The sequence below is a fragment of the Salinicola halophyticus genome, assembly GCF_003206695.1.
Taxonomy (GTDB): Bacteria; Pseudomonadota; Gammaproteobacteria; order Pseudomonadales; family Halomonadaceae; genus Salinicola; species Salinicola halophyticus.
This window is the reverse complement of record NZ_PZJN01000007.1, coordinates 57,672-171,074: the sequence shown is the minus strand read 5'-3', so window position 1 is coordinate 171,074 and position 113,403 is coordinate 57,672. Positions and strand designations below refer to the sequence as shown.

The 113,403-nt window shown below is 62.3% G+C and carries 105 protein-coding genes, 1 tRNA gene and 1 pseudogene (2 of these 107 running past the window's edge); 44 read left to right on the top strand and 63 right to left on the bottom strand.

The window, feature by feature from the left end; all coding sequences use genetic code 11:
- From phnE to phnD, 3 genes are all read right to left on the bottom strand, one after another.
- Window positions 1-370, bottom strand: the 5' portion of a protein-coding gene (gene phnE / locus DOM58_RS12075; RefSeq protein WP_075560583.1) for a phosphonate ABC transporter, permease protein PhnE. Its footprint begins 431 nt before the window's first position; the window shows 370 of its 801 coding nt (coding positions 1-370); the start codon lies at window positions 368-370; the stop codon falls past the left edge of the window.
- Window positions 367-1,158 (bottom strand): phosphonate ABC transporter ATP-binding protein, encoded by a 792-nt coding sequence (gene phnC / locus DOM58_RS12070; RefSeq protein WP_075560584.1) that lies wholly within the window; start codon window positions 1,156-1,158, stop codon window positions 367-369. Before phnC ends, phnE begins: the two co-directional genes overlap by 4 nt.
- Before the next feature lie 62 nt (window positions 1,159-1,220).
- Window positions 1,221-2,231: a phosphate/phosphite/phosphonate ABC transporter substrate-binding protein gene (phnD, locus tag DOM58_RS12065; protein WP_110693061.1), complete on the bottom strand. Its 1,011-nt coding sequence runs from the start codon at window positions 2,229-2,231 to the stop codon at window positions 1,221-1,223.
- Window positions 2,232-2,465: 234 nt separating this feature from the next.
- Here phnD and zigA point away from each other — a divergent pair, with 234 nt between their 5' ends.
- The 3 genes from zigA to DOM58_RS12050 all read left to right on the top strand — a co-directional run bounded on the left by zigA (window position 2,466) and on the right by DOM58_RS12050 (window position 6,688).
- Entirely contained in the window at window positions 2,466-3,668 is a 1,203-nt protein-coding gene (gene zigA, locus DOM58_RS12060) for a zinc metallochaperone GTPase ZigA (RefSeq protein ID WP_110693060.1), read from the top strand.
- A 471-nt stretch (window positions 3,669-4,139) separates the two neighbouring features.
- Window positions 4,140-5,456 (top strand): methyl-accepting chemotaxis protein, encoded by a 1,317-nt coding sequence (locus DOM58_RS17825; protein ID WP_110693059.1) that lies wholly within the window; start codon window positions 4,140-4,142, stop codon window positions 5,454-5,456.
- 131 nt (window positions 5,457-5,587) lie between these two features.
- Window positions 5,588-6,688: an NADH:flavin oxidoreductase/NADH oxidase gene (locus tag DOM58_RS12050; protein ID WP_110693058.1), complete on the top strand. Its 1,101-nt coding sequence runs from the start codon at window positions 5,588-5,590 to the stop codon at window positions 6,686-6,688.
- Between the two features lie 55 nt (window positions 6,689-6,743).
- Here DOM58_RS12050 and folE2 read toward each other — a convergent pair whose 3' ends face one another.
- Both folE2 and DOM58_RS12040 read right to left on the bottom strand, forming a co-directional pair.
- Entirely contained in the window at window positions 6,744-7,664 is a 921-nt protein-coding gene (gene folE2 / locus DOM58_RS12045) for a GTP cyclohydrolase FolE2 (protein WP_110693057.1), read from the bottom strand.
- Window positions 7,665-7,729: 65 nt separating this feature from the next.
- Entirely contained in the window at window positions 7,730-8,899 is a 1,170-nt protein-coding gene (locus DOM58_RS12040; RefSeq protein ID WP_110693056.1) for a mandelate racemase/muconate lactonizing enzyme family protein, read from the bottom strand.
- Window positions 8,900-9,029: 130 nt separating this feature from the next.
- On the opposite strand from DOM58_RS12040, the gene DOM58_RS12035 reads away from it, so the two are divergent.
- A complete protein-coding gene (locus tag DOM58_RS12035) occupies window positions 9,030-9,962 on the top strand; it encodes a LysR family transcriptional regulator (protein WP_110693055.1) in 933 nt (310 codons plus the stop codon).
- Between the two features lie 54 nt (window positions 9,963-10,016).
- Here DOM58_RS12035 and DOM58_RS12030 read toward each other — a convergent pair whose 3' ends face one another.
- Window positions 10,017-10,886, bottom strand: coding sequence for an aldo/keto reductase family oxidoreductase (locus DOM58_RS12030; RefSeq protein WP_110693054.1), 870 nt, complete (start codon window positions 10,884-10,886; stop codon window positions 10,017-10,019).
- 109 nt (window positions 10,887-10,995) lie between these two features.
- On the opposite strand from DOM58_RS12030, the gene DOM58_RS12025 reads away from it, so the two are divergent.
- From DOM58_RS12025 to DOM58_RS12010, 4 genes are all read left to right on the top strand, one after another.
- On the top strand, window positions 10,996-11,895 hold the full coding sequence (locus tag DOM58_RS12025) for a LysR family transcriptional regulator (RefSeq protein ID WP_110693053.1): 900 nt from the start codon (window positions 10,996-10,998) through the stop codon (window positions 11,893-11,895).
- A gap of 59 nt (window positions 11,896-11,954) precedes the next feature.
- The gene (locus DOM58_RS12020) at window positions 11,955-12,887 is read left to right on the top strand and encodes a LysR substrate-binding domain-containing protein (RefSeq protein ID WP_075560594.1); all 933 of its coding nucleotides are present in this window, start codon (window positions 11,955-11,957) and stop codon (window positions 12,885-12,887) included.
- A gap of 154 nt (window positions 12,888-13,041) precedes the next feature.
- Window positions 13,042-14,310 (top strand): metal-dependent hydrolase family protein, encoded by a 1,269-nt coding sequence (locus tag DOM58_RS12015; RefSeq protein ID WP_110693052.1) that lies wholly within the window; start codon window positions 13,042-13,044, stop codon window positions 14,308-14,310.
- 74 nt (window positions 14,311-14,384) lie between these two features.
- A complete protein-coding gene (locus tag DOM58_RS12010; RefSeq protein WP_110693051.1) occupies window positions 14,385-15,776 on the top strand; it encodes a sodium:solute symporter family protein in 1,392 nt (463 codons plus the stop codon).
- A gap of 48 nt (window positions 15,777-15,824) precedes the next feature.
- Here the strand turns inward: DOM58_RS12010 and DOM58_RS12005 are convergent, their stop codons facing one another.
- The 6 genes from DOM58_RS12005 to DOM58_RS11980 all read right to left on the bottom strand — a co-directional run bounded on the left by DOM58_RS12005 (window position 15,825) and on the right by DOM58_RS11980 (window position 21,431).
- Window positions 15,825-16,667 carry a metal ABC transporter permease gene (locus DOM58_RS12005; RefSeq protein ID WP_110693050.1) on the bottom strand — a complete coding sequence of 281 codons (843 nt, stop codon included), beginning with the start codon at window positions 16,665-16,667 and terminating at the stop codon, window positions 15,825-15,827.
- Window positions 16,664-17,587, bottom strand: coding sequence for a metal ABC transporter permease (locus tag DOM58_RS12000; protein WP_280951140.1), 924 nt, complete (start codon window positions 17,585-17,587; stop codon window positions 16,664-16,666). Before DOM58_RS12000 ends, DOM58_RS12005 begins: the two co-directional genes overlap by 4 nt.
- Window positions 17,587-18,537 carry a manganese/iron ABC transporter ATP-binding protein gene (locus DOM58_RS11995; protein ID WP_110693049.1) on the bottom strand — a complete coding sequence of 317 codons (951 nt, stop codon included), beginning with the start codon at window positions 18,535-18,537 and terminating at the stop codon, window positions 17,587-17,589. The genes DOM58_RS12000 and DOM58_RS11995 overlap by 1 nt, the downstream gene beginning before the upstream one ends.
- Window positions 18,534-19,475, bottom strand: coding sequence for a metal ABC transporter substrate-binding protein (locus DOM58_RS11990; protein WP_110693048.1), 942 nt, complete (start codon window positions 19,473-19,475; stop codon window positions 18,534-18,536). The genes DOM58_RS11995 and DOM58_RS11990 overlap by 4 nt, the downstream gene beginning before the upstream one ends.
- A 575-nt stretch (window positions 19,476-20,050) precedes the next feature.
- Entirely contained in the window at window positions 20,051-20,659 is a 609-nt protein-coding gene (locus tag DOM58_RS11985) for an HAD family hydrolase (protein WP_245392252.1), read from the bottom strand.
- Between the two features lie 88 nt (window positions 20,660-20,747).
- The gene (locus DOM58_RS11980; protein ID WP_110693047.1) at window positions 20,748-21,431 is read right to left on the bottom strand and encodes a GntR family transcriptional regulator; all 684 of its coding nucleotides are present in this window, start codon (window positions 21,429-21,431) and stop codon (window positions 20,748-20,750) included.
- A gap of 170 nt (window positions 21,432-21,601) precedes the next feature.
- Between DOM58_RS11980 and DOM58_RS11975 the strand changes: the two genes are divergently transcribed.
- The 3 genes from DOM58_RS11975 to DOM58_RS11965 are packed head-to-tail and all read left to right on the top strand — an operon-like array spanning window position 21,602 to window position 24,372.
- Window positions 21,602-22,369 (top strand): class II aldolase/adducin family protein, encoded by a 768-nt coding sequence (locus DOM58_RS11975; RefSeq protein WP_110693179.1) that lies wholly within the window; start codon window positions 21,602-21,604, stop codon window positions 22,367-22,369.
- Between the two features lie 2 nt (window positions 22,370-22,371).
- Window positions 22,372-23,316, top strand: coding sequence for a 2-hydroxyacid dehydrogenase (locus DOM58_RS11970; protein WP_110693046.1), 945 nt, complete (start codon window positions 22,372-22,374; stop codon window positions 23,314-23,316).
- Window positions 23,317-23,352: 36 nt separating this feature from the next.
- The gene (locus DOM58_RS11965) at window positions 23,353-24,372 is read left to right on the top strand and encodes a histone deacetylase family protein (RefSeq protein WP_110693045.1); all 1,020 of its coding nucleotides are present in this window, start codon (window positions 23,353-23,355) and stop codon (window positions 24,370-24,372) included.
- 25 nt (window positions 24,373-24,397) lie between these two features.
- Here DOM58_RS11965 and DOM58_RS11960 read toward each other — a convergent pair whose 3' ends face one another.
- Entirely contained in the window at window positions 24,398-24,952 is a 555-nt protein-coding gene (locus DOM58_RS11960) for a flavin reductase family protein (protein ID WP_110693044.1), read from the bottom strand.
- 230 nt (window positions 24,953-25,182) lie between these two features.
- On the opposite strand from DOM58_RS11960, the gene DOM58_RS11955 reads away from it, so the two are divergent.
- Entirely contained in the window at window positions 25,183-25,389 is a 207-nt protein-coding gene (locus tag DOM58_RS11955; RefSeq protein WP_075560604.1) for a hypothetical protein, read from the top strand.
- Window positions 25,390-25,561: 172 nt separating this feature from the next.
- Window positions 25,562-26,422, top strand: coding sequence for a glycine betaine ABC transporter substrate-binding protein (locus DOM58_RS11950; RefSeq protein WP_110693043.1), 861 nt, complete (start codon window positions 25,562-25,564; stop codon window positions 26,420-26,422).
- 170 nt (window positions 26,423-26,592) lie between these two features.
- Here DOM58_RS11950 and DOM58_RS11945 read toward each other — a convergent pair.
- Together DOM58_RS11945 and DOM58_RS11940 are read right to left on the bottom strand one after the other, a co-directional pair.
- A pseudogene (locus DOM58_RS11945) lies at window positions 26,593-27,231 on the bottom strand (peroxiredoxin); the annotation flags it as partial.
- 258 nt (window positions 27,232-27,489) lie between these two features.
- A complete protein-coding gene (locus DOM58_RS11940; protein ID WP_110693042.1) occupies window positions 27,490-28,023 on the bottom strand; it encodes a C40 family peptidase in 534 nt (177 codons plus the stop codon).
- Between the two features lie 243 nt (window positions 28,024-28,266).
- Between DOM58_RS11940 and gloA the strand changes: the two genes are divergently transcribed.
- The gene (gene gloA / locus DOM58_RS11935) at window positions 28,267-28,800 is read left to right on the top strand and encodes a lactoylglutathione lyase (RefSeq protein ID WP_110693041.1); all 534 of its coding nucleotides are present in this window, start codon (window positions 28,267-28,269) and stop codon (window positions 28,798-28,800) included.
- On the opposite strand, the gene DOM58_RS11930 is transcribed toward gloA, so the two are convergent.
- Window positions 28,797-30,053, bottom strand: a complete 1,257-nt coding sequence (locus DOM58_RS11930; protein ID WP_223162173.1) for an alpha-hydroxy acid oxidase — start codon at window positions 30,051-30,053, stop codon at window positions 28,797-28,799. The genes gloA and DOM58_RS11930 overlap by 4 nt on opposite strands.
- A 198-nt stretch (window positions 30,054-30,251) precedes the next feature.
- On the opposite strand from DOM58_RS11930, the gene DOM58_RS11925 reads away from it, so the two are divergent.
- Window positions 30,252-31,904: an OpgD/OpgG family glucan biosynthesis protein gene (locus DOM58_RS11925; protein WP_110693039.1), complete on the top strand. Its 1,653-nt coding sequence runs from the start codon at window positions 30,252-30,254 to the stop codon at window positions 31,902-31,904.
- A 195-nt stretch (window positions 31,905-32,099) separates the two neighbouring features.
- Window positions 32,100-33,485, top strand: a complete 1,386-nt coding sequence (locus DOM58_RS11920) for a Na+/H+ antiporter family protein (RefSeq protein WP_110693038.1) — start codon at window positions 32,100-32,102, stop codon at window positions 33,483-33,485.
- Window positions 33,486-33,521: 36 nt separating this feature from the next.
- On the opposite strand, the gene DOM58_RS11915 is transcribed toward DOM58_RS11920, so the two are convergent.
- A complete protein-coding gene (locus DOM58_RS11915; RefSeq protein WP_110693037.1) occupies window positions 33,522-34,427 on the bottom strand; it encodes a polysaccharide deacetylase family protein in 906 nt (301 codons plus the stop codon).
- A gap of 118 nt (window positions 34,428-34,545) precedes the next feature.
- Between DOM58_RS11915 and DOM58_RS11910 the strand changes: the two genes are divergently transcribed.
- On the top strand, window positions 34,546-35,691 hold the full coding sequence (locus DOM58_RS11910; RefSeq protein ID WP_223162172.1) for a M42 family metallopeptidase: 1,146 nt from the start codon (window positions 34,546-34,548) through the stop codon (window positions 35,689-35,691).
- Between the two features lie 157 nt (window positions 35,692-35,848).
- On the top strand, window positions 35,849-37,255 hold the full coding sequence (locus DOM58_RS11905) for a YfcC family protein (RefSeq protein ID WP_110693036.1): 1,407 nt from the start codon (window positions 35,849-35,851) through the stop codon (window positions 37,253-37,255).
- A 12-nt stretch (window positions 37,256-37,267) separates the two neighbouring features.
- Here the strand turns inward: DOM58_RS11905 and DOM58_RS11900 are convergent, their stop codons facing one another.
- The 8 genes from DOM58_RS11900 to DOM58_RS17590 form a co-directional block, all read right to left on the bottom strand.
- Window positions 37,268-38,212, bottom strand: coding sequence for an efflux RND transporter periplasmic adaptor subunit (locus DOM58_RS11900; RefSeq protein WP_110693035.1), 945 nt, complete (start codon window positions 38,210-38,212; stop codon window positions 37,268-37,270).
- A gap of 13 nt (window positions 38,213-38,225) precedes the next feature.
- Window positions 38,226-38,441, bottom strand: a complete 216-nt coding sequence (locus DOM58_RS11895; protein ID WP_075560615.1) for a DUF1656 domain-containing protein — start codon at window positions 38,439-38,441, stop codon at window positions 38,226-38,228.
- Window positions 38,431-40,605 carry an FUSC family protein gene (locus tag DOM58_RS11890; RefSeq protein ID WP_188113816.1) on the bottom strand — a complete coding sequence of 725 codons (2,175 nt, stop codon included), beginning with the start codon at window positions 40,603-40,605 and terminating at the stop codon, window positions 38,431-38,433. The genes DOM58_RS11895 and DOM58_RS11890 overlap by 11 nt, the downstream gene beginning before the upstream one ends.
- Before the next feature lie 285 nt (window positions 40,606-40,890).
- Window positions 40,891-42,153: a winged helix-turn-helix domain-containing protein gene (locus DOM58_RS11885; RefSeq protein WP_110693033.1), complete on the bottom strand. Its 1,263-nt coding sequence runs from the start codon at window positions 42,151-42,153 to the stop codon at window positions 40,891-40,893.
- Between the two features lie 121 nt (window positions 42,154-42,274).
- Entirely contained in the window at window positions 42,275-43,336 is a 1,062-nt protein-coding gene (locus tag DOM58_RS11880; protein ID WP_110693032.1) for a metal ABC transporter solute-binding protein, Zn/Mn family, read from the bottom strand.
- Between the two features lie 71 nt (window positions 43,337-43,407).
- Window positions 43,408-44,292 (bottom strand): metal ABC transporter permease, encoded by an 885-nt coding sequence (locus tag DOM58_RS11875; RefSeq protein ID WP_075560619.1) that lies wholly within the window; start codon window positions 44,290-44,292, stop codon window positions 43,408-43,410.
- A complete protein-coding gene (locus DOM58_RS11870; protein ID WP_110693031.1) occupies window positions 44,289-44,987 on the bottom strand; it encodes a metal ABC transporter ATP-binding protein in 699 nt (232 codons plus the stop codon). Before DOM58_RS11870 ends, DOM58_RS11875 begins: the two co-directional genes overlap by 4 nt.
- Window positions 44,988-45,010: 23 nt before the next feature.
- Window positions 45,011-45,157, bottom strand: coding sequence for a hypothetical protein (locus DOM58_RS17590; protein ID WP_188113815.1), 147 nt, complete (start codon window positions 45,155-45,157; stop codon window positions 45,011-45,013).
- Window positions 45,158-45,603: 446 nt separating this feature from the next.
- Between DOM58_RS17590 and DOM58_RS11865 the strand changes: the two genes are divergently transcribed.
- Together DOM58_RS11865 and DOM58_RS11855 are read left to right on the top strand one after the other, a co-directional pair.
- Window positions 45,604-46,005, top strand: a complete 402-nt coding sequence (locus DOM58_RS11865; RefSeq protein ID WP_110693030.1) for a hypothetical protein — start codon at window positions 45,604-45,606, stop codon at window positions 46,003-46,005.
- A 441-nt stretch (window positions 46,006-46,446) separates the two neighbouring features.
- Window positions 46,447-46,779 (top strand): hypothetical protein, encoded by a 333-nt coding sequence (locus DOM58_RS11855; protein WP_110693028.1) that lies wholly within the window; start codon window positions 46,447-46,449, stop codon window positions 46,777-46,779.
- Between the two features lie 244 nt (window positions 46,780-47,023).
- Here the strand turns inward: DOM58_RS11855 and DOM58_RS11850 are convergent, their stop codons facing one another.
- Entirely contained in the window at window positions 47,024-47,977 is a 954-nt protein-coding gene (locus DOM58_RS11850) for a TIR domain-containing protein (protein ID WP_110693027.1), read from the bottom strand.
- Window positions 47,978-48,131: 154 nt separating this feature from the next.
- On the opposite strand from DOM58_RS11850, the gene DOM58_RS11845 reads away from it, so the two are divergent.
- Entirely contained in the window at window positions 48,132-48,488 is a 357-nt protein-coding gene (locus DOM58_RS11845) for a hypothetical protein (protein ID WP_110693026.1), read from the top strand.
- 153 nt (window positions 48,489-48,641) lie between these two features.
- Here the strand turns inward: DOM58_RS11845 and DOM58_RS17585 are convergent, their stop codons facing one another.
- A complete protein-coding gene (locus DOM58_RS17585) occupies window positions 48,642-48,830 on the bottom strand; it encodes a hypothetical protein (RefSeq protein WP_188113814.1) in 189 nt (62 codons plus the stop codon).
- 223 nt (window positions 48,831-49,053) lie between these two features.
- On the opposite strand from DOM58_RS17585, the gene DOM58_RS11835 reads away from it, so the two are divergent.
- Window positions 49,054-49,341 carry a HigA family addiction module antitoxin gene (locus tag DOM58_RS11835; protein WP_110693025.1) on the top strand — a complete coding sequence of 96 codons (288 nt, stop codon included), beginning with the start codon at window positions 49,054-49,056 and terminating at the stop codon, window positions 49,339-49,341.
- A gap of 312 nt (window positions 49,342-49,653) precedes the next feature.
- Here DOM58_RS11835 and DOM58_RS11830 read toward each other — a convergent pair whose 3' ends face one another.
- Window positions 49,654-50,046 (bottom strand): winged helix-turn-helix transcriptional regulator, encoded by a 393-nt coding sequence (locus DOM58_RS11830; protein ID WP_110693024.1) that lies wholly within the window; start codon window positions 50,044-50,046, stop codon window positions 49,654-49,656.
- Between the two features lie 97 nt (window positions 50,047-50,143).
- Here DOM58_RS11830 and DOM58_RS11825 point away from each other — a divergent pair, with 97 nt between their 5' ends.
- Window positions 50,144-50,869 (top strand): SDR family NAD(P)-dependent oxidoreductase, encoded by a 726-nt coding sequence (locus DOM58_RS11825; RefSeq protein WP_110693023.1) that lies wholly within the window; start codon window positions 50,144-50,146, stop codon window positions 50,867-50,869.
- Between the two features lie 233 nt (window positions 50,870-51,102).
- On the opposite strand, the gene DOM58_RS11820 is transcribed toward DOM58_RS11825, so the two are convergent.
- From DOM58_RS11820 to DOM58_RS11810, 3 genes are all read right to left on the bottom strand, one after another.
- The gene (locus DOM58_RS11820) at window positions 51,103-51,510 is read right to left on the bottom strand and encodes a VOC family protein (protein ID WP_110693022.1); all 408 of its coding nucleotides are present in this window, start codon (window positions 51,508-51,510) and stop codon (window positions 51,103-51,105) included.
- A gap of 304 nt (window positions 51,511-51,814) precedes the next feature.
- Window positions 51,815-52,930 (bottom strand): NADH:flavin oxidoreductase, encoded by a 1,116-nt coding sequence (locus DOM58_RS11815; protein WP_110693021.1) that lies wholly within the window; start codon window positions 52,928-52,930, stop codon window positions 51,815-51,817.
- 963 nt (window positions 52,931-53,893) lie between these two features.
- Window positions 53,894-54,601 (bottom strand): SIMPL domain-containing protein, encoded by a 708-nt coding sequence (locus DOM58_RS11810; RefSeq protein ID WP_110693020.1) that lies wholly within the window; start codon window positions 54,599-54,601, stop codon window positions 53,894-53,896.
- A gap of 241 nt (window positions 54,602-54,842) precedes the next feature.
- Between DOM58_RS11810 and DOM58_RS11805 the strand changes: the two genes are divergently transcribed.
- Window positions 54,843-55,217 (top strand): hypothetical protein, encoded by a 375-nt coding sequence (locus DOM58_RS11805; RefSeq protein WP_110693019.1) that lies wholly within the window; start codon window positions 54,843-54,845, stop codon window positions 55,215-55,217.
- 436 nt (window positions 55,218-55,653) lie between these two features.
- Complete coding sequence (locus tag DOM58_RS11800; RefSeq protein WP_110693018.1) at window positions 55,654-56,028, top strand: hypothetical protein; 375 nt, start codon at window positions 55,654-55,656, stop codon at window positions 56,026-56,028.
- Window positions 56,029-56,285: 257 nt separating this feature from the next.
- On the opposite strand, the gene DOM58_RS11795 is transcribed toward DOM58_RS11800, so the two are convergent.
- From DOM58_RS11795 to DOM58_RS11785, 4 genes are all read right to left on the bottom strand, one after another.
- On the bottom strand, window positions 56,286-57,668 hold the full coding sequence (locus DOM58_RS11795) for an alpha,alpha-trehalose-phosphate synthase (UDP-forming) (protein ID WP_110693017.1): 1,383 nt from the start codon (window positions 57,666-57,668) through the stop codon (window positions 56,286-56,288).
- A 181-nt stretch (window positions 57,669-57,849) separates the two neighbouring features.
- Entirely contained in the window at window positions 57,850-58,620 is a 771-nt protein-coding gene (gene otsB, locus DOM58_RS11790; protein ID WP_075560628.1) for a trehalose-phosphatase, read from the bottom strand.
- 100 nt (window positions 58,621-58,720) lie between these two features.
- Window positions 58,721-58,897: a hypothetical protein gene (locus tag DOM58_RS17580; protein WP_168170618.1), complete on the bottom strand. Its 177-nt coding sequence runs from the start codon at window positions 58,895-58,897 to the stop codon at window positions 58,721-58,723.
- Window positions 58,898-59,075: 178 nt separating this feature from the next.
- Complete coding sequence (locus tag DOM58_RS11785; protein WP_075560629.1) at window positions 59,076-59,378, bottom strand: hypothetical protein; 303 nt, start codon at window positions 59,376-59,378, stop codon at window positions 59,076-59,078.
- A gap of 249 nt (window positions 59,379-59,627) precedes the next feature.
- On the opposite strand from DOM58_RS11785, the gene DOM58_RS11780 reads away from it, so the two are divergent.
- A complete protein-coding gene (locus tag DOM58_RS11780) occupies window positions 59,628-60,830 on the top strand; it encodes an ABC transporter substrate-binding protein (protein WP_110693016.1) in 1,203 nt (400 codons plus the stop codon).
- Between the two features lie 96 nt (window positions 60,831-60,926).
- On the opposite strand, the gene DOM58_RS11775 is transcribed toward DOM58_RS11780, so the two are convergent.
- From DOM58_RS11775 to typA, 5 genes are all read right to left on the bottom strand, one after another.
- On the bottom strand, window positions 60,927-62,237 hold the full coding sequence (locus tag DOM58_RS11775) for a branched-chain amino acid ABC transporter permease (RefSeq protein ID WP_075560631.1): 1,311 nt from the start codon (window positions 62,235-62,237) through the stop codon (window positions 60,927-60,929).
- Entirely contained in the window at window positions 62,237-63,235 is a 999-nt protein-coding gene (locus DOM58_RS11770) for a branched-chain amino acid ABC transporter permease (protein WP_075560632.1), read from the bottom strand. The genes DOM58_RS11775 and DOM58_RS11770 overlap by 1 nt, the downstream gene beginning before the upstream one ends.
- A 60-nt stretch (window positions 63,236-63,295) precedes the next feature.
- On the bottom strand, window positions 63,296-64,000 hold the full coding sequence (locus DOM58_RS11765; protein WP_075560633.1) for an ABC transporter ATP-binding protein: 705 nt from the start codon (window positions 63,998-64,000) through the stop codon (window positions 63,296-63,298).
- A gap of 87 nt (window positions 64,001-64,087) precedes the next feature.
- Window positions 64,088-64,858, bottom strand: coding sequence for an ABC transporter ATP-binding protein (locus DOM58_RS11760; protein ID WP_110693015.1), 771 nt, complete (start codon window positions 64,856-64,858; stop codon window positions 64,088-64,090).
- 213 nt (window positions 64,859-65,071) lie between these two features.
- Window positions 65,072-66,925 carry a translational GTPase TypA gene (gene typA / locus DOM58_RS11755; protein WP_075560635.1) on the bottom strand — a complete coding sequence of 618 codons (1,854 nt, stop codon included), beginning with the start codon at window positions 66,923-66,925 and terminating at the stop codon, window positions 65,072-65,074.
- A gap of 369 nt (window positions 66,926-67,294) precedes the next feature.
- Between typA and DOM58_RS11750 the strand changes: the two genes are divergently transcribed.
- Window positions 67,295-67,855: a nucleotidyltransferase family protein gene (locus DOM58_RS11750; protein WP_110693014.1), complete on the top strand. Its 561-nt coding sequence runs from the start codon at window positions 67,295-67,297 to the stop codon at window positions 67,853-67,855.
- Here the strand turns inward: DOM58_RS11750 and DOM58_RS11745 are convergent.
- Entirely contained in the window at window positions 67,852-68,841 is a 990-nt protein-coding gene (locus DOM58_RS11745) for a polysaccharide deacetylase family protein (RefSeq protein ID WP_110693013.1), read from the bottom strand. The genes DOM58_RS11750 and DOM58_RS11745 overlap by 4 nt on opposite strands.
- 446 nt (window positions 68,842-69,287) lie before the next feature.
- Between DOM58_RS11745 and glnA the strand changes: the two genes are divergently transcribed.
- The 5 genes from glnA (at window position 69,288) to DOM58_RS11720 (ending at window position 76,123) form a co-directional block, all read left to right on the top strand.
- On the top strand, window positions 69,288-70,694 hold the full coding sequence (gene glnA / locus DOM58_RS11740; RefSeq protein WP_110693012.1) for a glutamate--ammonia ligase: 1,407 nt from the start codon (window positions 69,288-69,290) through the stop codon (window positions 70,692-70,694).
- 143 nt (window positions 70,695-70,837) lie between these two features.
- Window positions 70,838-71,452, top strand: a complete 615-nt coding sequence (locus DOM58_RS11735; protein WP_245392251.1) for a DUF4124 domain-containing protein — start codon at window positions 70,838-70,840, stop codon at window positions 71,450-71,452.
- A 213-nt stretch (window positions 71,453-71,665) separates the two neighbouring features.
- Window positions 71,666-72,709, top strand: coding sequence for a nitrogen regulation protein NR(II) (gene glnL / locus DOM58_RS11730; protein ID WP_110693011.1), 1,044 nt, complete (start codon window positions 71,666-71,668; stop codon window positions 72,707-72,709).
- Between the two features lie 85 nt (window positions 72,710-72,794).
- Entirely contained in the window at window positions 72,795-74,204 is a 1,410-nt protein-coding gene (glnG, locus tag DOM58_RS11725) for a nitrogen regulation protein NR(I) (protein ID WP_075560640.1), read from the top strand.
- Between the two features lie 176 nt (window positions 74,205-74,380).
- Window positions 74,381-76,123, top strand: a complete 1,743-nt coding sequence (locus tag DOM58_RS11720; RefSeq protein ID WP_075560641.1) for an alpha-amylase family glycosyl hydrolase — start codon at window positions 74,381-74,383, stop codon at window positions 76,121-76,123.
- Window positions 76,124-76,279: 156 nt separating this feature from the next.
- Here the strand turns inward: DOM58_RS11720 and DOM58_RS11715 are convergent, their stop codons facing one another.
- Window positions 76,280-77,392 carry a cobalamin-independent methionine synthase II family protein gene (locus DOM58_RS11715; protein WP_110693010.1) on the bottom strand — a complete coding sequence of 371 codons (1,113 nt, stop codon included), beginning with the start codon at window positions 77,390-77,392 and terminating at the stop codon, window positions 76,280-76,282.
- Between the two features lie 309 nt (window positions 77,393-77,701).
- Here DOM58_RS11715 and DOM58_RS11710 point away from each other — a divergent pair, with 309 nt between their 5' ends.
- From DOM58_RS11710 to DOM58_RS11690, 5 genes are all read left to right on the top strand, one after another.
- The gene (locus DOM58_RS11710) at window positions 77,702-78,565 is read left to right on the top strand and encodes an isocitrate lyase/PEP mutase family protein (protein WP_075560643.1); all 864 of its coding nucleotides are present in this window, start codon (window positions 77,702-77,704) and stop codon (window positions 78,563-78,565) included.
- Window positions 78,566-78,639: 74 nt separating this feature from the next.
- Window positions 78,640-79,974 (top strand): deoxyguanosinetriphosphate triphosphohydrolase, encoded by a 1,335-nt coding sequence (locus tag DOM58_RS11705; RefSeq protein ID WP_110693009.1) that lies wholly within the window; start codon window positions 78,640-78,642, stop codon window positions 79,972-79,974.
- Window positions 79,975-80,624: 650 nt separating this feature from the next.
- A complete protein-coding gene (gene betT, locus DOM58_RS11700; protein ID WP_110693008.1) occupies window positions 80,625-82,688 on the top strand; it encodes a choline BCCT transporter BetT in 2,064 nt (687 codons plus the stop codon).
- 151 nt (window positions 82,689-82,839) lie between these two features.
- Complete coding sequence (locus DOM58_RS11695) at window positions 82,840-84,465, top strand: sodium:solute symporter family protein (RefSeq protein WP_075560647.1); 1,626 nt, start codon at window positions 82,840-82,842, stop codon at window positions 84,463-84,465.
- On the top strand, window positions 84,458-85,078 hold the full coding sequence (locus DOM58_RS11690; RefSeq protein WP_110693007.1) for a hypothetical protein: 621 nt from the start codon (window positions 84,458-84,460) through the stop codon (window positions 85,076-85,078). Before DOM58_RS11695 ends, DOM58_RS11690 begins: the two co-directional genes overlap by 8 nt.
- An 18-nt stretch (window positions 85,079-85,096) precedes the next feature.
- On the opposite strand, the gene DOM58_RS11685 is transcribed toward DOM58_RS11690, so the two are convergent.
- The 3 genes from DOM58_RS11685 to DOM58_RS11675 form a co-directional block, all read right to left on the bottom strand.
- Window positions 85,097-86,071: a sugar kinase gene (locus tag DOM58_RS11685; protein WP_110693006.1), complete on the bottom strand. Its 975-nt coding sequence runs from the start codon at window positions 86,069-86,071 to the stop codon at window positions 85,097-85,099.
- Window positions 86,072-86,169: 98 nt separating this feature from the next.
- Window positions 86,170-87,084, bottom strand: a complete 915-nt coding sequence (locus DOM58_RS11680) for a nuclease-related domain-containing protein (protein WP_110693005.1) — start codon at window positions 87,082-87,084, stop codon at window positions 86,170-86,172.
- Window positions 87,085-87,127: 43 nt separating this feature from the next.
- Window positions 87,128-88,213 carry a diguanylate cyclase gene (locus DOM58_RS11675; RefSeq protein ID WP_188113813.1) on the bottom strand — a complete coding sequence of 362 codons (1,086 nt, stop codon included), beginning with the start codon at window positions 88,211-88,213 and terminating at the stop codon, window positions 87,128-87,130.
- An 84-nt stretch (window positions 88,214-88,297) separates the two neighbouring features.
- Between DOM58_RS11675 and DOM58_RS11670 the strand changes: the two genes are divergently transcribed.
- Entirely contained in the window at window positions 88,298-89,215 is a 918-nt protein-coding gene (locus DOM58_RS11670; RefSeq protein WP_110693003.1) for an NAD-dependent protein deacetylase, read from the top strand.
- Between the two features lie 10 nt (window positions 89,216-89,225).
- Here the strand turns inward: DOM58_RS11670 and DOM58_RS11665 are convergent, their stop codons facing one another.
- The 9 genes from DOM58_RS11665 to DOM58_RS11625 all read right to left on the bottom strand — a co-directional run bounded on the left by DOM58_RS11665 (window position 89,226) and on the right by DOM58_RS11625 (window position 98,280).
- Entirely contained in the window at window positions 89,226-90,218 is a 993-nt protein-coding gene (locus tag DOM58_RS11665; RefSeq protein WP_110693002.1) for an aldo/keto reductase, read from the bottom strand.
- A gap of 128 nt (window positions 90,219-90,346) precedes the next feature.
- Window positions 90,347-90,766: a YbaY family lipoprotein gene (locus DOM58_RS11660; protein ID WP_110693001.1), complete on the bottom strand. Its 420-nt coding sequence runs from the start codon at window positions 90,764-90,766 to the stop codon at window positions 90,347-90,349.
- A 123-nt stretch (window positions 90,767-90,889) separates the two neighbouring features.
- On the bottom strand, window positions 90,890-91,264 hold the full coding sequence (locus DOM58_RS11655; protein WP_075560655.1) for a translation initiation factor Sui1: 375 nt from the start codon (window positions 91,262-91,264) through the stop codon (window positions 90,890-90,892).
- 178 nt (window positions 91,265-91,442) lie between these two features.
- Window positions 91,443-92,123 (bottom strand): HAD family hydrolase, encoded by a 681-nt coding sequence (locus DOM58_RS11650; protein WP_110693000.1) that lies wholly within the window; start codon window positions 92,121-92,123, stop codon window positions 91,443-91,445.
- 773 nt (window positions 92,124-92,896) lie between these two features.
- Entirely contained in the window at window positions 92,897-93,883 is a 987-nt protein-coding gene (locus DOM58_RS11645; protein ID WP_110692999.1) for a 2-hydroxyacid dehydrogenase, read from the bottom strand.
- Window positions 93,884-94,118: 235 nt separating this feature from the next.
- Window positions 94,119-94,757, bottom strand: a complete 639-nt coding sequence (gene msrQ / locus DOM58_RS11640; RefSeq protein WP_110692998.1) for a protein-methionine-sulfoxide reductase heme-binding subunit MsrQ — start codon at window positions 94,755-94,757, stop codon at window positions 94,119-94,121.
- The gene (gene msrP / locus DOM58_RS11635; protein WP_110692997.1) at window positions 94,757-95,788 is read right to left on the bottom strand and encodes a protein-methionine-sulfoxide reductase catalytic subunit MsrP; all 1,032 of its coding nucleotides are present in this window, start codon (window positions 95,786-95,788) and stop codon (window positions 94,757-94,759) included. The genes msrQ and msrP overlap by 1 nt, the downstream gene beginning before the upstream one ends.
- 167 nt (window positions 95,789-95,955) lie before the next feature.
- Entirely contained in the window at window positions 95,956-97,335 is a 1,380-nt protein-coding gene (locus DOM58_RS11630; RefSeq protein WP_110692996.1) for an SLC13 family permease, read from the bottom strand.
- 75 nt (window positions 97,336-97,410) lie between these two features.
- Window positions 97,411-98,280, bottom strand: coding sequence for a DMT family transporter (locus DOM58_RS11625; RefSeq protein WP_110692995.1), 870 nt, complete (start codon window positions 98,278-98,280; stop codon window positions 97,411-97,413).
- Window positions 98,281-98,482: 202 nt separating this feature from the next.
- Between DOM58_RS11625 and DOM58_RS11620 the strand changes: the two genes are divergently transcribed.
- The gene (locus DOM58_RS11620) at window positions 98,483-99,298 is read left to right on the top strand and encodes a sugar phosphate isomerase/epimerase family protein (RefSeq protein ID WP_157957533.1); all 816 of its coding nucleotides are present in this window, start codon (window positions 98,483-98,485) and stop codon (window positions 99,296-99,298) included.
- 39 nt (window positions 99,299-99,337) lie between these two features.
- On the opposite strand, the gene DOM58_RS11615 is transcribed toward DOM58_RS11620, so the two are convergent.
- From DOM58_RS11615 to DOM58_RS11585, 7 genes are all read right to left on the bottom strand, one after another.
- Window positions 99,338-100,279, bottom strand: a complete 942-nt coding sequence (locus tag DOM58_RS11615; protein WP_245392250.1) for an AEC family transporter — start codon at window positions 100,277-100,279, stop codon at window positions 99,338-99,340.
- Window positions 100,280-100,417: 138 nt separating this feature from the next.
- Window positions 100,418-101,917 (bottom strand): sodium:solute symporter family protein, encoded by a 1,500-nt coding sequence (locus tag DOM58_RS11610; protein ID WP_110692992.1) that lies wholly within the window; start codon window positions 101,915-101,917, stop codon window positions 100,418-100,420.
- Window positions 101,918-101,919: 2 nt separating this feature from the next.
- Window positions 101,920-102,156, bottom strand: a complete 237-nt coding sequence (locus DOM58_RS11605) for a hypothetical protein (protein ID WP_110692991.1) — start codon at window positions 102,154-102,156, stop codon at window positions 101,920-101,922.
- A 233-nt stretch (window positions 102,157-102,389) separates the two neighbouring features.
- On the bottom strand, window positions 102,390-103,691 hold the full coding sequence (gene shiA / locus DOM58_RS11600) for a shikimate transporter (protein WP_110692990.1): 1,302 nt from the start codon (window positions 103,689-103,691) through the stop codon (window positions 102,390-102,392).
- A 206-nt stretch (window positions 103,692-103,897) separates the two neighbouring features.
- Window positions 103,898-104,944 carry an ABC transporter substrate-binding protein gene (locus DOM58_RS11595; protein ID WP_110644037.1) on the bottom strand — a complete coding sequence of 349 codons (1,047 nt, stop codon included), beginning with the start codon at window positions 104,942-104,944 and terminating at the stop codon, window positions 103,898-103,900.
- The gene (locus DOM58_RS11590; RefSeq protein ID WP_110692989.1) at window positions 104,941-106,374 is read right to left on the bottom strand and encodes a sensor histidine kinase; all 1,434 of its coding nucleotides are present in this window, start codon (window positions 106,372-106,374) and stop codon (window positions 104,941-104,943) included. Before DOM58_RS11590 ends, DOM58_RS11595 begins: the two co-directional genes overlap by 4 nt.
- The gene (locus DOM58_RS11585) at window positions 106,371-107,063 is read right to left on the bottom strand and encodes a response regulator (protein WP_110692988.1); all 693 of its coding nucleotides are present in this window, start codon (window positions 107,061-107,063) and stop codon (window positions 106,371-106,373) included. The genes DOM58_RS11590 and DOM58_RS11585 overlap by 4 nt, the downstream gene beginning before the upstream one ends.
- Window positions 107,064-107,265: 202 nt before the next feature.
- On the opposite strand from DOM58_RS11585, the gene DOM58_RS11580 reads away from it, so the two are divergent.
- From DOM58_RS11580 to DOM58_RS11560, 5 genes are all read left to right on the top strand, one after another.
- Window positions 107,266-108,255 carry a Bug family tripartite tricarboxylate transporter substrate binding protein gene (locus tag DOM58_RS11580; protein ID WP_110692987.1) on the top strand — a complete coding sequence of 330 codons (990 nt, stop codon included), beginning with the start codon at window positions 107,266-107,268 and terminating at the stop codon, window positions 108,253-108,255.
- Window positions 108,252-108,710, top strand: a complete 459-nt coding sequence (locus DOM58_RS11575; protein ID WP_075560671.1) for a tripartite tricarboxylate transporter TctB family protein — start codon at window positions 108,252-108,254, stop codon at window positions 108,708-108,710. Before DOM58_RS11580 ends, DOM58_RS11575 begins: the two co-directional genes overlap by 4 nt.
- Window positions 108,711-110,219: a tripartite tricarboxylate transporter permease gene (locus DOM58_RS11570; RefSeq protein WP_110692986.1), complete on the top strand. Its 1,509-nt coding sequence runs from the start codon at window positions 108,711-108,713 to the stop codon at window positions 110,217-110,219.
- A 196-nt stretch (window positions 110,220-110,415) separates the two neighbouring features.
- Window positions 110,416-111,147 carry a transporter substrate-binding domain-containing protein gene (locus DOM58_RS11565; protein WP_110692985.1) on the top strand — a complete coding sequence of 244 codons (732 nt, stop codon included), beginning with the start codon at window positions 110,416-110,418 and terminating at the stop codon, window positions 111,145-111,147.
- 145 nt (window positions 111,148-111,292) lie between these two features.
- Window positions 111,293-111,382, top strand: a tRNA-Ser gene (locus DOM58_RS11560).
- A gap of 68 nt (window positions 111,383-111,450) precedes the next feature.
- Here the strand turns inward: DOM58_RS11560 and DOM58_RS11555 are convergent.
- Window positions 111,451-112,404: a DMT family transporter gene (locus DOM58_RS11555; protein ID WP_110692984.1), complete on the bottom strand. Its 954-nt coding sequence runs from the start codon at window positions 112,402-112,404 to the stop codon at window positions 111,451-111,453.
- A 13-nt stretch (window positions 112,405-112,417) separates the two neighbouring features.
- Window positions 112,418-113,403: the 3' portion of a phosphoglycerate kinase gene (locus DOM58_RS11550; RefSeq protein ID WP_110692983.1), read on the bottom strand. The gene runs 193 nt beyond the window's last position; the window shows 986 of its 1,179 coding nt (coding positions 194-1,179); its start codon lies off the right edge, out of view; the stop codon is at window positions 112,418-112,420.

Below are 113,403 nucleotides of genomic sequence, written 5' to 3'. Positions count from 1 at the left end.
AGCTGCGCGCGATGATAATGATCGCACGCCCCAGCAGGTAAATCGGCTTGGCGGCGATATTACGCGCTGCCATGAAGGCGATGGGAACGCTCAGTGCGAGTCCCAGCAGTGTCGCTAGAATCGCGATCTGCAGACTCTCGAGAAAACCGTCGATCAGCAGCTCGTAGCGATCGAAGTTGGGCGGGAAGGCGCCGGAGAAGATCCGCGCGGCGCGGGTCATGCCCTGGCTTATGCGATCGAGATCGAACGGCAGGATCGAGATCGCCCAGATCGCATAGACCACGACCCCGATGACCAGCCCCCAGCGCAACAGCGGGTTGGCGATGAACGGCGGCTTGCGCCAGGTGCGGCGTTCGCTCGTCGCGTTCATGACATGACCGCCTGTGCCTGGCCGGCATCGGCCTGCCGGCGATCTTCACCCGGCGTGCCGTTGTAGACGGCATCCATCGCCTCCTGATCGAGATCGGCCGGCTTGCCGTCGAAGATCAGCTTGCCGAACCGCATGCCGACAATGCGCTGGGTATATTCCCGCGCCTCGGCCACGTTATGGATGTTGATCAATACCGGCAGCGAGAGCTCCTGGGCGAGGGTCTGCAACAGTTCCATGATCTGACGGGAACTGACCGGGTCCAGTGACGCCGTGGGTTCGTCGGCGAGCAGGATCTCCGGCTGCTGCATCAATGCCCGTACCACGCCGACACGCTGACGTTCGCCGCCGGACAGCGCATCGGCGCGCTTGTTGGCGTAGTGGGCGATACCTACGCGCTCCATCAGGTGATAGGCACGCTCGATGTCCTCGGCCGGATACTTGCGCAGGGCAGCACGCCAGTAGGGGATGTAACCCAGGCGTCCGCACTGGACGTTCTCCATCACCGTCAGCCGGTCCACCAGATTGAAGCCCTGAAAGATCATGCCGATACGCCGGCGCGCCTTGCGTAGCTCTTCCCGCTTGAGATGGGTCAGTTCGAGACCGTTGAGCTCGATACTGCCTTCCGTGGGTTCCACCAGCCGATTGATGCAGCGCAGCAGCGTGCTCTTGCCCGCCCCCGAGGCGCCGATGATCGAAACGACCGATTCGCCGGCCACGTCGAGATCGAGCCCGCGCAGCACCGGCTCGCCATGGCCGTAACGCTTGACCAGATTCTGAATGCGCAGCATTGGGATTCCTCGTGGCTGACGGCGCCATCGTCCTTCATGAGAGAAAGCGCCGTCAGGCCGGGTTATTCGACGTTTTTCTGGGAGTAGACAACGCCGTTGGCATCCTGGATGTCACGAATGACTTCCCAATCCTTCTGGTAGGTGACCGGCACGAACTTGGTCACGCCGTCGAACTCTTCGCCCAACTCCGTCCCTTTCATGTCGAAGCTGAAGAACGCCTTCTTGATCTTGTCGATCAGCTCCGGCTTGAGGTTATTGGCGTAGGTATAGGAAGTGGTAGGGAAGCGCTTGGATTCGAAGATGATCTTGACCTCATCCGGGTCGTAGAGCCCGCGCTCGGCCATGCGATCGACCACCTCGGAGGCCACCGGTGCGGCGTCATAGTCACCCGCGACCACACCCAGCATCGATTGGTCATGAGAACCCGAATAGACCACTTCGTAATCCTCGTCCGGGGTGATGCCCTGCTTGGGGAACAGCGCGCGAGGCGCCAGGTTGCCGGAATTGGAAGTCGGCGAGGTGTGTGCCACACGCTTGCCCTTGAGATCGCTCAGCTCGTCGATACCGCTGTCCTTGCGGGTATAGACCTGCAGGGTGTAGCCGAACTCGCCGTCGTCGCTGCCCATGATCGCGAAGGGCACCGCGCCTGCCAGGTTGACCGCGAACGGGGTCGGCCCGGTGGAGAAACCGGCGACCTGAATGCGGCCGCTGCGCATCGCTTCGATCTCGGCGGCGTTGGACTGTACGGCGTAAAAGCGCACGTCCTTGCCGGTCACGTCGCGCAAGTGTTCGATGAACGGTTCCCAGATGTCGGCATAGATCGCCGGATCCTCGACCGGGGTGTAAGCGAAGACCAGCGGATCGGGATCGAGGTACTGGGACTCGTCGGTCGGCGCATCGGCGACCAGATCGCCATCGGCATCGCAGTACATCGGCGCCAGATCGCCGCGTTGCGGGCATTCATCGGCGGCCTGGGCCGCGAAGGCGAGACCGCAGCCGAGCGTCAGCGTGGCCAGTAAGGAGAGAAAAAGGCGTAGTGAGCGTGACTTGGATCGTTTGAGGCGTCGTAGCATGGCAGCGTCTCCTGAGACGGAGGTTGTTATAAGCGACACCGGCCGCGCATGTTGTGTGTCTGGTTAGGCCGCGTTCGGTGTCATCGTTTTGTCACAGTGTGCGCAATATCCGGCGAAAAGCGCATTCGACTTTCGCTAATGACCGCTGCTCATGTTCGTTTTCGAGCAATCAATCAGGGTTGTCGCCGCTATTGTTACGATATAACATAATAAAAAATATCATCGGAACTATTCATGCAACCATTACCCGTTACTGTCCTGTCCGGTTTTCTCGGCGCCGGCAAGACGACCGTTCTCAATCACCTGCTCAACAACCGCGACGGCCGGCGCATCGCGGTGATCGTCAACGACATGAGCGAGATCAACATCGACGCGGCGCTGATCGAGCGCGAAGTCGACCTCAATCGCGCCGAAGAGAAACTGGTCGAGATGAGCAACGGCTGCATCTGCTGCACGTTGCGCGAGGACCTGTTGATCGAAGTGAATCGGCTCGCCGACGAGGGCCGCTTCGATTATCTGGTGATCGAATCCACCGGCATCTCCGAGCCGCTACCGGTGGCCGAGACCTTCACCTTCGAGGACGAGCAGGGGCGGAGCCTGTCCCAGGTCGCCCGGCTGGATACGCTGGTCACGGTGGTGGACGGCGCCAACTTTCTTTCCCAGTACCACGAAGCCAAGTCGCTGGCCGAAGCCGGCGAGAGTCTGGGTGAAGAGGACGAGCGCAACGTCGCCGACCTGCTGGTCGATCAGATCGAATTCTGCGACGTGCTGTTGATCTCCAAGGCCGACTTGATCGATGCGCGCGCCCTGGGTGAACTCGAGGCGGTACTGAAAAGCCTCAACCCCGACGCCGAGATCATCGCGATTCAGAACGGGCAGGTGCCGCTGGAGAGGGTGCTGAATACCGGCCGGTTCAGCTTCGACAAGGCGCAGCAGGCGCCGGGCTGGCTCAAGGAAATGCGCGGCGAGCACGTGCCGGAAACCGAGGAGTACGGGATCTCCAGTTTCAGCTTCGAGGCGCGGCGGCCGTTTCACCCGCAGCGCTTCCACGACGTGCTGCACGGCGACTGGGGCGACGGCAAGCTGCTACGTTCGAAAGGGTTCTTCTGGCTCGCCAGCCGGCCGCAGTTCGCCGGTCAGTGGAGCCAGGCCGGCGGTATCGCCCATCACGGCTTCGCCGGCCTGTTCTGGCGCGCGGTGCCGGAATCGCGCTGGCCGCAGGATCCCGAGTATCGCGCCTCGATCCTGGAGAAGTGGCAGGAGCCGTTCGGCGACATGCGCCAGGAACTGGTGTTCATTGGCCAGGGGCTGAATGCCGCCGACATTCGCCGGCGGCTCGAGGCGTGTCTGCTGAGTGATGAGGAACTGGCGCGCGGCAAGGACTACTGGGTGACGCTGCCGGACCCGTTCCCCGAGTGGGATATGGCCGCCGTCTGATCACGCTTTCGACGTCTCCAGAATCTGGCCGCCAAGAGTCTGGTCTCCACCGGAGCTTCCCCGATTATCCTCACAAGGGTATCGGGGTTTTTTAGGGCTCGGTGTTTTCTTCAGTACGACATCTCTATTTATCAATATAGCTAGATTCATCGATATCACTAAATTCATCGATAACTAGCTTGAGTGGAACATCTAAGTGCTCGATTCGTAATACGGGTATTGCGTCGATGCCATTATCCTGAATAAAAGTGGCTTGCGCGCGGCGACTGTCAGCATGACCCTAATATTACTTCGGTTTTTAATTCATGCGTTTAGCTGCCTGAAGACTAAAATTTCGGACAGTACTGTCGATATTGATGGCAACGCCTTTAGTCTGGCTGAAACACACTCGCTAATAACGCCGTTTCAGGCCCACCATAGAATTCCAAGTGAGTCGTCAAGAACTCATTGAATAATAAAGGAACGCCGCACATGGCCCTATTTCGCTCGCCGCGTCATCATGAAGCCGTGCTCGATGCCATCCATCGTGCCATGGCCATCATCGAGTTCTCTCCGGAGGGCATAATAGTTACCGCCAATACCAACTTTCTCGATATCACCGGGTATCGTGGCGTCGACTTGATCGGCCAGCACCACCGCCAACTTTGCGATCCGGCACTGGCCGCGAGTCGAGAATACGCGGCCTTCTGGGACCGGCTGCAGCAAGGCGAGTTTATTACCGGTCGTTTCAAGCGCATTGCCGAAGACGGCCACACGCTCTGGCTGGAAGCCTCTTATAATCCGGTCCGCGACCGTCGTGGAAAGATCATTCGCGTGGTCAAGACGGCGACCGACATCACCGCGCGGGTACGCGATGAGCAGGACATGCACAGCCGGCTGAACGCCATCGACCGGGCCATGGCGGTCATCGAGTTCTCTCCCGACGGACACATCTTGACCGCTAACGATAATTTTCTGAATACGGTGGGCTACGCTCTCGAAGAGCTCCAAGGCACGCATCATCGGATATTCTGCGAACGCGATTATGCAGCGAGTCAGAAGTACCTTGATTTCTGGGTCCATCTGAACGCGGGTGAATTCATGTCGGGGCAGTTCAAACGACTCGACAAGCAAGGTCGAACGCTGTGGCTCGAAGCGAGCTATAACCCGGTCTTCGATTCCGAGGGGCAGCTCTACAAGGTGGTCAAGTTCGCGACCGATATCACCGACCGCGTGACACGTGAGAATGAAAGCGCGCAAATGGCCTATCGCATTTCGTCGAACACGGAAACGTCCGCCAGCGACGGTTCGCGTATCATCGACGAGACCATCACCGAAATTCGTTGTATCGCTGATCAGGTTGCGGCTGCCTCGCAGCTGATCGACTCCCTGGCGCAACGCTCCGCCGACATCAGCGCGGTGGTCGAAAGCATTCGCGATATCGCCGAGCAGACCAACCTGCTGGCGCTCAATGCCGCCATCGAGTCGGCCCGTGCCGGTGAGCATGGCCGCGGCTTCGCGGTGGTGTCTCACGAAGTACGCCAGCTGTCGATATGCACCTCCCAGGCCACTCGCGACATCACCGCCACCGTCGCCAGCCTGCGCGATCTCACCCACGAAGTGAGCGGTGGCATGCAGGCCTGTCTGGGCAGCGTGGAAAACGGCGTCCGCATGGCGGGCGAAGCCGGTCATGCAATCGATAAGATTCGTGCCGGGGCCAACGATGTCGTCAGTGCCATTGCTCACGTCACATCGACCCTATCTCACCTCGAAGCTGAGAACGCTCCGACCCTGCGGTGCGCGACATGAATATGGGCATATCGTGATCAGCCCCCGAGGATATTTAGGTCTTCTTCTGCGGCTATCGGTGAGGCGCGGCCATTGCCAAACAATTATTAGCCAGCTACATTTTCGTCATCATTCGTTTCCGGAATTTTTCCATGGCATCCCCCAAGCTGTTCACGCCGCTCAAGCTCGCCGAGCTCGAGCTGGCCAATCGCATAGTGATCTCACCGATGTGCCAGTACTCCGCTGACGAGCACGGCAACATGACCGACTGGCACACCATCCATCTCGGCAATCTGGCGCTCTCCGGCGCCGGACTGCTGATGGTCGAAGCCTCGTCTGTCGCTCCGGAAGGGCGCATCACCCCAGGCGACGTCGGCCTCTATTCGGACGATAACGAGCAGGCGATGGCGCGCATGCTCGAGTCCGTGCGTGGCCACTCGCCGATGCCGATCGGTATCCAGCTCGGCCACGCCGGGCGCAAGGCCTCCTGTCAGGCGCCCTGGGAAGGTGGCGCGCAGCTATCGCTCGAGCAGGGCGGCTGGCAGACCGTGGCGCCCTCCGGGGTTGCGTATCAGGACGATCAGCGTCCGCCGAAAGCGATGAGCCTCGAGGATATCGAAGCGCTCAAGGCCGGCTTCGTGGCCTCGGCCAAGCGTGCCGAGCGCCTGGGTTTCGAGCTGATCGAGCTCCACGCGGCCCATGGCTATCTGCTGCATGAATTCTTGTCGCCGCTCTCCAACCAGCGCGATGACCAATACGGTGGCAGCCTCGAAAACCGCATGCGGATCGTGCTGGAAATCTTCGACGCCGTCCGCGAGGTCTTCCCGCAGCAGAAGCCGGTGGGTATTCGTATCTCCGGCAGTGACTGGGTCGAGGGTGGCTGGGATCTGGAGCAGAGCGTGGAATTGGCCAAGGCGCTGGACGCCCGCGGCTGTAGTTTCATCGACTGTTCCGGTGGCGGTCTCGATCCGCGCCAGGCGCTGGATGTCGGCCCCAGCTACCAGGTGCCGTTCGCGCGGCGCATGAAGCAGGAAGTCGCTATGCCGGTCATCGCCGTCGGGCTGATCACCGAGCCGGAGCAGGCCGAAGGCATCGTCTTCAGCGGTGAAGCGGATGCCGTCGCGCTGGCACGCGGCATGCTCTTTGATCCGCGCTGGCCGTGGCACGCCGCCGCCAAGCTCGGCGCCAGCGTTCACGCGCCGAAGCAGTACCTGCGCAGCCAGCCGCACACGTTGAAAGGGCTGTTCGGCTAGGCATCCGTCGGTTTGGCTTGGTGGTATCCCGTCGTCGGTGATCGACGACGGGGCTTCATGCAGGCAGGTCGCGTTCCACCACGGCAATCGCATCATGGGCATGCAGGCTTTCGGCATGCACGATCTCGATGCGATAGCCCGTGACGTCGGGCTGTGCATCGCAGCCCTCGGCCAGACGCCGGGCGGCATCCTCGCAGAACATCAGGTTGGCGCCATTGCGCTCTGCAAAGGCCTGCTCATCGATCCGTTTTACCAGTGTCTGAACCGGTGTCTGCAGCAAGCGCTCGAAAGTATCGATACGATCGGCAGCGGCGAACGCCGCCCGGGGACTTAGCGTGAGCGAGAGAGCGGCCCGGCTGCGCTGACTGTGCGGCGTGGGGAAAGCGCCCTGGTGCTCGATCCAGTTGGCGACGGTCCCGGCATCGATGTCGGCATGCGTCTGTTCTTCCACCCAATGGCGCCAGTCCCGGGCCATGGCGTGGCGCGCCAGCGCGGTCGAGCAAGGGCAGGTGGAGGCGTAGTCGAGTGATAGCGTCAGTGTGGTTTCAAGCGCTTCTCGGCTGCCTTTCAATTCCAGCCTGCACGGATAGTGACGCCAACCGCTCTCGCCACTGAGCAGCGCCGGGCGGCGCAGTGGCAGATCGAAGCGCAGCGTTAGTGCCAAGGCCTGACTGATGCCTTGCTGGCTATCCAGCAAGGCGTTACCCAGCGTCGTCAATCCGGCCGGTGTCAGCGGCGACTCGTCGAGCCGGTCCAGCAGCCGATAGAGCCGGGACATGTGAATGCCGCGCTGGCCGGCGGCGAGATCGACACTGACGTCGGCGGTGGCGGGCAGCCGAGTGCCATCCTCCCATTGCAGGCGGGTGGCGATGCCCTGCATGCCGACATGTTGCAGGGCGCGGTAAGGCGATGCCCTAGATGGTTCCGGTTCGCGCCCAGCGGCGACATCCGGTAGCGGCGGTACGGTGAGGGTCATGAGCGCTCATCGATGTCATTAATGTTATTTTATAACATATCTTTTGGCGTCGATGCGCACAACCTTCACTCGCCGCCGAGTTCGCGCATGACCTTGTAGAGCGCCGACTTCGCTTCGAACCCGACGCCCGGGACGTCGGGCAGGGCAACGTAGCCATCTTCCACCTGGATGCCGTCGGCAAAACCGCCGAAGGGCTGGAACACGTCCGGGTAGGATTCGTTACCGCCCAGGTGCAGGCCGGCGGCGATATTGAGCGACATCTGATGGCCGCCGTGGGGTACCACGCGGCGGCTGGACCAGCCCATCTCGGCCATGACATCGAGCGTACGCAGATACTCCACCAGCCCGTAGGAGAGCGCGCAGTCGAACTGCAGGTAGTCGCGATCCGGGCGCATGCCGGCGTAGCGCAGCAGGTTGCGGGCGTCCTGGTGCGAGAAGAGATTCTCGCCGGTCGCCATCGGCAACTCGTAGTGGTTCGCGAGCTCCGCCTGCAGCGCGTAATCAAGCGGGTCGCCGGCCTCTTCGTACCAGAACAGTTTGTAGGGCTTGAGCGCTTCGGCGTAGGCGATGGCCGTCGCCTGATCGAATCGACCGTTGGCATCGACCGCCAAGCGGCTGCCGTCTCCCACCACCTTCAGCACCGCGTCGATCCGGCGCAGGTCCTCGTCCAGCGAGGCGGCGCCGATCTTCATCTTGACCACGCTATAGCCGCGGTCGAGATAGCCCCGCATCTCCTCCTGCAGCTTCGAGTGGTCCTTGCCGGGGTAGTAGTAACCGCCGGCGGCGTAGACCCACACCTTGTCGTCGGCCTGGCCATCGCGGTAGCGCTCCGCCAGCAGCCGATAGAGTGGCTTGCCCTCGATCTTGGCCACGGCGTCCCAGACCGCCATGTCGATCGTGCCGACCGCCACCGAGCGCTCGCCGTGGCCGCCCGGCTTCTCGTTGGTCATCAAGGTCTTCCAGATGGCGAACGGGTCCAGGTTGTCGCGATCGTGATCGATCAGCGTCTCGGGATCGGCCTCCAGCACTCGCGCCAGAAAGCGATCGCGCATCAGCGCACCCTGGCCGTAGCGGCCGTTGGAGTTGAAGCCGTAACCGATGACCGGCTTGCCGTCGCGGATCACGTCGGTGACGACCGCAACGACCGAACAGGTCATCTTGGAGAAATCGATATAGGCATTGGCGATGGGGGAGGCGATCGATGCGGTCTGTTCACGGATGTCCACAATACGCATGGCGGAATACTCGACAGGGGATGGTGAAAGCCACGATAGCCCTGGCCTCGGCTCGCCAACCAATGCTATTAACGAGGTTAGTTATGCCGAAACGGCATTGCTATTGGCATCCGGTCACAGGAATCGAACCATGGAACTGGTCTGGCTCGAAGATTTCATTGCGCTGGCGGAGCACGGCAGCTTCGTGCGTGCCGCGGAGGCGCGCCATATCACCCAGCCGGCCTTTAGCCGACGGATACGGGCGCTGGAGGCGTGGATGGGCGTCACCCTGTTCGTGCGTACGCCACAGGGGACGTCGCTGACCGAGGCGGGGCGGGCGATGCAGGGCGGCGCTCTCGAGTCCGCCACCCGTCTGCATCGGTTGCGTGAAGAGGTTCGGGAGGTGGCGGGCAAGGCCGCCCGAACGCTGCAGTTCGCGGCGACACATTCGCTGTCGTTCACGTTCTTTCCGCGCTGGATCCGTCAGGTCGAGAAGGGGGCGCCGATCGAGGCGCTGCAGCTCCATACCGAGAGCATGGCGGAATGCGAGCAGAGGCTGACGCAGGGGCGGGTGCATTTCCTGCTCAGTCACCGTCACCCGGCGGTGCCCACGCGGCTCGATCCGGGCCGGTTCGAGAGTCGAAGGATCGCCAAGGACACCCTGGTACCGCTGATCGGTGCGGAATTGAGCAGAAAACTCGGCGAGGGCAAGGACGCAGCGGCGGGCCTCGATCCCGAATTCCTGCCGGCGGACGATCCCGCCGTTCCGTATCTGGCCTACACCGATGCGTCGGGATTGGGGCGCATCGTTTCCCACCGGCTGCGCAGCAATGCTGAATTCGCCCCACGAGCGCCGCTGTTCTCGAGCCACCTGGCGGCGGTATTGATGTCGATGGCGCTGGAGAACAAGGGCATGGCCTGGCTGCCGCTCATCCTGGCGGAGTCGGAATGGCGCGAGCACCAGCTGGTCCGGGCGCTCGGGCCGGCCTGGGATATTCCGGTCGAAATCCACATCACTCGCGCCAAGGAGACGCTACCGGCTTTCGCCGAAGCGTTCTGGGAGCGTCTGACGACCTTGCCCTAGACCGTTACGTTGTGTCCAAGCTTCCCTAAGCCGGATGTTCCGAGATCGGCCGCGTTACTCGCTGCCGATACGATCCAGCAACGCCATCTGCGCCGCGGGAATCTCCAGCGCGGCCGCCTCGATGTTCTCCTGCAGATGCCCTGGCGACGAGGTGCCGGGGATCAGCAAAATGTTGGGTGAACGCTTGAGCAGCCACGCCAGCGCCACCTGCATCGGCGTGGCCTCGAGCGTCTTCGCCACGTCGGAGAGCGTGTCCGACTGCAGGGGCGTGAATCCGCCCAGCGGGAAGAACGGCACGTAGGGAATGCCGTCCGCGGCGAGCTGATCGATCAGCAAATCATCGGCCCGATTGGCCAGGTTGTACTGATTCTGCACGCAGACGATGGGCACGATCTTCTGTCCATCGGCGACCTGGGTGGCGGTGACGTTGCTCAGCCCGATGTGCTTGATCAGGCCGCGCTCGCGGAGTTCGGCGAGCGTCGTCAGCGGCGCTTCCAGCGAGCCTTCGGCCGGCCCGTGTACGTCCAGCATGCTGCGCAGGTTGACGACCTCCATCTGCTCCAGGCCCAGATTGCGGAGGTTGTCTTCCACCGCCTGGGTCAGCTCGGCCGGCGAGAGCGCGGGCAGCCAGGCACCGGTTTCATCGCGCCGGGCGCTGACCTTGGTGACGAGGCAGAGCTCGCTCGGATAGGGGTGCAACGCCTGTTTGATGAGCTGATTGGTGATGTGCGGACCGTAGAAATCCGAGGTGTCGATATGATCGATGCCGGCAGCAATCACGTCCTTCAGCACCTGCACGGCGCGCGCCGGATCCTTGGGCGGACCGAATACGCCGGGGCCGGCGAGCTGCATCGCCCCGTAGCCTAGTCGTTTGACCTGGCGATCACCGAGGGTATAAGTACCGGCTTTGTCGATGAGGGACATGCGCTCACTCCTGTGTCGAATAGGGGATGTCGGACGGTTTTATCGTAGACCTCTCGATGCTGTGCGACTATTCCAGCCAATCAATACAGGTCGTACGGAGAAATGCACAATGAGCGCCGATCTCGGTGATCTCCAGGCGGTGCTGGCCGTTGCCAAGGCCAAGGGGTTTCGGGAAGCGGCACGGCTCACCGCCACCAGTCCGTCGCGCTTGAGCGATGCGGTGCGCCGCGCCGAGACCGCCCTCGGCATTCGACTGTTCCATCGCACCACACGGGCGGTGACGCTGACCGAGGCCGGCGCCGCGCTGGTCTCGCGGCTGGCACCGGCGATCGAGGAGGTGGAAAGCGCGCTGGACGCGGTCAACGGGTTTCGGGATCGCCCGGCCGGCACCCTTCGTCTCAACGTGCCGGTCAGCGCGGCGCGGTTGATCCTGCCTTCCCTCCTGCCCGACTTCCTCAAGGCCTACCCGGAGATCCGCGTCGAGATCACCGCCGATAGCGCGGCGACGGATACGCTGGCGGCGGGCTTCGATGCCGGCATCCGTTACGACGAACTACTCGAGCAGGACATGATCGCCGTGGCCATCGGGCCGCGTGAGCAGCGTTTCGCGCTGGTCGCCTCGCCCGACTACCTGTCGCGTTGCGGCACGCCCGCGCATCCCCGCGATCTGCTGCAGCACGCCTGCATTCGTGGCCGCTTCACCAACGGCAATCTGCCGCCGTGGGAGTTCGAGCGCGGGGAGGAGTCGATTCGCATCGAGCCCGCCGGGCCGTTGACGGTCAGCATCGGCGGTGGCGTGGACCTCGGGGTTGAGGCGGCGTTGCAAGGCGTCGGTCTGATCATGATCTTCGAGCAGTGGGTCGAACCGTATCTCGCCAGTGGCGCGCTGGTACCGGTGCTCGAACCCTGGTGGCAACGTTTCACCGGGCCTTACCTCTACTATTCGGATCGCCGGCTGGTGCCCGCGCCGCTGCGGGCCTTCATCGATTTCATTCGTGATCGCGGCTAGCGTTCCCGACGTCGCGATGACGTATCCTGCTCCTCTCCGTTGTCTCCGTGGAGCTTCTCATGCGCATGTCACCGCTGCCGCCGCTCAACGCCCTGATCGCCTTCGAAGCGGCCGTGCGACACATGAGCTTTACCCGGGCCGCCGTCGAACTGAACCTCTCCCAGAGCGCGGTGAGCCGGCAGATCGTTCACCTGGAGCAGTTCCTGGGCCGCAAGCTCTTCATCCGCGAGCAGCGCCAACTGGCGCTGACGCGCGCGGGGGAAACCTATGCGCTGCAGGTGCGTTCGATCCTGGACGACTGCGTCAACGCCACCGCCGAGGTGATGAAAAGCACCGGCGAGAGCGAGCTGACGGTGGCTTGCACCGCCGGCGTGGCGCAGTTCTGGATGGCACCCCGGTTGGGTCGGTTTCGGCGTCAATATCCCAATATCAAGCTGCGTCTGATCGTGCGCGACGGGGTGACGTCGCTGTCGTCCTTCGAGTTCGATATCGGCCTGTATTACTTGAAGCAGGCATCTCTGCCGGGATTCGAGACCACTTATCTGATCCCGGAGAAAGTCTTTCCGGTCTGTGCGCCCGGTTATCTCGACGCCTGCCGGGAGCGTCATGGGGTGGGCCCGGACTCGGGGTTGACGCCGGAGCAGTTGAGCGAGGAGACACTGCTGGTGCTCGAGGATGCCCAGAGCCTGTGGATCTCCTGGCGTGACTGGTTTCGCTACCACCATTTGCCGACGGTGAGCCTGAACAACGCCATCGCCATCAATCACTACCCGCCACTGGTCGAAATGGCGGTACTTGGTGAAGGCATCGTGCTGGGTTGGCAACACGTCATCGACAGTCAGATCGACAGGGGGCGGCTGGTCCGCGCGACTGATCACTGGGCGAGCCACGGGGGCGGTTATTTTCTGATCACGCCGGACGAACGTCGGGAGAACGTCGCCACGCGCTGTTTCAAGCGCTGGCTGCTGGAGATGGCGCCGCAGGGAGATTGATCGCCCGACGCAGGATCAATGCGCTGGCCGCATGCTGGCATGCATTTTTAACGCTTTTCAGGGGCTCGAGGCGCTGGGTAGGCTCAAGTCGTATTTGGATGACTATCACGACAGTACCTCCCAAGCACAATAATGCCTCCCGAGAGCCCAATTCATGATCGAACTTTCCTCCGCACTCCCGTCGCCAGCCGTCCTGTTCCGTAACGCCAATCTGGTCGATGGTTCGTCCCCCGAGCCGCGTGCCGGAGTACACGTTCTCGTCGAGAACGGCCGTATCGTCCAGGTCTCCGACACGCCGATCGAGGCGCCTGATGATGCCCGCGTGATCGATCTCGAAGGGCGCACGCTGATGCCGGGCCTGATCGACTGCCACGTTCACGTCATTGCGACGACGGCCGATCTCGGCGCTAACGCGCTGCTGCCGGATTCATTGGTCGCCGCGCGTGCCAAACCGATCATGGAAGGCATGCTGATGCGTGGCTTCACCACGGTGCGCGACGTCGGCGGTGCCGACCGCGGCATCCAGCAGGCGGTGGCGGAAGGACTCTTCGTCGGCCCGCGGTTGGTGATCTGCGGCAAGGCGCTTTCCCAGACCGGCGGTCACAACGACTACCGCGGCTTCTATGACGAGCGCGACGATCAGTACCAGACTCGGCGTCTGGGCTCGATGGGGCGTATCTGCGATGGCGTCGAATCGGTGCGCCGTGCCGTGCGTCAGGAGATCAAGGCCGGTGCGCAGTTCATCAAGGTGATGGCCAACGGCGGCGTCTCATCGCCGAGCGATCCGATCGAGTTTTTGAGCTTCTCGGTGGACGAGCTCAAAACCATTGTCGAAGAGGCCGCCAACGCCAAGACCTACGTCAGCGCCCATCTTTACACCGACGAAGCGATTCGCCGCGCCGTCGAGGCCGGGGTGCGTTCCCTCGAACACTGCAATCTGATCGAGGCGGACACGGCCAGGCTGGCCGCCGAACGCGGTGCCATGGCCTGCCCCACGCTGGTCACCTACGAACGCCTCAAGATCGAAGGTGCCGACTACGGTCTCAAGCCCGAGTCAGTCGCCAAGATCGACGACGTCCGCCTGGCCGGGCTCGAGAGCCTGATCACCATGCACGAAGCGGGGCTGCCCATGGCCTACGGCACCGATCTGCTCGGCGAGATGCATCCGCACCAGTCGGAAGAGTTCGTGATCCGCTCTCAGGTGCTGCCGCCGCACGAGGTGATTCGCAGTGCCACTTCCACCGCGGCCAAGCTGCTGCGCATGGAAGGCGAGATCGGCTGCATCGCGCCGGGGGCGTGGGCGGACCTGATCGTGGTCGACGGCAATCCGCTGGAAGACATGAGCCTGCTGACCGGCCAGGGCAAGCATCTGTCGCTGATCATGCAGGGCGGCCGCGCGATCAAGGATCGCCTTGGCCACTGATCCAGCCCGATCCGGAATCGACCATACCCCACAAAGATCACAACCCATAACAATCAAAACAGGAGACTGCGATCATGCAGGCATTCTTCGTCATCGCGTATATCGTATTGATGGTCGTCATCGGCCTCTACTTCTCGCGACGCAAGGTCCACGACGACACCGACTTCATCGTCGCCGGGCGATCGCTGTCGACGCTGGTGTTGACCGCGACGCTGCTGGCCACCTTCGTAGGGTCGGGCTCGATCGTCGGCGGGGCCAGCTTCGTGTTCCAGCACGGGCCGGGGGCGGCAATCTTCTTCTTCGCCGGGACGCCGATCGCCGCGCTGGTGGTCTACTTCCTGCTGGCGCAGAAGATGCGCCGCTCGCGGGCCACCACGATTCCCGGATTGATCGAAGAACGTTTCGGTCCCACGGCGCGCTCGATCGCTTCGCTGATCATCCTGCTGGCCTACGTCGGCATCGTGTCGTATCAGTTTACCGGCGCCGGGCAGGCGCTCAACCTGGCATTCGGGCTGCCGGTGTGGCAAGGCGTGCTGATCGCGGCGGCGATCATGATTGGTCTGGCGACCATGGGCGGCCTGGTCTCGGTGGCCTACACCGACTATCTGAGTGCGATCATCATCTTTGGCAGCATGCTGATCGCCGCGCCGCTGGTGCTGACTCGTCTCGGAGGCCTCGGTGAGATGATGGACGCGCTACCGGCAACGCATCGGACACTGCTGGGTGGCCTTTCACCGTGGCAGGCGCTGGGCTACTTCCTGCCGCTGTTCCTGCTGATTCTGGGCGATCAGAATCTGTTCCAGCGCTTTGCCGCCGCGCGTGACCCGGCCACGGCAAAGAAAGCCGCCATGGGCCTGGTCATCGCGTCGATCGCGTGTACCTCGCTGATCGTGCTGCTGGTCTGCGCCACACGCGTGATGTTCCCGGATATCACGCCCTCCACGGCGATGATGACGCTGGCCCGGGAAGGGTTGCCCACGGTGGTCGGCGGGCTGCTGCTGGCGTCGCTGGTGGCGCTGCTGCTGACGACCGGGAACAGCTATCTGCTCTCCGCCTCGGCCAGCCTGACCCAGGATATTCTCGGCGGTCTATTGAAGCTCGATATCCCGGCGGGCAAGGCGCTGCTCGTGAATCGCCTGACCGTCGTCGGGCTGGGTATTCTGGCCTGGGTCCTGGGCGCGTTCTTCCCCAGCGTGCTGGCGATGCAGATGTACTCCTACGGCATGTACGGCGCGGCGATCACGCCGGTGTTCCTGGCGGCGCTGCTATGGCCTCGCGCCACGCCGGCCGGGGCGCTGTCGGCGATGATCGTCGGCGGCGTGGTGACGCTGGTGTGGGAGATCGCGCTGGGCAAGCCGATGGGCTGGAACAGCGTGCTGGTGGCGATGCCGCTGGCGGCGGTGACGCTGATCGGCGTGAGCCTGCTGAGTCGGCCGCGGGTGGCCGTCGAGTCGCCCTCCGTCTGAGGGTAGATGTCGCCGTTCGCATCGGAGACGGGGTAAGGCCGAAATGCCTTACCCCGCTTTCGTTTCTCGGCTTGCCACACGTCGCGTCGAAACGATGAACGCGATCCCGAAGACGATCGAGAACAGCAGCACGATGGTCGGGGCCGGCGCGCTGTCGAGAAAGAACGAGAGATAGACGCCGAGAAAGGCGATGACGGCGGACATTACTGCCGACAGCAGCAGCATGGTGCTGAAGCGTCGGGTCAGCAGGAAGGCGATGGCGCCGGGCGCGATCAGCAGGGCAATGGCCAGAATGATCCCGGCGGCCTTCAAGGCGCCGACGATGGTCAGCGAGATCAGGCAGAGCAGGCCGTAGTGCAGCAGCCGGGTTCGCAAACCGACCGCCCGGGCCTGGGTCGGATCGAAGGCGTGGAGCAGGAAGTCCTTCCACTTGAGACCGATGACGCCGACGGTGATCAAGGCGATCAGCGCCGATTCGCCGATATCTCGCCAGGCCACGCCAAGGATGTCGCCGAACAGGATGTGATCGAGATGGACCGTCGACTGGATCTTGACGTAGAGCACCAGGCCGATGCCGAACATGCCGGAATAGACGATTCCCATCACCGTATCCTGCTTGATCCGGCTGTTTTCCTCGAGAAAGCCGGTGGCCACGGCGCAGAACATGCCGGCGACGAAGGCGCCGATGGCATAGGGAATGCCAATCAGATAGGCGATCACCACGCCCGGGAAGACGGCGTGGGAGATGGCATCGCCCATCAGCGACCAGCCCTTGAGGACCAGAAAGCAGGAGAGCAGGGCCATCGGCACGGTGACCAGCACGGCGATGACCATGGCGTTGACCATGAAGCCGAACTGGAACGGCATCAGCAGCGTATCGAGCAAGCTCATGAATGCGACTCCGTTGTTTCGGCCACTGGCGTCCGTGCCAGCGATGCCGCGGCCCGGCGTCTCGCGGCCAGCATGCCGTGCTTGGGCGCGAACAGGAACGCCATCAGGAAAATCGACGTCTGCAGCACCACGATGATGCCGCCGGTGGCACCGTCGAGAAAATAGCTGACGTAGGCACCGAAGAAGCTGGTCAGCGTGCCGATCGTCACCGCGATGATCAGCAGCCGCGGGAAGCGGTCGCTCAGCAGATAGGCCGTGGCTCCCGGCGTGATGACCATGCAGATCACCAGAAACGCGCCCACCGTCTGCAACGCCGCGACGGTCGAGGCGGCCAGCAGGGTGAAGAACAGGATCTTGAGCGCGGTGGGGTTGAGCCCGATCGAGCGGGCGTGACTCTCGTCGAAGAACGTCACCATCAGATCCTTCCACTTGACCAGCAGGATGACCAGCGAGACCACGCCGATCGTCACCAGCTGCAGCGTATCGGTGGGCGTGATCGCCAGAATGTTGCCGAGCACGATGGTCTGGATATTCACCGAAGTCGGCGACAGCGACACCATGAACAGCCCCAGGCCGAAGAACGAGCTGAAGATCAGACCGATGATGACGTCCTCTTTCAGCTTGCTGCGTTGGTTGAGAAACAGCATTGCTGCCGAGGCGAGCCCGCCGGCAAAGAAAGCGCCGAGCGAAAACGGCAGCCCCAGCATGTAGGCGCCGGCGACGCCGGGCACGATCGAATGCGACAGCGCATCGCCGATCAGCGACCAGCCCTTGAGCATCAGGTAGCAGGAGAGAAACGCGCAGACGCCGCCGACCAGCGCTGACACCCACATCGCGTTGCGCATGTAGCCATAGCCGAAGGGCTCGAATAGATAACCGAAGGGCTCGACTAGATAGCCGAACGGCATGAGGAGGTCCATCAACGGGAGCCTCCCTTTCCGGTACTGCGCTGGCGTCGCGCGGCAATACCGTTCTGCATCACCAGCGGGCGCTCGTCGTCAGTGAACACGCCCACGGCATGGGGCGGCGCGCCGGGCTGTTGGGATTGATCGAGCACGAAGTGGCGCAGCACCCCACCGAAGGCGCGTTCCAGATTAGCCTGGGTGAATATCTCGTCGGTGGGCCCATGGGCGAGCACCGTGCCCTTGATCATTATCGTACGGTCGCAGAATTCCGGCACCGAGCCGAGATTGTGGGTCGAGACCAGCATCACCCGGCCCTCGGCGCGCAGTTCGCGCAGCAGCCGGATGATCTGATCTTCGGTCTGGACGTCGACCCCGGTGAACGGCTCGTCGAGCAGGATCACCCGGCTATCCTGGGCCAGCGCACGGGCCAGGAACACGCGCTTCTTCTGCCCACCGGAGAGTTCGCCGATCTGACGCTGACGGAACTCACTCATGCTGACGCGCTCCAGCGCGGTTTCGACCGCGTCGTGATCGCCCCGCTTGGGAATTCGCAGCATCCCCATGTGGCCGTAGCGCCCCATCATCACCACGTCCTCGACCAGCACCGGAAAGTTCCAGTCGACCTCTTCCGACTGCGGCACGTAGGCGATCAGATTGCGCTTGAGCGCGGTTTTGGCCGGCAGGCCAAGCACCTGGATCTCGCCTCGAGCCAGACGCACGAAGCCCATGATCGCCTTGAACAGCGTCGACTTGCCGGAACCGTTCACGCCCACCAGCGCGGTAATCGTACCGGCGGGGATCTCGAAACTGGTGTCGCGCAGCGCGGTATGACCGTTGCGATAGATGACGGCGGCATCGGTCACGCGGATGCCGGCACCGGCTGGCTCGACGTCGGCCGATGGCGTCTCGGCGCCGGTCGATGCCGCTTTAGCCGCAGTGGCCGACGTATCGGCAGGCGTCGTCATGATGAAGCCCCCTGAGTCAGGCCTTTGACGATCGTCTCCGAAGTGACGCGCAGCAGGTCGATATAGGTCGGTACCGGGCCGTCGGGTTCGCTGAGCGAGTCGACGTAGAGCACGCCGCCGTAATGGATGCCGGTTTCGCGGGCCACCTGCTGCGCCGGTTTGTCGGAGACGGTGCTCTCGCTGAAGATCGCCGGAATGTCGTTGGCGCGAATGACATCGATCACCTGACGAACCTGCTGTGGCGTGCCCTGCTGATCGGCATTGATCGGCCACAGGTAGCGCTCGCGCAGGCCGAAATCCCGCGCCAGATAGGAGAACGCGCCTTCGCTCGTCACCAGCCAGCGATTCTCCTCGGGGATCTGCGCCAGCGATTCGCGGATGGGCGCAACGGCGGCTTCGATCTCTTGCTTGTAGCGTTCGGCGTTGTTGCGGTAAGTCTCGGCGTTGGCGGGGTCGTGCTCGATGAACGCGTCGCGGATGTTGTCGACGTAGATCAATGCGCTCGTCGGCGACATCCAGGCATGCGGGTTGGGCTTGCCGTCATACGGACCCTCGGCGATGCTGATCGGCTCGATGCCTCTCGATACCACCACGCTGGGCACGTCCTTCAGGTTGTGGAAGAAACGTTCGAACCAGCGTTCCAGATCGAGGCCGTTCCACAGGATCAAGTTCGCATCCTGGGCGCGCAAAATGTCGCGCGGGGTCGGCGCGTAGTTATGGATCTCGGCGCCCGGCCGGGTAATCGATTCCACCGTCGCCGCATCCCCGGCCACGTTCTGCGCCATGTCCGCGATCACCGTGAACGTGGTCACGGCCTTGAACTTCTTCTGGCTGACGTCTTGGCCGGTGCCCTCAGCGCTGGCGGGGAGAGCGAGCAAGGTGCCGAGGATCACGCTCGCGACACCCACCATCACCGAACGTTGTAAACCTCGCTTCATGGTCCATCTCCTGGTTCTCGAGCTTTGGATTCTCGAGCTTTTGGCTCTCAGACACCCAGCGATCGTGGTCACCTGCAACGAAGCCGGTGGCAGCTCTGTGTTAACGAGCTGATTCACGGGATCGCAGCGCCGATGCTTCGATGGCAAACGATTAGCGACCCTGTCTAGTTAACCGTGGTTTAACTCTATTCCCTAGGTTTCTATTTGTAGCATCGGTTAAGGTTTGGCGTGAAGCCTTTTCGCCTCACGCAACCACGAAAATCGAGCGGGGCGATGGAGCGCGTCCGTCTATCGTCTAGACTCGTGGCACATGAAATCAGGAGGACTGCGATATGCCCGCAGCGAAGTTTTTGTTTTTGGTGACGATTCTGGTGGCCTCGACCCTGGTGCTGGGCGGATGCTCGCCGATTCCTGATGCGCCAGGTCCGATCGGCATCCCCGGTATCTGACGTCTATCTGGCCGTTATCGATGAGAGAAGTGAAGGGTCGCGCCCGGTCACCGAGCGCGCTGATACGACGCTTCGGGAGTGATGGGAGTGATGGGAGTGGTGGGAGTGGTGGGAGCGATAGAATGATCAGCTGTCGTTGACGAGTCTCTTGGCCAGGTCCCGACAATCCGCGAGATGCCAATCGGCGTCTCTCGTCTCCCGGGCCTGCGGCGCGTTGACCAGCACGGTTCGCGCGCCGGCGGCTCTGCCGCAGGCCATATCCAACTGGCTGTCGCCGACCATAACCAGATCCGATGGCGCCACCTTCCAGCGTTGGATGAAGCGCTCCAGTCCGCCGGGGTGGGGTTTGGGCGGTGCCTCGTCGCGGCCGAGCACGTCATCGGGAGCGAAGCAGTCATCCAGGCCGATGGCATCGAGGGTGATGTGCGCCAGCTCCTTGGCGTTGCGGGTCAGAATGCCGAGCCGACAGCCACGCTCGCCTAGTGCCCGAACCAGTTCGATGGCGCCGGGGGCAGCGGTCGAACGCATGGCGAGTTCACGCTCGTGTTCGAGCAGCCAGGCGTGCTTGGCATCACGTTCGGCCGCGGGCAGCGTTTCCAGATGGTGGAGAATATCGGCGCCGTCGGGGATGTCGAGATGACGGCGAATGGCGGGGAAGTCATGCACGCCGACGGTCAGCGTGCCATCCATGTCGAAGACCCAGTGGGCCAGTGTGTCGAGTGTGATGGGTGGCATGGCGGCTCCGAGATCGAAGGTATTTCTCATCCTATCCAAGTGAGCCACGGATGTCAGAACGGGGAGAGTCGATTGGAACTTCGACCGTTCAGGACGTCTCCCGCTCCCTAAACATCTCCACCACCCGCTGCTGGGCGATGCCGATGTGGTAGTCGATCGCCGCCTCGCAGGCATCCGGATCTCGTGTCCGCAGCGCGTCCATGACGGGTTGGTGGCTCTCCGCGACCTGTGTGGGGTCGTCGTAGAGCTGGCCGATCAGCAGAATGCAGAAACGCATCTCGTGGCAGAGCTCGTCGAATACCCGCACCAGCCGCTGATTGCCGCTGAACTCGCACAGCATGCGGTGAAAGGCGACGTCCTCCTCGATCTGCTGGACGGCGGTGCCGTCTCGGGCGACGCGGCGCATGGTTTCGAGCTGGGCGTCGAGCGACGCTTCCATCTCGGCCGTCAGTTTGCCGGCGAGCAGGCGAACGGCATGACGCTCGAGACACAGGCGCAGATCGTAGACGTCGTCGAGCTCTGCGGCATTGAAGGTGCGCACGAAGAAGCCGCGCCGCGGCTGCGACACCAGCATGCCTCGGCTTTCGAGCAGGCGTGCCGCCTCGCGGACGGGCGCCCGGCTGACGCCGAAGTCCCGCGCCAGCTGCGCCTCGGCCAGATGCATGCCCGGCGCAAACTCTCCCTTCAGTAGAGCTTCGGTCAGCATGTCGGCGATCTGGTTGACCAGGTCGCGCTGCTGGATGGTGGCAAATCCCCGCGTGGTCGTCGTCATGTCATCTCGTTGGGCTGGCGGTTACCGACCGTGGCACTATCGCTGAAAACCGCACTTGGGTCGACTGTCGAGTGTCGACAGTTTGAGGATGGCCTGATAGCTTACCTGCAGCACAGCCCAGTCACGATTGCCCGATGCGCAACCCGGATCGAGCCCACCAGGAGAGCGAGATGGATACGCTGACCGATACCTCCCGAGCTACCACAAAGTCCGACGCGCGCCGCGATCTGGCGGCCGCCTACCGCCTGATCGCCCACTTCGGGCTCGATGACAGCATCTATACGCATATCTCGGCGCGGGCCGAGGCGGGCAAGGAACACTTCCTGATCAATCCTTACGGCTATCGTTTCGAGGAAGTGACCGCGGCCAATCTGGTCACTATCGATCTCGAGGGCAACGTGATTGATGACCCGGAAAGCGCAGGCGTCAACAAGGCCGGCTTCACCATTCACAGTGCGATCCATGAGGCGCGACCGGACGTGCACTGCGTGCTGCATACGCACTCGGTCGCCGGGGTGGCGGTCTCCTGTCTGGAAGAGGGGCTGCTGCCGTTGAATCAGTGGTCGATGGAATTTCACGGGCGTACCGCCTATCACGACTACGAGGGCATCGCGCTGGATCTGGCCGAGCGCGAGCGGCTGGTGGCCGATCTCGGCGACAAGCCGGTCATGGTGTTGCGCAATCACGGCATGCTGGTGTGCGGGCGCACTGTGGGCGAGGCGTTCAAACGGATGCACAACCTCGAGCGCAGCTGTCAGGCGCAGCTCGCGCTGATGGGTAGCGGCATGGAGATTCGCCGTGTGGACCCTGCGCTTGCCGAGCACACCGCCCGGCAATATGAAGAGTGGGATTCGGATCACGGCGTCACTGACCACGATCCGGAGTGGGACGCCTACCTGCGCCTGCTGAAGCGCATTCAGCCGGATTTCGAGGGCTGAGCATGGCGCGAAAAATTTGCGGCGTCCTGCTGGGTTCTCCGGAGATCATGACCGAATACATCGCGGCGTTCGAGCAGGCGACGCCGCAGTTTCATCTGGCCTTGCCGCAGGATGTCGCCGATCCCGAGGCAGTCACCTTCGCGTTGGCCTGGGACCCGGGCGCCGACGATTTTCGGCCTTACCCTAACTTGCGCCTGGTCTCGTCTATCGCCGCCGGCGTCAACGGGATTCTGGCCAGCGCGAGTCTGCCCGGCGACGTACCGCTGATGCGGATTGCCGGTGAATCCCAATCCCAGATGATGGCGGGGTTCGTGACCTGGCACGTGCTCTGGCACCACCGGCGCTTCGGCGAATACCTGGCCCATCAGCGACAGGCGTACTGGGAGCGCCTGCCCAAGCGCGACGCCAGTGACGTGCGTGTTGGTCTCCTGGGCGCCGGCAAGATGGGCGGGGCCGTCGCGCGGGCACTCAAGGCGCTGGATTACGATGTGGCGATCCATTCGCGTAGCGGGCGCAATCTGCCGGTAGGTATCACGGGCTTCAGTGGTGACGAGGGTCTCGCTCAGCTCGCCGCGCGCAGCGAGATCCTGATCAACCTGCTACCGCTGACGCCGGAAACTCGCGGCATCCTGAACGCCGAGCTGTTCACTCGCCTGCCGACCGGCGCCGTATTGATCCATGTCGGCCGCGGCGAGCAGCTCATCGAGGCCGACCTGCTCGCCGCGCTCGATAGCGGGCAGCTCTCGGCGGCATCGCTGGATGTGTTTGCAGTGGAACCTCTGCCGACAGATCATGTTTTCTGGCGCCACGACAGGATCGTCGTGACCCCGCACGATGCCTGCGATTCGACGCCGACTCAGGTGGCCCACGAGGTCGCCGAAGCGATGGCGCGGCTGGATGACGGCCAGCTGCCGGCAAGCGTCGTGGATCGCCACGCGGGCTATTGAGGATCAGGCGGACTGCGTATGACGAGGACAACATCGATGAAGACCTTTTTTCACGACGACCAACTGTTGCACCAGCCGCAGACCTATTTTTCCCGCGGCAGGATGCGCGAACCCCAGGAAGTTCGCGATCGCGCCGAACATCTGCTGGCCGCGGCCAGACGACTCGGCTTCGAGATTCGGGAACCGGCGGATCATGGGGTCGCCCCATTGCGGGCGGTGCACTCGCTGCCCTATCTGCGCTTCCTCGAAAGCGCCTATCGGCGCTGGCACGAGCTCGACGAGGACTGGGGCGAAGAGGTGATCTCCAGCATCTTCGTGCGCTCGCCCAATGCGCTGCGTGGGATTCTCGCCGAGACCGCGCGCTACCTGGCCGATGGCAGCGCGCCGGTGGGCCAGCATACCTGGCAGGCCGCCTACTGGGCGGCGCAGAGCGCGGTAGCCGGTGCCGAAGCCCTGCTCGGCGGTGACCGCTTCGCCTACACGCTGTCGCGCCCGCCGGGGCATCATTCGGGTATCGATTCCGCCGGCGGCTTCTGCTTTCTCAATAACGCCGCCATCGCCGCGCAGCATCTGACTTCGCGTTATCCGCGCATGGTCGTACTCGATACCGACATGCACCACGGCCAGGGCGTTCAGGAGATCTTCTACGAGCGTGATGACGTGATGTACATCTCGATTCACGGCGACACCACCAACTTCTACCCGGCGGTCACCGGCTTCGAGGACGAGCGCGGGCGTGGCGATGGCCTCGGCTACAACCTCAATCTGCCGATGCCCCACGGCTCACCGGAGTCGGTATTTTTCGAGCGTCTCGAAGAAGCGTGCCAGGCAATTCGGCTGTTCGAACCGGATGCGCTGGTGCTGGCGCTGGGCTTCGATATTCACGAGAAGGACCCCCAGGCCAAGGTGTCGGTCTCCACGCCGGGATTCGGCAAGCTCGGTCGCGCCATCGCCGATCTCGACCTGCCGACGCTGGTGGTGCAGGAGGGCGGCTATTACCTGGAAGGGCTCGAGGCGAATGCGGTGAGCTTCTTCGAAGGGTTATCGGGCCGGTGACAGATCGGCTTCGCAGGATAGCCGCCTAGAGATTCTGGATCCGAAAAACCTTCGATCGGTCGATCTCGTCGCCGGCGACCATGAAGCGACCATGGCCACGGTAGTGGAGCGTCCGCGGGAGCTCGATCGAGGTGTCGACGTGGGCCTTGACGATCTCCCAGATGAACAGCTCGTGGCGGTCGATCTGGCTATCATCGGCCAGCCGGCACTCGAAGCTGGCATAACACTCGGCTACCAGCGGGGCCGAGACCTCGTCTCCTGCGACAGGGGTCAACCCGAACGCCTCGAATTTGTCGATGTCGTCGCCATCGCTGTTGCCCACGCCGACCACGGCATCGATCAGATCCAGCGTCGGCACGTTGATCGTGCATTCGCGGCTTTCGCGCACCAGCCGGTGGCTATGGTTGCCGGCGGTGATCAGGCAGCCGAAGTGTGCCGGCGCGAAGCCGAGCATCATGTGCCAGCCCATCACCATCAGATTGCGTTCGCCCTGCCACTGGGAGCCGACCAGTACGATGGGGCCGGTTTCCAGATGGCAGCGGCTTTGATCCAGCGGGAAATCGGTCTTGAATGATCTCAAGCGACGTTCCTCTCTGCCGATAGTGTGATTCCAGCATAGACCTCTGACAAAGACCTCTGACATAGATCTTTGGCAAAGGCCTCTGAAAAACACCTCTGGCATCGATGACTCGCATACCGCTTATCGATGCCTTCAATTTTTCGTCACAATCTTGTGGTTATATCCTGTGTGCCATCCCACCCGGACTTCCTTATCCAGGATCCGGCCCCCTCTATTCAAGGAGAAGCAGCGTGAAGATTTCAGGGCGCATCAAGGCGTTGATCATTATGGCCGTCGTTGTCTACGTGCTCGCGCACGTGGTACGCGCCATGCTGATGACGCTGATTCGCCCGCATGCGCTGCTGCCTCCGCCGCGACGGTCGTCGGCACTGCCACGATCAGCGCCACGCCTCGAATGTGACGAGGCCGAAACGCTCAAGCACTGCACGCGTTGCTGATCAGCGCTTGCCCGTAGCGCAGTGATATCGACGCGCCCGATCCCTCGGATCAGGTGCGTTTTTTGCGAGCTACGAACCCACGCGAACGCCATCGTCGGCTATGATGAAATCCTGCCGTGGCACCGTTTGCTGCTCACGGTGACGACGCCCCGAGGCCAAGGACAGGATTTTCATGCAATCAATCAAGACCGCCCTGATCGGCGCCGTCCTCTGCAGTGTGGCCGCCCAGGCTAACGCGGCGGATAGCGTTACCATCGGCACCAACAACTGGGCCGAGAACATCGCCATCTCGCACATGTGGCAGCAGTTGCTCGACGAAAAAGGGCACGACGTATCGCTGAGTGAAGTCTCCAAGCCGGTACTGTTCGGCGGGCTGGCGGAGGGCGATATCGATGTGTCTCTCGAGGTCTGGCTGCCAAGCGATTCCGAATATCTCAAGCCTTATGGAGAGCGGATCAGCCTGCACGAGACCTGGTACGACGATGCGCTGGATGCACTGGTCGTGCCGGCTTACGTCGAAGACATCGATACCATCGAGCAGCTCAAGGCGCATGCCGACGATTTCGAGTATCAGGGGGAATCGACGATTTTCGGCATCGAGCCCGGCTCGTCGATCGCCAGCGAAACCGATGCCACCATCGAACAGTATTCGCTACCGTTTCGCCAGTTGAGCAGCAGCGAGTCGGCGATGCTGGCGCAGCTCAAGGATGCCTATCAGCGTCACGAGCCGATCGCCGTGACGCTATGGCAGCCCCACTGGGCGTTTGCCGAGTACGATCTCAAGGTGCTGAAGGACCCCAAGAAGACCTACAGCGCCGGTGAGCAGATCAAATGGGTGTCGCATCAGGGCTTCGCCGCGTCGCATCCCGACGTCGCGAAGATGCTCGACGCCTGGCACATGACGCCGGAGCAGCTTTCCCAGTTGATGCTGACGATCGAGAAAGCCGGCGATCCCGATGATGGCGCGGCCCAGTGGATCGAAGAGAATCGGAAGCTGGTCGATGGCTGGCTGGCGGCGGATGACAGCGACTGAGCGTCAGCTCACCGTCGTTTTCCCGAGCTATCTTGCGCGCGAATTCCTGAAAGATTTTCGGTAACCCGCACCGCCGCTCACAAAAACGCCCGCACTCGAAAGAGTGCGGGCGTTGCCGTTTCTGCAAGGCATCGTTATTGAATGGCGTTACCGACGCCATGCCATCACGATCACTTGTTCGGCTGCTTGGTGACGCGGAGATAGGGCTTCTTCTCGTCCCAGCCGTTGGGGAAGAGTTCCTTGGCCTTCTCGTTGTCGATCGAGGGCACGATGATGACGTCGTCACCGTCCTGCCAGTTGACCGGTGTAGCGACCTTGTAGCCGTCGGTCAGCTGCAGGCTGTCCAGCACGCGCAGGATCTCGGCGAAGTTACGGCCGGTGCTGGGCGGATAGGTGATCGTCAGGCGCACCTTCTTGGCCGGGTCGATGATGAACACCGAACGCACGGTATTGGTACCGCTGGCGTTGGGGTGAATCATGCCATAGGCCTCGCTCACCGAGCGGTCGCCGTCGGCCAGCAGCGGGAAGTTGAGCCCGCAGCCCTGGGTCTCCTCGATATCGCCGACCCAGCGGGTGTGATCGTCCAGCGGATCGACGGAGAGGCCGATTGCCTTGGTGTTGCGACGTTCGAATTCCGGCTTGAGACGCGAGACTTCGCCCAGTTCGGTGGTGCAGACCGGGGTGAAGTCCGCCGGATGGGAGAACAGGATGACCCAGTTGTCGCCGGCCCATTGGTGAAAACTGATCGGTCCGTCGGTGCTTTCCTGGGTGAAATCGGGAGCGGTATCGCCAAGTTGCAAAGCCATGACTTTCTCCTGTTGCCGTTGGCGGCCTCGGTTCGAAGCCTAGAGTCGAATGCTCATCATGACGAGCGAGGGCGGCGCTGTGAAACAATCGATAGCCATAACGACATGCCTGCGCTCGTGGGATGTATCCGTAACATGGATGAGTGACGTACCCATAACGTGGTAGCCAAGATCCGATATCTCAAGGGCGCGGCGGTTTTTCCCTCACATGCCGCCCCCAGTTGGCACTCTCGAATCCGTGCGCGGGCTACGACGACCCGGTCAGTTCGTGGGGGCGGCCGCGCCCAGGTAGTGCTTGCGCCAATAGCGGATATCCAGCGACGAGACGCTGACGGTTCGCCCACTGCCGGGGGCATGGATCATCTGGCGATCCCCCATGTAGATACCGACATGGGTGGCGTGGCTGCCGGCGCCGAAAAACAGCAGATCGCCGGGACGGGCAACATCGATCTCTTTCAGAGCGTGAAACTGATCGTTGGACGTCCGTGGCAACGAGACGCCGATCTTGCCGTAGGCCATCTGAACCAGTCCCGAGCAGTCGTAGCCCCTGGGCGTGCTGCCGCCCCATTGATAAGGCGTGCCGAGCGCATCCTTTGCCGCCGACATCACCAGAATGCGGTCGATGGAAAGGTTGTTGCCATCGATGGCGGGTCCGTCGTCGCGAGTGACGATCGCCTTCTGCGTGCTGCAGCCGGCCAGCAGAAGCAAAAGCAGCCCGGTGAATAACAGGCTTAGGCGAGAAAGAGCCGGCGGTCGGCAAGCGCGGGTTCGATGTGTGACAGCGCGTTGCGTCATGGGGTGGGGAATCGTGCCTGTCGCCATGCCCGTGGGCCCTGTTTGCCGGTTTCAACCGAGTGTAGAGCAGAGTCCGGGTAGCGCAAAGTCGTCGGCCGGGTCGGTCAGCGACATGACCGGCATCGACGTCGACGCTTGTGACGGCCGGACGGTGCCCTCATCTTTCCCACCGATGCCTTCGCCCTCGACGTCGTCATCATCCGTCTTAGTCCCTCTTTTCATCGTCAGCCCAAGGAGTGTTCCATGACGATCGCCGAAGATCAGGTTCCAGGCGTGCAGCCCGCCACCGCCGATAGCCAGGGTTTCGTGCTCAACCACACCATGCTGCGGGCCAAGGATCCCGAGGTCTCGCTCGCGTTTTATACCCGCGTGTTCGGCATGCGCCTGCTGCGCAAGCTCGATTTCCCCGAGATGCAGTTCACGCTCTACTTTCTGGCGCGGGTCGACGACGAAAGCGCCATCCCCGAGGACGACGGCGAGCGCACCGCCTACACCTTCTCGCAGAAAGGCGTGCTGGAGCTGACTCACAACTGGGGCAGCGAGAACGACCCCGACCTCAGCTACCACGACGGCAACGCCGAGCCCCAGGGTTTCGGACATATCTGCTTCTCGGTGCCGGATCTGGCAGCGGCAGAGCAGTGGTTCGATGCCAACGCCGTCGAATTCAAGAAGCGCTCGGACCAGGGAAAGATGAAGAACGTGATCTTCGTCAAGGATCCCGACGGTTACTGGATCGAAGTCGTCCAGCCCTCGCTGTCGAAAGGACTGGGAGCCTAGGGCACATCGCCCGGCGTCTCTCCACCCGGCAGGGCGTTGCTTGGGCGCTGGGGTGAGTCGCCTTGGGTCGATGCATAGGGTGAACGGCGCAGACAGCTGGCATCGAGCTGGTCGAGAGCGGGGCGGCCGAGCTGGGCCATCACGTTGTGCAGCTGATCCTTGAGCAGATCGATGGCGTGGGCCGCACCCGCTTCGCCGCCGAGTGCCAAGCCGTAGAGCGTGGCGCGTCCGCACAGCACGCCTTCGGCGCCCAGCGCTACCGCCTTGGCGATGTCGCTTCCGCGTCGAACGCCGCTATCCAGCAGCACGTGCATCGAATCGCCTACCGCGTCGACCACTTCGGGCAGGGCGTCCAGCGTCGCCGGGGCACCGTCGAGCTGGCGCCCGCCGTGATTGGTGACGACCACGCCGTCGGCGCCGATGCGCTTGGCCTCGCGCGCGTCCTCGGCGTTGAGAATTCCCTTGATCAGCAGCTTGCCGGGCCAACGCTTGCGGATATCGGCCAGCACTTCCCAGGTCAGCCGACGCGTCATGCGCTGATTGATGTAGCCGGCAGCACTGCCGGCGCTCTGCTGCTCCCTGGGCAGATATTTCATCAAGTTGCCCAGCGTCGGCAATCCCTGGGGCCAGAGCGCACGATAGGCCCACTGCGGATGCAGACCGGCGTCCAGCAGGTAAGGCCACGCCAGACGCCGCGGGTTGAGATAGCTCCTCGAATCCCACTCCCGACGCCCCAGCACCACGGTGTCCGTGGTGACCATCAGTACTTCGGCGCCGGCGTGTTTCGCCCGTTCGAGCATGTCGTTGCGAACCGCTTCATCGTCCAGCACGTAGAGCTGAAACCAGAGCCTCACCGCCGGCACCGCAGCGGCGATCTGCTCGAGGCTGGCGCAGGAGACCGTGCTCAGGGTGAACGGGATGCCGCGACTGGCCGCGGCCTTCGCCAGGGCGATATCGCCGTCCCGCCACAGCATGCCGTTGTAGCCGGTGGGCGCGATCGCCAGTGGCAGTTCGGCGGGGCCATCCAGCAGCCGGGTTCGGCTGTCGCGGGCTTCGACGTCGACCAGGGTGCGCGGCTGCCAGCCCCAGGCGGCAAAGGCGCGGCGGTTGTCGCCGAGGGTGATCTCGTCTTCCGAACCGCCGTGGACATACTCCCAGGCGAAGGCGGGGAGTCGGCGACGCGCCATCCATGCAAGCTCGTCGATGCTCTGGGCGCGGTGCCAGCGGTAATGGGAGGAGTAGCGTCGTTTCACGGGGCCTCTCGCGGTCGGCGGATGACGATGCGATCGACGTTAGCACGCCACTCGTTTTCCGGCGATTCCACCAACGGCGAGGAACGGAACCCCGCCAGCGCGATGGCGTCTGATAGGAGATTCTTCCCGAGGCAGCCCGATTCGCGACGATCGGGTATGCTGCGACATCGACGGCAATTCACTAAAGGATGCGTGTTCATGGATCGTAGAACCCTGCTGAAGAGCTCCATCGCGTTGGCCGCCTGGTATGGTCTGCCCTCGGCCCCGCTGTTTGCGGCGGCGCGGGCTTCCAGCGGTATCGCCGATGGGCAGTCCGAGGCGTTCAGCTTCGATTGGCTACAGCAGTTCGCCAAGGGTCTGGCAGCCAAGGCCTATCAGAGCAACGTCGAGCAGCTACCGCCGACGCTCGCCAATCTGACGCCGCAGCAGTACAACGCCATCGGTTACGATCCCGACCATTCGTTGTGGAACCGCATGAATGGCCCGCTCGATATCCAGTTTTTCCATGTTGGCATGGCGTTCAACCAACCGGTGCGGATGTACTCCATCGATCCTGGCAGCCAGAAGGCCAAGGAGATCCATTTCCGCCCGGATCTGTTCGACTACTCCAAGGCCGATGTCGACGTATCGCAGCTCGAAGGCCAGGGCGATCTCGGCTTCGCGGGATTCCGCGTGTTCAAGGAGCCTTCGCTGACCGAGCGCGATATCGTCTCGTTTCTGGGCGCCAGCTATTTCCGCGCGGTCGATGACACCTATCAATACGGCCTTTCGGCGCGCGGCGTGACAGTGAATACCTACAGCGACGGCAACAAGGAGGAGTTTCCCGCCTTCACGCGGTTCTGGTTCGAGACGCCGGAGAAGGGCGCGACCACGTTTACCGCCTATGCGCTGCTCGATTCTCCGAGCCTTGCCGGGGCCTATCGTTTCGTCATTCATTGCGAAGACGACCGTGTGGTGATGGATATCGACAAGCACCTCTATCCGCGCGAAACGATCGCCCAGCTCGGTGTCACCCCGATGACCAGCATGTTCAGCTGCGGTACCCAGCAGCGCGACATGTGCCTGACCTTCCACCCGCAGATCCACGACTCCGATCGACTGTCGATGTGGCGTGGCAACGGCGAGTGGGTCTGCCGGCCTCTCAACAATCCGCCGCGGGTCCAGTTCAATACCTTTGCAGACGACAATCCCAAGGGCTTCGGCCTGCTGCAGACGGACCACGACTTCAGCCATTACGAAGACATCGTCGGCAACTATCACAAGCGTCCGAGTCTGTGGGTCGAGCCCAAGGGCCAGTGGGGCAAGGGCGCCATCCAGATGCTCGAAATCCCCACCACCGGCGAGACCATGGACAACGTAGTGGCGTTCTGGAAGCCGGAGCAGGCGATCGAGCCGGGGCAGACGCTGAGCTACGGCTACAAACTCCACTGGAGCGCGCAACCGCCGGTCAAGCCGGATCTGGCTCGGGTGCGCAAGACCTTCACCGGTATCGGTGGTTTCCCCGAGGGCTGGGCGCCGGGAGAGCACTATCCCGAAGTCTGGGCCAAGCGCATCGCGGTGGATTTCATCGGCGGTCAGCTCAAGCACTTCTATGACAACGATATCGGCATCCATACCCAGCTCGACGTGCCCGAAGGCGACGTCAAGCAGCTCGAGATTCTGTGGGTCGAGGAGATCGACGGCTTCCGCATCCAGTTCGACTGGTACCCGACCAGCGATTCCACCGATCCGATCAACATGCGCCTGAACCTGACCGCCGATGACAAGGCGGTGAGCGAAACCTGGCTCTATCAGTACTTCCCGACCCCGCCGGAAGAGAGAAACTATCCCGCGCATCCGGCGGCCAGCTGATAACGCCAAGGCACTGACAACGACGATAGAAGGACACCACGAACGGGGCGGCCAGTTGGCCGCCCCGTTTGGTTGGCGGCAATCCGCTTTTTTCCGATTTTTCCTGGCGTTCACTGGCGGGGTCGATATCATCGGCGGCTTCGTCTGGCGGCAGGGCCCGGCAGGCAGGGTTCACGGTTTGAAAAGAGGCGATTCATGAATGCTGTGGTGCTGGCCATTCTGATCATGGTCACGTTGAGTCTGGCGCGGGTCTCGGTGGTGTTTGCGTTGATCGTTGCGGCACTTGTGGGCGGACTCTACGCGGGAATGCCGCTGGACGGGATTCTCGAGGCCTTCAATGGCGGGCTGGGTAACGGGGCGACGGTCGCCATCTCCTATGCAGTGCTGGGAGCGTTTGCGGTAGCGCTGTCGCGTTCGGGAATTACTCAGGGGCTCGCTCGCCGCGCCGTCGAGCGATTTCATCTCGAGGGCGTCGGAGCAGGTCGGCGCAAGGTGACGCTGGGTTTGCTGGGCTGTCTGCTGCTGGCCGCGATCAGCTCGCAGAACCTGATCCCGGTGCATATCGCTTTCATTCCGATTCTGGTGCCGCCGCTGCTGGTGCTGATGAATCGTCTCAGGCTCGATCGACGCGCCGTGGCCTGCGTCATCACCTTCGGCATCACCGCGCCCTACATGCTGTTGCCGGTGGGCTTCGGGGCGATCTTTCTCAACGACATCCTGCTCGGCAATCTCAACGCCAGCGGCGCGGATCTCGGCCTTCATATCGAGGCCGCGCAGGTGCCGCTGGCGATGGCGATACCCATCGGCGGCATGGCACTGGGGCTGCTGGTGGCGGTGTTCTTCAGCTATCGTCGTCCGCGGGATTACCAAGACCGTGCGCTCGTCGGTCAGAACCCCGAGTCCGCTCAGGTCCAGGCCCAGGCCCGAGCCCAAGATCAGTTCGAAGGGGCCGGCCAACGTCTCGAGTCTTGGCAGAAACTGGTGCTGGCGCTCGCTCTCGCCGGCACCGTTGTCGTTCAACTGCTTACCGAGTCGATGGTGCTGGGCGGGCTGTTCGGCTTCGCATTATTGTCAGTTAGCGGCGTGTTTCGCTGGCGCGAACAGGACGATGTCTTCACCGAAGGCATGCGGATGATGGCCCAGGTCGGTTTCATCATGATCGCCGCCGCCGGTTTCGCCGGGGTGATGCAGGCGACCGGTTCCGTCGACAGCCTGGTGACGAGTTCCGCGGCGATGATCGGCGACCACAAGGGGTTGGCGGCGCTGATCATGCTTATCGTGGGTCTGTTCATCACCATGGGCATCGGCTCGTCGTTCTCGACCATTCCCATCATCGCCTCGCTCTACGTGCCGCTGGCGCTGAGCTTCGGCTTCTCGCCGCTGGCGACCGTCGCTCTGGTGGGCACCGCGGCGGCGCTGGGCGATGCCGGCTCGCCGGCCTCGGATTCCACCCTGGGCCCGACCGCCGGGCTCAATGCCGATGGTCAGCACGACCATATCTGGGACAGCGTGGTGCCGACCTTCCTGCACTACAACGTGCCGCTGCTGGCCTTCGGGTGGGTCGCAGCGATGGTGCTTTGAGCTACGAGCTACGAGCTACGAGCTACGAGCTACGAGCTACGAGCGCGAGGCCGTCTGCTGGCTGGCGTAACCGGCGATGGCGCCGGGCGTGGTCCACCAGACCCGCTCGGCCTCGCCATAGGCCGCAAGTTCACCAAGCACTTCGCGCAACTGGCGCAGTCGGAACGGCTGACCGATCAGCCACGGATGCAACGCGATACCCATGACCAGCGGCTGGTGGCGGGACTGTTCCCGAAGCTCATGGAACTGATCGCGAATCATGGTGGCGAACTCGTCCATCGAGACGCGATGGGCCGATATCGTCGGAATATCATTGAGCTCCTGCGGGTAGGGGATCGCCCACAGATCGCCGTGAGCCGTCTGCATGGTGATCGGGCGGTCGTCGTGGGCCCAGTTGAGGGAGTAGCCGAATCCCGCTTCGCGCAGCAGGTCGGGCGTCGTCTCGCTCTCCGAAATCCAGGGTGACAACCAGCCACTTGGCGTGGCGCCATAGCGTTCGGCGAGCCGGTCCCGGCAGTCGTGGATCAGCTCGCGCTCCTGCGCTTCACTCATCTGGCCTTGGCGCTCGGCATTGGTATGACCATGAGCGATGAGCTCGTCACCACGCGCCTGGAACGCGTCCAGTAGCGTCGGGCAGTGATCGAGAATCGAGGTGTTGGCGATCACGCCAATCGGCAGGTTCAGCGACTCGAAGAGTTCCAGGCAGCGCCACGCGCCGACGCGATTGCCGTAGTCGCGCCAGGCGTAATTGAGCACATCCGGTTCGCCCTCCGGTGCTGGTGGCGCGATCCCCACGCCGCGCCCCTCGCCGAAAGCGTAATGCTCCAGGTTGAAACCGATATAGACGGCGAGGTCGGTATCGCCGGGCCAGCGCCACGTGTCCCTGTCGGTGATGGCGCGGTAATCGAAGCGTTGATGGTGGCGTAGCGGGCGGCGAGTCATCCTTGTCTCTCCAGATCGAGTGGGACCACTAGCGTAGACGCGAACGAGACCGATGAGGCAATCACGCTTCATAGGCTGCTAAGCTAGAGTCACCTTCATGACTCGTTAGGGAAGATGGATGAGTAAAAGCACCGACAAGAGCCCCAAGACCGCTAAAACCACCAAGACGACGAAGCGTGGCGCCACGCCGCTCAATGCAGAAGCGATGACGTTTCTGGAGCGCTATCTCAACAACGCCTCGCCCACCGGCTACGAGTGGGAAGGGCAGAAGCTGTGGATGGAATACCTGCGCCCGTACGTGGATGAGTTCATCACCGACACCTACGGCACCGCGGTCGGCGTGATCAATCCCGACGCCGAGTACAAGGTGGTGATCGAAGGCCACGCCGACGAGATCTCCTGGTACGTCAACTACATCACCGACAACGGCCTGATCTACGTCGTCCGCAACGGCGGCAGCGATCATCAGATCGCGCCTTCCAAGCGCGTCAACATCCATACCGACAACGGCATCGTCCAGGGTGTGTTCGGCTGGCCGGCGATCCATACCCGTCGCCAGGGCCCGAAGGAACAACCGCCCGAGCTCGACAATATCTTCATCGACGTCGGCTGCAGCACCAAGGACGAAGTCGAAGCGCTCGGCGTCCATGTCGGCTGCGTGATCACTTACCCGGACGAATTCTTCGTCCTCAACGGCGACAAGCTCGTGTGCCGGGCGATCGACAACCGCATCGGCGGCTTCATGATCGCGGAAGTGGCGCGGCTGCTGAAGGCGCGCAAGCAGAAGCTCGATTTCGGTCTCTACATCGTCAACGCGGTGCAGGAAGAGGTTGGCCTGCGCGGCGCGGAGATGATCGCCGAACGGCTCGATCCCAACGTGGCGATCGTCACCGATGTCAGCCACGACACCTCGACGCCGATGATCGAACCCAAGCGTGAGGGCGCCAACAAGATCGGCGACGGCCCGGTGATCTGCTATGCCCCGGCGATCCAGAACAGGCTGCGCGAACGGCTGATCAAGGTCGCGACCGAGCAGAAGATTCCGTTCCAGCGCCTGCCGCGCTCGCGCGCCACCGGCACCGATACCGACGCCTTCGCCTACAGCAATTCCGGTGTCGCCTCGGCGTTGATCTCGCTGCCGCTGCGTTACATGCATACCACCGTCGAGATGGTCCACAAGCAGGACGTCGAGAACGTGATCGAGCTGATCTACCACACCCTGCTCGACATCAAGCCCGGCGAGACCTTCAGCTACTTCGACTGAGTGGCGTGACGCCGGCCCGGGCCAACAGCTCGGGCCGGCTAGTCGGCGTAGCCGCATCACAAACCAAGACAGTCAACATCTGAGCAGTATCGAAATCTAAAGCACCGTCAAAATCTGAACACCACGTCACCAACAACAACATCGTCTGGGGGTTCTCATGACAAAAGCGACCGGCACTCTGCGCTGGTACGAACGCGTACCGCATCCCGCCATTCTGATTTTCTGTCTGTTGATCGTGGTCTGGGTTATGACGCTGATCATCCCCGCCGGGACTTTCGATCGGCATGAGATCGATGGCCGTAGCGCCGTCATTCCCGGCACTTTCCATTTGATCGACGCCGCGTCTCCTTCCTTCCTGGAAATCTTTCACGTCGTGCCGCTGGGCATGGTTCAGGCGGCGAGCATCATCATTGTGGTATTGATCGGCGGCGGACTATTCCGCGTACTCGAAGCGACTGGCGCGCTGGAAAACATGGTCGGCACCCTGGTCAAACGCCTGGGCTCCGATCATCCGGTGCCGCTGATCTGGCTGATGACCTTCGTCTTCGGCGCACTCGGTGTGGCGGTGGGTTACGAGAACAACATCGCGCTGATCCCGATCGCCGTGCTGCTGGGGCGGGCGATGGGCGGCGACCGTCTGGTGGGAACCAGTATCGCGCTGGGCGGCGTGGGTATTGGCTTCGCCACCTCGCCGATCAACGTCTACACCGTCGGCGTTTCGGACCAGATTGCCGATCTGCCGCTGTTCTCCGGGGCCGGGCTTCGCAGCGTGTTGTGCGTCGGTGCGCTGTGCCTGCTGGCGCATCACACCAGCCGCTACATGAAGAAGCTCAGGCGCGACAGTAACGCTACGCTGCTGCGCGATGCCGAGGACGAAGGCAGCTCGCTGCGCAAGCCGCTCGCCGACTATCGGCTGAACGCCAGCGACTATCGCGTGCTGGGCACGTTCGTGATCGGGCTCGCGATCATGCTCTATGGCGTATTCAGCTACGGCTGGTACATCGACGAGATATCCGCCACCTTCCTGGCGATCGCTATCGTGGCGGGGCTGATGGCGCGGCTGCCGGCTTCGAAGATCAACACGTACTTCTTCGAGGGCGCGGCCTCGGTGACGACCGGAGCGTTGCTGGTAGGCCTGGCGAGAGGGCTGCAGGTACTGCTCGAACAGGGCCAGATCGGCGACACCATCGTTCACACCCTGGCCGAACCGCTGGGCCACATGCCGGTGCTGGTCTCGACGCTGGCTATGACCCTGGTTCACTCGGTCATCAACTTCTTCATTCCTTCCGGCAGCGGCCAGGCGATGGCAACGATGCCGATCATGATTCCGCTGTCGGATCTGATCGGGATGACCCGGCAGACCGCGATCCTGGCGTTTCAGGTCGGCGACGGCCTGACCAACCTCATCGTGCCCACCTCGGGCGGCACGCTCGCCATGCTGGCGATGGCACGGGTGCCCTATGACGTCTGGGTGCGCTTCTTCTTCCCGATGCTGCTGCAGGCGTTCCTGCTGAGCTGGGTGATATTGGCGATCGCCGTCGCCATCGATTGGGGCCCGGGGTGATGCCGCTGGACGTCAGATACTGATCAGCCCTTCCCACCACTGGCGGATCGGCTTCCACCAGCCGGGCGAGTCCTCGCGGCCTTGGCGGTTGCTGTCGAGATAGACCGTGGCGGTCAGGCCCGCGGAGAGCTTGGTGCCTGCGGGGATGTCGTCCAGCGCGATGCGTACCGGAATCCGCTGGGAGAGCCGTACCCAATCGAAGGAGGCGTTGACCGCGGCCAGCCCGTTGTTCTGGCTGCTGAGGCTGCCGTCGCTGATACCGCGGGCGAAGCTGTCGACATGGCCCCAGATGGCCTGGTCGCTGGAGAGCAGCTGGACGCGAACCGGCGCGCCGATATCGATGCTGTCGAGCTTGGTCTCCTCGAAGTAGCCCAGCACGTAGAAGCTTTCGGCATCGACCAGCGTCATGGCATCGGCTCCCACGCTTACGTACTGGCCGGGGCGCAGCAGCAGGTTGGTGACGTAGCCGTCGACCGGCGCGCGCACGGTGGCGCGCTCCAGATCCAGCTTGGCCTGATCGACTTCGACCTTGGCCTGCTCGACGGCGGCCTGGGCCGTGGCCAGCGAGAAGCGGGCGTTGTCCTTGTCTTCCTGCGAGACGTAGTTCTTCAGCCGCTGGCGACGACTGTTGGCTGCCTGCGCTTCGTCACGCTGCTGCGACAGCTGATGGAGATTGGCCTGGGCTTCGTCCAGCGCCAGCTGGTAGCGCTGCTGATCGATGGTGAACAGCACGTCGCCTTTGGCCACTCGTTGGTTGTCGTGGACCTCGAGATCGTCGACGAGCCCGGCGACATCGGTGCCCAGATTGACCACGTCGGCACGCACGCGGCCGTCGCGGGTCCACGGGTCGTGCATGTAGTGATTCCAGATCTGGGCGACGGCAATGATCGCGGCGACGACCAGGGCAAGGGTCAGGAGTAGCCGCACACTCTTGCGGAGTCCGGTAGGCCAGTTCATCAAGGTCTTTTCCTTATCCAGCGATCGGTAGCGAGCCCGTGAGGGCGAGCACCGACCACAGCAGCAAAGCGAAAATGGCGATATCCGCCAGCACCGGTTGCCAGAACCAGTGATAGAGCCCCAGGCGGACGAAAAGGCGGCGAAGCAGCAGATAGAGCCCCAGCGCCAGCAGAACGGGAACGGCCAGCGGCGGTAACAGAAACCCCAGAAACGACCACTCAGTCAGCATGTCGGGATCCTCCGGGCGTAGCGTTGGCCGTAGACGTAGACGTGCTGGCGGTCGTTTCAGAGTCCGCATCGCCGGGCCCATCGAGGCTCTCATCAAGACTCTCATCGGTAGCTTCACCGGCGCGGGCTTCGAGCGCGACCCCGGGTGCTTCACGCATCAGATGGCCCAGCATGGCGATTTCGCCGATGCTGGCGATCGGCAGATGGGCCTGGTGATAGAGCCGTTCGCCCCAGCCGACGGCCTCGTCGGCGAGTTCGTGCCAGACGGCGGGATCGTGACGGCGCCGGGCAACCACGCGCCTGCCGATATCGCCGAGCCAGGCTTCTATCTCCGCGCGGTGGGGGCCGAGCGCATCGCGCAGACGGCGGATCCTCCATACACAGAGCGCCAGCGCATGCAGGTCGATGGCTTCGCGCACGGCGCTGTCACTGCCGCCCAGCGCGACCAGTCGGCCCAGGCGGTCGTAGAGACGACTTTCCAGCCGCGCCCGATTGGGCAATGACTTTTCCCGAAGCAGCCGGCCGAGACCTCGCCAGTAGGCGGTCATCAGCGTCTCGATCCGTTCTTGCGCGGAGCGCTGGCGGAACAGCGAGTAGGTGATCATGGAGGCGATGGTGCCAATGATCGAAGCCAGCCCGCCATTGATGTAGCTCGTGGGCGAGAAGGTGTAGGTCGAATGCAGATTGAGCAGGGTCATCATGGTAATGGCTCCGGCCAGCCCGATCAGCGACCAGCGCGGGTGCGGCGTCATCAGGGTGCCGATGGCGACCGGAATGCCGATGGCGATGGCTAGCAGTGGAAAGCCGTTGATGGCCGGCAGCACCAGAAACAGCAGAATGCCGCCCAGAATGACCGCGGCGATCGAGCCCCACAGGAATTGATAGACCACGGCGGCGGGGGTGGGCGCCTTGGCGAACAGCATGGTGAAGACGCCGAGCAGCATCATCGCCAGATAACCGGAGTGCCAGCCGCTGTGCACCCAGATCTGGCCCAGCAGCTCGAAGGCGATGAACACACGAAAAGCGTTGTAGCGGGCGACAAAGTGTTCGTTGTGGGTGACGCGAGAACGGCGTTGACGGGGCAGCGCCTTGACCTTCGACGAGGTCGGATCGTCGAGCGCGTTGCGCAGTCGACGGCCATGCTGCAGAAGCCCCAGCACTTCGCCCAGGCGCTGGCGAACCAGCTCCGCCCGGGCGCGGGTGCGCGGTGCGATGGCGTCATCTTTCCAGTCGAAATCGGCCAGCGATAGGCGTTCGGTCGGCTTGCCATCCGGTTCGGACTCGATGGCCCGGAGCAGCGGTAGCGCCTGCTGTCTCAATTCGGTCAGCCAGCGCTCGCCGTCGTCGCAGTGGCGCAGATAGTCGAGTGCCGTTTCCAGTTCGCGCACGGCAGTGATCAGCGCCAGGCCGTCACTGGCGAAGCGGTCCAGCGCGGGGATGAAATGACTGAGACGGCGAGTCTCCAGCCGGGCCAGCCCCCGCAGCTTCTCGAACTGCTGATAATGCTGGAACAGCGCTTTCAGCGGGGCGTCGCGAGTCGCCTGAGAACGTGGCTGAGAGCGTGTCTGAGAGCGTGGTTCGGCGAGCGTCGTCAGCGTTCCGGTGGCGGCCTGGGAAAGAAAGCGGGAAAGCGCGCTCGGTAGCGCACGGCTGCCGAAACGCGGCGCGATCACCACGTGCGCGAGCAGGCCGCAGCCGATGCCCAGCGCTGTCTCGCTGAAACGCCCTTGCGCCACCGACCAGATATTGTCGACGCCGGTACCGATCGCCGTCAGCGACACCAGCGTCGCGGTATAGCCGCTGAGCATCATCACGTAGCCGAGGTGTTCATCCTGCTCGAGCATGACCCAGTACATGCAGAACGCCAGCCACGCGCCGGCAAACAGCAGATAGAGCATGGGTTGCTGGCCGAACAGCGCGATCATCACCAAGCCGACGATGGCGCCGAACAGCGTGCCGAAAAGCCGCGCCACGCTGCGCCCGATGATGATACCGATCGGCGGCGTGCCGCCGGTGAACATGACCGGCTGCAGGGTCACGATCATCACTGCCAGAATCGCCCAGGCGGGCTGATAGAGATCGAGGCGCATCGACAGGAACAGCGCCAGCCAGACGGCCAGCACCGTTCGCAACGCCAGCAACCAGTGATCGGCAGGAATTCGCATCATAAATGACCAGGACCCGTGAATGCGGGCATTCACGGGTCGATGTGTTAGAGCGCGGTAAATGAGTCCTGAAACGCGTCTGAGAACGTATCAAGCGCAGTAAAAGTTAGGCTGCGAATAATCTCATTACACGCGACTTTTGTCTACCGCCGAGACAGAAGATCGGTGAGGCGAGAACACCGGAGAACGATAGAAGGGCGAAGGATGGCAACGGACCGGCGTGCTCGATCGAGCCTTGAGGCAAGTGGCCGTTGTCGGGAACGACTGTTGCCATCAAACACTCGGTCAGGAAGATAGTTCCCGCCGTCTTCTGACATCGACCGGCCAGTGGGTGGAGAGCCTCTGAGCCAGCGGGCGTTCGCAGGCGAGATGGATACGCGGCAATCCCAGCCACGCTGCCAGCTGCTCGAACTGCCGTGACAGGGCGGTGAGATGTGAATCGTCGAAGATGATGCCCGGCTCCGGGTGAATCGCCAGCACCGTCAGTTCACCGTCGGCCCGGCGTGCGCGCAGATCGATTCGGCCGATGAGCCGGTCGCCGTGGAGAAACGGCATGACATAGTAGCCGTAGACTCGCTTGGTCGGCGGTACGTAGAACTCGAGTCGATAGTGAAAGCCGAACAGGCGCTCGGTCCGTTCACGAAACCAGATCAGCGAGTCGAACGGGGAAAGCAGGGCGGAGGTGTCGATCCGGCGGGGGATTCGCGGTTCGCCGACGACATAAGCCGGTTGGCGCCAGCCTTCCACCGACACCGGCGTCAGCGTGGCGTCCTCGATCAACGTCTGCAGCGCGGCACGGGTGTCCTGCGGCGCCAGCCGGTAGTAGTCGCGCAGATCCTTCTCGGTCGCCACGCCGAGCGCGCTGGCAGACTGGCGCAGCAACTGACGGTGGGCCTCGAGTAGATCGGGCTCGGGCTGGTTGAGTACCGTCGCGGGCAGCACTCTCTCGGGCAGATCGTAAAGCCGTTCGAACCCTCGACGGCGGGCCACGGTGACTTCACCGGCGGCGAACAGCCACTCCAGCGCGTGTTTCTCGTCGCTCCAGTCCCACCAGGGCCCGGCCGGGCCTTCACGTGTATTCAGCGCGCCGGCGCCCAGCGGGCCGTGATCGCGCACGCTGGCCAAGACGCGATCGATCACCTCACGCCGCTCTCGGCCGAATCGAGCGAGGTGCTTGTAAATGCCGATGCCGTCCTGCGCGCGGCGCATGCGCCAGCGCATCGCTGGGTAGAGCGAGATCGGCAGCAGCGAGGCCTCGTGGCCCCAGTATTCGAACAGTGACCGGTGGCGATTGCGGCTCCAGGCCGCCTCGTCGAGCAGTGCGGTCGGGTAAGGGCCGAGACGCGAGAAGACCGGCAGATAGTGGGAGCGAGCCAGCGCGTTGACGGAATCGATCTGCAGCACGCCGAGACGATCCAGCAGACGATTCAGGTGACCGCGATTGACGGCATCGGGAGACCGAGACGTGAATCCCTGCGCTTTCAGGGCAAGGCGACGTGCCTGGGCGAGCGTGAGACGGCGTTGGAACGGGGGAATCACTGACGACATGCGAGGGACACTTTCTCGGCGAAAACGGCAAGGGAGGTTGCCGGGAAAGTGTCGTTCAAGCGGAGGCAATTGACCAGCGCCGGGACTGACCAGCGCCGACGCGGCGCTGGCCTGGTGGCCGCTAGTCTTCGGCTTCCAGCGCGTCGAGCAGGGTGTCGACGTTGTGCTGGAACATGCCGAGGTAAGTGCTACCTTCGCCGTCCGGCGTCAGCGCGTCGGCGTAGAGCGTGCCGCCGATGGCGACGCCGGTCTCTTCATGCAGCTGATTGATCAGCGCCGGATTGCTCATGTTCTCGAGGAACAGCGCCTTGGCGTGGCTGGACTCGATCTGTTTGATCAGGTTGCCCATGTCGCTGGCGCTGGGCTCGGCCAGCGTGTTGATGCCCACCGGCGAAAGCAACTGCAGGCCATAGGCATCGGCGAAGTATCCGAAAGCGTCGTGGCTGGTGATGATCAGCCGATTGGCCTCGGGAATGTCCGCCATGCGCTGCTTGGCGTCGGCGTCCAGCGCTTCCATTTTTTCGATGTACTGCTTGGCGTTGGCCTGGTAGTCGTCGGCATTATCGGGGTCTAGCTTGACCAGCGCATCGCGAATGTTGCGGGCGTACTGTTCGCCGTTCTCGAGATCCTGCCAGGCGTGCGGATCGACATCGCCGTGATGATGATGGCCTTCCTCGGCAGCGGCGTGATCATGATCGTCATGGTCATGGTCATGGTCATGGTCATGGTCATGGTCATGGTCGTGGTCATGGTCATGGTCGTGGTCATCGCCATGGTCATCGCCGTGGTCGTGGCCTGCCTCGTCTTCGTGACCTTCGAACGGTCGTGTCTTGATGCCGTCGCTGGCGACGACGATGTCACCCTCATATTCGCTGGCGTCGATCAGCCGGTCGATCCAGCCCTCGAGCTGCAGGCCGTTAACCACGATCAGATCCGCGTCGGCGAGTGACTTTGCATCATCCGGCTTGGGCGAGAACGCATGCACATCGCCATCCGGGCCGACCAGCGAGGTGACCGCGACATGATCCCCGCCGACGGTTTCGACCATATCGTCGAGAATGCTGAAACTGGTGACGACCTTGAGCGGGTCCGCGTGAGCGTAGATCGGTGACAGGGCGGCGATACTCAGGCTACCGGCGAGCACGTTCTTGAGAAGCGTTGAAGCGATCGATTGGCGGGACATCGTGAATCCTCGTAAAAAGTGGAACGGTGGTGAATCAGCGGGGAGCGGGGTACTGAGTGATGAGTGCCGGATCAGCCGTGAGCGTCCGGCGGCAGCATCGGTTGAACCCGGCGGCGCCAGCGGGCAAAGACGCTGTGGTAACGCCCGAACAGCGCGGAAAGCAGGTAGACCACGCCGGCAAACAGAATGATGCAGGGCCCGGACGGTAGGCCGGCGTGGTAAGAGAGCAGCAGCCCGCCGACGCTCGAGACCATGCCGATGGCGATTGCCAGCCCCATCAAGCCCTCGAGCCGCTTCGACCAGAAGCGCGCGGCGGTGGCCGGCAGCATCATTAGGCCGACGGCCATCAGCGTGCCCAGCGTCTGAAAACCGGCGGTCAGGTTGAGCACCATCAAGCCCAGAAACAGCCCGTGCACCGCGCTACCGCGGATGCCCTGGCCGCGCAGAAACAGCGGATCGAGACATTCGACGACCAGGATGCGGAAGATCGCGGCCAGCACGATCAGGGTCAGGCTCGACACACTGACGATCAGCCACAGCGCGGTACCGTTGACGGCCAGAATCGAGCCGAACAGCACATGGGTCAGGTCGACGCTGCTGCCACGCATCGAGATCAACATCACCCCGGCGGCGAGCGAAATCAGATAAAAGCTGGCGATGGCCGAGTCTTCACGGTGGCCGGTCAGGCGCGACACGCTGCCCGCCAGCCCCGCCACCAGCAGCCCCGCGAGCAGGCCGCCGAAGCTCATCGCCGGCAGCGAAAAACCCGCCAATAGAAAACCGACCGCGACGCCCGGCAACACGGCGTGGGCCATGGCATCGCCGACCAGACTCATGCCGCGCAGCGTGAGGAACACCCCCAGCGGCGGGGCGACCAGCGACAACGCCAGCCCGGCCACCAGCGCGCGGCGCATGAAGCCGAAATCCAGCAGCGGAGAGAACAGCCAATCGATCATGTCAGCATCTCCGCCGGTGAAGAGGCGTCGCCGGCCCGAGAGGGCGTCGACCAGGTGCCGTGCCCGCGCTCCAGCCGCAGAGTGCGATCGGCCAGTCGCGTCATCTGATCGTGATCGTGGAGCACGATAATGATCGCCGCGCCCTCGGCCGCCATGGTGCGCAGCACGTCGATCAACACCTCGACGGTGGCGGCATCGACATTGGCGAACGGCTCATCGAGCAGCAGCAACTGGGCTTCCTGCATCAGCGTGCGGCCGAGCAGGGCGCGCTGGCGCTGGCCGCCGGAAAGCTCGCCCAGCGGGCGGTGTTCGAACGCCTGCAGACCCAGGCGCTGCATCACCGCCTGACCACGGCGATACTCCGGTGGCCCGTAACGCTTGAAGCTGCCGTGGGTCGGCCAGCAGCCGCTCATCACCAGTTCTTCGACGCTCATGGGGAAGGTCAGGTCCAGCGCCAATTGCTGCGGCAACCACGCACGGCGGGCATTGGGAACCTCGCAGCGAACGCGGCCGCTGATCGGGCGCAGCTCGCCCATGATGCCCTGGACCAGCGTGCTCTTGCCGGCGCCGTTGGCGCCCACCAGCGCGGTAATCGTGCCGGCCTCGAAATGACCGTCGATATTCTCCAGCACCATGCGGTTGCCCTGCGCCAGCGACAGGGATTCCAGCGTCAGTAGCGTGTCGGACTCTGCCATGGATCGTGTCTGCAACGGAGCCATCAACCCAACACCCCGCCCGCCCAACCGGCGACGAGCCACAGCACCGCCAGAGGAATGAGCGCGAGCAACACGCGCCGCCCGGCGCCCAGCGACATCAAGGAAAAGTGGCACGGCCCATCGGGGCGATGGCGGTGACGATGTGACATGAACAGATCTACCTGAAGAAAACAGGCAGAAAGGTTATATCATAACAAAAGGGGTGCCAAGCAGAGATTACGAGTGCGCCCGTATGTAGGAGATCGCCGACAAGCCTTTTGGCGGGGTTGTGGTGCTGCAAAATCTGAGTTACCAAGTGTTACAGATTGGCATCCGAGGTCAGATGAGCCTAATGAGGCGTATGTGCTTTCGATAGTCGGGTCCGGATGGCTATAAACGACCCAAAGCAGAAATGTTGGAAAGGCTGCCTGCACGCTCATCGGTGTTATGCAGCTGGCACTATGATTGGTGTTATATGGCCAAGCTATACTTAATATTTCGATTTTTCAGTATGTTATGGAAAAAAGTGAGCAGCATAACATTGTTGAACTCGCGTGCGCGTTCAAGTCAATAAACGAGCGCGCTGTCTAATACCTGTTAAGGCAAAGGAGGGTTGATGCGCAAACTATTTTGGAAGCTATTCCCTCCATATGAGGTAAGGCTCACGGTCGAAGAGGCAAAAGCTTTTCTCGATCAATCAGCTGGGCCGAGTAAGAGCATTTTAGAACCGGAAGTTGTCTCTATTGCCAAGGACGCAGAAAAGACCATTTATTCGGTCAGAATCGACAGAATGAAACCTGACGAACTCGCTCTATTGCTGATAACCAATGTAATCGGTAGGCACCTTAGTAGCGGACAGCACCATACCTATCGCGGCGTTCTCAATGGGACGGGAAAAGACATGCTGAGGGTATGGCACACTGCGCAGAAGGCAATGCTCGAGCGAGACTTTGTCACTGAGTCAGAGGTTGAAAAAGACAGCTACTGGGTTATGGAACAGGTCAAAAGTGCTGGCTGAGAACTCAAGTGCCTTAACAAACCGCTCAAGCCGACCGGTTTGCACTGGCGCTCCAACCGGCGGCTTAGCTCCGCGTTAGGCAGTAAGAAATTAATAAGCTCCGTTTAGTGGGCAATACCGAGGAGATAGTCATGGCGAGATACTATGTAAATTCTAGAGCGCAAGCGAACGGTGACCACGAGGTGCATCGAGAAGGGTGTAGCCGCATGCCCTCTGCGGAAAACCGCGTTTATTTGGGCGATTTTTTGAGTTGTGGGCCAGCGAAACAAGAAGCGAAAAAGCGCTATCCACAATCAGACGGATGTTTTTACTGTTCGCGGGCTTGTCATACCGGCTGATGGTAGCTCGCCCGCGCCTAACATGTAGCTGCAGTTGACCGCCCAAAGCGATGCCGCGCTTCGGGCGGCAACTGAGCTTAGGCGTTATGCATAAGGAGAATCAATGGAATCTTTTCATGCCATCCATGACTTCATGGACGCACACGACCTTGAGACAGATCAAGTTGGTAACTTAAATTTCAGGGCATTTGTTGAGTACCGTAGCCCTAGCCGGAATGCATCAGAGATCACAAACGTAAAAATCATACGTAATGGGTACCAAGACGGTCAGATAAGCATAGAAGAATCAGGCGAGTTAGTCGCAGAGAATTATCACTTAGACTTTACCACCCAGTATCAAAAATATCGGTATTGTGAGGAAGGGAAAAAGTTGTCGGTGGCGGGTGGTTCTCCGAAAATGGGCGGTAAATATAGCGTCGCTATATCTCCAGTGTAATTGCATAACCATTGCAGGCACGGCGACGCCCTCTACATTGCGCCTTCGGCTCCACTCCAAGGGCGCGCATGCTGCAGGCGTTATATCCACTTTTGGCTGAACGCCCGCTTTTGGCCGGTAGCTGCCAGCCGCCAGATGCAGCTTCCGGAGTCGATACCGGTGACTAAACATGGTGTAAGGCGGCCCTAAGTTTTTTCATTTCTGGCAAGCGCTCCAGTCCCACGGATATCTGGCAGGAATCAGTTTAACGCTGCAGAGGAGCAATGACGGCTTCCCATAGCAGCTCCGCGGCACCTTCCTGTGATAGTTTCTGATCGCGTCCTCTATGGGCAGTCATTCCCAAGCTCGTTAGATAGAGCGTTTGGTCATCTGCCTGTATCGTGAGCATCTCGTTGTACGAGCTGTCGCTGAAAGAGGCGCCCTGGCTATAGTAGATACCCGCACCCATTTGGCCTCCAACAAAGACCGTCGCCCTGGCAACGTCTTGACCGTCCTTATAGATGGTTGCCGAGAACCTATTGGCATCGACTCGCCGGAATGCCCCCTCGAAACCGGGATTGCGTGCCTGAAGTTCATTCAGTGAGTTTTCAAAATAGCGCGCGATGTACTCGAAGGTGTCGAGCTGGAACCGGTCTTTGTCCAGCTGAGTGAAGGTCTTGGTAAGACGCAGATTGCTTGATCGTGGGCCATTAGGTACTACTTGGTGGGAGGTAGTCAGGTTGATGCGATCTGTTTGCGGACTGACGCCGATGTCCCTGCTACGCAATTTCTCAGCTGCTTTACGCACCTCTTTCGCCACCAGCAGAAACGCTTCGTCTCTATCAGGCCACAACGTAACTGGCTTTCCGTCCTGAGGGGTGCCAAGGAGTTTGCCGAATGGCGCGTAGTGCCAATCGCATGCGCGTAGGATCACTGGGATGACGATCGCATCACCAGCTTGATGGCGCTCCATAGCCCGCTTCATCTCGATGTTGTAACAATAGTCGGAAGCGATGAAGTCGGGGCTGACCAACAGCAGGATGATCTCATCGCTGTTGATATGTTCGTCAATGGCAGCATCGATCTCTTGGCCAGCATTGATACGTCGATCATGCCAAGTGTTGATGACCCCTTGCCGCCTGAGCATTGCAAGCTGCTTCTCAAGCTGATCTCGCAGCGCCTCGTCAACATGACAGTATGAGAAAAAAACATTGGGCAAGATCAGTAATCCCCAGTGATAGGCTTTACCCGATCTTACAATCTATTGTGCGCTGAACACAAAGCTTTATGCTTACGTCAAGCATCTGGGAACTACAATTCAGATCGGCGCAGCCAAACCCTCCCCGCCTCACACCAACAAGAAGGAAAGCGGTATGGAAATCGTCACCCTCGTTGAAATCTGCTTAAACCGTATCGGAACAGCTCAAGGGACTGGTGGAGCCTTTAGCGCCAGTAAGTCGCTCGTAGTGTTCGCGGAGGCAGAAGACCCAGAAATACAGACAGTACGCGACATGGTTATCAAGGCAGCTGAGGAGAATGGAGAGACCGGTGCGCTTGATGAACTCAAGCACGAACCCCACTATGGAGCAGGAACCATCTTCTTCAATATTCAGGGGAGGAACGTCCACTACAGTCAGGTATATGCCGAGTGCGAGGTCTTTCCGGCACTCAAGTCTGGAGATCGTTATTTCCGTCTACAGGAAGTTAAAACAACGTCTCGCGATAGGTGAAGCAGCAGCGCCAAGAGGTGGAGGTTTTGCTTGAAGCCGCCACGCCACTGAGTTGTCCCTAATTTTGTAGATATCGCCACGCTCAAATGGAAGCCTACTAATATTTTGCGGGGTAGTCCGCTTTTGGCCGGAAGCGATCGTCTCGAATTGACCTCACTTCTCCAACGCGTAATCGATCGTTGTCACCACTCGTACCCGCTTGATGTCGGGCGTGTAGCTATCGACATCCTCGATCGAGAAGTAGCCCTGGCTGGCACTGCGAATCGCGCCGACACGGCTGCCGGAGTCTCTGGCGAATTGCTGGGCGACACCGCGGGCATCCTTGGTGGCTTCGGCGACCATTTCCGGCTTGAGGTCATTGAGGCCGGTGAACAGGAATTCGGTGCGGTAATCTTAGTTGGGGGAGAGTACGACACCGGCACGCACCAGTTCTCCGGTCTGCATCGCTTTCTTAACGTTATCGACCGGCCGGCTTCGCAGCAGTACGGTGTCCTCGACCTGATGACGTTCATCAGGCAATCGGCGCCATAAGGGAACTTGGTCGTACAGGTTAGAGGTAACCAAAATGACAATGTTCAATCCTCCGCATCCCGGAGAAAGTCTGCGCGAGGATGTGCTCGAACCATTGGGGCTCAGCATCACTGAAGCCGCCAAACGTCTCGGTGTGACACGCGTTGCACTGTCTCGGGTCGTCAACCAGCACGGCGGTATCAGCCCCGATCTAGCGGTCCGTCTCGAGCGGGCGGGTGTGAGTACCGCACGCCACTGGATGGCTCGTCAGACTTCTTATGAGTTATGGCAGGCGGAGCATCGTGATCAACCTGATGTGGTGCGCCTCGATCAGGGCGCGTGAATAAACCATTGTCAGCCGCTGTCTGTTGGATAAGCGGTTCGCTGCCGCCCAGGCAGCTCAGAAAAGCGGCTGCAACGTGGCCGGGCCGCTATCCATGTGCGCTGCCGCCCAGGCAGCTCAGAAATCAACGCCTCCGACGTCACCACGCTCATCAACGTGCGCTGCCGCCCTGGCAGCTCAGAAAGAATGAAGCATCCAGCTCAAGTACCTGCTGGGGTTCGCTGCCGCTCTGGACGCAAGGCGGTGTCATATACACGCCCAGCGCTCACAGACAGAGGACAATGTGCGAAGGAGGCAGCATACCCCTGGTTGCTACACCTCTTTCGCAAACCCTTCATTCTTTCTCGATGTGTCGTATGCACATTGCGCGCTCTCCAGCGCCGAGCCGTTGGCGAGCGCCCAGTTGTAAAGTGCAGCGAAGGGTTCGCGTAGCGAGCAGCCGAGATCGGTAATTGTGTACTCGACGCCGATCGGCCGCGTTGGCAGGACTTTGCGATTGACAAGGCCGTTACGCTCCAGACGCTTTAATGCGTCAGACAAAGCTTTGTGGGTAATGCCGTCGAGGCGGCGCTTAAGATCGTTGAATCGCGCCGGCTGCGTGCAGAGGACGGTCAGGATCAGTACCGTCCACTTGTTGGCGATATGTTCGAGGATGGGTCGCGTCGCCGTAACATCAAGCGGTAGTTCGAGCACGTCTTTGGACATGGGTATACGCCTCAATAGTAAGGCACTACATGGTGCCTTCTTGTGATTAGATATAGGAATGATAGCTTGTTCGTCATCACTAGTGATGGGAGGACGTATGAGCACTCTTTCAGGAAAAATTGCCGTCGTGATCGGTGGCCATGGGGGTATCGGTGGCGCTATCGCAGAGCGTTTCGCGGCGGAAGGCGCTACCGTTTACGCCACCAGCCGCCGCGGTGACGAGTGGGCGGTCGAGCTTGGAGCCGGCAAGCTGCGCGCGCGCCACGTCGATGCTGCCGATGTGACGGCGCTCGCCTCCTTCTTCGAGGCGGTAAGCAGCGAGGCTGGACGGGTGGACGTGCTGGTCGTCAATGCCGGCATCTCCGAGTTTGCGACCCTCGACGACGTCCGTGAGGATCATTTCGACCGGACGTTCGACCTCAACGTGCGCGCGCTGCTGTTTGCCGCCCAGGCTGCAACGGCAATCATGCCTGATGGTGGCTCTATCGTGTTAGTGGGCTCGATCGCCGACGCGATCGGCACGCAAGGCTATGGCGTCTATGGGGCAACTAAGGCCGCCGTGCGCTCGTTCGCGCGGACCTGGGCCAACGAGCTGGCGCCCCGGAACATTCGCGTGAACGTCGTGGCACCGGGACCAACAGACACCGCCATGATGGCGGCGGCGTCCGAGGAGGCGCGCAAGGCGCTGACGAAGCTAATCCCTCTCGGCCGTATGGGTCGTGCCGACGAAGTGGCCTCGGCCGCGCTGTTTCTCGCCAGCGGCCAAAGCAGCTTCATCACCGGGGCCGAGCTGCCGGTCGACGGCGGCATGGCGCAGGTCTGATCTGCGTCGCCTGCCGAGCCACATGGTGGGGCACTTGCAGGCGATCGACGCCCTTGGCAGGACAGGATTCAATGGCTGGTGGAGACTGAACGCTCAGAAGTCGGGGCGCTGCTCGTCGAGCGCTCAGTCCTTGCCGGGCTTTCAGGGACGGCTTCGAAGGTAGATGATGACGCTGCGTGCGTTGGTAACTTTATAGAACTGGGAGAGTAGCATGGCGGCGTCTATCATCCCGGTCAGATCTGCGAGGCCAGCGTCCCGGCGCGCAGTGGTGCAAAGATGTACTGCTCGACCAGCCCAGGCGTCCACTGGACGTACTCGACCACGCTGCCGTCCGCATGCTTCATGTACATCATTCGCCCTGTCGGAATGGCTTTGATGTCGCGCATCACGGATGCGCCATTCGCCAGGAGCCTGCCCTTGGTGTCGTCAATGTCCTCCACGATCCAAGGGCCGAGGCTGCCGCGGATCGGCTCCAACGCCTTGTCTGTTCCACCAATCACGAGCACATCGCCAATCCCGACGAGCGTCAATGGGTCGTAGTTGAGCCTGAGATGCGGCTCCGTGCCGTGGACTGACTTGAGCGTTGTCACGGTCGACTCGAGGTCTGTTGTGAAGATGCGGGTGTAGGTCTTCAGGATCATCAAGATACCTTTCTGCTGGTGATGAGGGTCGAAGGCTGCAGCTCGCCGTTGAAGCGCTCAGCATCCTCGTAGAAGTTACTGATCGACTTGCGAATTGACCCACGTGAGGCGAAATGTGATGGGATTACTGGCCGCGTGTGGTCGAATCAGCGAAAAATGTAGGGCATGGGTGTGCTCGACGCTCAGCGCCGAGCAGCTTTCATGGATTGCGCCTTCATCCAGGTCTCCGATCTTTGACGCCGAGCTTGATCCTTCCGCGTTTCGGATCCACTAGTTTCGACGTCCCGAACGGCGCTTTCAATTCCTACACCAGTTCGGCAAGCGCCGCTGCGTCGAAGCCCTTTAAGGCGCTGCTATTGCCGGTACGTACCTTCTCTACCCATGCCGGATCGGCAATCAGGGCGCGGCCGACGGCGATCAGATCGAACTCATCGCGCTCCATCCGCTCGACTAGTTTGTCGAGTTTGGCCGTAGACGAGCCCTCCCCACCGAATGCTCCCATGAAGTCTTCCGTAAGGCCGACCGAGCCGACGCTGATCGTAGCTGCGCCGGTCAGCTTCTTGGCCCAACCAGCGAAATTCAGACCCTGCTCGCCATCGATGTCCGGGAATTCGGGCTCCCAGAATCGGCGCTGTGAGCAGTGCAGCACATCAACGCCGGCCTCCACCAAGGGAGTCAGCCATTCGGCCATGAGATCGGGCGTTTCCGCGAGCCGCGCGGTGAAGTCCTGCACTTTCCACTGGCTGAGACGCATGATGATCGGGAAGTCGGGACCGACGCTCGCCCGGACCGCCGCGATGACCTCTGCGGCAAAGCGTGAGCGTTCACTAATCGTGTCACCGCCGTAGCGGTCGGTCCGACGATTGGTGGCGGCCCAAAAGAACTGGTCAAACAAATAGCCGTGGGCCCCGTGCAGCTCGATAGTGTCAAAGCCAAGACGCTTTGCGTCGACGGCAGCGCGGGCAAAGGCGGCGATTGTATCGGCGATGTCGCTATCGCTCATGGCGCCGCCGCGCTCCACGCCTGGTGCTTCCAATCCAGACGGGCTTTCGACTGGCGAGGGCGGCACCCATTCCGTCAGGAAGCTTTTGAGCGCTCCTGTGTGCCAAAGCTGCGGGCCCATCTTGGCACCGCCATCATGAACCGCATCGATCGCGCCCTTCCAACCTGACAATGCCGCGTCGCCATGGAAAAACGGAACGCCCGGGTCGTTGCGCGATGCTGGCCGATCGATCACCGTGCCTTCGGAGAGGATGAGGCCCACCCCGCCTTGGGCCCGACGGCGATAGTAAGCTGCATGCGCCGCACCGGGTATCCCATCCACTGCAAAGCTGCGGGTCATGGGTGCCATGACGATGCGGTTCGCCAGCTCCATGGCGCCAATACGTAATGGGCGAAATAAGACATCGGTAGCGGTCATCAGAGCACATCCTCTTTTGGAAAGACCTAAATGATATACAGGAAAAACTAGGTAACAAGAACGCACCATAATTTGCCTAGATATATGCAAGTAAACCGCATGCCTGAGAGCGATCATTGCGCGATCAGATTGGCATGGGTGGTAAGTGGTATTGCGGACGTGTTCAACGCAGGTCGATGCGATGCAACATGACCCCTTGCCGCCGGGCTATACACACATCGTAGCCCTGCGCCAACGACAGGGATTCCAGCATCAGTAAGGTATCGGGCTCTGACTTGGAGTAGGTCTTCAACTGAGCCTCAACCGAACGCTCCAACCGACCAACCGGCGATGACCCACAGTAGCGCCAGGGGAATGAGCGCCAGCAACACACGCCGCTCCGCGCCAAGCGACATGAGAGAAAAGCGACATGAGAGAAAAGTGACATGAGAGAAAAGTGACAAAGCCCATCGAAGCGGCACCGATGACGATGTGAAATGAACAGATCTACCTGAAGGGAACAGTAAAAAAATTTTAATTCATAACAAAATGTGTACTAAGCAGTTTTGTAATATCCATCGTCGGCCATTGACGTGTGGCCTCTAGACAGAATCTCCGGGAATCAAGTGCTCAATTTATTATCGGCTGGTAGAAAAGATTGGCTAAGTCGTAATCATCTGATAATTGAATTTTTGTAGATATGGCGCCAACGAAATGGCGGAAATCTGCCGGTGGAAGTTTACGGATCTATTTGGTTATATAAAAAATGCCTGCGATTACATCGTCGCCACAGGCGCGGGGATCAATCGTTACAGACTTGATCGAGAGAGGTTGACTACCCGTCCCCACAGACGCGGAGATCAGCTACCAGAATCGCGCATCGTTGCACTCGCTGCTAAGAAGTAGTGCAGATGCCATCCTAGGGTTGGAGCGACAAAGTGAAGTGGTCTGTAGGGAGAAAGACGTTAAAAAGCTCGGAATACCTCACTCCTCCAGCGCGTAATCGATCGTCGTCACGACACGCACCCGCTTGATGTCGGGGGTGTAGCTATCGAGATCCTCGATCGAGAAGTAGCCTTGGCTGGCGCTGCGAATCGCGCCGACACTGCTGCCTGAGTCTCTGGCGAATTGCTGGGCGACACCGCGGGCATCCTTGGTGGCTTCGGCGACCATTTCCGGCTTGAGGTCATTGAGGCCGGTGAACAGGAATTCGGTGCGGTAATCGTAGTTGGGTGATAGCACGACGCCGGCACGCACCAGTTCTCCGGTCTGGGGCATCGCTTTCTTGACGTTATCGACCGCCGGGGTTCGCAGCAGCACCGTGGCTTCGGCTTGGTAGCGCTCGTCGGGCCGGTCGGCGCCATAGAGATTGGCGAATCGATCGGTGACCTGGGGGGAGGTCACGGTAATGTTGCCGGTCTCGAAACCCCGCTGGGTCAGGAATTCGCGAATGCGGGTTTCCTGAGCGGTCAGGTCACGCTGCAGCGTTTCCAGCTCGTTGCCGGTGACGGTGTAGTGCAGCGGCCAGAGCGCCATGTCCGCCGGCACCTCGCGTTCCGAGAGCCCCTTGACCGTGACGCTGCGACCGGCGTCTCGCCAGGTCTCGGCGGCATCCTCAATATAGCTGCCACCCCAGATCATGCCGATTGCCAGCAGGCCTCCCAGAATCACCGCGCTGCGTGTCGTTAGCATTGCTTTCTCCTGTTTCCATAGCCGTCTGCTGGCATTGTCCTGATAGCCAGTATCGTAGCCGGTTATCAGTGCCGTGGGGTAGACCGCCGCCGCCTGGCAATCCGGTGACTCTATCCATCAATCTTGGTGATATTTGGTTTCAGACTGACTGATTAGCCAGCTAATAAGGTGAGCTCCATAATCTCGTCATCGGTTAGGCCAAGGGGCCAACCACTGAAACGAAGATGATTGGAGGTTCACTATGAAAACTCGCATTCTCGCCGCTATCGCACTGGCCGTTGCACTCCCTGCCGCCGCTCAGGCCAACAGCGTCATGGAGCAACGCGCTTTCGCTCAGCAGCATGAAGCGCTGAATACCCAGACAACTTCCAGCTATCAGTTGCTGCCGTCCGACTATCGCATCAATACCGTCAGCGGTGGCCACAGCACCGCGGCCGATCATTCCCTGGCCTATGTCGCAGCGATCACGCAGCGGGCAACCGCTATCGCTGGTGGCAATAGCGAGCTGGTCGGCCAAGGCCAGAGCGATGCAGCCGCGCAGTCGCTGCAGAACGTCAATGGCGGCGGCGATACCGGGCAGGGCAATGTCGAAATGTCTTTCGCCAGCCTCGATTGATCGATAAGGCTTGATCAAGTTGCGTCCGGCCAGCGGGCGCTCGAAACAGGACGAAACTGCTCAGGTACTTTCAGGTTTGCCGTGCTTCTGATTTCCAGTGCTTTGGGATTCCAGCACCTTTGATAAACCCGTACCTCCAACTTCCCCGATCCATCCTCTGGATCGGGTTTTTTTATGGGTGAAAGGGCAGGCCACGCCATGTGCAAAAACTAACGAGGATGCCTCGATCGCGGTGCCAGACATGACAACGCCCGGCAGTAACGAGATGACCGTCTTGGAGTGCCGACCGCGGCGGGACCGAGCTGGCGTCCATCAATCCCGGTGATACTCGAATTCGGGCCAACTGATTAGCCAGCTAATAAGATGCCCGCCATAATCTCGTCATCGGTTAGGCCAAGGGGCCAACCACTGAAACGAAGATGATTGGAGGTTCAACATGAAAAATCGCATTCTCGCCGCTATCGCACTGGCCGTTGCACTACCGGCCGCCGCTCAGGCCAACAGTGTCATGGAACAACGCGCTTTTGCTCAGCAGCATGAAACGCTGAATACGCAGACGACTTCCAGCTATCGGGCGCTGCCGACCGACTACCGTGTGAACACCTTCAACAGCGGCTATAGCGTTGAAGCGGGTCGCGCGCTGGCCACCGTCGAAGAGACCACCCGCCACGGGACCCACCTCATCGGTGGAAGCAACGACCTGATTGGTGAGGGTCACAGCGTGGCCGCCGCTCAGGGGCTGCAGAATGTGAACAGCGGCGGCGATACCGGTCGCGGCAACGTCGAAGTGACTTTCGCCAGCCTCGACTGATCGAAACCGCTGCGACGGCAGGCGCCCGATTGCCGGGCGCCCTGACAGGAATTGAAACTCGAGCCGTATGACACTCGAGCCGGCACGACCACTTTTTGCTTCTTCTTAGTCGCTTCTTGCTAGTTGGTACTTGCTAGCCGGTACTTCCAGGTTCCCTGTACCTCCAACTTCCCCGGTCCATCCCCTGGTCCGGGGCTTTTTATGTGCGCAGCCTTTTAATTCTCGCTTACGTCGAACTTCTACTGGCCGTCGATTTTCTACTGACCATCAATTTTTTGCTGACTGAGATGCTCCATGAAGCGTCGGCGCCATTCGAGCAGGCTGTTGCGCCTGAGAATGCCGATCATCTGCTGGTAGCGTTCGCGACGCTCCTGCTGCGACATGTTGAGCGCCTGTTCGATGGCGCTGGCGATGGCGTGCACATCGTAGGGGTTGACCAGTAGCGCGCCGCTCAGCTCCTTGGCGGCGCCGGCCAGTTCGCTGAGCACGAGTACGCCGGGGTCGTCGGGGTCCTGGGCGGCGACGAACTCCTTGCACACCAGGTTCATGCCGTCGCGCAGCGGGGTCACCAGGCCAACCCGGGCGGAGCGGAACAGGCCGATCAGCGCGTCGCGGGGGTAGGTCTGGTTGAGATAGTGCACCGGCACCCAATCGAGATCGGCGTAGGTGCCGTTGATGTGCCCGGCCATCTCCTCGAGCTGGCGGCGCAGCTCGTCGTATTCGGGAATCGCGCTGCGCGAGGGGCTGGCGATCTGCATGAACATCGTCTTCTGGCGGCGATGTTCGAAATCCGTAAGTAGCGCTTCGAAGGCGTTGAAGCGCTGAATCAGGCCCTTGGAGTAGTCGAGGCGATCGGCACCGATGATCAGGTCGCGTTCGCCGAGATCTTTCTGGAGCTGAAGCGCCTGTTCGTTGGCACAGGAGCGTTCGGCCTCATCGGCCAGCTCATCGACGTCGATGCCCACCGGGTAAACCCCGGTGCGCACCTTCCGGCCGTTGCATTCGATGGTATCGCCGGTGACCTCGGCGCCGAAGGTCTCGATCGCCGCCTGGCGGAAAGCGTGCAGGTCGTTACTGGTCTGAAAGCCGATCAGGTCGTAGTGCAGCAGGTCGTCGAGCAGTTCGCGATAGCCGGGCAGCGCGCGCAGCAGATCGTAGCTGGGGAAAGGGATGTGCAGGTAAAACCCCATCGGATCCTTGATGCCCTTCTGGCGCAGTTCCTTGGCCAGCGGCAGCAGGTGGTAATCGTGCACCCAGATCAGCTCACCGCCTTCGAGCAGAGTGCTCAGCGCACCGGCAAAGCGCTTGTTGACCCGCCGGTACGCCTTGGCGTAGCTCAGCCGGAAATCCATGGCGCCGAGGTTGAAGTGAAAGACCGGCCAGAGGACCTCGTTGGAGAAGCCGAGGTAATAGTCGTCGTAGTCCTCCTGGGACAGCGACAGGGTGGCGTAGGTGATGTTGCCACGCTCGACGGTGTTGGGCTCGCTGGCGGGCGATTCACTGACCTGGCCGTCCCAGCCGAACCACAGCCCGCCATACTCGTTGAGGGCGCCGGTGATCGCCACGGCAAGGCCGCCGGCCTCGGATTTGCCGGGTTCGGGGATGGATACGCGATTGGAAATGACGATGAGACGGGTCATGCGGGCTCCTCTCAGCCATGGCTGAGATGCAACGCCGAGTCGATCGACTCGACCCTGCAGTAGGTCTGCGGGAAAATGCGCCACAGCGCGGGTTTGGTAGTGTCCAGGTCGTGGGAGAGCAGACCCGGGAAAGGGCCGACAAGGCTTGGTACGAGGTCGTGTTCTGCGTCGCGCGGTGGGGTCAAGCGCCTTGCGCTGCCAGACTCTCCAGCCATGTCAGTACCTCCTGTACTGATTCGAGATAGCAGCTCGCGGCGGTCTCCCCCTGGCTACCGACTCGCACGGCATGGCCGCCGCGAGCGTTGACGACGCGAAAGGCGTCTTCATCGGTGACATCGTCGCCGATGAAAACCGGCGTGCGCGCCTGGAAGGCCGGTGTTTCATCGAGCAGGCGGGCAACGGCGGTTCCTTTATGATAGCCGCCGGGGCGCAACTCGAGGACGCACTTGCCGGAAATCAGCTCGAACGTGTCGCCGAGGGCCCGATGCTGAGCCTCGAAAAACTCGTGACACGCTTCATCGAGCTCCGGGGCGCCACGGTAATGCAGCGTCAGCGACACGCCCTTGTCCTCGTAGTGCAGGCCTGGGTGACCCTCGACGAAGGCTGCCAGGGCATCCCGACAGGAAGCCAGCTGGGCGGGCTGGTCGATTGCCGTATGACGCGTGCCGTCGGCGTCGCGCCACTCCAGCCCGTGGATGCCGGCCATCGGCAGGGAAACCGGCGCAAGCAGTCGCTCGAGCTGATCCAGCGGGCGTCCGCTGACCACCGCCACGGCACCGTCGAAGGTCCTGTCGAGTTCGCCGAGCAGCGCTTTCAGACGCGGCGATACGTGGACATCGTCGGGATGGGCTTCGAGCGACACCAGGGTGCCGTCGAAATCGAGAAACAGCGCCCAGTCGCGACGAGGCGGGGGCAGCCGAGAAGAAGGCCGGTTCGAAGAGGGTTTGGACATGGGCCTGCGCGAGCTCTCTGAGTGAAGGGTCGGATCCATCGGCGTAGCTCGGTCCGGTGTCGTCGGCTCTGGTGCCGTCGGGTCCGGGATGTCGGCCGCTTTAATGCTCGGCCTGTTCGAACTGCTCGGCGGCGCGCAGGGCTTCTTCCTGAGTCGTATGCTCGGAGACGACGTTCTCGTTGTCGGGCTGGCTTTCGTCGATCACCACCCAACCGGTGATCGTGTCTTTCAGGTCGCTGCTGTCGAAAACCGGTTCGACGCGGGCTTGTTTCTGCATTTTTCATCCTCCGTGATGATGTTGCTCAGGGTTGAGCGACGGGTCTCGATGGCTCGAAAGAACGTTATCGATAGTTCGAAAGAACGTTCTCGATGATTCGAGTGAACGGTCCTGATGGTCTGAGTGAACGGTCTCGTCGGCATGGCAAGCCATCGCAACGCTTGCCTGCCCGCGCGCCTCAGTCGTCGTCTGCGGCCGACGCCTGGAATGCCCGCTTGTCATCGGGAAGCCTAACCATGTCGCCGACACTGAGTTCGCCGTGGGTGTCGTGGCGATCACCGTCGTCGCCGACCAGCGCGGCGACCTTACCGATGCTCACGCCGTCCTTGTAGGCTTCTACCTTCACCCGCACGGTGGAGCCGTGGTAGCGAGCGGTCAGCATCGTTCCCGGCTGCGGCGTTGCCCGATGCTGCTCATCCTTGGCGTAGTGAGCGTCGACGCTGGCGCCACCCGGGGTGTCCCATTCAACATGCTTGTGCATAGCGGTTTCCTTAACATTGGTAAGCGTGCTGTTCAGCGTAGCCGTTAATCGTCCGGTCTGCCGTCGCCTCGAGAGTGGCGCTGTTCGTCACCCGTCATGCGCTATCATGGGGTCGGTCAGGCACGCCGAAAGGTGGAGACACGAACCGTTACGAATGCTTGTCTTTTGGGCGCCGTGCCAGCAGAGTAAACATCGTCTTTCACGACCCCATAAAAGTCTTTCACGACCCTACAAAGAGCGACAACAACGATGAAGAAGACAGTACTCGCACTCGCCATCGCGGCAACCACGGCCTGCGCCGGCGTCGCCCAGGCGGATGTCAAAGTGGGATTTCTCGGGGGCTTCACCGGCGGTATCGAAAGCCTGACGCCGCCGATCTTCGATGGCGCCAAGCTCGCCGTGCAGGAGGTCAACGAGCAGGGCGGCCTGCTAGATGGTGAAGACATGGTGATGCCGTCAGGCGATACGACCTGTTCGGACGCCTCGGCTGCCTCCAACGCTGCCGATCGCCTGGTGAACAGTGAGAAAGTGACCGCGATCGTCGGCGCGCTATGTACCGGTGCCACCATTGCGGCGGCCAACAATGCCGCGATCCCCGGCGGCGTGGTGATGGTCTCGCCGGCATCTACCGCTCCGGCAGTGACGGATCTCGACGACAACGATCTGGTCTTCCGGACCGTGCCTTCCGATGCCTTCCAGGGTGAGCAGCTGGCCAAACTGCTGCTGTCCAAGGGCATCGAGGATGTCGCCGTGACCTACGTCAACAATGACTACGGTCAGGGCCTCGACGACGCCTTCACCAAGACCTTCGAAGCCGAAGGTGGCTCGGTCTCCGCCAATCTGGCGCATGAGGACAATCGGGCAGACTATCGTTCGGAGATCGGCAAGCTCTCTTCCGGCGGTTCGCAGACGCTGGTCGTGCTCGCCTACGCCGATACCTCGGGCCAGACGATCCTGCGTCAGGCCTACGAAAGCGGCGCGTTCACTCAGTATGCCGGCGGCGACGGCATGGTCGGCAACTCGCTGGTCGAAGCGGTCGGCGCCGACGTACTCGAAGGCATGATCGCGACACGTCCGGGCTCCCCGGATGCGCCGGGCGGCGATGTCTTCGACGATCTGGCGAAGAAGGCCGATATCGATCCGAGCGCGGTGTTCGCGGCGCAGTCCTACGATGCCGCCTTCCTGCTGGCACTCGCCATCGAGAAGAACGGCAGCGCGGACCGCGAGGGCTTGTCCAAGGCACTTCGCGATGTCGCCACCGAGCCGGGCGAGACGATCCTGCCGGGTGAATGGGAGAAAGCCAAGAAGTTGCTCAAAGAGGGTAAGGAGATCAACTATCAGGGCGCTTCCGGCAACCAGGAGTTCGACGACAACGGCGACGTGCCGGGCATCGTGGTCGAAATGGCGGTCGAGGATGGCAAGTTCGTCACCAAGGGGGCGATTGGTGAATAAATAGCGAGCCGCCGACGACTGATCGGCGTCACTGTTCAGATAGCAAAACCCCGAGCTCAGGCTCGGGGTTTTGCGTTTCGGGCTTCGTAAAATCGCTCAATCGTGATGCGCGACCTTCTCCGGTATCAACCCGCGCGGGGCGAAGCGCAGCACCAGCAGAATCAGCAGGCCGATCACGAACACTCTCGCCTGCAATGCGCGACTGTCGAGATTGCCCGGCTGCCAGTCGAACCAGTGCGAGCCCAGTGCGACGAAGGCGTGCATCACGGCCAGCGCCATCGGCCCCGACATGATCCAGATCACGTAGACCAGCACGGCGCCGAACAGTGTGCCCAGATTGTTGCCTGGGCCACCGAGAATCACCATCACCAGCACCAGGAAGGTGTGATTGAGCGGCAGGAAGCCCTGCGGATCGAACAGGCCGTTGAAACTGGTCAGCGCCGCGCCGCCGATGCCCATCAAAATACAGCCGAAGACGAAGATCTCCTGACGGCGGCGATTGATCGACTTGCCCATGGCCGCGGCGGAGACTTCGTTGTCGCGGATGGCGCGGATCATGCGGCCCCAGGGGGCGTGATAGGCGCGATGGAGCAGGAAGAAGATCACCGCGATCATCACCACGGTCACCGAGAGATAGAGCGCTCTCGCCGTCAGAAAGCCGACGTCACCGGGTTCCGCCACCGGCCAGGGCAGCGGCGAAATCGTTGCGGTGCCGCGAGTGAGCCAGTCTGAGTTCTTGAGAAACGCCTTGATGATCTCGGCGATGCCCAGGGTCGCGATGACCAGATAGTCGCTGCGAAGGCCGAGGCAGATATGGCCGATGAAGTAGCCGACACCGCCGGCCAGCACACCGCCGACGATCCAGCCCAGCCACACCGGCAAGCCCAGGCCGCCGATGAACTCCACCTGGGATTCGATATCGCCGGTCACGCTGCGCAGCCAGCTGATCACGACCAGGTAGCCGACGAGCCCGGCAACGATGGCCAGCGTCGTGCGCAGTAGTTTGGGAACGCCGATGCGATCGAGCCGGCTGATGCCGAAGACCAGCGCGGTCACCACGACCATCGCCAGCAGCACCCAGCCCAGACGGCCGGGCAGATCGCTCGCCCAGAATTCGTGATTGACGGGGATGCTGAAGAACGTTGCCGAGAAACCACCCAGCGCCACGAAACCCATGATGCCGGCATTGAACTGGCCGGCGTAGCCCCACTGGATGGTCAGGCCGAGGGCGAGAATCGCATAGCAGGAGGCTTCCACCAGCATGCGCGTGGAATAGGCCGGGCCCATGGTCGCGAACACGGCGAGCACGACGATGGCGAGCCCGCCGAACAGCACGAGTTCGCGCTTCGGCATCGCGCGGCGGGGCGCGGTTTGCCCTGAGCTGGGCGTATTGGAAGTCGAATTCATCAGATCACCTTCCCTTTGAAGATGCCGGTCGGACGCCAGATCAGTACCGCGATCAGAATGAAGAAGGGCACGACGATTTTGTATTCGGTACCCACCAGCGCGAGGTTGTTGGGGAGTTCCAGCCACGTCGGCAGGCTATCGCGCAGCGGCCTGAGCAGCACCGACCAGTTGAACACCGCCAGCGTTTCGGCGAAGCCGACCAGGAAGCCGCCGGCGATGGCGCCATACGGGTGGCCGACGCCGCCGACGATGGCAGCGGCGAAGATCGGCAGCAGCAGGAAGAAGCTGAGATCCGGCTTGAAGGCGACATCCAGCGACAGCAGCGTCCCCGCCAGGGTGGCAAGCGACCCGGCGATGACCCAGGTCAGCGTGATGATCAGTTTGGTGTTGATGCCGGAGGCCCGGGCGAGATCGGGGTTGTCGGACATCGCCCGCATCGCCTTGCCCAATCGGGCCCGCGTCAGAAACAGGTGGAGCCCGACCACGGCGATCACGGTCACGATGAACAGAATGATCTGCGGTTCAGTGAGGATGATCGGTCGGGTCACGCCGGGCACGTCGATGCGGAAGATCTCCTTGCGCGCGTCGACGTAGAGATTCTGGGAGCCGGTACCGGCGAACAGTCGGATCAGACCCTGCAGCATCAGGGTGACACCGAGCGACGCGATCACCATCACGATCGGTTTGACGCCGTGATTGCGCAGCGGCTGATAGAAGGCGCGATCGATCCCCACGGCGATCAGTGAGGTGATCGCCATCCCCACCGGCAGCATGACGATGGCCGTGGGCAGGCCGAGCGGGTCGCCGGCATGGGGAAAGGCCAGCGTCAGCAGCAGCACGGCCAAGGTACCGAGCGTCATCATGTCGGCATGGGCGAAGTGCGCGAAGCGCAGGATGCTGTAGATCAGCGTCACGCCGACCGCGCCGATAGCGTAGATGCAGCCGGTGACGCTGCCGGCGATCACCACGTAGTTGAAGAAATAGATCAGCTCATTCACGACAGGGTCTCTCTTGAAAGCGGGGTCTCGCGGCCGGGGATACCGGGCGACAAGGCGGCGTCAGCCACCGAGGAAGCTCTTGGCCACCTGCGGATCGTCGAGCAGCGCCGCGCCGGTATCGGTAAAACGGTTCTGTCCGGCCGCGAGCACGAAGCCCTTGTGCGCGATACGCAGCGCCTGCTTGGCGTTCTGCTCGACCATCAGCACGCCGACACCGGCGGCATTGATGGTCTTCACCCGCTCGAAGATTTCGTTCATGTAGAGCGGCGAGAGCCCGGCGGTCGGCTCGTCGAGCAGCAGCACGCTGGGTTCGTTCATCAGCGCCCGGCCCATGGCCACCATCTGGCGTTGGCCGCCGGAGAGCTCGCCGGCCGGCTGGCGGCGTTTTTCCAGCAGCGGCGGGAAGAATTCGTAGATCTGGGCCTTGAGCCGCGAGGCGGTGGCGGGCTTGAGAAACGCGCCCATCTCCAGGTTCTCCTCGACGGAGAGACTGGGGAAGATGTTCTTCTCCTGGGGGACGAAGCCCATGCCCATTTCCACCAGCTTGTGGGGGGAAAGGTTGGTAATCGCTTCGCCGCGCAGCCGGATCTCGCCCTGGGTAATCGTCAGCAGGCCGAATATGGCCTTGAGCATGGTCGATTTGCCGGCGCCGTTGGGCCCGACGATGACGCCGATCTCATCGGCTTCGATCGTCATGTCGACGCCGTTCAAGATGTTCATGCCGCCGTAGCCGCCATGAACGTCGATTGCTTCGAGTAGTGGCATTGTGTGCTCGTTTGTTATTGCGTCGCGAGTACTGGCTGTTGTTTTCGAGCCTCGAGCCGGTTCCGGGCTCCAGGTCGGTTCTGAAATCTAGGCAGGCTCGGCGCCAAAGTACGCTTCGATCACTTCCGGATTGTTCTGGATCTCGGTGATCGACCCTTCCATCATCACCTGACCCTGGGCCAGCACGATGACCGGGTCGCACAGCCGCGCGATCATGTCCATGTCGTGTTCGATGACCAGGAAGGTGTAGCCGAGCTCGCGATTGAGGCGTTCGATATTGCCCATCAGGTCGCCGAGCAGGGTGCGATTGACCCCGGCGGCGATCTCGTCGAGCAGCACGACGCGGGCATCGGTCATCATGGTACGGCCCAGCTCGAGGAGCTTCTTCTGGCCCCCGGAGAGATTGCCGGCCAGTTCGTTGCGCACGTGCGAGAGCCCGACGAAGTCGAGCACCTCGAGCGCACGGCGGCGAACTTCGGCTTCCTGACGTCGCACCTCGCCGGGTTTCAACCAGGTGCTGAACAGCGTCTCGCCTTCCTGGCTCGGCGGCACCATCATCAGATTCTCGAGCGAGGTCAGTTGGCTGAACTCGTGAGCAATCTGAAACGTGCGCAACAGCCCTTTATGGAAGCGCTCGTTGGCGGAGAGGTGGGTGATCGCTTGGCCGTCGAGCAGCACCTCGCCACTGTCGGGCATGAGGCTGCCGGCGATGATGTTGAACAGGGTGGACTTGCCGGCCCCGTTGGGGCCGATCATCCCGGTGACCGAGCCCTTGGCGACCTGGATCGAGCAGTCGTCGATGACCGTCAGGCCCCCGAACGACTTGCGGATATTGCGGACATCGATGATCGGCGTCATCGGGTTTCCCTTGGCACGTTTTTACTATTGTTCGAGCAAGCCCGCCGTTAAGGCGGCGCTCCTGGCAGTCGCTTGTTGATGATGTTGCCGATTGTACAGCGGTCGCTCATCTTGAATAGTCTTTCTTGTTCAACGCTCGAACGCCACAAACGAATACACCCGCCGAAGGGCGGGTGTATCGATGTCACGTCACGCGTTCGAATCGGCGCGTGATCAGCCTTTCTTGCCGGCTCGCTTGCGCTCGTTCTCGGTCAGGTGCTTCTTGCGCAGACGAATATGGCTCGGCGTCACTTCCACCAGCTCATCGGAATCGAGGAACTCGATCGCCTGTTCGAGCGTGAACTTGATCGGCGGCGTCAGCACGATGTTTTCATCGTTACCCGTCGAGCGCATGTTGTCGAGCTTCTTGCCCTTGGTCGGGTTGACCACCATGTCGTTGGCACGGTTGTTGATGCCGATCAGCATGCCTTCGTAGACTTCCGTGGCGTGATCGATGATCAGCTTGCCGCGCTCCTGCAGGGCGTAAAGCGCATAGGCCAGGGCCTTGCCGCCGACCATGGAGACCAGTACGCCGTTACGACGCTCGATCGAGGCGTCCGGCTTCAGCGGGCCGTAATGATCGAAGCGGCTGGTCAGGATGCCGGTGCCCGAGGTCAGGGTCAGGAACTGACCACGGAAGCCGATCAGACCCCGCGCTGGGATGATGAAGTCCAGACGCACACGACCCTTGCCATCCGGGTTCATGTTGGTCATCTCGCCCTTGCGGTAGCCGAGTTCTTCCATCACCGAGCCCTGATGCTGCTCTTCACAGTCGATGATGACTTCTTCGTACGGCTCCTGCTTGACGCCGTCGATCTCGCGGATGATGACCTCGGGGCGGCCCACGGCCAGCTCGAAGCCTTCACGACGCATGGTTTCGATCAGCACCGAGAGGTGCAGCTCGCCACGGCCGGAGACCTTGAATTTCTCCGGGGTCTCAGCCTGCTCGACACGCAGCGCCACGTTGTGGATCAGCTCCTGGTCGAGACGATCCTTGATGTTGCGGCTGGTGACGTACTTGCCTTCCTTGCCGGCGAACGGCGAATCGTTGACCTGGAAGGTCATCGAGACGGTCGGCTCGTCGACGGAGAGCGGCGGCAGCGCTTCGACGGTGTTGACGTCGCACAGCGTGTCGGAGATCGCCAGGTTGTCGATACCGGTGATGCAGACGATGTCGCCGGCGGTGGCTTCGTCGGTCTGCACGCGTTCCAGACCCATGTGCGTCATCACCTGGCCGATCTTGCCCTTACGGGTCGCGCCTTCCTTGGTGATGATGCTGATCTGCTGGCTGGGCTTGACGCTGCCGCGCTTGATGCGGCCGAGACCGATGACGCCAACGTAGCTGTTGTAGTCCAGCGCCGAGATCTGCATCTGGAACGGGCCGTCGAGTTCGACCTTGGGCGGTTCGACGATGTCGACGATCGACTGGAACATCGGCGTCATATCGTCGGCCATCGCGTCCGGTTCCATGCCGGCGATGCCGTTGAGCGCGGAGCAGTAGATGATCGGAAAGTCGAGCTGCTCGTCGGTGGCGCCCAGGTTGTCGAACAGATCGAAGATCTGATCGACGACCCAGTCCGGGCGCGCGCCGGGACGGTCGACCTTGTTGACCACGACGATCGGCTTGAGACCCTGGGCGAAGGCCTTCTGGGTCACGAAGCGCGTCTGCGGCATCGGGCCGTCGACGGCATCGACCAGCAGCAATACGGAATCGACCATGGACATGACGCGTTCGACTTCACCACCGAAGTCGGCGTGTCCCGGCGTATCAACGATATTGATGTGGTAGTTGTGGCCTTTACCGTCGTCCCAGCGGATCGCGGTATTCTTGGCCAGAATCGTGATGCCGCGCTCCTTCTCCTGATCATTGGAGTCCATGATCCGGTCTTGGCCTTCGGCCTTGCGATCCAGCGTGCCGGACTGGCTCAGGAGCTTATCGACCAGTGTCGTCTTGCCATGGTCGACGTGGGCGATAATGGCAATGTTCCTAATGCTCTCGATACGAGCGTTAGAGGCGTTGTCACTCATGGGGCGGTTTCCATCGTAAAATGTGTGCGCCCATGTCTAAGTCGATGATCCGCGCTCTAGCGCTGGATCGACGAGTCCCCTGGGCACTGAGTAGGAGGGTCGGGCGCGCATTGTACAGCCAAGCGCGCGACACTGGCTACTTTAGTCTATCGGGATATTGTGTCGATGGATCGCAGGATCTTTCTGGGCGATTTCCGCGCGTGGCGCCAGCCAGAGCGATAGGTAGGGCGATGTCTATCGATCAATACGGCGGTGCGTCTGTCGACCAGGTATTACGTTAAGTCTATCGACCAGGGATTGGGGTACGTCTATCGCCTGGGGGGCGGTATTTCTATCGACAAGGGCGGCCACGGCGGTTCGAGGATGCTCATGGGTGATGCCGAGAGAGTGTGCGAGTGGATTCGCGCCGATGCCTGGCGCATGAACGCGCTGCGCCAGGCGCGTTCGCTGGGCTTGCCCGACTGGTGGCTGGCCGCCGGGTTCGTGCGCAATCTGGTCTGGGATCGGCTGCACGGCCATGTGCCGTCGACACCGCTCAACGATATCGATCTGGTCTACTTCGCGCCCGCCAGCACCAGCGCGCTGATCGATCGCCAGCATGAAACGAGCCTCATCGACGCCACCGGTTTGCCCTGGTCGGTCAAGAATCAGGCCCGTATGCATCGCCGACACGGTCATCTTGCCTACACCTCTATAGAGGAAGCGCTGAGCGTGTGGGTCGAGTGTGAAACCGCGGTGGGGGTGACGTTGGATGACGATGACGGTCTTCACCTGATCGCGCCATTGGGTTTGGCGTCGCTGCTGGCCGGACGCGTTACCCACAATCCGCGCCATGGGGATCGCGAGGTATTTCGTCGTCGGGTCGTTGCCAAGGGGTGGGGTCGTCGCTGGCCGGGGCTCGAGATAGAAGGCCTGCTCGGCGAGAGCTAGCTCGGCAGCTTGCCCAGCAACCAGTCGAACAGCCGGCCCGGGCTGTTGGCGACCGGTTGCGTGATCAGAAAACGCGGCAACAGAACGGTATCGTTCGGCGGCTCCAGCCAGCCGGCACGGCGGGTCAGGACGCGCTCGAAGCCGGCGTTGACGGCCAGCCTGGTCAGCGCCTCGTCCGCAAACTCATGGTTGCAGGCCACCACGTTCAGCGGTTGGCGGCAGAGTACCGCCAACTGATGCTGACTGTCGCGCAGTCGATGGAGCGTCTGAAGACTGCCAGGCGTGGAGCGCACCGGCATCAGGTTGCCGAAACGAAAGAGTCCGCCCTGTTCGAGACGGCGGATGCTGAACGCATCGAGTGCCTGATCGGTAAATGCCGGTTCGCTACCCAGTGATTCGGCGATCATGCCCAGTGCGGCCCCTTCGTGCGACCGTTCGAGTTCCTCGATGTAGATCTTGATCGCCTGGCTGTAACGCTCGTCGCGGTGGCCGTTGGCCAGCGGCGGCATCGGCAGGCCCGCGTCGGCGAGCAGCCGGTGCGCGCTAGCGGCGGTATCTTTGCGCCACAGCGCTTCGCCGATGACTTCGTGCCAGCTGCTCCAGGCCTGCTGGGTGACCGGGCAGGGGAGAAACACGTTGGCGGGAAGCGCCAGCCGCTCCAGCGTCGGCGAAACCTGTTTGAGCGTGTCGCGCCAGCCGCCGTCGAATGTCAGCGCAATCCGGGGCAGTTGATCGTGGTGCAAGTGCAGCGCGCTTTCCAGACTGACAATCTGGGCGCTTTCAGTGAGACTTTCCAGCAGTTGCCGGAAGCTGTCCGGGCCCAGGCACCAGTCGGATCGATGTGGCAGGCGGGCCTCGGCTTCGTCAGCCATCACCCGGCGCAGGGCGAGAATGGCGCTGCGGCCCCATAATGGTTCACTCAGATTGAGGCGCCAGTGGCCCCTTAGGCGTTGTACGACGTCCTGTGTACGATCCAGCCTGGGCATGGGAAATTCCGTTACTGAAGTCGTTGATCGCCATCGCTTCCGGCGCCTTTCTACACTCTCTACAGTATCCGTTGCCGATCGCGTTTGGGCAAAGTTTCGGGGCGAAGCCGTACGAAACATCGTGGTGCATTTGACTCTATAGGTGCGCCAAACTGGTGCATAAGGCGATCAATAGATCTGGGCTGAAAGCTAATAGAAAGGCCGTGAGTCTCGTATGGAGCCTTCGATCTACAGGGAATCGTCTTTTTTATCATCTGCTTACGGCTTCGTTTCACCGCTTTGCTTCATTTTGGCACATTCTCTGCATGACAATGTAAAAACGGTGTGCGCGTGGGCAAGAGTGCCGACTTCATGCTACAAAATACGCACGCCACACATACGTACGCCAAACAACGGTGTTGGTCATTCGCCAACGAATCGAGCCATGGCTCACAGTGGAGGACAACATGTCTGAGAAAACCCTCGCCCTTATCGAAGAACACGACGTCAAGTGGGTGGATTTGCGCTTTACCGATACCAAGGGCAAGGAGCAGCACGTCACGATCCCTGCCACTGCCATCGATTCGGATTTCTTCGAAGACGGCCAGATGTTCGACGGCTCTTCCATCGAAGGCTGGAAAGGCATCAACGAGTCCGACATGATTCTGCGTCCGGAAGACGGTACCGCGTTTCTCGACCCGTTCACCGAAGACTCCACCCTGGTGCTGCGTTGCGACATCATCGAGCCGGCCACCATGCAGGGCTACGAGCGCGATCCGCGCTCCATCGCCAAGCGCGCCGAAGCCTATCTGAACAGCACCGGCCTGGGTGACACCGCATTCTTCGGCCCGGAGCCGGAATTCTTCATTTTCGACGAAGTGCACTGGAAGTCCGATATCGAGGGCTCCATGTACAAGATCTCGTCCGAAGAAGGTGCCTGGTCCACCGACCGTCAGGTCGAAGGCGGCAACCTGGCGCACCGTCCGCGCGTCAAGGGCGGCTACTTCCCGGTTCCGCCGGTCGACAGCTTCCACGATATCCGTAGCGCCATGTGCAACACGCTGCAGGCGATCGGTCAGGAAGTCGAAGTGCATCACCACGAAGTGGCCAACGCCGGTCAGAACGAGATCGGCGTCAAGTTCAACACGCTGGTGAAGAAGGCCGACGAAGTTCAGGAAATGAAGTACGTCATCCACAACGTGGCGCACGCTTACGGCAAGACGGCGACGTTCATGCCCAAGCCGCTGGTGGGTGACAACGGTTCCGGTATGCACGTTCACCAGTCTTTCTGGAAAGACGGCACCAACCAGTTCGCAGGTGACGAGTACGCGGGTCTGTCCGAGATGGCGCTTTATTACATCGGCGGCATCATCAAGCATGCGCGTGCCCTGAACGCCTTCACCAACGCCTCGACCAACTCCTACAAGCGTCTGGTGCCGGGTTTCGAAGCGCCGGTCATGCTCGCCTACAGCGCGCGTAACCGTTCCGCGTCCATTCGGATTCCGTATACCTCCAACCCGAAAGGCAAGCGTGTCGAGACGCGTTTCCCCGACCCGACGGCCAACCCGTATCTGGCCTTCTCGGCGATGCTGATGGCCGGGATCGACGGCATCAAGAACAAGATTCATCCTGGCGATGCCATGGACAAGAATCTGTATGACCTGCCGCCGGAAGAAGGCAAGAAGGTGCCGACCGTGGCGACCAGCCTCGATCAGGCGCTGGAAGCACTCGACTCCGATCGCGCCTTCCTGACCGAAGGCGGCGTGTTCACCGACGAGATGATCGACGCCTACATCGCGCTGAAGAGCGAAGACGTCGAGCGCCTGCGTCTGGCGACGCATCCGGTCGAGTTCGATCTCTATTACAGTGTCTAAACGGGCTTGAGCGTCTAGCCCCGCGGACCTGACGGAAGCCCCACTCTGGTGGGGCTTTTTTCGTGGCACGTCACGTTCGTGCGCTTTCAGCCGATGTTGTGCCTGGCCGATAGGAGATATCGGACGATAACGGAGGGGTGGCGATGTCGGTACGAATGTTGGGTTTGAGGACCTGGGTTGGCCTGGCGGCTGGCATTGTCTCGTCGGTGATTATCTCGCCGATGCCTGTCTTGCCGATGATTATCTCGTCGGCCCAGGCGGCGTCGGTGTACCGTCATGTCGACGCTGACGGTAACGTGGTCTACAGCGACGAGCCCCGGGCCGGGCATCGCGTCGATCTCAAGCCGATTACGGTGGTCGACCCTGACACGCCCGACATCCGCACGCGCTCAGACCAGCCGACGCCGGCATCCGCCTCGGCGGTCGACTATGAGCGTTTCACGATTTCCAGCCCGCATGACGAGCAGACGCTGCCTACCGGCCAGGCCGGCAACGTCCAGGTGCAGCTGGCGATCGAGCCGGCGCTGCAACGTGGTGATCGGGTCCAGCTCCGGGTCGATGGCGAAGTGCGCCAGTCACCCATGCACACCAATGTCTTCGCGCTGAGTCAGCTCGAGCGTGGCGAGCATCGGTTGCAGGCCGAGCTGGTCGACGCGCAAGGGCGGGTACGTCTGGCGACGCCGGCGGTAACGCTCTACGTGCAACGGGCCAGCGTAAATCTGCCGGCCAACCCGAACAATCCCAATCGCCAACAATGATGGCAGCCGTGAAATCGATCCCCATCGGCAGGCATGGATCTGGGTGATTGCACCATTTTGGTGAATGAGCGCCAGGGCGGTTCGGAGCGGATCGCTTCGGGTGGGGGACGCGCCTGCATCAAATGAGCCTTCCGCGTAGCAGCGCGAAATCGGGGAGTGGCGCGGTTCTTGCACTGTATAAGCACATACCGGATCACCACGATGGAACGACGCATGTATCAACGTTTGCTGGAGCATCTGACGACTGCCGTCGTACTCCTCGACAACAGCCTTCAGGTGCGCTGGCTCAACCCCTCCGCCGAGGCGCTGCTGGCCGCCAGCCGGCCGCGGGTGATGGGCCAGTGGCTGGAGTGCCTCAACGGCGAGGATGGCAGCGTTCGCCAGGTCCTGCTCAAGGCCATGCAGGAGTTTCACCCCTACACTCAGCGCGAAGCCACGCTGATACTGGCCGCGGGGGACGTGATCACGGTGGACTTCACCGCGACGCCGATCACCAGCCGCGAACTGCTGCTCGAGATCGAGCCCCGCGACCGGCTGTTGCGGATCTCGCGGGAGGAGGCGCTGATGGCGCGCCAGGAAACGGTCAAGGTGCTGATGCGTGGTCTCGCTCACGAGGTCAAGAATCCGCTGGGCGGTATCCGCGGTGCGGCGCAGCTGCTGGAGCGGGATCTGCCCGACCCGCAGCTCACCGAATTCACCCGGATCATCGTCGAAGAGGCTGACCGGCTGCGCGATCTGGTCGATCGCATGCTGGGCCCCAACACCCTGGTTCACCACGAGCCGCTCAACGTGCACAAGGTACTGGAGCGCGTGCGTGCGCTGCTCGAGGCGGAGCACCATCAGCTGAGCTTCGAGCGCGACTACGACCCCAGTGTGCCGGACCTGATCGGCGACGAGCCCCAGTTGATCCAGGCGGTGCTCAATATCGCGCGCAATGCCGTTCAGGCGATGGAGGAGTTCGACACGCTCGAGCCGCGTCTGCTGCTGCGCACCCGGGTTCGCCGCCAGTTCACGCTGGGCGCCGAGCGCCACCGACTGGTGTGTGAAGTGGCGATCATCGACAACGGCCCCGGCATTCCGGAGCACATCCGCGAGACGCTGTTTTTCCCGATGGTTTCCGGGCGCGCCGAGGGTAGCGGGCTGGGGCTGTCGATCGCGCAGTCGATCCTGCATCAGCATCAGGGCCTGATCGAGTGTGAATCCCATCCGGGAGTGACGGAGTTTCGCCTGTTGATTCCTTTCGAGGCGCCGTCGTGAGTCTGATTCCATTCGTCCTCGTCCGTGGACGAGCGATTGACGAAGTCGCCGAGAGCGCGATTCACCGTTCTGCTGGAGAACTGCCATGACTGAAGTCGCCCGTATCGCGATCGTCGACGATGATCGTGCGATCCGCTGGGTTCTGGAAAGAGCGCTGGCGCAGCCGGATCTCGAGGTGCAGTCGTTCGAACGGGCCGATGCCGCGCTCGAGTCGATCGAGCGACATCCGCCGGACGTGCTGCTGACCGACATTCGCATGCCGGGGCTCGACGGGCTCGATCTGATGGCCAAGGTCCGCGAGATGCATCCCGACCTGCCGGTGATCGTGATGACCGCGCATTCGGATCTGGACAGTGCCGTGGCCTCTTATCAGGGCGGGGCGTTCGAGTATCTGCCCAAGCCGTTCGATGTCGACGATGCGCTGGCGCTGGTCCGGCGTGGCGTGGCGCATGCCCGCGAACGGCGCTCGCCAGCGGCGATGCCGGAGGGGCTTTCCGCCGAGATCATCGGCGAAGCGCCGGCGATGCAGGAGGTCTTTCGGGCCATCGGCCGGCTGTCGCAGTCGCACATCACCGTGCTGATCAACGGCGAGTCGGGAACCGGCAAGGAGCGGGTCGCCCAGGCGCTGCACCAGCACAGCCCGCGCAGCGGCCATCCGTTCATCGCGCTCAACATGGCGGCGATTCCCAAGGATCTGATGGAGTCGGAACTGTTCGGCCATGAAAAGGGCGCCTTCACCGGTGCCGCCGCCCAGCGCCGCGGCCGCTTCGAACAGGCCGATGGCGGTACGCTGTTCCTGGATGAAATCGGCGATATGCCGGCCGATACCCAGACGCGGCTGCTGCGCGTGCTGGCGGACGGCGAGTTCTACCGGGTGGGTGGTCACATGCCGGTCAAGGTCGATGTGCGGATCATCGCCGCGACGCACCAGTACCTGGAAAAGCTGGTGACGGAGGGGCGCTTCCGCGAGGATCTGTTCCACCGGCTCAACGTGATTCGCGTGCATCTGCCACGGCTGTCGGAGCGCCGCGAGGATATTCCGCGTCTGGCCCAGCACTTTCTCGCCGAGGCCGCCAAGGAACTCTCGGCGGAACCCAAGGTTCTGACCAAGGACGCCGAGACGCATTTGACGCGCCTGCCCTGGCCCGGCAACGTGCGTCAGCTGGAAAACACCTGCCGCTGGCTGACGGTGATGGCCTCCGGCCGGGAAGTGCTGGTCGACGATCTGCCGCCGGAGCTGCGTGACATCGAAGGCAACGAAGCGCCGAGCGGGGACTGGCGCAACGCGTTCCGGGAATGGGCGGACCGAGCCCTGGCCTCGGGTCATACGCACCTGCTAGAGGAAGCGGTGCCGGATTTCGAGCGCATCCTGATCGAGACCGCCCTGAAGCACACCGGCGGGCGCAAGGGCGAGGCGGCCGAACTGCTGGGTTGGGGACGCAACACCTTGACGCGTAAAGTGAAGGTGCTTCTGCCGGCGCTGGCCGACGAATAACGCCTGCGCGACGCCGCTCAACTGGCAGGTCGGCGCGCCAGGGCGGCTAAAGGCGCGGCGTGCGTGCTAGAAGCCTCGTGCCTGGAAAGCAAGACAACGCCCGGTCGAACGCCGGGCGCTGTCGTCGTTGGCTATCTTGCGAAGCCGTGAATCAAAAGACACCAATGGGAAATTCTATGTCCGATCCGACCCAGTGGTGGCGTGGCAGCGTCATCTACCAGATCTATCCCCGAAGCTTCATGGATGCGCGGGGTGACGGCATCGGCGATCTCCCCGGCATCACCGCCAAGCTGGACTACGTGGCCGAGCTGGGCGTCGATGCGATCTGGATTTCGCCGTTCTTTCCGTCGCCGATGAAGGATTTCGGCTACGACGTGACCGACTATCGCGGCGTCGATCCGATGTTCGGCTCCTTCCACGACTTCCAGATGCTGCTCGAGCGCGCCCACGGACTGGGCCTGAAAGTGATCATCGACCTGGTGCTCAGTCACACTTCCGATCAGCACCACTGGTTCATCCAGAGCCGCAGCTCACGCGACAACCAGAAATCCGACTGGTACGTCTGGGCCGATCCCAAACCGGATGGCACGGCGCCCAACAACTGGCTGTCGTTCTTCAGTGGCAGCGCCTGGACCTTCGATAGCCGGCGGCGCCAGTACTATCTGCACAACTTCCTGTCGTGCCAGCCGGATCTCAACTTTCACAATCCGGCGGTGCGCAAGGAGCAGCTCGACAACGCGCGCTTCTGGCTCGATCTGGGCGTCGACGGCTTTCGTCTGGACACCTCGAATTTCTATTTCCACAGCCAGGCACTGCAGAACAATCCGGCGCTCGGCAGCGGCGAGTTCAAGACGCCCAGCGTTCCGGCCTCGAACCCGTATTCGATGCAGCGCCACCAGTTCGATATCAGTCAGCCGGAAAACATTGGATTCCTGAACGAGCTGCGCGCGCTGATGGACGAATATCCCGGCACCATGACCGTGGGGGAGATCTCCGACGACCGCCCGCTGGAGCGCATGGTCGAGTACACCATCGGCGATGATCGCCTGCACATGGCCTATACCTTCGACCTGTTCGATGCCGAGTTCAGTGCCCAGCGACTGCGCGATATCATCGAACACTTCCAGTATTACGCGGGCGATGCCTGGCCGTGCTGGGCGCTTTCCAACCATGACGTCCAGCGCGTCGTGTCGCGCTGGACCCAGCACGAGAATCTGGAACAGCACGGCCCGCTGGTGGCCAAGGTCGCGACGGTCATGCTCTGTTCGCTCTACGGCAGCATCTGCCTCTATCAGGGCGAGGAACTGGGATTGCCGGAAGCCGATGTGCCCTACGAGCGGCTGGTCGATCCCTACGGCCTGGCGCTATGGCCGGAGTACAAGGGGCGCGACGGCTGTCGCACGCCGATGCCGTGGACGAGCGGTGAGCTGGGCGGCTTCACCTCTGTCGAACCTTGGCTACCGGTGGACGGCCATCATCGTCAGCTCTCGGTCGAGAGGCAGCTCGCCAATGCCGACAGTACGCTGCGGGTAACGCGGGAGTTTCTGCGCTGGCGCAAATCGCAGTCGGCGATGGTCGACGGGACGCTGATCCTGAGCGACTTCGATGACGACCTGCTGGGCTGGCTGCGAGTGTCACACGACCAGGCGATTCTGGCGGTCTTCAACCTGACCAGCGAGTCGCGATCCACCAGCCTGCCGGCCGGTGCCGGCGAGATCGTCTTCCAGGCGGGCTTCACGCCGCATCTGAGTGACAGCCGGCTGACGCTGCCGCCGTTTCAAGCGGCGTTCGTGCATGTCGACCGCAGCAGTATCGATCCCCGAGCGCTGATCGAGCAGGAGCCCGATCCCGAACGCAAGGGCTTCCTCAGTCGGCTGCTGGGGTCGCTGATGCGCAACGAGGATGGCGAGTCTCAGTGACAGCGAGCCCCTGCTGACCGATCAGCTCTGATGATAGGGCTCGGCTGAAAAGCTTGTCTAAAGGGGATCGGCCGATCGAACTCGGGGAGATGCGGCACCTGCTCGTGGCGTACTCCCCGAGACCGGCTCCAGTGTCTCAGCCCTTGTTCCAGTGTCTCAGCCCTTGTTCCAGTAAGCGTTGGCGATCTCCAGGGTCAGCCGGATCTTGTCCCACTGCGCCTGCTCGGCGAGATCGTTACCCTCTTCGGTGGAGGCGAAGCCGCACTGCGGGCTCAGGCAGAGCTGGCGCTTGTCGACGAACCGAGAGGCTTCATCGAGGCGCGCCCTGACGGCCTGCGGATCCTCGAGTTCGCCCACCTTGGTGGTGATCAGCCCCAGCACGGCCTGCTGATGACCTTCGGGAATGAAGCGCAGCGGATCGAAGCTGCCGGCACGGTCGCTGTCGTACTCGAGGAACCACGCATCCACGTTGACCTTGCCGAACAGCGTTTCGGCGACCGGCTCGTAGCCACCTTCGCTGATCCAGGTCGAGCGGAAGTTGCCGCGACAGACGTGGAGCGAGACGTAAAGGTCGTCCGGCTTGTCGGCCAGGGCATGATTGAGCATCTCGGCGTAGATCGCCTGCAGCTGGTCGGGATCGTCACCGCGGTCCCGCGCCGCCTGCAGCTCTTTCTCGGAGCAGAGATAGGCCCACACAGTGTCATCCAGCTGAAGATAGCGACAGCCGGCGTCGTAGAACGCCCGCACGGCGTCGCGGTAGGCGTCGGCGGTATCGGCGAAAAACGCGTCGAGGCTCGGATAAACGCCGCTGTCGATCTTCTTTCGCCCGCCCCGGAAGTGCAGCACGCTGGGGCTGGGAATCGTCATCTTGGGCATGACGTCGGCGACGCTCGCCAGATAGCGAAAGTCGTCCAGCATCGGGTGCGCGGCGTTGAAGCCGACCCTGCCGTCGACCCGGATCTGCTTGGCGCTCGTCTGAATGCCCTGGAACTGGATGCCCTGATCGCCCTGATAGCCGGTGACGCCGTCGAGCTGTTCGAGGAAATCGAAGTGCCACCAGGCACGACGAAATTCGCCGTCGGTCACGACCTCGAGTCCTGCGGCTTGCTGCTGTTCGACCACGTGGCGAATTTCGCGATTCTCGACCGCCTTCAAGGCGGAGGCATCGATATCGCCCTGCTGAAACTGCGCACGCGCCGTCTTCAGCGCCGCGGGGCGAAGAAAACTGCCGACGATATCGGCTCGGAATGGGGGATGCGACTGCGACATGGGATTTCCTCGCGTGATGGACCATCGGCATGCTCGGCATGACGATGCTGAGGCCGCTAATGATGCGGGTTGGTCGCCGATTCGGCCAATGAAGGGCGCTCAACCCAGTCATGCATGTCATTCATTGTTCTGACGTGGGGCCGTTGGGCGTCAGCGTCGTTTTCTCAAACTTTAGTGGTAGGATTGTCGACCCGCGTCGAGGCCTTCATCGTGACTTCATCGGCTATCGGCGGGGCAGTTTCCAAGATGACGCCCTCGTATTCGAACGACTGAATTTTGAATGACAGGGTAAAAGAACAGGAGCATTCCGTGACAACCCCTTCCCAACACGATTTACGTAACGAATTTCGCCGTCTGCTGGCCAGCGACGACTGCTACTACACAGCGTCGGTATTCGATCCGATGTCGGCCCGGATCGCCGCCGATCTCGACTTCGAGGTAGGCATTCTGGGCGGCTCCGTGGCGTCGCTGCAGGTTCTCGCCGCACCCGATTTCGCCTTGATCACGCTGAGCGAGTTCGTCGAGCAGGCCACCCGCATCGGCCGTGTGGCCCGTCTGCCGGTGATCGCCGACGCCGATCATGGCTACGGCAACGCGCTCAACGTGATGCGCACCATCACCGAGCTCGAGCGTGCCGGTATCGCCGCGCTGACCATCGAAGACACTCTGCTGCCGGCACAGTACGGTCACAAGTCGACGGATCTGATCCCGGTTGAAGAGGGCGTCGGCAAGATGCGTGCGGCACTCGAAGCGCGCATCGATCCGGCGCTGTCGATCATCGCTCGCACCAATGCCGGCCAGCTCGACGACGATGCCGCCGTCGCCCGGATCCGGGCCTATCAGGCCGCCGGCGTCGATGCCATCTGTCTGGTCGGCGTGCGGGATTTCGAGCACCTGGAAAAGCTCGCCGCGCCGCTGACGGTGCCGCTGATGCTGGTCACCTACGACAACCCGCAGCTGCGCGACCGGACACGGCTGGCCAAGCTCGGCGTGCGAATCGTCGTCAACGGCCACGCCGCCTATTTCGCGGCGATCAAGGCCACCTACGACTGCCTCCGCGAACAGCGCGACATCGCCACCAACGATCTGGATGCGTCGCAGCTGTCGACGCGCTATTCGACGGTCGACGAGTATCGGATCTGGGCCCGCGAATACATGGACGTCAAAGAGTAATCCTTGCCTTCGGGAAGCTTGAAGCACGCGATGCGAACGCCGAAACTGATGACCACCAATAACCGGAGGTGACGATGACCGCCATGCAATGGGAACGCCTGCTCGATCCCGTCCGTCTGCACGATGCCCGGACCTCGCGTGGTGAAGCCGGTCGCAGTCCGTTCCACAAGGACTACGACCGCATCGTCTTCTCGGGTTCGTTCCGGCGTCTGGGGCGCAAGACCCAGGTCCATCCGCTCACCGACAACGATCATATCCACACCCGCTTGACCCACTCGATCGAGGTGGGCTGCGTCGGCCGCAGTCTGGGAATGATCGTCGGTGAACAGCTGCGCGACAGCCTGCCGGAATGGGTTACACCTGCCGATCTCGGCGTGATCGTGCAGGCGGCCTGCCTGGGGCACGACATCGGCAACCCGCCGTTCGGCCACGCCGGCGAGTATGCGATCCGCGACTGGTTCAAATGGTCCGAGGCGCAGGGCGGCGGGCTGCTAGCAGGTCTCGATGAGGCGCAGCGCCAGGATCTGTTGACCTACGAAGGCAACGCGCAAGGCTTTCGCGTTGTGACCCAGATCGAGTACAACCAGTTTCGCGGTGGCATGCGGCTCTCCGCGGCGACGCTGGGCACGCTGCTCAAGTATCCGTGGACCGTCGAACACGGCGGCCAGATGGGCAAGTTCGGCTGCTATCAGTCGGAGAAGCTGCTGCTGGCCGAGGTCGCCGAGCGTCTGGGGCTGAAGTCCGTGGGCGACTCGAAGTGGTGTCGTCATCCGCTGGCCTACCTGGTCGAGGCGGCGGATGACATCTGCTACGCGCTGCTCGATCTCGAGGACGGCCTGGAGATGGGCATTCTGCGCTACGAGGAAGTTGCCCAGGTGCTGCTGCAGATCGCCGGCGAACCGCCGGCCGGTTACGAGCAGATGGAGACCGACGGCGTGTCGCAGCGCCGGCGTATCGCGGCGCTGCGCGGTGCGGCGATGGAGCGAGCGGTCAACGAAGTCGGCGACGTGTTCGTGCAACACGAGAAGGCGCTGCTCAACGGCACGCTCAATGACGACCTGCTCGAACTGTGTCATCCGGATTTGACCTGGGGGGTCTCCTCGGCCAAGCAGCTGGCCCGCGAGCGGATCTTTCAGAACGAGCGCAAGGCCAAACTCGAGATCGGGGCCTACACCACGCTTGGCATTCTGCTCGAGGCCTTCATCGGGGCGGCCCACGAGCTGCACCATACCGGGCACTCCTCCTTCAAGCACCAGCGCGTGCTGGCGTTGATCGGCGAGAACACGCCCAAGCCGAACTGGCCGCTCTACGACAGCTATCGGCGCATGCTCGATTTCATCGGCGGGATGACCGATCACTACGCGGTCGAGCTGGCCCAGGAGATGGGCGGCCGCCTCAAGGGCGACTGAGAGCCGACAATCACGCCCGATGATACTCACGTCGGGCTCAGGTTCCGCATGGTCGCTCTCGATGCGCCGGCGGTCGTGGCGGCGTGAGAGTCTGAGCACGGCTGTTGAAAGATGATCCATAACGCCGTATTTTAATTGAACGCTCAATCAATAAAAAATTGCGCCATCGGTAGTGTCGTCGATACCGATTGGCGTCGACGCGATAGTGCGTCGAAACCGCTTGCCGAATCAAAGGCGTGTCGAGCGTGTGACGTCGATGATCATGACGTCGGCAGCACGGGATCGACCGGCATCAAATAGCGCTCGCTTTTGCGTAACAATGGACCATAGTTCAAGCGTTGGGCCGCTGCAGGTTTGGCCCGCAGCGGGCGCTCGAGGAATCGGCAAGCTTCAGGCTCTCTTCTGAAATTGCTTGGCACGGCATCACGAGGTGTCGGAGAAGAGAGAAAGATCGAGGCTTCCGTTGAAGGCACGACTGGATTCAACGGCCGAAGTCGATTTAACTCGATCAGAGGTCTCGCGACCTCGCGGCGGGAACACGGAAACGAGTGAAGAGCCATTATCGCTCAGCGACCCCTGGCGGCAGCTTTGTCGATCAGGGCGCTCTGCTCACTCGTCAACGAAAACTATCTACGATTGATGGGAGCCGCATGAGTACAAGCCCCGATAATAATTCCAGTACCCAAGATAGACTGAATCCGGTCGTCTTCTATGGGTCGGTCATTGGCATCGTCGCCTTTTCGCTATGGGCGATGATCGCTACCGAGCAGGCAAACGGCATCATCAACGCGCTGCTGGGCTGGATCGCCAACACCTTCGGTTGGTACTACTTTCTGACCGTCGTCATCTATCTCGCATTCGTGCTGTTCGTGGGTTTCTCACGCTTCGGCAAGATTCGCCTCGGGCCCGAGCATTCGAGGCCTGATTTCAATATCTTTTCCTGGTCGGCGATGCTGTTTTCCGCCGGTATCGGGATCGGGGTCATCTTCTTCGCCCTGGCCGAACCGCTGACCCAGTTCTACAATGCGCCCAACGCGCCCGAGGATCAGGTCGCGGCCGCGCGTTATGCGATGCAGCTGACCTTCCTGCACTGGGGCCTGTCGGGTTGGGGGATCTATACCTTGGTCGGGATGTCGCTGGCCTTCTTCAGCTATCGCCACAACCTGCCGCTGACCATCAGTAGTGCGCTTTACCCGATTTTCGGCAAGAAGATCTACGGGCCCATCGGCCACGTCGTCGACATCGCCGCCGTGCTGGGCACGGTGTTCGGGATCGCGGCCAGCCTGGGTATCGGCGTCATCCAGCTCAACTACGGTCTGAACTTCATGTTCGGGATCGCGGAGAGTGCCTGGACCCAGACCATTCTGGTGCTGATGATCGTTCTCTTCGCCACGATTTCCGCAGTGACGGGCGTCGAAAAGGGCATCCGTCGCCTTTCCGAGTTCAACATTCTGCTGGCGATCGCGCTGCTGCTGTTCGTGCTGTTTGCCGGCAAGACGGTGTTTCTGCTCAATGCGCTGGTCATGAACGTCGGGGATTATCTGTCTAGCTTCATCTCGATGTCGTTCAATACCTATGCCTTCGATCGCCCGACCGAGTGGCTGAACGGCTGGACCCTGTTCTTCTGGGCGTGGTGGATCGCCTGGGGCCCGTTCGTCGGTCTGTTCCTGGCGCGTATTTCCCGCGGTCGCACCATTCGTACTTTCGTTGCCGGCACGCTGACGCTGCCCATCGCCTTTATGATGATCTGGATGTCGATTCTGGGTAACAGCGCCCTCGACATGGCGATGAATGGTGCGACGGACTTCGGCCAGCAGGTCATGGATACGCCGCCGGCAGGGATCTACCTGTTCCTGCAGCAGTATCCGTTCCCGGTGTTCTCGACCATTGCCGTCAGCATTCTGGCGATCGTGTTCTTCGTCACCTCCGGTGACTCCGGCGCGCTGGTACTGTCGAACTTCACTTCCAAGCTCAAGGACGTCAACAGCGATGCGCCTATCTGGATGCGAATCCTGTGGTCGGCGGTCATCGGCATTCTGACTCTGTCGCTGCTGCTTGCTGGCGGCCTGTCGACGCTGCAGAGCGCCGTGGTGATCACCGGTCTGCCGTTCTCGGTCGTGCTATTCTTCATGATTGCCGGGCTCTACAAGGCGCTGAAGGTCGAGGCGTTCAAGGAAGACAGCCATCGCCTGAGTCTTGCCGGTTCGCTTTCGGGTCGCATGTCCTCAGGTAATCGCGACAGCAATCATGATTGGAAGACACGTCTCAAGCGTGCCATGTCGTTCCCCAATCGTCAGCAGGCTCAGCAGTTCCTGGAAGAGACGGGCCGACCCGCGATGGAAGCGGTGCGCGAGGAGCTGTTGAAGCAGGGTGTGCAGGTAGATATCAACGACGGCACACAGAACGACGACAACTATCTGTCGCTCTACGTCGACCTTGGCAGCGAGCAGAATTTCGCTTACCAGATATGGACGCACCCGTTCTCCACGCCGTCCTTCGCCATGCGCACGCCGCGTAGCAGCAGCCGCTACTATCGGTTGGAGGTATATCTGCTGGAGGGTAGCCAAGGCTACGACCTGATGGGCTATACCCGTGAACAGGTCATCGACGACATTCTCGACCAGTACGAGCGTCATCTACAGTTCCTGCATCTCAATCGTGAGGAACCGGGCAGCATCAATATGCCCGATAGTCCGGAACAGCCGCCAGGCTGATCTGACGCCAGACTCATTTTACTTGCTCTACCTTGCCCCGGCCTCTGGCCGGGGTTTTTCGTTTTGGCACGCCAAAAGCTCGCTCAGAGGCATCCCGGGGACGACGTGCTACGCTCAATTTTGTCGATAACAAAAAAGAGAGGGCACGGATGTGGGAGCTTTCACGTGGTGGGACACAGCTGTTCTGATCGTCTACGTCGTGGGGATTGCCTGGGTGGGTGCCCGTTTCGGCAAGGATCAGGAGAACACGCAGGACTACTTTCTGGGCGGTCGCAAGATCCCTGGCTGGGCCATCGGTCTTTCAGTCATGGCGACCCAGGCCAGTGCGATCACCTTCATCGGCGCGCCCGGCTGGGGGTTCGAGGGCGGCCTGGAACGCCTGGCGACCTTCATCAACGTGCCGCTAGCGATGGCAGTGCTGATCGTGGTGCTGGTGCCGATCTTTCACCGCGCCGGTATCTATAGTATCTACGAGCTGCTCGAACGCCGCTTCGGTGCACTGACGCGGTCGCTGGCGGCGCTGCTGTTTCTGGTTGCTCGCGGCCTCGCCACCGGGGTCGTGCTCTATGCGCCGGCACTGGTGCTGTCAGTGGTCACCGGCTGGGACGTCAACCTGACCATCGTGCTGATGGCGGTGATCGCGGTGAGTTATACCGTGCTCGGCGGCATCAGTGCGGTGATCTGGACCGATGTGATCCAGATGTTCGTGCTGTGGCTGGGCGCGATCCTGAGCATGGTGCTGATGGTTTCGAGCCTGCCCGGCGGCTGGGGCGACGTGTTCGCCTACGGCGCCGCCAACGGCATGTTCGATACCATCGATCTGTCGCTCGACCCGACCGTGACCTACTCGCTGTGGGCCGGGTTGATCGGCGGCATGGTGATGCATGTCGCCTACTTCGGTACCGATCAAAGCCAGATCCAGCGGGTGCTGACCAGCCCGTCGATCGCCGAGGGCCAGCGCTCGCTGCTGATCGGCGGCTATCTGCTGGTGCCACAGATGCTGCTTTTCCTGTTCATCGGCGTGATGCTGGCGGCCTACTATCAGCAGCACGGCCTGACCGCGCCGGAGAACCTCAACGAGCTGTTCCCGCGCTACGTGGTCAATGCGTTCCCGGTTGGCGTCACCGGGCTGGTGATCGCCGGGGTCTTCGCGGCCGCCATGTCGAGCCTGGATTCGGCGCTCAACTCGCTATCCGCGGTGACGGTGCGCGATTTCTACGCCCGCTACGTCAAGCCCGAGGCCGACGAAAAGCACTACCTGAAGGCGTCGCGCTGGGCGACCATCTTCTGGGGTCTCTACGCCACGGCGTTCGCGTTTTTCGCGGGCAATCTCGGGCCGGTCATCGAGGCGGTCAATCGTATCGGCTCCTGGTTCTACGGCGCACTGCTGGGCACGTTCCTGCTGGCGGTTCTCAGCCACCGTAGCAACGGCCGCGGGGCCGTCGCCGGTATTGTGCTCGGTATGGCGTCGGTGTGGGCCGTGTCGCAGACCGATGTCTCCTGGCTCTATCAGAACTTCGTGGGGCTGGTGGTTTCGGTGGTCGTCGGCTACGTGGTGAGTCTGACGGCGCCTGCGCCAACCCCGGAGCAGCTGTCGGACGTGGTGATCGACGAGACGGCGCCCGACATGCAGGCGATCCTCAAGGGGCGCAGTGGCAATGCCACCGAGATCGGCCGCGATGCCCGGCTGACGCGGCGTCGCTGTCTCGGCCTGATCCTCTGGTTCTTTGTTTCGCTCGCCGCGCTGGCGCTGCTGCAAGGATGGGCTAATGGCTGAGCGACAGGAGAGGTGTGGGCCGGGAGCCGAGGTTACATCCGAGGATGACGCGCTGGCATCGATATCTTGGCTGCCGCGGCGGCTGGATGCTGACGCCGCCGAACCCAAGCTGCGTCGGTTCGGCGCCGAGCGCTTCGAACCGGCGTGGCTGTCGCTGTGGGCCATGGCGATCGGGCGCGACCCGGAAAGACCGCTGGCCTGGCTGCTGGCTGCCGATCATCTGCCGCGGGCACTGCTGATAGCGGGGGCGCTGGATCCCCGACCGACGCAGGATGATGAGGCCCTCGTGCTCGACGGCGGGCGTCAGCCAACGCAGGCGCAGTTCGAGCGCTGGTGGCTGTGGGAACGGCTGGCACGGCCCAAACGCTGGTCGCTACGCGTACAGCCAGCGACGTTGCGGGCCGTCGCACTGCCGCTGTGGCTAGGGTATTCGCAAGGGCGGTCGGGGGCGGGTCAGGAGCGCAAGACACGGCTCATCGTACTCAGCGGGCTCTCTGGCGAGGCGCTGGGGGCGTTGAAACCGGCGGTGCTGGCGGGATTTCGCGAGCGGACGAAGGCGCAAACGGATGCCTTTCGTTCAGGGGTACCCGAGGGAACCCCTGAACCGGGTTAGATCGCCTTGCCGTCGGGTTTAAATCGGGTCACCGCTGCGCTCCATGGCGACCAGCTGTTCCCGACTGGGCAGGCCTTCCATGTCGCCGATCACCTGGACCTGGCGGGCGCCGATCAGATTGCCGCGGTGCAGCGCCGCCGGCCAGTCCAGGCCGTCCAGATAGGCGCTGACGATGCCCACCGCGAAGCCGTCGCCGGCGCCCACGGTATCGATGACCTGCTTGACGGGCGAGCCATTGACGGTGCCTTCGCGGTCGGCGGTGCGGAAGTAGCTGCCTTCCGGCCCGAGCTTGATCACCACGGCCCTGGCGCCGCGGTCGAGATAGTCACCGGCGATATCGTAGGCCGTTTCGCGGCCGGTCAGCAGGCGGCCTTCGCTCAGACCGGGCATCACAATATCGGCCTCTGCGGCCAGCGCATTGAGGGTCTCGACCATCACCGCTTCGCTCGGCCACAGGCCGGGGCGCAGGTTGGGATCGAACGAAATCGACAGACCGGCGCTACGAGCTCCGCGCAGCAGGTGAAACGACAGCTCGCGCGCCGAGTCGGAAATGGCCGGCGGGATGCCGGTGGCGTGCAGATGGCGAGCGGACTCTAGTTCGACATCACCGGCATCGGCGATGCTCAGCCGGCTGGCGGCGCTGCCCCGGCGGACGTACTCGACGTGGGGGTCGGCACCGTCGACGGCACGCTCCTTGAATACCAGCCCGGTGGCGTGGGTGTCGTCGCGCTGCACGTGGCGGCAGTCGAGGCCCTCGGCTTCCAGCGCTCGCTGCAGGAAGTTGCCGTTATGATCCGCGCCCACGCGGCTCAGCCAGCGAACGTCAAAACCCAGTCGGGACAACCCGATCGCCACGTTGGTATCGGCGCCGGCGGTGCGACGATGGAATCGCGCGACCTGATCCAGCGGGCCTTGATCGTCGGCGACGAACAGCGCCATCGCCTCGCCGAAGGTGAGAACATCGTAAGCGTAATGGGAGTCGGAACGGGGCATGGCGGGTCCTGGGGCGTGTGAAGTTGATGGGGTGATGACTGACATCGGGCGATCGTCGTCAGGAATCCGATGGCAACATCGGATGTCGGTGGGGCAGCTCAGCGGATCGGCGGCTTACTCTCCAGACGCTGGTAACGCGCGTTCAGCGTATCGACCAGATGCTGGCGCTGGGTGTCATCGATGACCTCCTCCTGGGCACCGCCCAACTCCGTGGCAAGATCGATGCCGTCGACCACGCGGACATCGCGACTATCGCCGAGATGCGCGGTTTCGTCATCGATGACCCAGCCCGGCAGCACCAGAATGCCGCTCACCGGCACGCTCAGGTTGGCATGCCGGCTCAGCCAGTGGCGTAGCCATACCGTCGAGAGACGTACCTTGCGCAGCACCGTCCGCTCGCTCCAGCCGCGAAAGCGCAGACGTTCGCTCTCCACCGATACGGTGTTGAGGGCGCGGCCTTCGAGATCGAGCGGGAATTCGCGCGCCACGGTCTGAATCACGAAAACGCCCTGCGGCGTCACCAGCACGTTGTCGATGCTATAGGAGTCGGCGGGAAAGTCATGGAAGACGAAATAGGGCTTGGCCAGCGGACGAATCAAATGATCCAGCGCCTGGCCCACCGCCAGCTCGCAGGCGAGACTGCGGGTCAGCCGGCGCACGCGCTGCACATCGCGCAGAATCAGGAAGCAGAACAGCATCGCCAGCAGGGTGCTGACGACGCCATACAGCGACCACTCCAGCCAGCTCTGCTCCTCGGCGAAGAGCATCCGGCCCATGCCGTAGACGATCGGCATCAGGGTCAGGGTCGGTGCCAGCGTGGCATCGAGAAAGAACACCATGCGCGCCTTTTCCAGGCGATCGCGGTGCGCCTGGGCGATCTCGCGGATCGGCTCGCCGTCATGCGGGGAGCGCAGCCCCACGGTCTGCACGTCACGCAGAGTGATCGCCACCATGGCAGCGGCACCCAGCGGGGCGAGAAAGATCAGCGGCAGCACATACTCCAACCAGGCCATGAGCGATTGTCCTTGCAGTGGCGTGGGCGGGAAGACGACCATTCTAGCCGAGGTGCGGCCTCGTCTGCGATGTCGATGCGTCGTGGATGCAGATTCGATTTCGCCCGGCGTGCTTTGCTGCATAAAGCGCCTGGTCCGCGCGCAGCAGCCATTGCTCGTGATTCATCATCAATGGATCTTTGGCGGCCAGACCGATACTGCAGGTGGGCATTCTGTAAAGAGGGAAGGGTGGCGCATGGTTCCGCAGCCGTTGCTGGAACTGATGGATCGCGACGGTCGCCTGATCCAGCGTGGTCGATGGCATCAGTAGACCAAACTCTTCGCCGCCGTAACGCCCGAGCAAGACGTCATCGCCAAATGACTGGCGAAGCAGTAAAGCCAGCTTGCGCAGGGTCTGGTCGCCGACACCGTGACCATGCTCATCGTTGATGCGTTTGAAATGGTCGAGATCGAGTAGCGCGATCGTTGCCGAGGAACCGCTCAGAAGATTGGAGGCTACCTGAGCTTCCCAGAATCGTCTGTTGAACAGCCCGGTGAGTCCATCGGAACGGCTCAACTCCATCAATGTCTTCTTCTGGCGATTGAGTCGGCGAGCCTGGAGATACGTGATGTAGCCCACCGCCAGCGGGTAGACGACGATCATCGGTAAGCTGCCAAGCAGGACCGAGGCCGACGGCACTATGTCGGGCACGCCGGGAACGATCAGCCACATGCCGATCAGCGCTCCCGCGGCCAGCAGGCCCAGGCCGCGTAGTGCCATGGATTTCCCGCCTACCGCGATGTTGTCGAGGCTGATCATCGTCAATACCACGACGGTCGGGAGGACGTTGAAATGCATGGCCGCCATCCAGAAGCCGCCCAGCAGACTATCGGCGCCGAGATTCTGGCGTTCGGCATGGTAGGGTGAAACGTGATATTTCGCCCGCCAGTAGGCGAGATGGGACCAGAACAGAATCTGAACTGCCCATAGCGCCCAGACCCAGGTCGGGGTCGGCAACTCATGGAGCGCGCTTCCGATACATAACCCGCCGACCAGGAGTCCCAGTGTTCGAGGTACGTAGATGCGTCTGGCCAGACGAATGCCTCTCAGACGTTTTTCGACCACGGGATCCAGCGGCGTATCGGGCATGTCGGCAATCATCCGGCGTCGAGGCGTCCTGTTGTGTCAACGTACTGTATCTTTATTATCTAACATCGATCGGCGGAAAATAGTATGTCCAGCGAGTCAATTCCGGACGCCGAGGCACTGGTCGATTTCGTCGTCCGTCATCCGCGCCTGTTCGTGCTGACCGGCGCAGGCGTGAGTACCGACTGCGGCATTCCCGATTATCGAGATGCCCGCGGTGACTGGAAGCGCCCGCCGCCGGTCAGCCATCAGGCCTTCATGGGGAGTCATGGCGTGCGCCAGCGCTACTGGGCGCGCAGCCTGATCGGCTTCCGGGCGCTGGCGGCCGCCCATCCGGGCCAGGCGCACAAGGCGCTGGCGATACTCGAGCGGCAGTCGCGAATCACTTCGCTGGTGACACAGAACGTCGACGGCCTGCATCAGCGAGCCGGCTCCCGGCGGGTCATCGACCTGCATGGCCAGGCCGATTTGGTGAAGTGCATGCGCTGTGGCGCGAGCCTGATGCGTCACGCGCTGCATGACGAGCTGGCGCGACGCAATCCCGAGTGGCTGTCGTTGAGCGCCGAGGTGGGGCCGGATGGAGACGCCGATCTCGACGGTTACGATTTTTCCACCTTCGAAGTGCCCGGCTGCGATCGCTGCCGAACCGGCATCCTCAAACCGGATGTGGTGTTCTTCGGCGACAACGTGCCCAGGCCTCGCGTCGATCAGGCCTTCACCGCCCTCGAGGAAGCGTCGGGGATGCTGGTGGTCGGGTCATCGCTGATGGTCTATTCGGGATTTCGCTTCGCCCGCCAGGCGTCGAAAGCGGGAAAGCCCATCGCCTGCGTCAATCTGGGCGCAACGCGAGCCGACGACCTGTTCGATCTCAAGCTCACCGCCTCGATCGGCCCGACGCTGACGTCGCTGGTCGAGGCGCTGGCATCCGGATGGGAGCCGGCGCAACCTGAACACGCGCCGAAAACGATAGAACCCGGCGTCGGCCGGGTTCTGACAGTGAGGTGACGTCGGTTGATCATTGACGTGTCGGCGGCGCCATGAATTCGGGCCCGACCGGATCCTTGACGTGCTGGCTCAGGATGGCGTCGATGTCGGCCATGTCCTCGTCGCTCAGCTTCCAGCCGGTAATGTCGCCCAGCGGCTCGACCTGCTCCGGCTTGCGCGCGCCCCATAGGGCGACGATGTTGGGGGAACGATCGAGAATCCAGCGCACGGCCAGTGCCAGCACACTCTTGTCGTGGCGTGTGCGTGCCAGCTCGGTGAGTGCCTCGACCGCAGCCAGATACTGCGCGAAGCGCGGTGGCAGAAATTTCGGATCCTTGTTGCGCAGGTCGTCGCCGTTGAACGCGTAGCCTTCCTGCATCTTGCCGGTGAGCAGACCGCGGCAAAGCGCACCGTAGGTCAGCAGCGTCAGGTCGTTGTTCTCGGCATAGGGCAGGATTTCGCCGTCGATATCGCGCTCGAACAGGTTATAGGGCGGCTGCAGGGTGTGCAGCGGTGCCGATTTGCGGAACGTCTCGCACTGCTCGGGCGAGAAGTTGCTCACTCCGATCGCCCGAATCTTGCCCGCGCGATGGAAACGCGCCATCGCTTCGGCGGTCTCCTCGATGTCGACCAGCGGATCCGGCCAGTGGATCTGATAGAGATCGATGTGATCGGTGTTCAGCCGACGCAGCGAGTCGTCGAGCTCCTTCTCCAGGCGCTTGGCCGTGGCGTTGCGTGCCACGGTGGCATCGTCGTACCACTCGAGGCCGGCCTTGGTCGCTAGAACCAGCCTGTCACGCTGATCCGACTGCGCGACGGCCTTGCCGACGACCTCTTCCGAGTGACCGAAACCGTAGGCCGGTGCGGTATCGATCAAGGTGACGCCGCGGTCGATGGCGGCATGGATGGTACGAATGGCGTTGGGGTCGTCGGTGCCGCCCCACTGGCGGCCGCCCATCGCCCAGGTGCCAAGACCAATGCGCGACGTGACGATATCGGTGCCGGGTAATGTCAGTGTTTCCATTCTTCCCTCCATGGTGATGAATCGAATCCGTGCAGAGTGAATCGATAGCCTGCTTTCCACAAGACGACTTTGGGTGGTTCACGTCTTCGCAGGGTGGCCCAGGGAGCCAGACTTCAGTTCGACAGACATTAGTGAGACTTGGCGGCGCCGGTGGGTGTCAGCGGAATATCCGGCTCGGCGGCGTCGTCATCGCTGAAGACCGATACGGGCTCGGGATTGAGATAGAGAATGCCGCCATCATCGCGAATCTGCGCGCTGAGACGGTAGAGGTCTTCACCATTGATCGCTTCCGGCGCGTACTGCAGCGTGACCGGAATGGGCAGTTGGCCGAGCTGCTCGTAGCGGCTGCTGGCCAGCACGTCGCCGGTGGAGACGTCCTTCAGTTGAACCTCGAGTACCGCGGACTCTGGTAGTGTCACCGGCTTCTCGGAGACCACGCGGGCGGCGAGTGTCTCGAATTGGGGGCCGCCGGCACAGCCCGTCAGCGCACCCAGTGCCAGTAGCGCAGTGATGAAGAGAGCCGGTCGCAGTGCATTGAGCGAAAACATCGAGATCCTTGCTGGAATGAAGGCGAAAGCAGAAGCGCGAGAGGTGTGACACGCGCCGGCGTCGGAAATTCCCGGGGTCGATGGCGATACTCAAGTCAGGCGACAGCCGTAATGGCGGTGGCCTCAGCCGCCGGCCAGCTTGACCTTGAAGCCGCGCGACTCCAGCTCGCGCTTGATCACCTCGCGATGATCGCCCTGGATCTCGATTACGCCATCCTTGACCGCGCCGCCGGTGCCGCAGCGCTTTTTCAACGTCTTGGCCAGCGCACCCAGCTCGTCGCCACCCAGCGGCACGCCCTGGATCGTGGTCACGCCCTTGCCTTTGCGGCCGCTGGTCTCGCGGCGGATACGCACGACACCGTCGAGCGCCGCGATCCGCTCGGCTTCCTCGCGATCGCGACATTGGCACTCGGCCACGGGCTGACGACACTCGGGGCAAGTCTCGCCATGCTCGGTGGAGTAGACCAGACCGCGTAGCTGATCCTGAATCGAGGGCATGGGAACTCCGGAAAACGTGAAAGCCGCATGATAACGCAGCGATCAGCCCGAAAACGAGCCATCCGAAACGGTCGCGGCCCGAGCGATTGGCGCGGGCCGCGATGGGCTCTACCGCATTCAGACGTCGTGTGAATCGTCTGTGCGGATCGAGAGCCGGCTTCAAGTCTGGAAAAGGCGACTAGTAATTTCCGACGGCAAGCGACGGTATCAGCCTATCGATCACGGCCGGCAGTTCGCGCATATCGTTGATGCCGATGGCGCCGGCAGGCGTGGGTTCATGATCGGCGAAGCGATTGATATGGACGACCCGCATGCCCGCTGCCAGCGCGGCACGCACACCGACCTGAGCATCGTCGATCACGATGCAATCGGCGGGGGCGAAGCCCATGTCGCGCCCGGCGTGTAGGAACAGGCCCGGGGCCGGTTTCCAGCTGCCCACGGTATAGGCGCTGTAGATATGGTCGCCGAAGAAGCCGCGCAGGCCGGTGCTATCGAGCGCTCGACGGATCTTGGCTTCGGGGCCGTTGGAGGCGACGCAGCGGGGCAGCGAGCCCAGAGCATCGAGAGCTTCGGGCACCCCGGCGATCGGTTCGAGCTCATCCAGCATGCGCTCGTGCATCTCCTGGCGCATCGCCGTCTCGATACGCTGACGAACGGGCTCGTCGAGTTGCCCATGCAGACGCTCCAGATGGGAGACGATGCTGGCAAATCGCGCGCCGCGAAAGTCGGTCATGTAGTCGTTGGCCTTGAAGGGCAGGCCGGCCTGATTCAGATATTTCGCCATGACTTCGGCGAGCAGAGGTTCACTGTCGACCAGAGTACCGTCGCAGTCGAATAGCAGGCAGAGGGGATCGGGCATGATGGGTCGCCTCGAGGGCGCTGTCGGTGGATAAGAACGCGGGCCGCCGATGAAGCGGTCTACCGCTGAGTAGCTCCAGTTCTGTCATTATCGGCACCGTAATCGAAAGGTAAAGGATTACGGAACACTGTTTTCAATCTATCTTGCAACTTTAGTCGCCTCGCTCGGTATTGACAAGCCAGAGTGAGAAGCTCCCCAGAAATTGCACACTTTTTGAGCGACTGGCCTGATTTCGCGTCAGGGCCGAAAGTCTGAGGCAGATTGAGAATCTGCTCGCGAAGGCGGTTAGTGGGCCGATGACTACCAGCATCCCACTGAAGACCGGCGTCATGACGAGAACCTGATCGAGATCGTCTGGCTCGCGCAAAGCCGGGTGTGCCAGTTACCGGGCGGGTTACTTGGGGTGGGAAAGATCTGGTGTGAGGGCGATACCAGTGCGAGACGGGCGACAAGTTGCCGCCCACCCGTTTGGCTACCTGCTACCTACTTCGTCTGGCATTCCACGTTGGCCTTGGCAGAATCGCCACAGTCATCCGTTTCTCCCCAGTGAGAGATCATGTAGATGCAACCCGCCAAACCCAGTACTACGATCACGATGGCTATTTTCATCACGTCCCCTTAGTGGCCATGGAAAAGACTCGATCAGCATAGCTCGAGTTCGCCGGAAGCCACTCGATAACTTGCCGCTCGGAGATACTATTCCTGAATCAGGAAGCCCGCGCTTCATGCTCGATCAATGGCGAAGTGCCGCTTTCGGGAATAGAAAGGGCGCCTCAATTCAGTTTGTCGCCCCAGGCTTCCTCGTTGACCGGACTGAGCGGGCGCTTGCCATCCAGCGCCAGCATCATGTTGTCCACGGCACGCTGCGCCATGGCGGTACGGGTCTCATGCGTTGCCGAACCGATATGCGGCAAGGCCACCACGTTGGGCATCCTGGGTAGCGGCGAATCGGACTGCAGCGGTTCCTGCTCGAACACATCGAGGCCGGCGCCGCGAATCTGGCCGCTCTCGAGCGCCTGAATCATGGCTTGCTCATCGACCACCTGCCCGCGGGAAATATTGATGAAAATGGCGCTCTCCTTCATCAACTCGAATTCGCGGGCGCCGATCAACTGGCGGGTTTCCGGGGTCAGCGGCACGATGGCGCAGACGAAGTCGGACTGTTGCAGCAGTTCGTCCAGCTCGCAGCGGCGGGCGCCCAGCTCCGCTTCCAGGTCCGGTTTGGGCGAGGCCTTGGCATAGAGGATCTTCATGCCGAAACCCAGCGCGCCGCGGCGGGCGATGGCCTGGCCGATACGCCCGAACCCGACCATGCCGAGCGTCTTGCCGTGCACGTCGCTGCCGAACTGTTCAGGGCCGATGCTCGACTTCCAGTCGCCACGTCTGACGTAGTCGGCCAGCTCCACCACCCGCCGGGCGCTCGCCATGATCAGCGAAAAACCGGTGTCGGCAGTGGTCTCGGTGAGTACGTCCGGCGTGTTGCAGAGCAGAATGCCGCGGGTCGTCAGCTCATCCACCGAGTAATTGTCCACGCCTACCGAGATGCTGGCGATCGCTTCAAGATTGGGGGCGGCATCGAGCAGTTCCGGCGTCATGGTGACGCCTGCGCCGATCAGGCCGTGGGCCTGGCTCAGGGCTTCGCGAAACGCCGGATCGTCGGGTGACTCGAGCTTGTCGAAGTAGTCGACATGAAATTGGCTGCGTAGCTGATCGAGCTGATGGTCGTTGAGGCGACGATACGCCAGGATGCGCTTGCTCATGAAAGACTCTCCGGCTGAAGATCGTAATACCGCCGACGATGGCGCATCGCCAGCAAGGTAGGGGACGCACGAGCTTACCGACAAACCCGGCCTCCTGAGGCAATGATTCGACGAAAGTCTAGCGAAATACCCGACCCACCCCCGAGGCGCGAGGCGGTTTCGAGTCCAGGCCGCAATCGCTCAGGTCACAAGAGTGCAGGCTGCAAGAGAGTGAAGGCCGCAAGAAAGCACGGGCTCAGGCGTGCGCACGCCCGGGCCGCTTGAGCCGCTGGCGGAATTTCGGCAGCTGTCGGGCAATGGGCGGCAGGCGCAGAATCATCAGCAGGGCGCCGACGGCGGCATAGAGGCTCCACTGCTCCAGATCGGCACGGACCACCCACAGGAAGTGCAGCAGACCCAGACCGAGCACCAGATAGACGATCTTGTGGAGCGTCTTCCATCTCTTGCCCAGCTTGCGCATCGACCATTTATTGGATGTCACGCCCATGATGATCAGCCCGGTGAGCGCCAGCATGCCGACGATAATGTAGGGGCGACGAACGATCTCGCTGCCCAGCCGGGACAGATCCAGCCCCAGAATGAAGACGGCATAGCAGAACAGGTGCAGCAACGCATAGGCCAGCGTCCACAGGCCGAGCTGACGGCGGATCAGGTTGAAACCCTTCCAGCGCGTCAGCTTGGTCAGCGGGGTCAGGCTGAGCGTCAACAGCAGCATCCATAAAATGCCCTGGCCGATATTGAGCAACAGGTATTTGCCAGGTTCCGGCCCGGCGGCGTTGATCGCGACCTGCGAGCTCCACCAGGCCAGCGGCACCAGCGCAGCGATGGACACCGCGATGCGCCAGAGCGTCAGCGTATAGCGCGGCATCGACATTAAAAGTTCTTCCTCAGATCCATGCCCTGATAGAGGCTCGCGACCTCGTCGGCGTAGCCGTTGAACATTCGCGTATCGATGATGTTGGGATTGAACAGGCTGTTGGGCAGCCGGCGCTCGGTGGCCTGGCTCCAGCGCGGGTGGTCGACCTCGGGATTGACGTTGGCATAGAAGCCGTATTCGTCCGGGGCGATCGCCTGCCACGAGTTGACCGGCTGCTCTTCGACCAGCGAGATGCGCACGATCGACTTGATGCTCTTGAAGCCGTATTTCCACGGCACGATCAGCCGGAACGGAGCGCCGTTCTGGTTGGGCAGCTCGCGGCCGTACATGCCGAGCCCGAGAATCGCCAGCGGGTGCATCGCCTCGTCCATGCGCAGGCCTTCGGTGTAGGGCCAGTCGATCAGCGCGAACGACGAGTCCTGCCCCGGCATCTGATCCGGTGCGACCAGCGTCTCGAACTTGACGTACTTGGCCTTCGAGGTTGGCTCGGCGCGCTTGATGACGTCTCCCAGCGGAATGCCCAGCCATGGAATCACCATCGACCAGGCCTCGACGCAGCGCAGCCGATAGATGCGCTCCTGCAGGCGCGACGGTTTGGCGATATCCTCGAGGTCGAATCGCCCGCCATTGTTGACCTCGCCGTCGATCACCACGCTCCACGGCTGGGTCTTGAGCGAGTCGGCATTGCGCGCCGGGTCGCTCTTGCCGGTGCCGAATTCGTAGAAGTTGTTGTAGTGGGTGGCGTCATCGAACGGCGTCAGCTTGTCCAGCTGACGATCGGCGGGAACCACGCTGTCCCACTCGGCCTCTTTGAGCTTGGCGTCGAACCAGCCCGGCGGATTGCCTGCCGGTACGTCCTGATAGTCCGACGCGGCGGCCTGGGCTCGCCCGGCCAGCGCCAGGCTAATACCCAGGCCCGCACCGACGCCGACCACGCCGCCCATGAAGCGACGGCGCGAGAAATAGACCGGCTCCGGGGTGACGTCCGATTCGCGCAGATCGCTGGGTTTGGCAATCTTGATCAACATGATGAGTCTCCAACCGCCTGTAGTGGCATGTCGTGGATACGCTGGCAGCGCGCGGCTGGATGCGTATTGCTCCGGCCGGTGCGTGCCGAGGCTTGCTATCTGAAGCCCGTATGACGCTCAGTCTAGGTGATCTATTCCCTCGCCCTGTCAAAAAATCCGGGTCGCGCTCAGATCACGCCCAGCCACCGCCACCAGACGAAGTCCAACGGCCAAAGCAGCACGATGGTGATCAGCGCCAGCGGCAACGTGATCCGCATGGCCTGGCGGATGCTCACGCCGGAGGTGATCAAGCCGATGATCAGCGGTGGCGACTGATAGGGAAACACCACGGTCGAGAAGCCGATGACCTGGGACATCACCACGGCCGACGGCGACCATCCGGTGACATCGGCCAGCTGTGGCGCCAGCGGCGTCATCACGGCGGGGACGCCGGGCAGCGTGACCAGCATGCCCAGCACCGTGGCGATCACCGAGAGCCAGGCGAAGTTGCCGGCGGGCGCATCCGGCGATAGCGGCAGCACGTCGAGCAGCCGGCCGGCGATCGCCTCGCCCAATCCGCTCTCATGCGCCAGCGCGCCCAGGCTGACGATGCCGGCCACGTAGATGAATGGCTCGAGATTCATCTGCTGCAATGGCCGGGCCGGCAGCAGGCCGCTGCCGGGGAACAGGCAAGCCAACGCCACCACCATGCCGATCCAGGCCGGCGAGATGCCGTGCCAGGCATCGGTCATCCACATCAGCACAGCGAAAGCCAGCAGTGCGCCCATCATGGCGCCACCGCGGCCAAGCTTCGAGGGCGGCTCCGTCGAGAACGGCGATGGCGCCGCAGCGCGGAACTGCCACAGGATCAATCCCATGATCAGCACCCACTTGAGCAGCCCCAGAATCGGAAAGTGCAACAGCAGATATTCGCCATAGCTGGGCGAGAAGCCGAGCACGGCTTCGCTGGCGCCCATCAACACGTTGTTGGGCACGTTGGCCGGCAGGATCGTGAAGGTGGGCAAGAAGCTCGACATGATGCCGCTGAGCAGCACGCCGGTACGTCCGGGATTGTCGGCGGCGTAGCCGAACCGATCGGCCAGCGTCAGCAGGATCGGCACCAGCAGCACGATCCGGCCCATCGCCGACGGCATGAAGAACGAGGCGATCAACCCCAGCAGGCCTACGCCGACGACCGCCTGTGGATAACCTGACGCGAGATGAGGCCCGACTCTGGCGGCAACGCGCTCGCCCAGGCCGGTGTAATTGATCGCGGCGCCGATCACCATGCCCGAGAACACCAGCCAGGTCGCCGCCGATTCGAAGCCGGCGAACGCCGTCGACGCCGGCGCGACCTTGGCCACGGTACACAGGGTGAAGAAGATCAGCGCGGTCAGCCACTGTGGCAACCAGCCCGTGGCCCACAGGCCGATGCAGAGCACCACGACGATACCGGCCTGCAGCACCGAGCCGTCGGCGCTACCCAGCAACAGCCAGCCGAGAGCGCCCAGCAAGGCCAGCAGTGAAACCCGATGGCGCCAGGGAAGAGCGGTAAGCGAAAATGACATCGCGACGAATCCAGAGACGAGCGAGACGGGAGTATACCAGCGAGTGATCCAGCCGCTGGTCCATCTCTTTCGGCGTCAGCGCTGCAAGCTCAGTAAGGTAATGGTAATCAGAATGATCGCCATGCCCGTCAGCTGCAGCGGAGCGAGCGTCTGCCCCAGCACGACGAAGCCGAACAGAGATGCCGTGACAGGCTCCACCATGGCGACCATCGAAGCCGCCGAGGGCGAAGTTCGTCTCAGCCCGGGCAAGTAGAGGTAAAAGGAGATACCCGCGCCGAACAGTCCCAATAACAGGAAACCATAGGCATCGTCGGTAAACGGCACTTTCTGCATCTGTCGGAAGTCGACAAACGCCAGCAACAGTAGCGTCAGTACCAGGAAGGCGATCGACAGCACCGCCTGAGCCGGCCCCTGGGCCCTGGCGTAGCGAAAGCCGAAGATGAACAGTGCATAGGACAGCCCCGAGAGCAGGCCGCAGGCGATGCCCCAGACCGAAACTTGGCCCGTGCCGCTGCGCAGGATATCGGTCAGCAGCACGATACCGACCATCACTGCGGCGATCGAGGCCCATTTCTTCCCTGTCGGTTTTTCCAGCCCACAGGCGAAGGACACCAGAAAAACGAACAGCGGTGCGGTGTACATCAAGGTGGCGGCAATCGCCACGTTGGCGTTCGAGATGCTCAGGAAGTAGAAGGTGAAGTTGCCGGCCACGCCAAGGCCCGCGACCACCGACCAGGCGACGAGTCGCCAGCCGAAACGCAGGTTGCGCAATGGATGGACGACGAACCAGGCCAGCATGCAGACCAGGCCGATCGCGCCGCGGTAGAACGATATCAGGTAAGGGTCCCAACCTTGCTGCATTAACAGACTCGCCAGGCCGCCGGATATCCCCCAGAACATCGCTGCCAACGTGATAAAGAGCGTTCCCTTCAGTGATCCTGACATAACGCAGCGGCCTCCCCGGCCAAGATCGGTATCTGTCGTTGTCGTTCCAGGCCATCCGGACCCGACCAACGACCGTGCGGTCAGCGTAGATGATGTATCGACGTATCGAATGCATGGCCTCGTTATCGTTTTCTTCTAGGCTAAAGACTCGGGCGAATAGTGCGATGGCGCGCATCGAAAGGGAGGGACGTGTGTGAAACCGATGACGAAGACTTCGATGGCGACGCTGTGCCTGAGCGGCGAGATGATGAACAAGCTCGAGGCGATCGCACGAGCCGGGTTCGAGGGCGTGGAGATATTCGTCGACGATCTGCAGGCGAGTGGCTTGTCGCCGCGAGCCGTGGGCGATCGCTGCCGCGAGCTAGGCCTGACCGTGGTGGCGCTACAACCGTTTCGTGACGCCGAGGCGCTGCCGTCAGGCCTGCACCGAAAAATGCTCGACGACGCCAACCGTCAGTTCGATACGCTGGCCGATCTCGGTGGGAGCTTTCTGCTTGCCTGCAGCACCACGCGGGAGGACGCCTCGAGCGAATCTGAGCGCGCCGCCGAGACCTTGAACGATCTGGCGATGCTGGCCGCCGAGCGGGAGATGCGCGTGGGCTATGAAGCGCTGGCGTGGGGGCGCCACGTCTTCGATTATCGCGATGCCTGGCAGATCGTTCAGCAGGCCGATCATCCCGCGCTCTCCCTCGTGCTGGACAGCTATCACATCCTCGCTCGTGAGCTCGAACTGGAAACCCTCGCCACCATCCCCGGTGACAGGATCGGTCTGGTACAGCTCGCCGATTCGCCCCTGCCGCGGGGGCAGGATCTGCAATCGCTGAGCCGGCATCGGCGGGCGTTTCCCGGCGACGGCGAATTACCCCTCGAACGCTTTCTGACGGCGCTCGATCAGACTGGATATCAGGGGCCGCTGTCGCTTGAGATCTTCAGCGATGCACTCGCCGTCATGCCAACGGGAATGGCCGCGCTTCAGGGCAAGCACGCGCTGGAGTCGTTGCGGACATCGAAAAAATAGAAAAATGGACAAACGGAAGAACACAGAAACTGGCGCGCTCTACATCAACCACAGATGGCTGAGCCAGATTCCCAATGCCAGTGTCAGCGCCGACAGTATCGTTGCCATTACCATCGCCGCCGTGCCCAGCTCGCCGAATCCGTAGCGCTGGCCGAGCAGCGGATACATGGAGAGCATCGGGGCGCAGGCAAAGATGATGGCGGCGGTGGCGAACACCGGATCGAGCCCGGGGATCAGCAGTACCATCAGCAGTATGCAGAGCGGGTGCAGGGAGAGCTTGGCGAGCGCGATCCGGGTCACACGCTTGACCATGCCACGCACGCGCAGACCGCACAGCGTGCCGCCGATGACGAACAGTGCCACCGGCGAGGATGAAGCGGCGAGCATTTCCAGCACCCGGGCAATCGGGGCCGGTGGATGCAGCTCCAGCGCGGCGAGCAGTGTGCCCACGGCGATGGCGATGATCAGCGGATGGCGCAGGATGCGTAGCGCCACCGGTTTCGCTGTCTTCCACACGCCGCCCTGGGCCTGGCGGCCGAGCTCGGCGAGTATCAGCGCCGTCGGAATCACCAGTAGATTCTCGATCAGCATGTTGAGCGCCAAGGCAATGCCTGCCGTGGGGCCGACCACCAGCACCGCCACCGGATAGCCGATGAAGCCGCTGTTGGAGGCCGACGTGCCGAGCGCATACATCGCCCGTCGCTCCAGCGGTGCATTGCCGCGCAGCGTTACCATGCTGAAGGTGATGGCAAAGGCGAGCCCTGAACCCAGTCCGTAGACCAGCAGGTAGGGCACGTTGAAGACCTCGCCCAGCGGGCGCTGGAGCAGTGCCTGGATCACCAGTGCAGGCAGGGCGATATTGATCACGTATCGCCCCATCCCCTGGATATGGGCCTTGTCGACGACACGTTTGAGCACGGCCAGATAGCCGATGCCCAGCAGGATGAAGATGGGAACGATGGCGCCGAAGATGGTATTCACGAAGCTCGGATCACTGCGAATTAGACTTATGCCTAATAGCATGAGCCCCGGACGGGCCTCCGGCAAGTGGATTCACTCGCACGGTGCCCGTCATCCGCGATCAGCCATCCGCCATCGGCGATTAGCGTAGTCCCTTGCTCAGCGCTGCCAGCCGATGACCTCGATCGCGCGCTGGCGATGCGCTTCCGTTACCTGACTGACCAGACTTCCACCGACGCACAGCACCAGATTCAGCAACAGCCCCCACAGACCGCTGTAGACGCCCAGCGGGCGCAAGCCAGCGAAGGTAAAGGCGGCGGCCAGTACGGTGCCGGCGAGCATGCCAATGAACACCGCCTGGGTATTGAGCCGGCTCCAGTAGAGGCCGAGAATCAACGCCGGCGCGGTCTGGATCAACACCTCGAACTTGAGCACGAAGATCTGATACAGCGTGCCCGGCGGATACCAGGCGATCAGCACCAGCACGATGACTGCGGCGACCCCGACCAGCTTGCCCACCAGGATCTTGCGTGATTCCTCGGCGTTCGGCGCGATGTAACGTCCGTAAAGATCGTTGGAGATGATCGAGGAAAACGTCAGCAGCACCGAATCGGCGGTCGACACGATCGCGGCGATCACGCCACCGAACAGCAGCACCATCGCCCAGTAGAAGAAGGCGTTCTGGTTGGCGAGCGCGTTGGCCATCATTCCCACCAGCTGTTCGGATTCTGCGGTGGTCAGATCGGGGAAAGCGGAGATGCCGATGATCCCGACCATGAATACCACCCCGGCAGTCAGAAACGGCATATAGGCCATGCGAATGAAAGAGCGCTTGAGCGTGCGCTCGCTGCGTGCCGCGAAAATTCTCTGGAAAGCGTGCGGATAGATCGCCGCGCCGATGCCCACCAGCACCAGCAGGCAGAACCAGGTGGTGAGGCTTCCTCCGGTCGGCGCGCCGAGTTTCTGCGGGGCCTCGGCGATCATCGTCTCGGCCGCCGTGGGCAGCCCGCCCAGATAGATCAGCGAGCCGATCAGCAGGGTGAGCACGCCGAACAGCAGGGCGATGCCCTGGATCGTGTCGGTGTAGGCCACCGAGCGCATGCCGCCCAGCCAGCTGTAGGCGACCATGATCACGATGAAGAACACCACGCCGACCTGATAGGGAATCGTGCCGCCGGTCAGACCGGAGACGCCCTGGCCGATGGCGACGAACTGTTCGAGCAGATAGTTGCCCAGCCCGTAAAGCATCAGGATCGCGGCCAGGATCGTGACCTTTTTCGAGCGGAAGCGCAGATCGATCCAGTCAACCGGCGTCAGCAGGTTGAATCGTCGGCCCAGCGCATAGAGCCTGGGCGCGAACAGCAGATAGACCATGATGATCATGATGAAGAACGGCACCGAGACCAGATACTGGTAGCCGAGCCGGTAGGCCGTCGGGGGATAGCCGACCACGGTATTGCCGCTGTACTGGGTGGCGAAAAAGGTGAAGAACAGCACCATGACGCCGAGGCCGCGTCCGCCCAGATAGTACTCATCGAGACTCTCGCGAACGCCACGATTGCGCAGGAAGGCATAGATGCCAACGGCCAGCATCAGACCGCCGTAAAGCGCCAGCACCAGAATGCCGGACCATCCACCGAAGGCCAGTTCCACTTCCATCGTCACAGCTCCTCGTCTTCGTCGGCACCGGTTTCCCACTGGGTCATCACTACCCAGGTAATGAAGATCGACAAGGCAAGCGAGGCCAGCAGGATGATCAGCGCCCAGTAGGGAACGCCGAAGACCAGCGGCGACCAGGAACCGGCGGGGAAATACCAGGGATTGATCAGGGCAAAAAGGACGACGAAGCCGATCCAGACCAGCGGTTTCCTGACCGGCTCACTGATTCTTTTCTTCATGGAGGTACCTCGGTAGCGTGCGCGATGGCAGGACGAATTCGGCGCAATAGACCGAAAAATGCCACAGGCGGCGAGCGAGGAGACTATAGCCATCCGTGGCGACGGATGGCCATTATCGTTTGGCAAAGCGGGGCTTCGTCTATGGCGAAGATGTGCGACATTGGTCGCAAATAATGTCGTTTGAAAAGATCGTGCTGCCCGAGCAACGAACGATCGGATCGATCGCCGTACCGCTATCGTCTTCTCAGCATCCAGGCGGCGCCCACGGCAGAAATCAGGCAGCCGGCGGCCAGATAGATCGCGACGGGAGTCCAGCTGCCGTCATAGAGATCGACCAGGGCGGCGGCAATGAACGGGGTAAAGCCGCCGCCGATCACGCTGGCGACCTGATAGCCGACCCCGGCACCGCTGTAACGGTAGGCGGTGCCGAACAGCTCGGCGAAAATCGGCTGCTGTACGCTGACCACCATGTCGTGGGCAAGGTTGGCGAGCGCCACGGCGAAGATCACGATCCACAGGATCGAACCGGCCTGCAGCGCCATGAAGAACGGGAAGGCTGCCAGCACGCCGACGATGGCGCCGGTGATGTAGACGCGCCGACGCCCCAGCGTATCCGCCAGGAACGCGAACAACGGGATGGTGACGCAGCTGATCGCGCCGACCAGCAGCCCGATATGCAGAAACAGATCCCGCGACAGATCGAGATAGCCGGTGGAGTAGCTCAGCGCGAAAGTGGTCACGATGTACATCGTGAACAGTTCGGCCAGGCGCATGGCGATGATGGTTCCGAAGGCGCCGGGATGGCGTTTGAGCGCCTCGATGATCGGTGGCCTGGCCGGCTTCTGGTCATTGCGTTCGACCGCTTCGACGAACTCCGGTGACTCCTCCAGGCTGGAACGGATCTTCAGCGCCACCAGCACCAGCACCACGCTGAACAGAAACGGCAGGCGCCAGCCCCAGGCCGTGAAGTCGGCATCGCTCAGCCAGTAGCTGAGTAGCGAAATGCTGCCGGTGGCCAGAATCAGGCCCACGCCGTAACCCACCTGCACGCCGCTGGAGTAGAACGCGCGTCGGCCTTTGGGTGCACTTTCCACGGCCATCAACGCTGCGCCGCCCCATTCGCCGCCGACGGCAAACCCCTGGATCGCCCGCAGCGTCACCAGCAGAATCGGCGCCCACACGCCGATCTGGGCATAGGTCGGCAGCAGGCCGATCAGCGCCGTCGCGCCGCCCATCAGAATGACCGTCAGGATCAGCATGCGCTTGCGACCCAGTCGATCGCCGTAATGACCGAAGACCAGCCCGCCCAGCGGGCGAAACAGAAAGCCGACGCCGAAGGTCGCCAGCGCCGCCAGCGTGCCGGCCGCCGGGCTGACATTGGGAAAGAACTGCGAATTGAAGACTAGCGCGGCGACGATGCCGTAGAGCAGGAAGTCGTACCAGTCGACCACGGCACCCACGAAGCTGCCGATGGCGGCGCGTCGGGCCTGGCTTGTCGAGTGGGCTGGGGTGGTGGTCGTTGCGTCTACGCTCATCCGGAACTCTCGGTCGTCGGTGTCTTTATATCGAGGCGTGTCGACAGGGTGTGGCATCGACACGTTGGCGGCGCCGTATCTTACGTCATTGAATGAAGAGACACAGGTTCAAACCTGAACCGTAATGCCCGCGTGCTCGTTAGCTTCCCTTCCGACGTCTTTGATGCCGACATCTCTTATTCCGACATCTCTGATTCCGCCAGCTTTCATTCCGACAGGATCTGAATCTCCCGATCCCAGCGGCGTAGGAACGCCTGCCGGCGCAGCGGATCGACGAAGGCGAGCAGCGTGGCATTGATCGGAATCGGGTAGAGATGATCGCCGACCTGATCGCGCAGCCGCTGGGCGGTGTAGGGGCCGATCACGTCGTCGCGGACGCTGAACAGCGGAGTCTGGCCGGCCAGGATATGCTGGCCGCGCCGGCTGAGCAGAAAGCGGACGAAACGCTTGGCCGCCGCCGGATGTGGCGCGTCGCGATGGATGAATGCCATGCGCATCAGCACCAGTGAGTAGTCGTTGGGGACCTGGACGATGATGTCGGGATGGGTCTGGGCCCAGAGCAGTGCATAGGAGCCCAGCAGGTTGTAGCCGAGCCAGTAGCGGCCGTCGCTGAGCCCTTCAAGCATGCGCTGGGTGGTGGTTTCGAGCTGCACGTCGGCGGCGCCCATGGCGGCGATCAGATCCCACATTCGCGGCGTGTAGCGGGCGTCCTGTTGAAGCAGGGTGTAGCCGACCCCGCTGTCGCGCGGCGAATAGCTGACCACGCGGCCGTCGAGCCACTGGCGATAGTGGGTCAGCAGATCGAGCAGGTCGCGGTGGGTCTCCGGCGGCGGCATGTGCGAGGCCAGTTCGAGGCGATAGGCCATCACCACGGGTTCGAATGTGAAGCCGAAGACTTCGTTGCGCCATTTCGCCCAGGCAGGCCATTGATCGACCTCCGGCGCCTCTAGCGGCTGGGCGATGCCTTCGTTGCTCAGCGCCAGTTGCCACGGCATCGCCGAGCTGATCACCACGTCCGGCGGCGAATCGTGATCCCGGGCGCGCTGGTCGACCTCCAGTGTCGAGCGGTCGCGATAGTCGAGATCGATCTGCGGATTCTCGACGGCGAAGGCGGCCAGCACCGGTTCGACGATCTGACGATCCAGCGCGGCTTCGATGAGCAGCTTTTCGTCCGCCTGGGCTATGTCAACGCCGCCGACAACGAGCCATAGCCACAGGCATGAACCCAGGCCAACGTGAAGGCGTCTGTTCATGTCACGCTCCCCTCGGGTGGCCGACAGCGCGGCAATGTCAGAGAAACCTTGAGTCCTCGAGGCTCGCGGTTGGTGACCGTCAACCGGCTGCCATGGCGTAACCCGATGGAATCGGCGATGGCCAGGCCGAGCCCGGAGCCGCGGGTATCCTGGCGTCTTCCGCGCTCGAAAGGCTGAGTCAGACGGGCGAGTGATTCGGTATCGACGCCGGGACCATCGTCCTCGATGGCCAGCGTCACCCGCTTGGCGGCGCCGTTGGGGTCATCATCTTCATCGTTGCCAAGTCTCAGCGTGATTTCGCTGCCGGGCGGCGTATAGCGACAGGCGTTGTCGATCAGGTTGTTGAGCAGTTCGTGCAGCGCCCAGCGTTCTCCTTCGACCCAGATCGGTGTGGGCAGGTCGATGGCCAGCCCGAGGTCATGCTCGCGGCTGTCCTGACGATCGGCCCAGTCGACGGCGACTTCCCGCAGCAGTTGATCCAGTGCCAGCGGTTCACGCTCGTGCCCGGGGCCCAGATGTTGCAGTCGGGTCAGGCTCAGCATCTGGCCGGCCAGGCGGCTGGTGCGCTCGGCGCTGTCGTGGACGGTATTCAACGCCTGATACCAGCTGTCCGGGTCACGGCTGGTCAGCGCCAGCTCACTGGTGCTCTGGAGTCCGGCGAGCGGCGTCCTGAGCTGATGCGAGGCGTCGGCGATGAAGCGCAGCAGGGCATCGCGCTGATCGCGCTGATCGGCGAATAGCCGGTTGAGGGTTTCGACCAGCTCCTGCATCTCGCGGGGCACGCCGAGGGTCAACGGGCTGATGTCATCGGCGCGCCGACTGCGCAGCGCCTGACGGAGACGACGCAGCGGCGCCAGCATGGTGCGCATGGCGATGGCCACCAGCGCCGCGGTGATCAGCACCATCGCGGCGAAGCGGGTGGCACTCTTGCGAAACAGCTCCTGCGCCAGCAGGTCGCGGCCGCGCCGGGTATGACCCACCCACAGCTGCACCGGCTCCTGGGTGTCCCAGCCGGCGGAATCCACCTCGCGGCCACTGAGACGGATCGGCCGGCCATCGTAGACGGCATCGAGATAGACCGGCTGATGACGGGCCTGCTCCTGCATGGCGGCGGTGATGGGCAGATCGGCGTTCTGTGTAATCGAGACCCCGTTATCCGCCTGCAGCCAGTAGAACACCCGCTCCTGCCAGCGGGTGGCGAGGATCTGCAGCGCCGACGCCGGCATTTCCAGGGTCGGCTTTCCTTCCGGCCACTGCAGCGACTCGGCGATGGTCAGGCTGGCGGCCTCCAGTTGGCCGTCCATTGCGCGATCCGCCGCCTTGCGGGCGCTGGTGTAGGCCTCGATCAGCAACAGCGTGCCGAGGCCGGCGATGATCACGATCAGCCAGAGCGTCAGACGTCGCTTGAGCGAGGTGCGCGGTGAAATCACTCGCGCCGCGCCTCGTCGAACGTCTCCCGAGAGGCTTCGAGCCGATAGCCCAGCCCGCGCAGCGTGCGGATCGACAGGCCGGACCCCGCTAGACGCTTGCGCAGCCGGCTGACGTAGACGTCCAGAGCATTGGCGCCCACCGCGTCGAAGCCGAATAGCCGGTTTTCCAGCGCCTCGCGCTGAACGATTCGTCCGGCATTGAGCATCAGCGCTTCCAGCAGGCTGAATTCCCGCCTTGGCAGGTCCAGCGAAGTGTCGTTCAACCAGGCGCTGGCCGAGCGGGTATCCAGCACCAGCGCACCGAAACGCACGCTGTTATCGAGCCGCTGCTGGCTGCGACGCAGCAGGGCGCGAACCCGCGCTTCCAGCTCGGTGATCGAGAACGGCTTGGCAAGATAGTCGTCGGCGCCGAGGTCCAGCCCGCGCACGCGATCCTCGAGGGCGTCCCGTGCCGTCAAGATCATCACCGGCGTGGGGTCGGCATGGGCACGTAACCATTCGAGCACGCCGAGACCGCTGCCATCCGGCAGGCCCAGGTCGAGCAGGACCAGATCGAAGCGACCCTGGCGCAGCGCCTGGATGGCATCGTCGACGCGAGCCAGGGCATCGACGGTGTAGCCGTGGCGGGTCATCGCCTGGGTCAGCGAGCGCGACAGCAGCGGGTCATCCTCGATAACGAGCAGGTGCATGGCGGTGTCTCGGCGTCATCGAGCTCTTGTCGTATGCGACTAATGTCCTGTGCGACTAATGTCTTATACGACAAAGGTTTAGATGACAGGTTGATGAAAGGTTAGCGCTCTAGCATCGCGCTGTCGGTAGGCAAAGCCGGCCCGAGTCCGGTGCCCGCCATGAGCTTTGCGAGCATAACAACCCAGGTAGGAGACGCACAGCATGCCAAACTCTCGAATCATTACTCGCTGGCTGGTCGCCGTCGTGACCGGCGGCGCGCTGCTGGCCGGCGCCGTCCAGGCCCAGGCCAAGCCCCCCGAATGTATCGCACCGGCCAAGCCGGGCGGCGGTTACGATCTGACCTGTCGTCTGGCGGCCAATGGCCTGCAGGAGGCCAAGCTAATCGACGAGCCGATGATGGTCAGCTACATGCCCGGCGGGATCGGTGCCGTGGCCTATAACCATTTGACCGGCGTGCGCGACGACGATCCCAACCTGATCGTGGCCGCCAGCACCGGCGCCGCACTCAATCTGGCGCTGGGCAAGTTCGGCCAGCAGCACAAGGTCGACGACGTACGCTGGCTGGGCGCGCTGGGTGTCGACTACGGCGCCGTGGTGGTGCGCAAGGATGCGCCGTGGAACAACCTCGACGAGCTGATGAAGGCGATGAAGAAGGATCCCTCCAGCGTGGTGATCGGCGCCGGCGGCACGATCGGTAGCCAGGACTGGATGAAGGCAGCGCTGATGGCCAAGGCCGACGATGTCGATCCGCGCAAGCTGCGTTACGTCTCCTTCGAGGGCGGCGGTGAGGCGCTGGCGGCACTGCTGGGCGAGCACATTCAGGTCTTCACCGGCGATCTGGCCGAGCTCAAGCCGCAGCTCGACAGCGGCGAGATCCGCATCCTGGCGGCGCTTTCCGAAGAGCGCATGGGCGGACCCTACGCCGATATCCCTACCGCCAAGGAGCAGGGTTACGACGTCGAATGGCCGATCTGGCGTGGTTACTACATGGGCCCCAATGTCAGCGATGAAGCCTATCAGCAGTGGGCCGACCGCCTGCGCGAGCTGAACGAGACCGAGAGCTTCAAGAAGCTGCGCGAAGGTCGCGGACTGTTCCCGATGTCCAAGTTCGGTGACGACTTCCACCAGTACGTCAAGCAACAGGTCGCTGACTTCGAGCAGCTCGCCAAGGAAGTGGGTCTGACCCAATGAAACTCGCCGCCGACCGAATCCTGAGTTTGCTGTTGCTCGGTCTGGCGGCGTTCGTCGCCGTCCAGGCCTGGCAGCTGCAGGTGCCTTTCAGCTACGACCCGCTGGGGCCCAAGGCCGTCCCGCTGATGTTGGCGGGGCTGCTGGCGATTCTGGCCGTCGTGCTGTTCGTTCGCCCCGGCGCCAGTGGTGAATGGCCGACCGGTGCGCTGCTGCTGCGCCTCGTGTTCACCATGGCGGTGCTGGGCTTCTACGCGGCGCTGTTCATCAATCTAGGCTTTTTGGTGACGACGGCGCTGGTCAGCATCGTCATCGCCTGGCTGTTCGGGGCGACGCCGGTGAAGGCGGTCGTCGGCGGTCTGCTGCTGGCGTTGGGCAGTTACCTGCTATTTACCTACGGACTGGGAATCTCGCTGCCGACCGGTAGCTGGATCGAGCCGCTGCTGGGGAGCGACTGAATGTTCGATTTTCTGATCCAGGGCTTCGGTGTCGCCCTGACGCCTCTCAATTTGGGGCTGGCATTCCTGGGCGCGCTGCTGGGGACGCTGTTCGGCGCGCTGCCGGGCATCGGGCCGATCAACGGCATCGCCATTCTGATGCCGCTGGCCTACACGCTGGGCCTGCCGGCCGAATCTGCGCTCATCCTGCTGGCCGGTATCTACACCGGTTCCGAGTACGGCGGGCGGATGTCGAGCATCCTGCTCAACGTGCCCGGTGATGCCGGCGCGGTGATGACGACGCTGGACGGCCACCCGCTGGCCAAGAAGGGCCTGGCCGGGCCGGCGCTGGGTCTGTCGGCGGTCAGCTCGTTCATCGGTGCCACAGTGGCGATCGTCGGTTTGACCCTGTTCGCGCCGCTGCTGGCGGTCGTCGCGGTCAAGTTCGGGCCTGCCGAATTCTTCGCGCTGATGATCTTCGCCTTCGCCTCGATGTCCGCGATGATGGGCAAGGATCCGCTCAAGACCCTGATCGGTGCGGTGCTCGGCGTGCTGATCTCCACCGTCGGCGTCGACTCCGGCACCGGCGTGCTGCGCTTCACCTTCGACATGCCCGAGCTCTACGACGGCATCGATTTCGTGGTGATGATCATCGGCCTGTTCGCGGTCAGCGAGATTCTACTGATGCTCGAGCACGCCTTCCGCCATGACCAGGACGGCGAAATGGCGCCGATCGGCCGAGTCATGGTCAAGATGAGCGAAGTGATGTACTGCAAGTGGGCGATCCTGCGTTCCAGCGTGATCGGCTTCGTCATCGGCGTGCTGCCGGGCACCGGCGCCTCGGTCGCCAGCGCCGTGGCCTACACCACCGAAAAGCGCATCAGTGACCGCGACAATACGTTCGGCACCGGGGACATGCGCGGGCTGGCCGCGCCGGAAGCCGCCAACAACGCCTCCGCCGCCGGCTCTTTCGTGCCGATGCTGACCCTGGGCATTCCCGGCTCCGGCACCACCGCGATCCTATTGGGCGCGCTGATGCTCTACAACATCAATCCCGGCCCGATGATGTTCCGCGAACAACCGGTGGTGGTGGGCGGCCTGATCGCTTCGCTCTATATCGGCAACGTTATGCTGCTGCTGTTGAACCTGCCGCTGGCCGGCGTGTTCGCCCGCGTGTTGCAGGTGCCGCGCTGGATTCTGGTACCCAGCGTGGCGATCCTCGCTTTCGTCGGCGTCTATCAGCTGCATTCCGATCTGATGGCGATCTACCTGATGCTGGTCATCGGCGTATTCGGGTATCTACTGCGCAAGTTCGGCTTCTCGCTGGCACCGGTGGTGCTCGGCTTCGTGCTCGGCGGGCTGATGGAAGAGAACCTTCGCCGGGCGCTGTCGATCAGCGGTGGCGATGTCGCCATCCTGTTCCAGTCCGGCCTTTCTATCGGGCTATGGATCGCCGCGGCGTTGGTGGTATTGGTGCCGATGTTCGCGGGTAAGCTCAAGGCGAAGTTTCTGCCGGCCAAGGCCACCTGATACCGACACCCAGGATAGTGCTGCAAGTATTCGACGGCCCCGCTCTGGCGGGGCCGTCGTCGTTGAATAGGAGGCATTGCCGTCGGATAGCGCCTTCAAAAGTCGATGTCACGAGATTCATGACCGCGCTGGCGCCGACTCCGGCTATAGTCCGAATAGCCCGATATGCGGCGATGCTGATCACTAGGAGCAACCGATGAGCGATGACAGGTCTGCGGTAATCGAAGCGCTGGCACCGTACGGGCGACTGCGTGTCGCCATCAACTACGGCAATATCGTACTCGCGCAGCGCGGCGAGGACGGCGAGCCTTCCGGCGTCTCGGTGGCGCTGGCACGAGCGCTGGCATCGGAGCTCGACGTGGCGATCGAGTTCGCCACCTTCGAGGGTGCGGGCGACGTGTTCGCGGCGATCGATGACGACGCCTGGCGAATCGGCTTTCTCGCCCGTGATCCGGTGCGCGCCGAGAAAATCCACTTCACAGCTCCTTACGTGATCATCGAAGGCACCTACTTGGTGTCGGAAGCCGCGCCGTTTCAGGCAGTCGAAGAGCTGGACCAGGATGGCATTCGGATCGCGGTGGGCAAAGGGGCGGCCTACGACCTCTACCTGACACGTGCGCTGAAGCACGCAAGTCTGGTTCGCGCGGCGACCTCCGCCGCGGCGATCGAGCTGTTCGTCGAGAGCCAACTGGATGCCGCCGCCGGTGTGCGTCAGCCACTCGCGGTCTATGCCGCGTCGAATCCCGGTTATCGTGTTCTGCCGGGTCGCTTCACCGCCATCGAGCAGTGCATGGCGGTGCCCAAGGCGCAGGCTTCGGACGCCGTCATCCGCTACGTCGAGGATTTTCTCGCTCGCATGAAGCAGCAGGGGGTAGTGAAGCACGCATTGGCGGAAAGCGGTCAGGACGAGACGCAGGCGGCGGATTGACTCGCAAACATTGCAGAGATCGAATATTTAGCCCACAACGTTAACGTTCCGATTTTTTTCTGCTATTTTTGCGCCGCGGGATGATCGTGAACCGGAATCCGGCGCCTCGAGCGCAGGTCATTCGGTTCGGCGCGAGTCTCGCCAAGGAGAGGTGGCAGAGTGGTCGAATGCACCGCACTCGAAATGCGGCATACCTTCGCGGGTATCGAGGGTTCAAATCCCTCCCTCTCCGCCACGAATGATGAATCAGCCGGCCCCATGGGGCCGGCTTTTTCGTTGATGGACGACCCGCAATGGAGGCGTTCAGCCGCTTGCTCTCGCCGGCAGCACTTCCAGGACCGCGGCGGCAATCACCAGAACGGCACCGACAATCTGGATTGGCGCCAGCGGTTCGTCAGCCAGCAGCGCCGCGGAGAAGACGCCAACCAGCACCTCGCTCATCATCAGGATACCGAGGCGCGCCGGCGACAGATACCTCGCTGCCCATACCAGAATCGCCAAAGATGCTGACCACCACAGGCCGGCGGCGGCCAGGATCCAGGCGATAACCTGCCACCCGTTCTCCGCTGGCGGGAGTCCGGGCCAGGCCGAGAGGAACGGCGCCAGTAGTGCCGCGGCGACCAGGGCGCCGACGGCGAACAGGAAACTGCCTTCCCCGGGGCCGAGCGTGTTATGGGAACGCATGCCGCTGGAGGCAATTGCCCACAGCAGGCCGGAAGCCAGCCCCAGCCAGTCGCCGATGCCATGGGGCAGCGGCGAACCGTTGGCGCCGAGCACCAGTCCCAGCCCGGCTACACCGACAATGATGACCGCGATACGCCGTCCGGTCAGCGGCCAGCGCCACCACAGCCGTTCGATCAGCGTGCTCCAGATCGGCGTCAGGTAGAACAGCAGAATGACCACGGCGACCTGGCCGTGAACCAGGCCGACGGAATAGAGCATGAAGGCTGCGCCGCCCAGGGTGACCGAGGCGATCCCCAGCCCGGATGAGCGGGCGAGACGGCGGCGCTGGGCAATGGCCCAGGGAGAGAGCAACACGCACGCCGTGGCGGCGATGATCAACGACCCCCAGACGCCCCCGAGCTGGAGCGCTTCGAGCCGGCGAATGGGGAACCAGTAGAAGCCCCAGAGGGCGCCGGCCAGCAGAATGCCCAATGCCGGCCACGCCGAAGAGACGTGGCCGACACGATCGGGATTCGGGGACCGGGGTGACGCCGCGCCTCCCTTGACACGCGGGCTCCTTGAACGTGAACGCAAGCCGTTGGCCTGATCAGCCAGCGGCTTTGTCCGATCCCGCTTTCTCCAGTGCCGCTACGGCGGGCAGGGTCTTGCCCTCGACATATTCGAGGAAGGCGCCGCCGCCGGTGGAGATGTAGGAAACCTGATCGGCGATGCCGTACTTGTCGATCGCGGCCAGGGTGTCGCCGCCGCCGGCGATGGAGAATCCCGGGCTTGCGGCAATCGCCTTCGACAGCACTTCGGTGCCCTTGCCGAACTGATCGATCTCGAACACGCCGACCGGGCCGTTCCACAGGATCGTGCCGGCATTTTCCAGCAGGCTGGCCAGATGCTTGGCGGTGTCCGGGCCGATATCCAGGATCATCTCGTCGTCGCCGACCTGATCCACCGGCTTGACGGTCGCCGTGGCGGATTCGGAAAACTCGGTGGCGACGACGACGTCGGTGGGTAGCGGAATCTTGACCTTGGCCATCAGCTCCTTGGCCTTGTCGACCAGATCCGCCTCATAGAGCGATTTGCCCACGCCGTAACCGGCCGCGGCGATGAAGGTGTTGGCAATGCCGCCACCGACGATCAACTGATCGCATTTCTCCGACAGCGAATAGAGCACGTCGAGCTTGGTCGACACCTTGGAGCCACCGACGATGGCGGCCATCGGGCGCTTGGGTGCGCTGAGCGCCTTTTCCAGGGCGTCGAGTTCGTTGGCCAGCAGCGGCCCGGCGCAGGACTGTGGCGCGAACCGGATCACGCCATGGGTGGAAGCCTGGGCGCGGTGGGCGGTACCGAAGGCGTCCATCACGTAGATATCGCAGAGCGCCGCATAGGCCTTGGCCAGCGCTTCGTCGTCCTTCTTCTCGCCCTTGTTGTAGCGCACGTTCTCGAGCAGCACGACCTCGCCTTCGGCGATCTCGACCTTGCCATCGAGATAGTCCTTCTCCAGCCGTACCGGTTTGCCCAGCAGGTCGGAGAGATGCTCGGCCACCGGGGCGAGGGTGAACTCGTCTGCCGGCTCGCCTT

Bases quoted from the DNA above. Each gene is read 5' to 3' on its own strand.
- DOM58_RS11925 (WP_110693039.1), top strand. From the start codon at position 30,252: ATGGATCGTAGAACCCTGCTGAAGAGCTCCATCGCGTTGGCCGCCTGG.
- DOM58_RS11765 (WP_075560633.1), bottom strand. From the start codon at position 64,000: ATGCCACTACTCGAAGCAATCGACGTTCATGGCGGCTACGGCGGCATG.
- DOM58_RS12015 (WP_110693052.1), top strand. From the start codon at position 13,042: ATGATCGAACTTTCCTCCGCACTCCCGTCGCCAGCCGTCCTGTTCCGT.
- shiA (WP_110692990.1), bottom strand. From the start codon at position 103,691: ATGAGCGTAGACGCAACGACCACCACCCCAGCCCACTCGACAAGCCAG.
- DOM58_RS12025 (WP_110693053.1), top strand. From the start codon at position 10,996: ATGAGCGCCGATCTCGGTGATCTCCAGGCGGTGCTGGCCGTTGCCAAG.
- glnL (WP_110693011.1), top strand. From the start codon at position 71,666: ATGTATCAACGTTTGCTGGAGCATCTGACGACTGCCGTCGTACTCCTC.
- DOM58_RS11750 (WP_110693014.1), top strand. From the start codon at position 67,295: ATGGGTGATGCCGAGAGAGTGTGCGAGTGGATTCGCGCCGATGCCTGG.
- DOM58_RS11845 (WP_110693026.1), top strand. From the start codon at position 48,132: ATGGAAATCGTCACCCTCGTTGAAATCTGCTTAAACCGTATCGGAACA.
- DOM58_RS11875 (WP_075560619.1), bottom strand. From the start codon at position 44,292: ATGATCGATTGGCTGTTCTCTCCGCTGCTGGATTTCGGCTTCATGCGC.
- DOM58_RS12050 (WP_110693058.1), top strand. From the start codon at position 5,588: ATGGCATCCCCCAAGCTGTTCACGCCGCTCAAGCTCGCCGAGCTCGAG.
- msrQ (WP_110692998.1), bottom strand. From the start codon at position 94,757: ATGTCGATGCCGCGCTATACGCTGACGCTCTGGCGCATCGCGGTGTCC.
- DOM58_RS17580 (WP_168170618.1), bottom strand. From the start codon at position 58,897: ATGCAGAAACAAGCCCGCGTCGAACCGGTTTTCGACAGCAGCGACCTG.
- DOM58_RS11675 (WP_188113813.1), bottom strand. From the start codon at position 88,213: ATGCCCGATACGCCGCTGGATCCCGTGGTCGAAAAACGTCTGAGAGGC.
- DOM58_RS11645 (WP_110692999.1), bottom strand. From the start codon at position 93,883: ATGAGCAAGCGCATCCTGGCGTATCGTCGCCTCAACGACCATCAGCTC.
- DOM58_RS11705 (WP_110693009.1), top strand. From the start codon at position 78,640: ATGACCGCCATGCAATGGGAACGCCTGCTCGATCCCGTCCGTCTGCAC.
- folE2 (WP_110693057.1), bottom strand. From the start codon at position 7,664: ATGACCCTCACCGTACCGCCGCTACCGGATGTCGCCGCTGGGCGCGAA.
- DOM58_RS12010 (WP_110693051.1), top strand. From the start codon at position 14,385: ATGCAGGCATTCTTCGTCATCGCGTATATCGTATTGATGGTCGTCATC.
- DOM58_RS11580 (WP_110692987.1), top strand. From the start codon at position 107,266: ATGCCAAACTCTCGAATCATTACTCGCTGGCTGGTCGCCGTCGTGACC.
- DOM58_RS11610 (WP_110692992.1), bottom strand. From the start codon at position 101,917: ATGGAAGTGGAACTGGCCTTCGGTGGATGGTCCGGCATTCTGGTGCTG.
- phnC (WP_075560584.1), bottom strand. From the start codon at position 1,158: ATGCTGCGCATTCAGAATCTGGTCAAGCGTTACGGCCATGGCGAGCCG.
- DOM58_RS11885 (WP_110693033.1), bottom strand. From the start codon at position 42,153: ATGTCGTCAGTGATTCCCCCGTTCCAACGCCGTCTCACGCTCGCCCAG.
- DOM58_RS11980 (WP_110693047.1), bottom strand. From the start codon at position 21,431: ATGACGACGACCACGCGGGGATTTGCCACCATCCAGCAGCGCGACCTG.
- DOM58_RS11565 (WP_110692985.1), top strand. From the start codon at position 110,416: ATGAGCGATGACAGGTCTGCGGTAATCGAAGCGCTGGCACCGTACGGG.
- DOM58_RS11920 (WP_110693038.1), top strand. From the start codon at position 32,100: ATGAATGCTGTGGTGCTGGCCATTCTGATCATGGTCACGTTGAGTCTG.
- DOM58_RS11680 (WP_110693005.1), bottom strand. From the start codon at position 87,084: ATGGCCTGGTTGGAGTATGTGCTGCCGCTGATCTTTCTCGCCCCGCTG.
- DOM58_RS17825 (WP_110693059.1), top strand. From the start codon at position 4,140: ATGGCCCTATTTCGCTCGCCGCGTCATCATGAAGCCGTGCTCGATGCC.
- glnG (WP_075560640.1), top strand. From the start codon at position 72,795: ATGACTGAAGTCGCCCGTATCGCGATCGTCGACGATGATCGTGCGATC.
- msrP (WP_110692997.1), bottom strand. From the start codon at position 95,788: ATGTTGATCAAGATTGCCAAACCCAGCGATCTGCGCGAATCGGACGTC.
- DOM58_RS11720 (WP_075560641.1), top strand. From the start codon at position 74,381: ATGTCCGATCCGACCCAGTGGTGGCGTGGCAGCGTCATCTACCAGATC.
- DOM58_RS11995 (WP_110693049.1), bottom strand. From the start codon at position 18,537: ATGACGACGCCTGCCGATACGTCGGCCACTGCGGCTAAAGCGGCATCG.
- DOM58_RS11625 (WP_110692995.1), bottom strand. From the start codon at position 98,280: ATGTCAGGATCACTGAAGGGAACGCTCTTTATCACGTTGGCAGCGATG.
- DOM58_RS11785 (WP_075560629.1), bottom strand. From the start codon at position 59,378: ATGCACAAGCATGTTGAATGGGACACCCCGGGTGGCGCCAGCGTCGAC.
- DOM58_RS11595 (WP_110644037.1), bottom strand. From the start codon at position 104,944: ATGAACAGACGCCTTCACGTTGGCCTGGGTTCATGCCTGTGGCTATGG.
- DOM58_RS11630 (WP_110692996.1), bottom strand. From the start codon at position 97,335: ATGTCATTTTCGCTTACCGCTCTTCCCTGGCGCCATCGGGTTTCACTG.
- DOM58_RS17585 (WP_188113814.1), bottom strand. From the start codon at position 48,830: ATGGTCGCCGAAGCCACCAAGGATGCCCGCGGTGTCGCCCAGCAATTC.
- DOM58_RS11820 (WP_110693022.1), bottom strand. From the start codon at position 51,510: ATGATCCTGAAGACCTACACCCGCATCTTCACAACAGACCTCGAGTCG.
- DOM58_RS11940 (WP_110693042.1), bottom strand. From the start codon at position 28,023: ATGACGCAACGCGCTGTCACACATCGAACCCGCGCTTGCCGACCGCCG.
- DOM58_RS11780 (WP_110693016.1), top strand. From the start codon at position 59,628: ATGAAGAAGACAGTACTCGCACTCGCCATCGCGGCAACCACGGCCTGC.
- DOM58_RS11910 (WP_223162172.1), top strand. From the start codon at position 34,546: ATGAGTAAAAGCACCGACAAGAGCCCCAAGACCGCTAAAACCACCAAG.
- DOM58_RS11685 (WP_110693006.1), bottom strand. From the start codon at position 86,071: ATGCCCCGTTCCGACTCCCATTACGCTTACGATGTTCTCACCTTCGGC.
- betT (WP_110693008.1), top strand. From the start codon at position 80,625: ATGAGTACAAGCCCCGATAATAATTCCAGTACCCAAGATAGACTGAAT.
- DOM58_RS11760 (WP_110693015.1), bottom strand. From the start codon at position 64,858: ATGACGCCGATCATCGATGTCCGCAATATCCGCAAGTCGTTCGGGGGC.
- DOM58_RS11870 (WP_110693031.1), bottom strand. From the start codon at position 44,987: ATGGCAGAGTCCGACACGCTACTGACGCTGGAATCCCTGTCGCTGGCG.
- DOM58_RS11800 (WP_110693018.1), top strand. From the start codon at position 55,654: ATGAAAAATCGCATTCTCGCCGCTATCGCACTGGCCGTTGCACTACCG.
- DOM58_RS11895 (WP_075560615.1), bottom strand. From the start codon at position 38,441: ATGCTGACTGAGTGGTCGTTTCTGGGGTTTCTGTTACCGCCGCTGGCC.
- DOM58_RS11735 (WP_245392251.1), top strand. From the start codon at position 70,838: ATGTCGGTACGAATGTTGGGTTTGAGGACCTGGGTTGGCCTGGCGGCT.
- DOM58_RS11950 (WP_110693043.1), top strand. From the start codon at position 25,562: ATGCAATCAATCAAGACCGCCCTGATCGGCGCCGTCCTCTGCAGTGTG.
- DOM58_RS11585 (WP_110692988.1), bottom strand. From the start codon at position 107,063: ATGCACCTGCTCGTTATCGAGGATGACCCGCTGCTGTCGCGCTCGCTG.
- DOM58_RS12040 (WP_110693056.1), bottom strand. From the start codon at position 8,899: ATGCGTATTGTGGACATCCGTGAACAGACCGCATCGATCGCCTCCCCC.
- DOM58_RS11975 (WP_110693179.1), top strand. From the start codon at position 21,602: ATGGATACGCTGACCGATACCTCCCGAGCTACCACAAAGTCCGACGCG.
- DOM58_RS11965 (WP_110693045.1), top strand. From the start codon at position 23,353: ATGAAGACCTTTTTTCACGACGACCAACTGTTGCACCAGCCGCAGACC.
- DOM58_RS11745 (WP_110693013.1), bottom strand. From the start codon at position 68,841: ATGCCCAGGCTGGATCGTACACAGGACGTCGTACAACGCCTAAGGGGC.
- DOM58_RS11715 (WP_110693010.1), bottom strand. From the start codon at position 77,392: ATGTCGCAGTCGCATCCCCCATTCCGAGCCGATATCGTCGGCAGTTTT.
- DOM58_RS17590 (WP_188113815.1), bottom strand. From the start codon at position 45,157: ATGTCACATCGTCACCGCCATCGCCCCGATGGGCCGTGCCACTTTTCC.
- zigA (WP_110693060.1), top strand. From the start codon at position 2,466: ATGCAACCATTACCCGTTACTGTCCTGTCCGGTTTTCTCGGCGCCGGC.
- DOM58_RS11795 (WP_110693017.1), bottom strand. From the start codon at position 57,668: ATGACCCGTCTCATCGTCATTTCCAATCGCGTATCCATCCCCGAACCC.
- DOM58_RS11670 (WP_110693003.1), top strand. From the start codon at position 88,298: ATGTCCAGCGAGTCAATTCCGGACGCCGAGGCACTGGTCGATTTCGTC.
- phnD (WP_110693061.1), bottom strand. From the start codon at position 2,231: ATGCTACGACGCCTCAAACGATCCAAGTCACGCTCACTACGCCTTTTT.
- DOM58_RS11900 (WP_110693035.1), bottom strand. From the start codon at position 38,212: ATGAACTGGCCTACCGGACTCCGCAAGAGTGTGCGGCTACTCCTGACC.
- otsB (WP_075560628.1), bottom strand. From the start codon at position 58,620: ATGTCCAAACCCTCTTCGAACCGGCCTTCTTCTCGGCTGCCCCCGCCT.
- DOM58_RS11775 (WP_075560631.1), bottom strand. From the start codon at position 62,237: ATGAATTCGACTTCCAATACGCCCAGCTCAGGGCAAACCGCGCCCCGC.
- DOM58_RS11655 (WP_075560655.1), bottom strand. From the start codon at position 91,264: ATGCCCTCGATTCAGGATCAGCTACGCGGTCTGGTCTACTCCACCGAG.
- DOM58_RS11915 (WP_110693037.1), bottom strand. From the start codon at position 34,427: ATGACTCGCCGCCCGCTACGCCACCATCAACGCTTCGATTACCGCGCC.
- DOM58_RS11605 (WP_110692991.1), bottom strand. From the start codon at position 102,156: ATGAAGAAAAGAATCAGTGAGCCGGTCAGGAAACCGCTGGTCTGGATC.
- DOM58_RS12020 (WP_075560594.1), top strand. From the start codon at position 11,955: ATGCGCATGTCACCGCTGCCGCCGCTCAACGCCCTGATCGCCTTCGAA.
- DOM58_RS11865 (WP_110693030.1), top strand. From the start codon at position 45,604: ATGCGCAAACTATTTTGGAAGCTATTCCCTCCATATGAGGTAAGGCTC.
- DOM58_RS11650 (WP_110693000.1), bottom strand. From the start codon at position 92,123: ATGCCCGATCCCCTCTGCCTGCTATTCGACTGCGACGGTACTCTGGTC.
- DOM58_RS11825 (WP_110693023.1), top strand. From the start codon at position 50,144: ATGAGCACTCTTTCAGGAAAAATTGCCGTCGTGATCGGTGGCCATGGG.
- DOM58_RS12030 (WP_110693054.1), bottom strand. From the start codon at position 10,886: ATGTCCCTCATCGACAAAGCCGGTACTTATACCCTCGGTGATCGCCAG.
- glnA (WP_110693012.1), top strand. From the start codon at position 69,288: ATGTCTGAGAAAACCCTCGCCCTTATCGAAGAACACGACGTCAAGTGG.
- typA (WP_075560635.1), bottom strand. From the start codon at position 66,925: ATGAGTGACAACGCCTCTAACGCTCGTATCGAGAGCATTAGGAACATT.
- DOM58_RS11855 (WP_110693028.1), top strand. From the start codon at position 46,447: ATGGAATCTTTTCATGCCATCCATGACTTCATGGACGCACACGACCTT.
- DOM58_RS11990 (WP_110693048.1), bottom strand. From the start codon at position 19,475: ATGAAGCGAGGTTTACAACGTTCGGTGATGGTGGGTGTCGCGAGCGTG.
- DOM58_RS11815 (WP_110693021.1), bottom strand. From the start codon at position 52,930: ATGACCGCTACCGATGTCTTATTTCGCCCATTACGTATTGGCGCCATG.
- gloA (WP_110693041.1), top strand. From the start codon at position 28,267: ATGACGATCGCCGAAGATCAGGTTCCAGGCGTGCAGCCCGCCACCGCC.
- DOM58_RS11570 (WP_110692986.1), top strand. From the start codon at position 108,711: ATGTTCGATTTTCTGATCCAGGGCTTCGGTGTCGCCCTGACGCCTCTC.
- DOM58_RS11805 (WP_110693019.1), top strand. From the start codon at position 54,843: ATGAAAACTCGCATTCTCGCCGCTATCGCACTGGCCGTTGCACTCCCT.
- DOM58_RS11890 (WP_188113816.1), bottom strand. From the start codon at position 40,605: ATGCGAATTCCTGCCGATCACTGGTTGCTGGCGTTGCGAACGGTGCTG.
- DOM58_RS11690 (WP_110693007.1), top strand. From the start codon at position 84,458: ATGGCTGAGCGACAGGAGAGGTGTGGGCCGGGAGCCGAGGTTACATCC.
- DOM58_RS11970 (WP_110693046.1), top strand. From the start codon at position 22,372: ATGGCGCGAAAAATTTGCGGCGTCCTGCTGGGTTCTCCGGAGATCATG.
- DOM58_RS11905 (WP_110693036.1), top strand. From the start codon at position 35,849: ATGACAAAAGCGACCGGCACTCTGCGCTGGTACGAACGCGTACCGCAT.
- DOM58_RS12035 (WP_110693055.1), top strand. From the start codon at position 9,030: ATGGAACTGGTCTGGCTCGAAGATTTCATTGCGCTGGCGGAGCACGGC.
- DOM58_RS11880 (WP_110693032.1), bottom strand. From the start codon at position 43,336: ATGTCCCGCCAATCGATCGCTTCAACGCTTCTCAAGAACGTGCTCGCC.
- DOM58_RS12000 (WP_280951140.1), bottom strand. From the start codon at position 17,587: ATGGACCTCCTCATGCCGTTCGGCTATCTAGTCGAGCCCTTCGGTTAT.
- DOM58_RS11985 (WP_245392252.1), bottom strand. From the start codon at position 20,659: ATGCCACCCATCACACTCGACACACTGGCCCACTGGGTCTTCGACATG.
- DOM58_RS11660 (WP_110693001.1), bottom strand. From the start codon at position 90,766: ATGTTTTCGCTCAATGCACTGCGACCGGCTCTCTTCATCACTGCGCTA.
- DOM58_RS12005 (WP_110693050.1), bottom strand. From the start codon at position 16,667: ATGAGCTTGCTCGATACGCTGCTGATGCCGTTCCAGTTCGGCTTCATG.
- DOM58_RS11575 (WP_075560671.1), top strand. From the start codon at position 108,252: ATGAAACTCGCCGCCGACCGAATCCTGAGTTTGCTGTTGCTCGGTCTG.
- DOM58_RS11835 (WP_110693025.1), top strand. From the start codon at position 49,054: ATGACAATGTTCAATCCTCCGCATCCCGGAGAAAGTCTGCGCGAGGAT.
- DOM58_RS11830 (WP_110693024.1), bottom strand. From the start codon at position 50,046: ATGTCCAAAGACGTGCTCGAACTACCGCTTGATGTTACGGCGACGCGA.
- DOM58_RS11810 (WP_110693020.1), bottom strand. From the start codon at position 54,601: ATGCTAACGACACGCAGCGCGGTGATTCTGGGAGGCCTGCTGGCAATC.
- DOM58_RS11620 (WP_157957533.1), top strand. From the start codon at position 98,483: ATGACGAAGACTTCGATGGCGACGCTGTGCCTGAGCGGCGAGATGATG.
- DOM58_RS11665 (WP_110693002.1), bottom strand. From the start codon at position 90,218: ATGGAAACACTGACATTACCCGGCACCGATATCGTCACGTCGCGCATT.